Origin of the sequence: Klebsiella sp. C349492 (assembly GCF_042055345.1) — a bacterium.
GTDB lineage: Bacteria > Pseudomonadota > Gammaproteobacteria > Enterobacterales > Enterobacteriaceae > Klebsiella > Klebsiella scottii.
Genome location: NZ_JANQCE010000001.1, coordinates 57,539 through 172,881 on the forward strand (window position 1 = coordinate 57,539; position 115,343 = coordinate 172,881).

The following is a 115,343-nucleotide window of genomic DNA, read 5'->3' on the forward strand; positions in this document are numbered from 1 at the left end:
GGCAGAGCGGCAGCTGGCGAGCGCTGAACGACAATTTCAGCCTCCCGAAGGGGAGATTGAGCAACGGGTCGCCGCCCTATGGCAGCAGCTGCTGCAGGTCGCGCAGGTGGGACGCGAGGACAATTTCTTCGTGCTGGGGGGCGACAGCCTGATCGCCACGCGCCTAATCGCCAGGATGCATGAACAGAGCCTTACCGCCCCCCTGGCCGAACTCTTCGCCACGCTAACGCTGGCGGCATTTTGCGCCCATGTGCGACGCCAGCATCAGGTACCTGACCAGCCGCTTAGCGCCGATGAAGCCAATCGTTATCAACCGTTCCCGCTCAGCGATATCCAGCGTGCTTTCTGGATAGGTCGCTCCGGGGAAATGACGCTGGGGGCGGTAGGGTCGCACTTCTACACTGAGTTCGACGGCCAGGGGCTGGATGTCGTGCGGCTGGAACAGGCCTGGCGTCAGCTGATGCTGCGTCATGACATGTTGCGCGTTCGCGTAACGGAGGAGGGGCAGCAGCAGGTCGCGGAGCAGCTTCCCGCGTGGGAAATTGAGCAGCACTGGTTGAACGAAGATGCACAGGCTGAACTGGCAACCCTGCGCGAAACATTGTCGCATCAGGTTTACGATCCGTGTCAGTGGCCGTTGTTCGCCATCCATGTCGCCCATTATGCGCAGCGCCAGCGTTTATTCGTCAGCCTGGACAGTATGATGCTGGATGGCCGCAGCATCATGGTGCTGTTTACTGAATGGGATCGGCTGTATCGCGATCCCCGCTCCAGCCTGCCGGAACTGTCCATCCGCTACCGCGACTATGTCTTGCAAAATCGGCCCGCTGCGGAGCGCGAGCGGCAGGCGCAGGCGTGGTGGCAGCAGCATCTCTCAACGTTGCCGGAACGTCCCGCGCTGCCGCTGGCGGTCGCGCCTGAAACCCTGCAACAGCCGCGTTTTCGTCGCTGGAGTCACGAGTTATCTCCCGGCCGCTGGCAGCAGTTAAAGACGGAGGCGAAAAGTTACGGCATTACGCCGAGCGTGGTGCTGGCTGCGGCCTATGGCGAAGTGCTGGCTCGCTGGAGCAACCAGACCGCGCTGGCCATCAACCTGACGATGTTTGATCGTCAGCCGCGCCATCCGCAGATTAACCATGTGGTCGGTGATTTCGCCTCAATTCTGCTGCTGGGTTATCAAAGCAGCGCCGGAGGCGATTTCCTTGCCGCGGCCCGTCGCCTGCAGCAGCAGGAAGGGGCGGCCCTGGCGCAACGCGGAGTGTCCGGGATCTGGGTATTGCGCGAACTGGCCCGCCAGAAAGGTCAGACTATGGCCTCAATGCCGGTGGTGTTCACCAGCGTTATCGGGCTGGATAAAGACGCGTCGCTCGATCTTTCGGATGCCTTCCCCCAACAAATCTACGCCATCACGCAAACGCCGCAGGTGTGGCTGGACGCAAAAATCAGCGAGTCGCGCGGGCGTCTGCTGCTGGAGTGGGATGCGCTGGAGGCGTTATTCCCGGCGGGCATGATCGAGGCGATGTTCAGCAGCTACTGTCAGCTGGTGGCGCAGCTAACCCAATCCGACTGGCGCCAGCCGGTGACGCTGCCATTACCGGAGAGCCAGCAGCAGGTACGCCGGCTCACCAATCAGACCGCGTTCTCCTTCCCGGATTCACGGCCGCTGTACCTGCGCTTCTTTGCCGAGGCCCACCAACATCCGGACGCCACCGCGCTGCTTTGGGGCCGGGAAGGGCGGATGGATTACGGCACCCTGGCGCAACAGGCGCTGGCGGTTGCGGGCTATCTGCAGCAACGAGGGATACAACCCGGCGACAGAGTCGCCATCACCCATGCAAAAGGCCCCCGGCAAATTGTCGCGGTGCTGGGCGTGTTAGCTGCGGGGGGCTGCTATGTCCCTTCCGGCATCGGTTTACCGGAAGCGCGCCGCGCGGTGGTCTATCGTGATGCCGGGGTAAAGCGGGTGCTGTGCGATGAAAACAGTTTGCATCAGCTCAGCTGGCCGCAGGGCGTAGCGGTAACCAGCCTTAGTGAGGCATTACAGGCGACCCCCCTGGCCGCGCCCCGTGTGCAGCCTGCAGAAGCCGCGAAGTACATTATCTTTACCTCCGGTTCAACCGGCACCCCCAAAGGGGTGGTGGTGAGTCATGGCGCGGTGGCGAACACCGTTGACGCCGTCGCGGCGCGGTTCGGCATCAGCGACAAGGATCGCTCCATCACCCTGTCGGCCCTCGATTTCGATCTCTCCGCCTACGACATTTTCACCTTCCTCGGGCGTGGCGCCTCGCTGGCGGTGGTGGATGAGGCGGAGCGCCGTGATGCCGCCGCCTGGGTGGGGTTAATTAACCACTGGCAGGTCAGCGTCATCAGCGCCGTACCCGCATTGATCGAGATGATTACCGTTGCTGCTCAAGCGCATGGACTCACTCAGGCGCTGCGTCTGGTGATGGTCGGGGGCGATCGCGTGGTGCGCCAGCTGCCGCAGGATTTATGGCAACTGTCGCCGCAGGCGCGTTTTGTCTCCCTCGGTGGGATGACCGAGGCGGCGATTCACTCGACGTGTTATGAGATCCAGCCTGACGATCCCTGGTGGGCATCGGCGCCGTACGGCGTCCCACTGGCGAATATGCAGTGCCGGGTGGTGGACCAGCAGGGAGGTGATTGCCCGGACTGGGTCAAGGGCGAGCTGTGGGTCAGCGGGGCCGGCGTGGCGACGGGCTACCACGGTGATGAAAAGCGCAGCGCAGAGAAGTTCGTCGCGTGGCAGCAACGTCGCTGGTATCGCACCGGCGACGTCGCCAGCTATCGTCCCAACGGCGTGCTGGAGTTCTTTGGCCGGGCCGATAATCAGGTCAAGATCCGCGGCCACCGCATTGAGTTGGGCGAGGTGGAAGGCGCGCTCAGTCGTCTGCCGCAGGTGGAGAGCGCCGTGGCGGTGGTGTTAACCGGCACAACGCGGCAGCTGGCGGCGGCGCTGGTGGCCTCCCGGCCGATCGACCTGGCCGCGGTAAAACACGCCGCGCAGGCCAGCCTGCCGGATTATGAGGTGCCTGAGCACCTGATTCAAATCAGCCAGATCCCGCTCACCGCCAATGGCAAAGTCGATCGTGAAGCTATCACCCGACAGATTGCGGAGCGGCTGGAACAGGCAGCGCATGCCGGTGAGCAACAGCCCATCAGCGGCGAGGCGGAGACCCTGCTGGCGCAGCTGTGGCGTGAGCTGCTGGCGGTGCCGCACGTTGCCGCGAGCGATAACTTCTTCAGCCTTGGCGGCGACAGCCTGGTGGCAACCCGCCTGATGAGCCGACTACAACAGGCGGGTTTCCGTGGGGCGCTCTCGTCCCTGTTTAGCACCCCTGAGCTACGCCCGTTTGCTGCCAGCCTGAAACGTGAAGCAACGGCGCAGCAGCCGGTGCTAGCGCATGACGCGACCTGCCGCTACCAACCCTTCCCGCTGACCGATGTGCAGCAGGCGTACTGGCTGGGCCGCCAGGAGGCGTTCACGCTCGGTGATATCGCGGCGCAGTGCTACAACGAATATGAACTGCCGGGTATGGACGTCGCGCGCATGGAGCAGGCATGGCATCAGCTGGTGCTGCGTCATGACATGCTACGTTGTCGCATCACCGCTGACGGCCAGCAGCAGATTATGCAGGAGGTGCCTTTCTACCACTTCCGCCAGCATCACCTGGGCGCCGCTTCTTTGGATGAACTGCGTCAACAGATGGCGCGACAGAAACTGGCCCCCGACAGCGGGCGTCTCTACGACGTCCAGGTCATCCATTACGGCGATCGCCAGCTGCGGCTGGCCGTGCTGCTCGACAACCTGATTGTCGATGGCCTCAGCATGCTGACGCTGTTCACCGAACTGTTCCACTACTACCAGCATCCTGAGCAGCCTTTGCCGCCGCTCGGCGTGGAGTTCCGCGATTACCAATGCCTGCGCCAGCGGCAGGGGACGTCCTCTGAATCCCTCCAGTACTGGCAGCAGCGGCTGGCTTCGTTGCCTGCCGCGCCTGCATTACCGACGCAGGTTGAACCGGAGACGCTGACTCAGCCTGTATTCCGCCGCCTGCAGGCCCGGCTGGCAACGCCGCAGTGGCAAAAGATCCTGCAACGGGCGCGCCAGGCGCAAATTACCCCCTCCGTGCTGCTGTTGACCTGCTTCTCCGAGGTGTTGAGCCGCTGGAGCGGGCAGCGCTCGCTGGTGGTTAATATGACGCTGTTTGACCGCAAGCCGCTCCATCCTGATATCAACCGGGTCATCGGCGACTTTACCTCGCTGATACTGGCGGAATACCACGCCCGGGCGGACGAGAGCTGGCTTAGTCATGCCCAGCGGATGCAGGCGCAAATCTGGCGCGATTTGGATCATCAGGAGGTCTCCGCTGTCAGCGTGATGCGGCAGCTGGCGCAGCATCATGGCGGTGAAACGCGAGGGGTGCCGGTGGTGTTCACCAGCATGCTCGGCGTGGCCGATGCGCTGGCGAAAGCCGCGCCCTGGCCCGATTTTACGCTGTCTCAGACGCCGCAGGTGTGGCTGGATCATCAGGTGATTGATCTCGAAGATGGCCTGCTGCTGAGCTGGGATTATCTGGAGGATCTGTTCCCGCCGCAGATGGTGGCGCAGATGTTTGCCAGCTATTGCGCGGCCCTGCAGCGGCTGGCCGACGACGACTGGCAGCTGCCGCCGCCGCGCCAGCTGCCGCTCGCTCAGCAGAGCGTTCGCGAGCGGATCAATGCCACCGAAGCACCGCAGCAGGGCCCGGCGCTGCTGCATCAGGGCTTCTTTGAGCAGGCGCGTCGTCACCCGCAGCGGATAGCGCTGTGGGACGGGCAGAGCGGCGGCATCAGCTACGGCGAGCTGCGGGAAAGAGCGCTTGCGGTGGCGGCGGGTCTTCAGCAGCAGGGGGTTAACGAAGGCGACTGCGTGGCGATAGGTCTGCCGCGCGGCGTCGATCAGATAGCGGCGGTGCTGGGCGTACTGGCGGCGGGCGCCGCATATCTGCCCGTCAATGGCAAACATCCGCCCGCCAGGCAGGCATTGTTATGCCGTAAAGCACAGGCAAAGCGGGCGATTGGCTGCGTGGACGGCGCCATATCTCTTCCTCTGCAGCAGCTACTCAACTGCGCGCCGCTGCCTGAGCCGGTGCTGCCCGATGCGGCCAGCCTGGCTTACATCATCTTTACCTCCGGATCGACCGGTGAACCCAAAGGCGTGGAAGTTGAACACCGCAGCGCCAGTAACACCGTCGACGACATTTGCCAGCGTTATGCCATCCGCAGTCAGGATGTGTTTTTGGCAGTGGCCGCGCTCGATTTTGACCTGTCGGTTTTCGATATCTTCGGCGCATTGAGCCTGGGCGCGCAGCTGGTGCTCAGCGCGGAAGAAGAGCATCGCGATGCCGAGGGGTGGCTGGCGCTAATGCAGCAGCACCGGGTCAGCGTCTGGAACAGCGTCCCCACGCTGATGGAGATGACGATCGAAATCGCGCAGCTGCGCGGCGGTGAATTACCGGCGCTGCGTCTGGCATTGCTGTCAGGCGATTGGGTCAGTCCGGACATTGCCGCCCGGCTGGAACCTGTTGCGCCGCAGTGCCGGACCATTGCGCTGGGCGGGGCGACGGAAGCCGCCATCTGGTCCAACGCCTGGGCGGTTCCGGCCCGGCCGCCGCGCGACTGGACATCGGTCCCTTACGGTTTACCGCTGCGCAATCAGCAGTTCAGGGTGGTGGATGAACTGGGCTGCGATCTGCCGGACTGGGTGGCAGGTGAGCTGTGGATTGGCGGGATGGGGGTGGCGCGCGGGTACTGTGGCGATCGGAATCTGACCCAGGCCAGTTTTAGCGGCGACTACCCGCAGCGCTGGTATCGCACGGGCGACATGGGACGTTACCACCCCGACGGCGTCCTCGAATTCCTCGGGCGACGCGATGGTCAGGTGAAGTTACGCGGCCACCGTATTGAACTAGGCGAAATTGAACAGCAGCTGCAGCGTTGTCCGGGGGTACGCCGCGCGGTGGTGTTACTCAAGGGGAGCGGCGTCAGCGCCAGCCTGCACGCCTTCTATGAGGGCGGGACAGCGATCGACGAGGTGCAGCGCGGGCTGCGTAGCGTGTTGCCTGGCTGGGCGATCCCTGCGGCCATCACTTCTCTCAGCAGCTGGCCGCTCACCGCTAACGGCAAAATCGACCGCAAGGCGCTTGCGCAGCTCACCGCTCAGGCTGCGGAAACCGCGCTGTCCCTGGACGACCCTCACCAGCAGGCGCTGGCGGACATCTGGCAGCAGGTGCTGGGCGCGCAGCCGGGCCATGCCAGCGAAAGCTTCTTCAGCGCTGGCGGTAATTCGCTACTGGGCACCCGCCTGGTAGCGCAAATCTGCAAACACTTCGGTATCCGTCTGACACTACGAGACTTTTTTGCTGACGCTACCCTCTCGGGCCTTTGCGCATCCGTCGAAAGGCATTTGGCTGACAAAAACAGTATGGAAGAAGGTTTATTGTGAAAATTTCTGACGTTATCGTACGACTGGAAACTCAGGGCATTGAACTGTGGCAGGAGGAGAACAATCTGCGCTTTCGCGCGCCTGCGGGAGTGATGACCGAAGCCATTATGCAGGAATTGCGCGACCATAAACCGGCCATCCTCGACTGGCTCAGGCAGCAGGAGAGCGGGGCAGTGCTGCAAGCCGATCCCGATGCGCGTTTTACGCCTTTCCCCTTAACGGAGGCGCAGCAGGCCTATTTTGTCGGGCGCCATAGCGCGTTCGCGTTCGGCGGCGTCGCCTGTCGGGGATATCTGGAGATTTGTTTTGATCGGCCCGTCACGCCTGCGCAGCTCAGCCGGGCGCTTAATCAGCTGATTGCTCGCCACGACATGTTGCGGGTGGTGATTGAGGAAGAGGGATTCCAGCGCGTTCTGCCGCAGGTGCCGCTATTCCAGCCGCAACAACACGAATGGCCAGACCTGCCAACCACAGAAATCGGGGCGCGTATCGCTGAGTTGCGCGAAGCGATGCTGGCTGCCCCGGCGGATTACCAGCGCTGGCCGCTTTTTGCCGCGACCACTATCTTCGCGGCAGGACAAACCCGCCTGCTGTTGTCGATTGAGCTGATCCTGGTGGATTCCGCCAGCCTTTATCTGCTGGTGGATGAACTGGATCAACTGCTGTTTGCGCCAGGGACGCTGCTGCCCGCGCCCTCGTTGGGTTTCCGTGACTACGTGATTGCCCGGCGCGCAGCGCGCCAGGGCGCGCGCTACCGTAAGGCGCAGCAATACTGGCGGGAGCGCATCCCTGAGCTCCCCAATGCTCCGGCCTTGCCAGCTAGCGCCGCCGCTGAGAAAGCCACATTTGTCCGTCGCCATCTGCGCTTGTCCCATCAACAGCGTCAGCGGCTGAACCAGCTGGCCGCGAAGGCGCAGGTAACGCTGAACGCGCTGCTGCTGGGGGCGTTCTCACAGGTGATGGGGTTCTACAGCGACAGTCGCCACTTCACGCTTAACCTGCCCATTTTCCGCCGTGAGGGGCAGCATCGTGACCTTGAACGGGTGGTCGGGGATTTCACCTCTGTCACGCTGCTGGAGGTCGATCTGCGTGGAGATGAGGTGTTTGCCAGGCAGCTGCTGACCCTCAATCAGCGCCTGTTTGCCGATCTCGACCATAGCGCGTTCTCAGGCCTTGAAGCGTTGAGTGAACTGTCACGCCATCATGGTGAGGCGGTGCTGATGCCCGTGGTGTTTACCAGCACACTCGGGCAGGGGGAACGGCAGGAGGCCCCGGCGCGCTATCGTATCGAGCAGGGTTTAACCCAAACCCCGCAGGTGTTGATTGACTGCCAGGTCACCGCCCAGCCCGATGGCATGATGCTGGCGTGGGACTCGCGCGAGGGGCTATTCCCCGAGCAGTTTATTGAACACGCGTTTAATGCCTTCAGCGGTTTAATCCAGCGGCTGCTGGAGGACGGCGAGTCTTGCCTTAACCAGCGTCAGCTGCTGACGCTGCCTGCGGCACAAGCCGCCGTTCGCCAACGGACTAACGCGGATAGCCAGCCAGATTTCGCCCGGCTGCTACAGCAGGGGTTCCTGGATAAGGCGGAACGGCAGCCGGATGCCATTGCGCTGTGGGACGATGAAGGGAGCCTGACTTACGGCGAACTGGCCGCCCGGGCTTACGGACTGGCGGCGGATTTGCAGCGGGCGGGGCACTGTCCAGGCGAAGCCGTCGCGGTGATGTGCGGGAAAGGGCGCGCCCATGCGCTCGCCCCTCTTGCCATCCTGCTGAATGGCGGGTGCTATGTACCGGTTGATGCGCAACAGCCTGCCCGCCGCCGGGAGGCGATTTTGCGTAACGCCGGGGTGCGCCGGGCAATCTGTGACGATCCGGAACAATTACCTGAGGACGTAGATCCGATCGCCTGGCGTACGGAGAGGTCCGCTGGTGATTTCCAGCCGCTCAGAATCGGTCTCCATCAGCCTGCCTATATTATCTATACCTCCGGGTCGACCGGTGAACCGAAAGGCGTGGTCATCAACCATCATGCCGCCTGGAATACGATTGCCGATATCAACCGTCGCTTTGCGGTGAGCGCCCGGGATCGGGTCCTGGCGGTCGCTAACCTGAGTTTCGATCTGTCAGTGTACGATCTGTTTGGCGTGCTGGCGGCGGGAGGCGCTCTGGTCTATCCGCAGGAAGCGAGAAAAGCGGATCCTTCACACTGGGCTGAATGCATCACTCAATATGGCGTCACGCTATGGAACAGCGTGCCGGCCCAGCTGCAGATGCTGGCCGATACGCAACAGCCCCTGCCGACGCTACGCCTGGCGCTGGTATCGGGAGACTGGGTTCCACTCAATCTGCTGGAACAACTGCAGGCCATCTCAGCCGATGGTCAACTGATAGCGCTGGGAGGCGCGACTGAAGCGGCAATCTGGTCGGTATTCCATCCGGTCACGCACGTCGCGCCGTCCTGGCAGAGCATTCCGTATGGTAAGCCGTTGGCCAATCAGCAACTGCATATTGTTGATGAGAGCCTGCACGATCGCCCTGACTGGGTCAGCGGCGAGATCGCCATCAGCGGTGACGGGCTGGCGGATTGTTACTGGATGGACAGAGAGAAGACCGCCGCGCGTTTTGTGACCCGCGATGACGGACGGCGCCTGTACCTGACCGGAGATCGGGGGCGGTACTGGCCGGATGGCAACATCGAGTTTCTGGGGCGGGTCGATAATCAGGTCAAAATCCGCGGACACCGCGTTGAGCTGGGTGAAATCGCCGCGGCGATGCGCCAACACCCGGCTGTCGCCGATGCTGCCGTATGCCTGACGGAAGGTCATGGCACCGCCAGTAATCTGCTGGGATTCGCGGAACTGGCGGCGGGCGAGCAGCCCGGCAGTCGGCCGGCGATGGAAAACGCCCGGCAGCGTGCGCGACATATTGAACAGCAGATTGATGGTGAAGCTTTCGAGGCGTTAATGGCGGGAGCGGATCGCGTGGCGATTCTCGCGATGTCCGATCGCCTGCGTCAGGATGGCCTGTTCGCCACGACCGCTTCCCGTCACTCGCTGGAGGAGATCTATCATGCGACCGGGGTGGCGGAGGTTCATCAGCGACTGCTGCGCCGCTGGCTGGCCGGATTGGTCAGCGCCGGTGCGCTCAGCCAGGACGCGCAGGGACGCTACGCAGACCTGATCCCCTGCGATGCGGCCACGTTGCAGCAGTGCTGGCACGAGGTGGAACAGCTTGAGCAGCGTGCCGGTTATGGCAGCCAGACGTTGCACTATATCCGCGTTTGCAGCGATTGCCTGAGCGGGCTGCTGCGTGGCGAAACCGATGTCCGCGGTATTCTGTTCCCGGAAGGCGAGCTGTCGACCGCCCACGCGGCCTACCGGGATAACCTGGTCAGTCAGAGCATGAACGCGATCGTGATTGCGGCGATCTCGGCGCTGGCGGCTTCCAGCGCCCGCCCGTTACGGGTGCTGGAAGTGGGGGCCGGCGTGGCGGGGACCGCCAGCGATTTGGTGCCTGCTCTGGCGCCCTGGCAGCCTGAATACTGGTTTACCGATCTGTCAGAGTTCTTCCTCGTTGAAGCGCGTAAGCTTTTCGCCCCTTATCCGTGGATGCACTACGGCATTTTTGACATGAACGAAGATGCCGGGCGGCAGGGGATGGCGGCGAATAGCTTTGATGTGATCCTGTGCGCCAACGTGCTGCATAACGCCCGTAACGCCGGTGACGTGCTGGCGCAATTCTCCTCATTGCTGGCGCCCGGCGGTACGCTGGTGTTTATCGAACCTTTCCGTCGTCATAACTACCCGCTGCTGGTTTCGATGGAGTTCTTCCCGGAGCTGACGGGCTTTACGGACCTGCGCGCCAACACCGATCAAACGTTCTTCACCCGCGAGCAGTGGCTTGACCTGCTGGCGCAGGCGGGGGCGACGATATCCGATTGCGCCCCGCCGGCGGAAAGCGCGCTGTCCAGCTCTGGGCAGGGGGTATTTATCGCCCGGTTCAAAACGGACCGCGCCAGCCTCCGCCGCGATGAGCTGCGGGATTTTCTGCGCGATCGGCTGCCGGGCTATATGGTGCCTGCGCATCTACATCTGCTGGATCGTCTGCCGCGTACGGCTAACGGTAAAACCGATCGTCAGCGGCTGCTGAGCGCCGCGCCGCAGCAGCTGACCAGGGCGGAGCAGGCAGGCAGCGGTAACGCCCCGCGCGATGCGCTGGAACAGCAGATTGCCGCCGTCTGGGCGGAAGTATTGGGAGTGGCGGACGTGCAGCGCGATGCTGACTTCTATGCGCTGGGCGGCGATTCCCTGCTGTTATCACGCATGATCGGACGTCTGCGCGCCCGGGTCGCGGCGGCGGCTCATTTCGAATGGGAAACCCTGCTGCGCCATCTGCTGCGGGAATCCACGGTGATGGCGCTGGCGGATTTGCTACGCAGCAGCGCGACGCAGAGTGAGCAGCAACAGCAGGCTCGCGCCGTGCTGGTTCCACTGTGGGGCCCGCAGGATTATCACCGCCACTGCTGCGTGCTGCTTCACGCCGGTACGGGCAATCTCCAGCCGTATCAGCATCTGCTGGCGAGCCTGGACAAGTCGCTATTTGCCCGCGGCGTAGGTCTCGAACTGCCCAGCCAGCAGGCGTTTATGGCGCTGGCGCCGCATGAGGCGTTGGTTACGCTGGCCGGCCACTATGCCGATGCGTTGTCAGCGCAGGGGGAAAGCTTCACTTTGCTGGGATATTGCCTCGGTGGCTTGCTGGCCGCGGAAATCGCCCGTCAGCTCAGCGAGCGCGGCAAAAACGTGCGCGAGCTGGTGGTCATCAGCGCGTATCAGCCGCCGCAGGTGGATGACGCGCGGCTGGTGGATTACGTGTTTGCCCGCGCGATCGGGGCCGACCTGGAGAAACTGGGGCTGCCGCAGGAGCCGGCGCTGGCCGCCGCCGTGAGCGCTATCCTGCAACGGACCCCGCAGCGTATCGCCGAAGACGCATTTGATTGCCTCGACGACCATTCGCAGGTCGCGCAGGCGCTGACGCGCTGGTTCCAGCAGCCGCAGTCCGTTCGCCTGCAAGCATTGCAGACGGCCGGCATGGCCCAGGGAGCCTACCATCAGGAGGATGAAGCCAGCGCGTTGTTTGCGAGTCGTTACGCCCTGTTCGGACACAGCATGGCGTCAGTGGGGCAATATCGCCCCGATCCCTGGTTTGGTAAAACCATCCTGGTGCGTAACAGCGAAAGCGATCCTCTCTTGCCCGGTACGCCCGGCGACGTCCACGACTACTGGCGCCGGCTGTGCCTGGGTGAACTCATTGTTGAAGATACGCCCGGCGACCATTTTAGCTGCCTGGCTCGTCAGCATGCGCCCGCCCTGGCTGCGCTAATCGCGCGCCACACCGCGCCGGGAGAAGCCTGATGAACGACAACATCATCGCGGTACTCGGCGCCACCGGCGGCGCAGGGTGCTATGTCAGCCGCTGGCTGGCTCAGGCAGGATTTGCATTGCGGCTCGGCGGTCGCCGTCGCGATCCCTTACGGCAGCTGGCGACACGGCTGGATGCGGAAGCTCAGCCGGTGGATCTATGGCAGGAGGCGGCGCTTCGCGAGTTTTGCCGGGGTTGCGTCGCGGTGGTGAACTGCGCCGGTCCCTCCTATCAGGTGCTCGATCGGGTGGCGCGTGCTGCCGCCTCGGCGCATGCGCATTATGTGGATGTCTCAGGCGATGGCCCGGCGTGGCATCTGTTACAGCGGCAACCTGCCGGCGATAAGCGCTGGACTGCGGTGCTCTCCGCCGGGATGTTGCCCGGGCTGGCGAATCTGGTCCCGGGCTGGATGAGCCAGCGTGCTGGCGGCGATCTGACGGTCTACAGCGGCGGTATTGAGCGGGTGAGCGGCGCGGCTGCCGCCGATCTGGTGCTGTCGTTAAATGAACAATGCAATGCGTTGCAGGGCAGCGATTACTGGTACGGAGAGGCCGGTGCCGGCTGGCGGCTCGGCCGTCGCGCACGCCACGTTCTGTCAACGCAGCAGACGGATACGCTGGCGCATTTCACCGGCCACGTTACGTTACTGCCCTGGCTGAGCGCCGACGCCGAGCGGCTGGCGCTGCGCCATCATCTCTCCGCTCTGAGCTGGTACAACGTTTTCAGCGGTCAATGCCTGCGGGAAACCCTGACCGGGCTGCGCGGCAAGGTGGATGGCTCATCGCAGAGTCTCGCGCTTGCCCGTGCAGCGGTGGAGAAGGCCAGTGAAATTGATCTGGCGGGCTACGCCCCTTATTACCAGATGGTGTTTGACTGGCAGCAGGAGGGGGAGCGGCGTCGGCGCGTCGTGGTGCGCACGGACAGCAGCCTGGCGCTCACCGCCGCCACCGCCGTCAGTACCGTTCTGAGCCTGATGCGCGGCGAGATTGCGCCGGGCGTGCATTTTGCCGATGGTGTACTGCACCCGGCGACCGTGCTGGCTGATATCACGCGGCTGCATGCGGGCACCCACATCAGCCAGTATCTGCCGGATATGCAGCCAGAGCAGGGGGTGATATGACTCCAGCTTCGACACCCCGCCGCCGCGCGATTGTCTGTGGTACCAGCTTTGGCCGCTTTTATCTGCGCGCGCTGGCCAACAATCCGACGATTGAACTGGTCGGGATTCTTTCCAGCGGCTCTGCCGCGTCCGCGGGCTACGCGCGTGAGCTGAATATCGCTCACTACACCTCGGCGGCAAGTCTGCCGGCCGATATAGACCTTGCCTGCGTGGTGGTGAGGGCGGCCGTCTCCGGCGGCAAGGGCGCGGAAATCGCCGGCCAGCTGTTAACGCGGGGCATTCATGTATTGCAGGAGCATCCGCTTCATCCTGACGAGCTGGCCGATTGCCTGCGCACGGCGCACCAGCATCGCGTCCGTTTTGGCATCAATGCCTTCTACCCCTTTGTTGCCCCCATCCGTCGCTTTCTTGAGGCGGCCGAGATTCTGCGTCAGCGCCAGCCGGTGCAATACATTGAAGGCGTGTGCGGCGCGCAGGTTCTCTACCCGCTGCTGGATGTGATTGCGCGCGCGCTGGGAAAACTGCGCCCGGCGCAGCTGGAGCTGATGCAGCCCCGCCAGGTGGGACCTTATACCTGCCTGCACGGCAGTATCGGCGGCGTACCGCTGACGCTGCGTGTTCAGAACCAAATCCATCCGGCAGACGCCGACAACCACGCGCTGTTGCTGCACCGCCTGACCATCACCGCCGAAAGCGGCGTACTGGCACTTGCGGACACCCACGGCCCGGCGATCTGGAGCCCCAGATTACATACCCACCGTGATGAAACCCATCGCCTGGTGCTGGAGGGCGAGGGGACAGAACGTTTATCGGCAGCCAGCAGCACCCTTTTGCCTGGCAGCGAAGCCGTCAGCTTCAGCGAGATTTTCGAACAGCTGTGGCCGCAGGCCATTAATGGCGCGGTGGCGGATTTTCAGCGTTCCATCGACGCCCCTGCGCTGGCGCAGCAGCAGGTGCAATGGGCGCTGGGCGTGACCGGATTCTGGCATCGGGTGTCATCGGTGCTGGGGCCGCCAGAACTGATTTATCCCGACACGCCGGCCATCCTGCCGCTTATTGATCGGTTAACTGAGGAGACCCCGCGATGAGTCAGCATTTTTTACGCTTTTACCAGCCCGCACCCGCTGCGCCGCTGTTGCTGGTTTGCTTACCCCATGCCGGCGGGGCGGCCAGTACGTTTCGCCCGTGGCCTTACTTGTTCGATGCGTCTGAGGCGGAGCTGGCAGTGGTGCAGTATCCGGGACGCGAGGACCGCTTCGCTGAGCCCTTCATCGACAATATGCCCGAGCTGCTGACCGCCTTGCAGGAGGAGCTGTTGCCGCATCTGGCGGGACGCCGTTTTGCCCTGCTCGGACACAGTATGGGCGGTGCCATCGCCCATGAGCTGGCGCAGTCGCTGGCCGCCCACGGCCGGCATCCAGAACTGCTGATCGTCTCAGGCCGCCAGCCGCCGGATTTTCATCCGCTGGATAGCGGCATTCATCTGGGTAGCGATCGGCAAATTATCGAGGAACTGCTGCGCCTCAGCGACGATAACCAGACGCTGCGCGAACAACCAGAGCTGGCGGAGCTGCTGCTGCCGGCGATCCGCAATGATTACCGACTGATTGAGAATTACCGCCCGCAGCCTGCGCGTTTGCTCACCTGCCCGATAGTGGTGTTGAGCGGCGAAGGCGACGGTGAACTGCCTCTGTCGCAAGCCGAGGCCTGGGCGGCATACACCTCAGCTGAAAGTATCGTGCATCGTTTTCCAGGCGATCACTTTTTCATTGCCAGCCAGCGTGCCGCCGTGGTGGCTTGCGTGCGGCAGGCATTACGGCAGTTCTCACCCTTGTTCAGTGAAGGATAATCTATGGAAGACTTCTACTCGCCGGTCGCTGAGTTTTACGATCTGGTTGGTCGCGCGCACTCTGCGGGTGAAACCGCGCTGCGTGAGCGGCTGTCGGCATTCACCGATATTCACGACCCGGTGCTGGATATCGGCGCTGGCACCGGACGAACGGTGCTGGCGATAGCCGAAACCGTGCCGCTGGTGGATATTCTGGCGGTGGAGCCAGCCCCGGCCATGCGCGCGGTGCTGACCCATTGCGTGGCGCAAAGGCCGGAGCTGCGGCGGCGCGTCACGATTATCCCGGACACGGTGGACAAGCTGCAGCTACCCGAGCGGCTGGGCGCGGTCGTGGCCTTCGGGGTGCTGGGACACCTGACGACGGAGGCGCGTCAGGCGCTGTGGTCAATATTGCTGCCGCGGCTCGCACCCGGCGCGCCGGTGTTCGTGGAGCTGCTGCCGGTCGAAAAACCGATGGTATTGCCGACGATGACGTTGGCCAGTGAAACGATCGGCCAGCGTCACTATCACGCGACCCTCGAGGGTGAGCCTGGACCCAACGACACCATGCTGCTGACTTCATGCTGGACGGTTAGCGGCGGACCCTGCGCCCCGCAGGTGATCCGTAACCGGAGCGTCTGGCATACCTTTGGTCTGGACGATCTCGCCCGCGAAACCGGGCTGCATGCTGAACGTCTGACTGCGCAGGCGGGGGTGCTGTATGTCTGAACCGATTGCCTCCCCCGATCGCCGTATCCTGCCGGAGGAGATGCGCTGGCCGGTGGCGTTGGCCGAGCGCTATACGCAACGCGGCTACTGGCAGCCGGAAACGCTCGGTCAGTTGATTCTGCAATGGCGGCAGTATGGTGACCGAACCGCCCTGATCGAACCGGGCCGCAGCTGGAGTTATCACCAGTTAATCAACCAGGCATGTCGTTTCGCCGGTGAACTCAGGCGGCGAGGGATGCAAAGCGGGGAAACGGTCGTTATTCAGTTGCCCAACGGGGCCGATTTCGTGGTGGCCTTGTTCGCGGCGATCCTCAACGGGGCGGTGCCCGTGCTGATGTTACCGGCTCACCGCCAGCGTGAAATCCTGCACGTGGTGGAGCTGGCGCAGGCGCGCTGGTTCCTGAGTGACGCCGAACAGGCGGGAATTGAGGCGCAGAGCCTGCGCGCTAAGGCACCCGACTGTCATAGCCTGCTCTCAACGGCGGAGCAGCGTTTTGCCGCCAGCCAGGCTCCGGCGATGGAGGAATTGCCCCCCGGCGATGCGCCCCAGCATATTGCTTTGCTGCTGCTTTCCGGCGGTACAACCGGCTTACCCAAGCTGATCCCCCGCACCCATGCCGATTATCACTACAACTTTCGCGCCAGCGCCGCGCTTTGCCACGTCCAGCCGGATGACCGTTACCTGGCCGTGCTTTCAATGGCGCATAACTTTCCCCTCGCCTGTCCGGGCATCCTCGGGATCTTTTCCCGCGGAGGCTGCGTGGTGGTCCCGGCCACCGTCGCCGCTGAGGATGCGTTTGACGCGATTCATCAGCACCGCGTGACGCTCACGGCGCTGGTCCCTTCGCTGGCAACGTTATGGCTGGAAGCGGCGGAGTGGGAACAACCCGACCTTAGCTCACTGAGGCTGGTTCAGGTGGGGGGCGCGAGGCTGGGAGCCGATGCCGCCCGCCAGCTGCTGGCCCGGTGGGGATGCCAGCTGCAGCAGGTGTTTGGCATGGCGGAAGGGCTGCTGAACTACACGCGACTGGATGACTCACCTGAGCTGATTGCCACCACGCAGGGCCGACCGCTATGCGACGATGATGAGATCCGGGTGGTTGACGAGCAGGGCCTGCCGGTGATTAGCGGACAGGCCGGGGAATTGCTGGTTCGCGGGCCTTACACCATCCGAGGCTACTATCGCGCGCCTGAACACAATCGTCGGGCGTTTGCCGCCGGGGGGTTCTACCGCAGCGGCGACCGGGTACGGCAGTTGCCAGGCGGCGAGCTGCTGGTGGAGGGGCGAACCCGCGACACGATCAACCGCCACGGGGAGTCGGTCGCCGCCGATGAAATCGAGGAGTGCCTGCGGGCGCATCCGCTGGTACGCGACGTGACGGTACTGGCGGATGCGGTCGGAGAGCAGCAAGAAGCGATCCATGCGGTCGTCATCGCCCATTCCCCTCTCACGCTGGCCGAGATGCGGGCGTTTCTTGAACAGCAGCAGGTCGCGCCATTTAAATGGCCGGATCGGCTGACGCTGGTTGATGCTTTCCCGCTGACGCCGATTGGCAAAATCAATAAACAAGCGCTGGCAGCCCGGCTGGCGGTTTAACTTTCAGGAGTCAACATGACGGATACACGCACCGAACTTCGACTCAACCTGCCTGCAGATCGGACGCTGGCCGCGATTGTCAGCCTTATCCGGCAGAATCCGACGGAGGATTACTATGTCTATGAGCGGCCACCATGCTGGTATGTGGGCCTGGGTAAACGGGCGAGTTTAACCCTTTCACCCGATGGCTCGCAGGCCATAACCGAAAGCGAAGAGGGCTGTCAGACAGCGCCCGTCACCTCATCGCTGGCGGATTACGCCCGTCAGTTCCGTGCGCAACATGCCAGCGCAGGACAACGCGTCTTCGGTATGGCCGGATTTAATTACGCGGCCTGCATTCGTGGGATCGCGTTTCCGGCCGGCGAGTGGCCACTGCTGTCTCTCCTGGTGCCGCGTGATGAACTGGTTTTTGACGCGGGGGAAGTGACGATCCTGGCGCAGAGTGCTGACCAATGCCAGCGCCTCGCCCGGCAATTACAGGACATCTTACCGGCACCGGCTGGCGGCGCGCTGCTGGCCGACCTGACCGCGCAGGGCAAAGATTATCAGCACCAGGTGACACGCGCGCTTGAAGAGATCGCCGCCGGCGAATACACCAAGGTGATTGTGTCGCGCGCTCTGGCGCTTGCCGAGCGCATCGACATGCCCGCTACCCTCTGGCGCGGGAGAATGTCCAATACCCCGGCACGCAGTTTCCTGCTGCAGCAGGGGGCGTTTGCCGCGACCGGTTTTAGCCCGGAGATGGTGGTGACGGTGGAGCAGGATATCGTCACCAGCGAACCTCTGGCTGGCACCCGCGCGCTATCCGGTTCGGCGGGTGAAGATGCTTACAATCGGGCTGAGCTGCAAAGCGATAGCAAAGAGATTGTGGAACACGTTATCTCGGTCAAAGCGGCGATTGGGGAGCTGGAAACGCTGTGCGTGCGTGACTCCGTGGCGGTCACCGACCTGATGTCGGTACGCGAAAGGGGGAGTGTGCAACATCTGGGATCTCAGGTGTGCGGCAAACTGGCGTCGGGGCGCGATGCCTGGGACGCTTTTGATGTGCTGTTCCCGGCGATCACCGCATCCGGTATTCCCAAGCTCCCGGCACTGGCTGCCATCCTCCGCCTGGAAGCGATGCCGCGTGAGCTTTACTCCGGCGCGATACTGATGCTGGAAGGCGATCGCTCGTTCGAGGCGGCACTGGTTCTGCGTAGCGCATTTCAGGATGCGCAGAGAAGCTGGATCCAGGCCGGAGCCGGGGTAATTGCTCAGTCGAACGCATTACGTGAGCTGACGGAGACCTGCGAAAAACTTTCCAGCGTGGCGCCTTACCTGGTGGTTTCGCAGGCGAAATGACGGATGACGCCTGACTCAACTGGCACGAGATCTATTGGTATTTTCTGGTTAATTAACCTGTTGCGGATGCGCCCTCTTCGGCTGAGGAGGGCGCGGCTATCATAGCGTCTGACCGGTTTGTTTGTTGCATGGGGAGAGTGTCAGGAAAGCGTCATCAATTGATAATGATTATTATTTACATATTTATAAACCCCAGTATGATGATTCCCTGAGTTTCGTTTCGGGAACTAAGCACCTGGCGAGTTCGCCAGCCGGGTACTTACAAAAGAGGGTTTTTTATGCAATCCACTCACCAGTTACATTCTCTGCAGCAGTTAACCGATATGGCGCACAAATGGGGCTACGACTACGAGCTGGCAAATACCAACTGCGCGGTTCGTCAGTCTGGCGAGTTTGAAGGGACAATCAAAACGGTCACGCTGCCCTACGGCGTCAACCTCTGTCTCAATGAGCTGACCGCCAACGGTGACGACCATCGCAGCGGCACGCTTCACCATTGTTTGACTATTTTACTGACGCTCGGCGGCGATGAACCCAACTATCATCTTGATGACGGCAGTCCGTTGCCGGCGGAAAGGGGCATGGCGAAGGTGATTGCTACCAAAGATCGTATGCGCCTGTGGTGCCGCAATCCGCGTGGACATCATTGCCGCAGCCTGGTGATTCAGGCGGCGCCGGATCGTATCAGCGATAAAGAGCTGGCGGATCAGGTCGAACGTATTTTGCAACGTAACCATGTCTTCAGCTTAATCATCCCGCAGTACACCATCGATCGGGCCAATGAGCTGTTTGGCTTTTGCGATAACTGCGTGATTGGTCGGCTACAGACCCATAGCTGCGTACTGGATCTGATGGCCCAGGTGCTGCGCGCGGCGAATCCGGATTTACCTCAGGTGGGGGTGATGGCGCCGCATCGCGATGTGACGCGGATGCTGAAAGTGCGGGATAAGCTGGTCACGGAACTGGACTGCAACCATTGCCTGTGTGACCTGGCGCGTGATGTTGGCATCAGCGTCAGCGCCCTGAAAAGTAAGTTCCAGGCGGTCATGGGGCAGTCGGTTTTCGCCTTCCTGCGCGACCAGCGCCTGACCCGTGCCCGCCAGGGATTAGAGTCAGAAGGGTGGACGGTAAAGCAGGCCGCCTACTATGTTGGTTATCAGCATCCCAGTAACTTTTCAACGGCCTATCGGCGCAAATTTGGTATGCCCCCGCGCGACTCTCTCAGCCTCTGACTGGCTGAAAACATAACTCATTTGGCTTTGCTCATAGCTGAGTTAACTAGGGTGTCGTATGACCACCCCCATATAATTGTGACAGATATAAAACGATTTTTTTTGTTTCTGTTTCAGCACCATGGGGATGGTCATGCGCACCAGTTCACACCAGCTTCGCTTAAAACAAAATCTACCTGCCACCATTAAACCGCTCTGCCTGCTGTGCGGTCTGGCGATTTCAGCCCCGGCTTTTACCGCGGAACAAACCACCGATAGCAAAAAAGAAGAAACCCTGGTGGTGACGGCCCGTAAGGTGAAAGAGGATCCGTTGAAAGTCCCGGTCAGCATGACCTTGTTCGATCGCCAGACGCTGGGCGATCGCCGCATTGATGATGTGGAGCACTTAATCCGTGACGTGCCAAACATCAGCTTCAGCTCGCTGGGGGATATGCGCTCAACCTATATGTCGATCCGTGGGGTCGGGCCGATGGCCCAGCCGCTCGGCTTTGATGATACGTCGGTCGTGACCTATATCGATGGCGTGCCGCAACCGGCCTTTGGTTCGGATCTGCGTTTCCTGGATGTTGAACGGATTGAAGTCCTGCGCGGCCCGCAGGGCACGGTGTTTGGACGCAATGCGCAGGCGGGGGCGATTAACATCACCACGCGCCAGCCTGGCGATACCTTTGAAGGCACATTGCGTGCGGAAGCGGGCCTGAACAGCGAATCCGAGAACGTGGGCCAGCTGACGGTTTCCGGGCCACTGATTGAGGACCGCCTGGGCGGGCGCTTCTCCGCCGCCTATTCCAACCTGGGCGCCGATGTGGATAACAAAGCGCCGGGTGGCAAGCTGGGCAAGGTGGAAACCGGGGTGTTCCGTGGTTCGCTGGTCTTCACCCCCGACGACCGTACCCGCTTCGTGCTGACCGGCAACTACGAGCGGGACAACAACACGCCGTCAAACTTCATTCTCAAAAATGGCCCGAACTTCCCCACGGTAGAGCTGACTCCTAAAGGCTGGGTCGATCGCGAGATTTCCGGTCTGTCATTAACCGCCAGCCGTCAGCTTGATCGGATGCAGTTCACCTCCGTATCCGCGGTGAACCATTACGATTTTAAAAACCTGACCAATAACTCCGAGGCGCTGACGTATAGCAAAGTGTTCGGTATGCCGACGTCGGCATTTATTCCAGCCACCGACTGGAGTACTTATGACGAAAGCCAGAACAGCCTGTACCAGGAGCTGCGCCTGAGTAGCCTCGATGACGCGGATATTGTCTGGGTCGGCGGCATCAACTATCTGCATGACAGCTACAAGCTGACCACCAAATATGATTCCGCGTTCTTCGCTTCCACCAACGGTACGCGTAACGGGGATTACACCACCAACAGCTATGCCGCTTTTGGCGAGGTGACGGTACCGCTGTTTGGCTCCGAGAAACTGAAAGGGACGTTAGGCGGTCGCTACACCCACGATCGTAAAAGCTATGAATCGCTGTATCGTTCCAACGGTTTCCCCGGGACGGTGGCCTCCTTCAATCAAAGCGGGGTGCTGAATTACGACATGGTGACAGGCCGCGCGGCGCTGAGTTATGACCTGACGGATGACTCGACGATCTATACCAGCGTCGCACGCGGCGCGAAAAGCGGCGGTTTCCCTAATTTTACCAACAACGCACCCAGCGGCTTGAAGGATGAGCCTTATAAGGATTCCTCCTCCTGGAGCTACGAGATCGGCAGCAAAAACCGTTTCCTGGACGGGCGTGCCGAACTGAACGCCTCGTTGTTCTATAACATCGTAAAAGATGAAAACCTGTTCGCGCTGGATTCCGCGTCATTCACCTTTGTGCCGAAGCCGATGGATACCCGTAACTATGGCGTGGAGCTGGAGGGCTCGCTGCAGTTGGCTGAGCACTGGAAGGTCAGCGGCGGGGCGGGTTACACCCATACGGAACTACGTAATGTTTCGGATGATGTCGCGGCCTCATCCGGCGCACGCGATGGCAACCGGGTACCGGCGGTACCGAAATTCAACACCAACCTGACGCTGCAATACTACGATTCTGCCGCCTGGCTGGGGCTGCCGGAAGCCAATATCTTCGCCCTGGCGCAGCATCAGTATGTCGGCAGTCGTGAAGCGGATGTCGGCAGCCACTTCAAGCTTGATGCCTACCAACTCTACAACGCCAAAGTGGGTCTGGAATTCTCCTCCTTTGATGTCTACGTCTTTGGTCAAAACCTGACGGATGAACGTCCGCAGTACATTGGTCTGTACTACGGCCCGGGCAGCGAGGCGGTCACCGTTGGACATGGACGTGTGTTGGGCGTCGGCACGCAAATAAAATTCTGATTACGCGCTGCGCCCGGATTGGTATCCGGGCGCGTCATTCAGTTTTCCCGGATGCAAATATGATGAAATTACGCCTGTCAGGGTGGCTGTTCCTGGGTGTGACAATGGCTCTGCCCGCCGCGCAGGCTGCCGCTGAGCGTACTCTCCGGGTGGTGATGTTGGGCAGCCAGAGCGAAACGCTCGATTACGGGCGCGCGCAAACCTATTACCCCTGGGTGGTGACCGGCAATGTCTGCGATGTGCTGGTGGCGGATAAACAGGGCAGTCCCGACTATCAGTTGAGTCGTGCCATTACCCCCAATCAGGATGCCACGCGCTGGATCGTCTCACTGCGTTCCGGGGTGCGCTTTTCCGATGGATCGCCGCTGACCGCTGATGATGCGCTGGCGAGCCTGCGCTTTCTGGCCGCCTCTCCCGGTTTTGCCGGATTCTTCAGCGATGTCGATATGCAGGCCAGCCATGTTGTTAATGCCGAAGCGCTGGAGCTGGTTCTTACCCGGCCACGTGCCGATCTGGTCACCACCGTGCTGACCGCCGCCAGTATGGTATGGAAACAGGGGCGGGGCGATGCGGCGATCCCGGTATGCAGCGGCCCGTATCAGGTCACCTCCTTCAATGCACAGAACGGGGCGTTGCTCAGCCGCAACCCTTATGCATGGCATCCTGCAGCGTGGTTTGATCGCATTGAAATTCGCCCGCTGGCCGATGCCACGGCGCGGGTGAACGCGCTGCTGAGCGGCGCGGCAGACTATGCCTTTGATATACCGGTCAGCAGCGCCCGCAGCGTAGACGGACGCCAGGGCTGGCAAATCATCCGCAGCGGTGTGGCGAATGCCAGCGGTTATTACTTTGCCATGAATACCAGGGTAAAACCGTTTGACGACGTTGAGGTCCGGCAGGCGCTGAAAACGCTGGTGAACCGTCAGCAGCTGCTTGATGTGGTCCTCGGCGGCTATGGCTATCGCGGGAATGACGTTTTCGGCCAGGGGCTCAGTGGTTTTGACAACCAGCTCCCTCAGCGCCAGACCGATGCTGCCGAGGCGCAGGCGCTGCTGCGCAAAAAAGGTATCACGCAGCTGACCTTGTTGACCGCCGATCTGACCCCAGGGCTGAACGACGCGGCAGAACTATTACGCCAGCAGCTGGCCGACGTGGGCGTTACCCTCAGGGTTGAGACGGTGGCTGCGGCTGATTATCTGGGGGATATTTCACGTCTCCATCAGGCGCAGATGTTATCGATGTATGCGTTAAATCGCCCCTTCCTGGCGGCGATCCCGATGCTGTTCGGTGATGACAACCCCTATAACTATGGCGGGTGGTATCCGGACGATTTTGCGGCAGGGGTTGAGCAGGCGCGTAAAACGCTCGATCCGCAGCGCCAACAGCAGCAACTCGACCAGTTACAACAACAGTTGTGGCAACAGGGGCCGTATTTGCTCTGGGGGTATCGCGATCAGCTTTCGGCGGCGGTGACGGCTTTGCAGGGCGTTGAACTCAACCAGGGGATCCCTCTGTTCCGCAGCGCCCGGATGGCGGCCGGCCAATGATGGCCAGATTTGTCCTCTGGCGTCTGCTCAGCACTCTGCTGCTGCTGTGGCTGGCGAGCATGTTGATCTTCTTCACCCTGGCGCTGGCGCCCGGAGATGCCGCAGTGCAGGCATTGGGCGAACGCGCCACCCCGCAGGCGTTGCAGACGCTACGGCATCAGTTCGGCCTCGATCGGCCCGTCGCCGCAAGATACTGGCAATGGCTTAGCGGTATTCTGCGCGGCGATCCCGGCATCTCTTTGACCAGCCAACAACCGGTAGCCGATATTATCGCTCCCGCCGCACGGCGGAGCGGGCTGCTGGCGCTGCTGGCCGCCTGCGGGATGCTGCTGCTGGGAGGCGCCGGCGGTGTACTGGCGGCGATGCATCGCGATCGCTGGCAGGACCGGCTGCTGTCATTCATCGCGATGAGTGGATTAAGCACCCCGGAATTTATTGTTGCTACGCTGATGATCCTGCTGTTGGCGGTTGGGGCGGGGTGGTTCCCGGCGGTATCCCTGCTGCCGGCTTCCGGCAATATCAGCGATCAGTGGTCGATTCTGGTTCTCCCCGCGTTGACTCTGGCACTGATCGGCGGCTGTTATTTGCTGCGTATGATACGCGCCTCGTTGATAAGGCTGACTACCGCGCCCAACATTCTTAGCGCCCGCCTTAACGGCGTGCGCGGGCTGACGCTGGTGGCCCGCCATTTGCTGCCTCAGGCCGCGGGGCCGCTGGCCCAGTTATTTGCCGCCAGTTTACCCTACCTGATTGGCGGCGCCGTGGTGGTGGAACGCGTATTTGGCTTTCCCGGCCTCGGCGAGCTGCTGCTGACGGCGCTGAATACCCGTGATGCCATTTTGCTTCAGGGGGTGGCGATGCTGCTGGCGCTGATTACCGCCCTGTGTTGGTTCGCGGCGGATATCCTGGCGGTCTGGCTCGATCCCTGGCGGAGGCGCTCGTGAGAATCGTCGCTTTATTGATGATTGCCCTGATTATCTGTAGTCCGTGGCTGGCCCCCTATAACCCACAGCGTAGCCTCGGTCTGGCCTGGCAACTGCCGGATGAAAGACTGTGGCTGGGCAGCGATGGCCTGGGGCGGGATGTCTTGAGCCGGCTGCTGAGCGGTGGTCGCAATATTCTGCTGTTCCCCCTGTTGTGCGCATTGTGCTCCTCATTTTTAGGCAGCCTGTGTGCGCTGCTGCTGGTTGCTTTGCCCGATCGCGGCAGAAGGCTGGTGGTGTTACTGGACCCGCTACTGTACATGCCCCCGCTGCTGGTACTGATTGGGGTGATCTATGCCTTTGGCAACGGGCAGGTCGCGCTGTTGATCGGGATTACGTTACTCAATATCCCTTTTACCCTGCGCTACGTACGTTCGCTGGCGGATCCCGTCCTCGATACCGGTTATGTCGAGGTCGCGCGTGCGGCAGGCGATGCGCTGCCGTTACTGTTATGGCGCGAAGTCCTGCCGGTGATTGTTCCCGGTATCCTGGCAGATGGGACAACCCGTTTAGTCGCTGCGATTTACCTGCTCGCCTCGGCCAGTTTTCTCGGTATCGCCACTCCCGGCGGGATCGACTGGGCGTCAATGGTGCGCGACGGGTTGCCCGGACTGATGCTCAATCCCTGGGCGGCGCTGTTACCTGCGCTTGGTATCGCGCTGGTGGTGGTGGCGATGAGTTTGCAGACTGACCGCTGGAGCAAGGGCTGATGCGTTGGGTGGTGCAGGTTTCCGGCCTGACGATCCGCAACCCGCAGGGCGATGCGGTGTTGCAGGACATTAACTTTGAGCTGGCCGCGGGTGGTTCGCTGGCGCTGATTGGCAGCAGCGGGGCAGGGAAAAGCACCCTTGGGCGCGCGCTGCTGGGTGACCTGACCTCCGGGCAGCGCCACGCCGGCGGGCAGATTATCTGCTGCGGGTGCGAGGTATTGCAGGCGACGCCTCGCCAGCTCCGGCAGCTCAGATTCAGGCATACCGCCTGGCTCGGCCAGGACCCGGCACAGGAGCTGACGCCAGGTATGTCGGTGCGGCGTCAGCTTAATGAATTTCATCATGGCGATGCCAACGCCATTAGCGAGGTGCTGGCTTCACTCGGATTGCCGCAGGATAACGCTTTCCTGCAACGTTTCCCCCACCAGCTTTCCGGCGGGCAGCGTCGTCGGGTCGCACTCGCTCGGGTGTTATTGAAGCGCCCGCAGCTCCTCATTCTCGATGAGCCCTTCGCCGGATTAGATCGGCGACATCGTGAGCAGATGATGGCGGAACTGCGTCAGTTACAGCGGCAATATCGCTTTGCCCTGTTGCTGATCGGTCACCAACTCAGCGCCGTGGCGGAGATAGCGCAGCGGATGCTGGTACTGCATAACGGGCAGCAGCTGGAATATGGCGACACCCGGCAGCTTTTCGCCGCTCCCAAAAGCCCGCTGCTGCGCGCGTGGTTGTCTCCTGTGACCTGGCCGCGACCGGTAGCCACTCAGGGTGAGCCACTGCTGCGGGTTTCGCGCTGGCATCCGGGGCATTCCCGACAGACCGCGTTGCCAGAGCTGAGTTTCGCGCTGCATCCGGGGCAGTGCCTTGCTGTCACCGGGCCATCCGGCATTGGCAAAAGCACCCTCGCGCGATCGCTGGCGGGTCTAAATCCACCCCATCAGGGCGCTATCACCCTTGGCGATCGACCGCTGGCGAGCGATGTGCGCCGGCGCTCTCGCGAACAGCAGCGCGCCATCGCGCTGGTGCCTCAGGACCCAGCCCATTCGCTGCACCCGCTACGCAGCGTTGGACAACAGCTACAGCAGGCGCTCGATCGGTACCGATTATCCCATCCAGGCAGCGTGGCCGCGCTGCTGCACCAGGTCGGACTGCCCGGCGCTTACGCCCGCCGCTTGCCACGAGAGCTCTCTGGCGGCGAACAGCAGCGCGTGGCGCTGGCGCGTGCGCTGGCAGGTCAGCCCAGCGTGCTTATCTGCGATGAAGTGACCTCGGCGCTGGATGTGCTCAGCACCCGCACGATTCTGCAACTGCTGAGTCAGCTACTGACGCAGGGCATGGCAGTGCTTTTTATTACCCATGATTTACCGGCAGCCAGACAGATTTGCACCGCAGGTCTGCATCTCAGCAGCGATGACGCTGATTCAGGCGCGGTGTTTGACAAGGAGATTTGTGATGACTTCAACATGCGAGACTGAACCTCAGCAGGCCGGGCTATTACGACCGGTTCGCGGCTGGATTGCGCTGGCGGTGGTACTTCAGGTGGGTTCATCGGCGCTGGTGCTGGCCCCGCTGATTGGTCTGACTGAACTGGCGCGGGTGCTGATGAGCGCGCAGGCAGATCGCGCGGCCCTGGCCTGGCATATCGTGAAAATATCCGCTTTCTGCCTGGGCGGAGGATTGGCGTTGCGCGGGCTGGCCGATCTCACGACGCACCTCGCTGATAATGCGTTCTCCTTGTGGCTGCGCCGCCAGTTAGCGCGTCGTATGGCGCACGCGCCGCTCAGTTGGTTCAGCGCCAACAGCAGCGGCAGGATTAAGCAGGGTATGCAGGATGACGTGACCGCCATTCATCACCTGGTGGCGCACTCCTATCTGAATCTGGCAAACGCCGCCGCCACCCTTCTGTGCGTCTACGGCTACCTGCTGTTCATCGATTGGCGGATGACGCTGATTACCTTGATTCCGCTACCGTTCTTTTTTCTGCTCTATCGCCAGATTATGCGTGCCAGTCAGGCCAAAATGGCGGAATACGGCCAGGAGCTGGAGCAGGTCAATCGCTCGGTGGTGGAGTTTGTCCAGGGCATTCCGGTGGTGAAAACCTTCGGCCAGCATGGCGTTGCTCATCAGGCATATCGCCGGGCGGTAGACAGCTTTCGCGATTTCTTTCTCGACTGGGTGCGCCCGCTGATCAAACCGGAAAGTCTCTCAGGGGTGATTATCGCGCCGATCACCTTGTTGCTGTTGGTGCTGGTTGGCGGCGTCACCTTTATTCATTTCGGCTGGATGGATATCTGGCAACTCCTGCCGTTTGCGGTGCTGGGGCTGGGGATCTCGGTGCCTATTGGCACGTTAAGCAGCAGCGCACAGTCGCTGCAGATGGCGAAGGGGGCTTTTGCTCGCCTGGCCGGGTTACTGGCGATCCCTCAACAAAAGGAGCCGGAGCGGGTGATGCTCAATGCGGGCAGCCAGGTGCGTTTTGATCGCGTCAGCTTCAGCTACGGGCCCGATCGCCAGATTCTGCATGACATATCGCTGAGGCTGGAACCCGGTACGGTAACGGCGCTGGTTGGCGCATCCGGAGCGGGCAAATCAACGCTGGCGAAGTTACTCCTGCGCTTTGCCGAACCCGACGCTGGGCGGATTATGCTGGGGGGTGTCGATCTGGCGAATATCGCGACCGACCATCTCTATCGCCAGATTGGCTGTGTCTTTCAGGAGGTACGACTGCTGCGACTGAGCATCAGAGACAACATTGCCCTGGGTCATCCGCAGGCAACCGATCGGCAAGTGATTGCCGCGGCGCAGGCAGCCAATATCCATCAACGCATTCTGCAATTGCCGCGCGGCTATCAGTCGGTCTATGGCGAAGATGCCCGCCTGTCGGGCGGGGAAGCGCAGCGCCTGAGTATTGCCAGAGCGCTACTCAAGGAGCCGCAGCTGCTGGTGCTGGATGAAGCCACGGCACAGGCTGATGCCGAATCAGAAGCCGCCATTCAGGACACGCTCTCCCGGCTCATTTCTCAACAGGGTAACCGCTCGCTGCTGGTGGTGGCTCACCGCCTCGCGACGGTGGTTAACGCCGATAATATCGTGGTGCTGGCGCAGGGACGTATTGCGGAACAGGGAACGCATAGCCAGCTGCTGGCTAACAAGGGGGAATACGCGCGTCTGTGGCAGGCGCAGTTCTCACCATCAAAGGAGGAGGTATGCTGCTGACCCGTCTCTCGTCACTGCTGGGCAATGATAACGCCAGGGTTCTGCGACGTTACCTGATCCTGATGGTGCTTTTCTGCCTGGTGCAGGGGATCGCTTTTGCGATGGTCGTGCCGATCGTCCAGGCGCTATTGCAGGCTGATATCACGCGGGCGACATGGTGGTTATTGCCGCTCACGCTGGGTACGCTGCTCGCCTGGTATCTTAACTACGTTGCCTCGTTGGGCGGCTTCAAGGTGGCCATCGCGCTACTGAATACCTTACGTCACCGCATTGGCGACCATGTGGTGACTCTGCCGCTGGGCTGGTTTAGTCCCGCCAATACCAGCCAGCTTGGCGTGCTGCTCAGTCAGGGGGTGATGGAAATCCTGGGGCTGCCCGCCCATCAATTAAGCCCGTTAATGCGCGCCACCTTGACACCGCTGGTGGTGGTGGCGATTACCTTTTTCTTCGACTGGCGTATCGCGCTGATCGCGCTGGTGATTTTTCCGCTGGTGGCGCTGGTTTACTGGTGGGCGGGCAGGCTGGGTCGCGCCGCGGACGAAGCCGTTCACCATGCCACGGCAGAAGCCAGCGAACGTATGCTTGAGTTTGCGCAGAACCAAATGGTGTTGCGGACTCACGGCTGCGGCGAACAGGGACATGCCAATTTTGATGCGGCCTTAGTGGCGCAAAATCGGGCCAGTAAACGCCAGCTGTGGCTGGTGCTGCCGCCGTTACTGGCGAACTCCTGGCTGGCGCAGCTCAGTTTCCTGACGTTGATGGCCAGCGTCACCTGGCTGGGGCTGGCCGATAACGATCCGCAGCAGCTGGTCACGCTGCTGGCGCTGCTGGTGCTGATTAACCGGGTGATTGATCCCCTTACCGAAGTGGCCGCCTATGGTTCCGGGATCCGTATGGCTTCTGCCCAAATGGATGCGGTGGAACGGGTACTGGCCGAGCAACCGTTGCCGCAGGCCGACGATCCGCAGCCATACAGCGGCGAGGCCAGCATTCAGCTGCATAACGTGACTTTTGGCTATCAACCCGAGCGGCCGATCCTGAAAAATGTGTCGGTTACGCTGCCCGCCAACACCACCACGGCGCTGGTGGGCCTCTCTGGCGCCGGTAAAACCACCCTTATGCGTTTGATCGCGCGTTTCTTTGATCCCGACGGCGGCAGCATTACGCTGGGAGGCACCGATCTGCGCCAGTTAAGCAGTCGCGAGCACATGTCGCTGATCGCGCCAGTCTTTCAGGACAATTATCTGTTCAGCGGCACCCTGCGGGAAAACGTATTGATTGGCAATCCGCACGCCGATGCGCAGGAAATTGCGCAGGTGGTCAGGCTGGCGCGGCTGGACGAGCTGCTGCAACGTCTGCCGGATGGCTGGCAAAGTCAGGTTGGCGAGGGCGGCGGCCTGCTTTCCGGCGGTGAACGCCAGCGTGTCGCCATCGCTCGCGCATTGTTGAAAAACGCGCCGATATTGCTGCTGGATGAGGCTACCGGCGCTCTTGACGCAGAGAATCAGTCCGCGATCGCCGCCGGATTACAGTCTCTGCACCATCGCTGTACGTTGCTGGTCATTGCCCATCAGCTCTCGACCATCCAAAACGCTGACCAGATTCTGGTGCTGGATCGGCAGCACATTATCGAACAGGGCAACCATCAGCAATTACTGGCCGCAGGCGGTCGCTATGCCGATTTCTGGCAGGCGCGTAACCGTGCTGAAGGCTGGCGTCTGCAATAAACCGGGGAGGTAACGATGTCCGAAGCGATTATCAACAGTGAACAGGCCGCGCAGTTTTGGCCGCTGCCTGACGTGGATCTGACCAATCTGGACCTGTTCAGCCGCGGGTTTCCACATCAGGTATTCACCGACCTGCGTCGCCACCACGGGGCATTGTTCCATCCCCGGACGGCGCTAACGCCCGATGGCGAAGGATTTTGGGTATTTACGCGCTATCACGACATTGCGGCCATCGCGAAAGATAACGACACCTTCTCCTCCGCCGGTGGCGGCGATCGGCAGGGCGGGGGCACCATGATTGAGGATTTGCCGCGGGAAATGGGGCCGGGATCGGTAATCAATATGATGGACGATCCGCGCCATAAGGCGCTACGCAGATTGATTGCTCCGGCCATCACCAATGCCCGTGTGGCGGCGATGGAGGATGTTCTGTTTGCCGCAGCAGGGGCTGCCGTACAGGCCGCGCTCCAGCAGGAACGTGTCGATTTCGTCTCTGCCATCGCGGCAGAGCTGCCGCTGTTTGCTATCGCCAGTTTAGTCGGTATCCCACACGACGATCGCCATCAGATTTTTGCGTGGATTAACGCCGTGCTGGACTATTCGGACCGTCAGTTGGGGGAAACCAGCATCAGTAGCCAGCAGGGGATGAAGAACTTTATGGCCTACGGGCATAAGTTCGTCGAAGAGAAACGCCAGAACCCAGGCAGCGATATTGTGTCGCTGGCCGTGACAGGCGAGCTACCCAAAGGGCTGGGAAAACTGACGCCGCTGGAGCAGTTGATGGTCTTCAGCGTGGTTATGGTGGCGGGGCTGGAAACCACGCGTAACGCCATTGCCGGCGGTATTCTGGCATTTATTCACCATCCAGAGCAGTGGCTGCGCCTGCAACAGGACGGCGGCCTGATGAATTCAGCGCTCGACGAAATACTGCGTTGGACTTCACCGACCCCCTATAACCGTCGAACGGCAACGCGCGATGTGACTATCGGCGATCGGCTGATTCGCCGTGGGGAGAAAGTCACGTTATGGTGGGCGTCGGCCAACCGGGATGATGCTTATTATGAGCAACCTTTTGCGTTCGATATTGGCCGCCAGAAAAATCTGCATATGGCATTTGGGGGCGGGGGACATAGCTGTCTTGGCGCTCAGCTGGCGAGGCTGGAAATGCGCGTTATTTTGCACCACCTGCTGGAGCAGGTGGATGGCTTCAGGCTGGATGGCGATGTTAATTGGGTGCGCAGCAATAAGCACACCGGGATTCGCAGTATGCCGGTGCGGTTTGTTAAGCGTTACTGAGAAATATTACTGCGGAAAGAGTACAGGACGACGAGGCAGATACCAGGGACGCGAACCGCCTGGATGAGCTAAAAGATACAGACCGTGATAATCGGAAACTTTGAATAGGTTTGCGGATGGTTTTAAGCTGCGGATTTTTGTGTCGCCAGGAGATATCAGGGGTTATTCCGTTATCGAACTCGCCTGACCTCAGATTCTCCCGACGCGGAGGAAAACTGCAAATGCATCGGGAAGACTTTCACGCTGGCTTTTTGAATTCGAATTAAACAGGGATTCGCAAAGCGGCATGAAAACAAGAATTTGGCTCCTCTGACTGGACTCGAACCAGTGACATACGGATTAACAGTCCGCCGTTCTACCGACTGAACTACAGAGGAATCGTGTGAACGGGGCGCATATTAACGGCGGCGCTCCACCTTGTCAAAGGCTGAATCATCGGAATGAGTTTGACTGCTGACAATTTCAGCAGTCGGGTGATGTTCACGCAGTTTTACGCCGCTGCGCACCGCGATGGTGCAAATGTACCCCTAATGGGGCATATCGTAATCTGCTTACCGGGCAAAAAAATCCCCTGCAGCAATCGGAATCGCTTATTACGCCGCGTCCGGCGGCTTTTACGCCGGGCAGAATAAAACTGGCAAGTAAATTGCAAAACCTTCTGTATCTCAATTGCCAGCGTTGGTACTGGCGTTCCTTACAGGAGGCAAAATGAACTTAAGACGACTGAAGTATTTTGTGAAAATCGTCGATATTGGCAGTCTGACCCAGGCAGCCGAAGTCTTGCATATCGCACAGCCCGCGCTGAGTCAGCAGGTTGCGACCCTGGAAGGTGAACTGGACCAGCAGCTGCTGATTCGTACGAAGCGAGGCGTCACGCCGACGGAAGCAGGGAAAATCCTTTATACCCACGCCCGGACCATTCTGCGCCAGTGCGAGCAGGCGCAGCTGGCGGTCAATAACGTGGGCCATATCCTCAGCGGCCAGGTCTCTATCGGCCTGGCGCCGGGAACGGCGGCGTCCGCCATTACTATGCCGCTGCTGCAAACGGTACGTAACGAACTTCCTGAAGTGATGGTCTATCTGCAGGAAAGCAGCGGAACGATCCTTAACGATAAGCTGCTTAGCGGTCAGCTGGATATGGCGGTGCTGTACGAGCGCTCGCCGGTTGCCGGTATCGTCAGCCAGCCGCTGCTGAAAGAGGACCTGTACCTGGTCGGTACCCGGGATTGCCCGGGGCAAAGCGTTGACCTGACGGCGGTTGCCGAGATGAATCTGTTCCTGCCCCGCGATTACAGCGCGGTGCGGGCGAGGGTGACGGAAGCCTTTACCCTGCGGCGGCTGTCGGCAAAAATCATCGGCGAAATCGAGTCTATTACGACCTTAACCGCGGCGATAGCCAGCGGAATGGGGGCCACCGTGCTGCCGGAATCCGCCGCTCGCTCGCTGTGCAGCGCCGCTAACGGTTGGATGGCGCGTATCAGCACGCCGTCCATGAGCCTGTCGCTATCGTTGAATATGTCTGCCAAGGGAAGCCTGTCGCCGCAGGCGCAGGCGGTGAAGGAAATTTTGCTGTCGCTGGTGAGCCGCCCTTCGCTGGAGAACCGTGAACTGCTGCTGGTGAGTTAATGTATATTCCTGAATGGAATAAGTTGCTGGTTTTTATTATTTGTTAGCAGGGACAACAGACTCTAACAATAGAGCATATGTTATGTCTGATAGCCCGGAGGAAAGGGTGAATTTCCAGCAACTAAAAATAATTCGTGAAGCGGCCCGTCAGGACTATAACCTGACGGAAGTCGCCAATATGCTCTACACATCGCAATCGGGCGTCAGTCGCCATATTCGTGAACTCGAAGAAGAGCTGGGGATCGAAATCTTTATCCGACGCGGCAAGCGTCTGCTGGGGATGACGGAACCGGGTAAAGCGCTGTTATCGATTGCCGAACGCATTCTTAATGAAGCCAGCAACGTCCGCCGTCTTGCGGACCTGTTTACCAACGACGCCTCGGGCGTATTAACCATCGCCACGACGCATACCCAGGCGCGCTATAGCCTGCCGCCGGTGATTAAGGCCTTCCGCGAGCTTTTTGCCGACGTTCGCCTGGAGCTGGTGCAGGGGACGCCGCAGGAGATCGAAGCGCTGCTGCACAACGGAGGCGCCGATATCGGCATCGCCAGCGAGCGGCTGAGCAACGATCCGACGCTGGTGGCCTTTCCCTGGTTCCGCTGGCACCACAGCCTGCTGGTTCCAAAAGATCATCCGCTGGTGCAGGTGACGCCGCTCACCCTGGAAGCCATTTCCCGCTGGCCGCTGATTACCTATCGTCAGGGGATCACCGGACGCTCGCGTATCGATGAAGCCTTCAATCGCAAAGGGCTGATGCCGGATATCGTCCTCAGCGCCCAGGATTCCGACGTCATTAAAACCTACGTTGAGCTTGGCCTCGGGGTAGGGCTGGTCGCCGAACAGTCGGGCGATGCCAGAGAGTCCGACACCTTCACGCGTCTTGAAACCCGCCATCTGTTTGATGCCAATACCGTCTGGCTAGGCTTAAAGCGCGGACAGCTACAGCGTAACTACGTCTGGCGCTTTATCGAGCTGTGCAACGCCGGACTGTCGCTGGATGAAATTAAACGCCAGGCGATGGAGCCGGAAGAGACGGCGATCGATTACCAGATCTAACGGAATACCGGCAGTGGACAAGGGAACGTGGTCCACCGCCGTGAGTCGGTATATAAGATTTCGATAATAAAGCTATAATTCATTCACGATTGTCGCGACTGAGGAAGGGAAATGGTGCGGCGTGTGAAACTGCTTTGCTCTCTGTTATTTATCCTGTCAAGCCAGAGCGTTCTGGCCGTTAGCTACCCGTTGCCGCCGGAAGGAAGCCGCCTTGTGGGTAGCCCGCAAACCATCACCGTCCCGGACGGTAATACGCTCCCGCTGGAGGCGTTTGCCGCGCAGTACGGGCAAGGGCTGAGCAATATGCTCGAAGCCAATCCCGGGGTCGATGTCTATCTGCCGAAGTCGGGTTCGACGCTGATCGTACCGCAGCAGCTTATTTTGCCCGATACGGTGCGTGAGGGGATTGTGGTTAACGTCGCGGAAATGCGCCTTTACTACTATCCGCCGGAGGGGACCACGGTTGAGGTTCTACCGATAGGCATCGGCGAGGCGGGCCGCGAAACGCCGCGCAACTGGGTGACGGCGGTTGAACGTAAGCAGGAGGCGCCAACCTGGACGCCGACGGCGAATACCCGCCGCGAGTATGCCAAAAGGGGAGAAAGCCTGCCCGCATTCGTGCCTGCCGGCCCGGAAAACCCGATGGGGCTGTACGCAATCTATATCGGCAGGCTGTACGCCATTCATGGCACTAATGCCAACTTTGGTATCGGGCTGCGGGTAAGCCAGGGGTGTATCCGCTTGCGTAACGACGATATCAAGTATCTCTTCGATAACGTTCCGGTGGGGACGCGGGTGCAGATTATCGATCGGCCGGTGAAATATACCCTCGAGCCGGACGGCAGCCGCTGGCTTGAGGTTCACGAGCCGCTTTCGCGCAACCGCGCGGAATACGAATCAGACCGAAAAGTGCCGCTGCCTATGACCACGGGGCTGCAGGCGTTTGTGCAAGGAGAGGGCGTTGAGGCTAACCGGGCCAGCGAGGTCATGCTGCGTCGTTCCGGAATGCCGGTGAATATCGGCTACTCAGCGATACCGTCCACGTTCGGCGGCTAGCGTAGGCGAAAGTGAGTTGAGAAAGCAAAAGCCTGCCGGGTTTCCTCCGCGGGCTTTTCTCATTTGGCTTCTCCGACGGAGCGGCCTTCCCTCGCGTCCGGCAAATCGACGGCCTCAGGACGCTCCCGTTCTGCCGATCGGCCCGGAACGGTGGAGATCCGGGTATCGCGGTTATTTACTGCCGGGCTCCGGAGGGTACTCACTGAGTACGACCTGATTGCGTCCCAGCTGTTTGGCCTGATAAAGCGCCCGATCGGCCATCCGAAGAAGCCTTTCCCTGTCGCCATCGCATTCCCGCAGCCCGGCCACGCCCGCGGAGATGGTGATATGTCCTGCACGGGAGAAGGTCGCCCCGGCCATGACTCTGCGGATCCTCTCCGCCATCGTCATAGCTCCGTTAAGCGTCGAGTCGGGGAGCAGTACAATAAACTCTTCCCCGCCGAAGCGGCTGATGATATCCCCATCCCGGCAGGTCTGCTTCAGCAGGTCAGCAATACGAACCAACACGTCATCTCCCGTGTCATGCCCGAACCGATCGTTAATGGTTTTAAAATGATCGATGTCTATGGCAATCACGTACTGATTCTCCGCGTCCCCGACGCGGGCCGACTGTTCATAAAATCCCCGGCGGTTATACAGTCCGGTCAGCGGGTCCGTCATGGCCTCATCGCTCAGCGTGGCGAAGCGGGCCGATACCGAGCGGAAGCTGTTTTCCATCGCGTCCCGCAGCATGTCAGCTTCCTGATACCAGGCCCTGATCGTCGAGAGTTTTTCCGGCGATGTCAGGCCGTCCGTGGCGCGAACTCGTCCCGCAAGCTGCTCCAGCGGACGCGCAATGTAGGAGGATAAAATAGCCACGCCCCCGGCGATAAGAAGAAGGATAGCGAGAACAAACCCTGAGATTTTTTCGACCGTCCGCCATAGCATGCGGGTGACCGTATCGGCGGGGGTTGAAACGAAAATATTCCAGTTAGTTTGGTTAAGGCTGGCATAGCCGACCAGGTTTTTATGGCTTTCATAAAGCCCGGTATAGTTTCCGCTTTTATTCGCCCGCAGTGCGGCCTGGACCTGCGGAGGCAGGGGCAGGAACGAACCCTTTTGGGCCGTATCTCTGCTGAAGATAATCCGGCCATGATTATCGACGACGCTGATGGCGATGTTATCTTCATAGAAATGGAGGCTCAGAATATCGCTCAGCATGCTCTGTTTTTTCAGATAGATGCTGCCCCCTAAATACCCCAGATAGCGGCCATCGGGTGCCAGAACGGGCTGTGAGAGCAGAATCATCTCATTCCCGGCGACCGACGTGAATGGTTCGGAAATCAAGGGCGACCGCGCGGCCAGAGCGAGCTGGTTGGCGCGTGAATGCAGCGTCACTCCCGTAAGCGCCGGCAGGTATGGGGACGTCGAAACCAGTGCTGCCTGAGCGTTGACAACCCCCACAGAGTTAAAGATACCGGACTGAAGGCGAAGGCGATCCACTTCATGCTGGCTGTAAGAGAGGCTACGGATAGACGAAGCGCTCCAGGCTAACTCGCGCTGGGCAAAAGCCAGGTAACGGTCCGTCGTGTCGGCAAGCTTTCGGGCGTAGGCCTGATTGCTGTCAAGGAGTGACGCCTCAATATTGTTCCTTTGGAAAATCAGCATCGTTCCTGACAGAAGGAGTGACGTGAGTACAACGCCTCCGGTTGTGAGCAAAATAAGCAGAGGCCGGAGAAAGGGTTTTTTGCTGAACATCTGTTTACCTGTGATTCAGGCCATCCCGTTAAACTGGCTGCGGGCCGTCCCGTCCCTGGAGGGGTCAAAAATCTTCCGATATGCCTGGCAAAGGTAACAACAAGGCTCTCCTGACCTGAGACCTTGCATCGTCAGGACGCCCGCTTGCGGCGAACCGTATTCATCGCTAAAGGCTGTCGGATAAGACACGCTTAAAGGGGCACCGCACTGGAGTTCGCCCCAGGTTCACTTCATAAAGCGCTGTATATAATACTGCGATATGCGTTGGGACATAAATAAATATGCGGCAATACTCAACGGACCGCGGCTCGTCCACTCAATCAACCGCTGGTTAAAATTTGCACATTCGGCGCCGTGGTCGGCCTCACGCCCTCTGCAGCAATCTGACTCCAGGTTATCCACAGAGTTAAGTAGCCACTTTGTGGACAGACTCAGCGCCGTGCCCGCGGGTTAGCCTGGCGGTTTTGCCGCAGGGGGAAAACGTCCCTGGCCTCAATGAATGCTGGCGCCGCGAGGCCATTCTGAATTTAGTCTGTTGATTTTTATGTATTTATTCTTTTCAGCTATTCAAAGTCAATAAGGTTATTTGTTTTTAATGTGGGTAATGCATAAAAGTGAGGTAACGCAGAAAACAGATTTATCGATGTGATTTTAAGAAGGATATTATTATGCCGGAAGCGGGTGAATTGTATCTCATGCCGAAAAGAGAAAATAACTGGCATTTAAATAATGTCGTCGATGAACTGCGTCGCGTTCGTCAGGCGTGGCGCGATGAACATTCGAAAAATAATTATCGTAATAAACGTAGTTTACCTTCCCGGGCAAGCGTTAATTCAGTCGCCGATACGTTGATAAAAGTGCTTTATCCGATGCGGTTAGGCGACGTCGAATTACGCAAAGAGGGCGAAGATTATTACGTCGGCCATTTGTTAGGCACCGCGCTTGACAGGCTCACCGAAGAAGCGCTTCTGGAACTCTATTATCAGTCGGATGAGCAGGACGAGGAGGGCGCGAGTCAGGCGCTGTCGCAAGAGGCGGTCAGGCGGGTTCAGCAGTTTGCCAACCGTTTGCCGGTCATCCGTCAGCGTCTCGACAGCGATATCCTCGCGGCTTATCAGGGCGATCCCTCCGCGCGCAGCATGGATGAAGTGCTGCTCTGCTATCCGGGAATTCATGCCGTGATCCACTATCGTCTGGCCCACGAGCTGCATCAGCTCGATCTGCCTCTGCTGGCGCGAATTATGTCCGAGAAGGCGCACAGCCAGACCGGAATAGATATTCATCCCGGCGCGCGGATCGATGATGGATTCTTTATCGATCACGGGACCGGCGTGGTGATTGGCGAAACGGCCATCGTCGGTAAACGGGTGCGTATTTATCAGGCCGTCACCCTGGGGGCCAAACGCTTTATTGCCGGTGAAGACGGGCAGTTGCAAAAAAACTACCTTCGCCATCCGATAATAGAAGATGACGTAGTTATTTATGCCGGCGCGACAATATTAGGGCGAATTACCATCGGCGCGCGTTCCAGCATCGGCGGGAATATATGGCTGACCCGCGATGTTCCGCCGGACAGTAATGTGCAGCAGGCCCGAGCGCAACAAAAACATTTCAGCGACGGCGATGGGATTTAATTATTCCAATAATGCAATGGAATGGTCAGTGCAGCACAACAGACAAAAATAACGGCGTGATAATTATTATGAATTTGCTTGAGACGATCGGCGCTACGCCGTTAATAACGTTGCCCTCTTTTGCCGCAGAGTTGCCTGGCGTAACGCTGCTGGCAAAAGCAGAGTATATGAACCCCAGCGGCTCAGTGAAAGACCGCGCGGCGAAAGCCATGGTGCTGGACGGGATTGCGCGGGGTTTATTAACGCCGGGTAAAACGATTATTGATGCGACCAGCGGCAATACCGGCATTGCCTACGCGATGATTGGCGCGGCGCTGGGATATCACGTCCGGCTATATCTGCCGCAGAATACCAGCCCGGAACGCAAACGAATTATTCGTCATTATGGCGCCACGATTGTGGAAACCGATCCGCTTGAAGGTTCCGACGGCGCATATATTGAAGTTCAGGCACAAGTTGCTGCGCATCCGGAACGCTATTTTTATCCCGACCAATATAACAACCCCGTTAATCCGGATACGCATTTCGCGACCACCGGAAAAGAGATCTGGGACCAGAGCGGGCAACAAATCACCCATTTTGTCGCGGGGATGGGCACCTCCGGCAGTTTTGTCGGCACCGCGCGGCGGCTCAAATATGAGAATCCGCAGGTTAAAACGCTCGCCGTGCAGCCCGCTTCGCCGTTCCACGGCATTGAAGGGACCAAGCATATGGGCAGCAGCATTAAACCGGGCATTCTCGACGAAACCCTGTTCGACGACATTATTTCTGTCACCACCGAAGAGGCCTACGCCATCACGCGGCGTCTGGCCCGGCGCGATGGCATTTTTGTCGGCATTTCATCCGGCGCAAACGTAGCCGCCGCCGTGAGGCTGGCCCGCACGCTGCCGGCGGGATCTGTGGTGGTCACGCTGCTGTGTGATGTCGGCTCGCGTTACCTGACTGACTCTTTTTGGAATGAAACCGATGATTGAATTGACCCACAAAATCGCAAAGCAGATTGGCGCTGAAGGGGAAAAGGCCTATCCCAACGAATGCTGCGGCGCGCTCTTTGGCCATTTCTCCGCGCAGGGCGATGCCCGCGTGACGGCGATTTTCCCCATCGTCAATGCCCGCGAATCGGAGGAGCAATACCACCGTTTTGTCATCACCGCCGACGACTCCCTGCGGGCGGAGCGCGCGGCGCTGGCTCAGGGAGTGGACGTGGTCGGCTATTACCATTCGCACCCCGATCATCCGGCTATTCCGTCGGAATTTGACCGCGAGCATGCGCTGCCGTTTTACGCCTACATCATCGTGGCGGTCGCGCAGCGGCAGGCGGGGGCGCTGACCAGCTGGCGGCTGACGCAGGACCGCCAGCGCTTTTTGCAGGAGGACGTGCAAACCGTTCCATGACGTGAATAGCAGGCACAACGCTGCCTGAAACCAGAGCAAAACACGGAGAGATTATCACTATGGCATCGACATTACTGATTCCCACCGCACTACGCGCCTTCACCGACGGCCAGGGGAAAGTGACCCTCGAAGGCCACACCGTAGGTCAGCTGGTCGCGGCGCTGGCGGAGCGTTTCCCGGACATTCAGCAGCATTTGTATGACGACACCGGAGCGCTGCGCAGTTTCATCAATCTGTACGTGGGGGAGAACAACATTAAAACCACCGGCGGGCTTGAGACCCCGGTCAGCGATGGCGCTGAGGTGCTGCTGGTCCCCGCCATTGCAGGCGGCGTCGGGAAGGCGGTATGAGCAGAGCGAGCATTATCCCGGACGACCGCCTGACGGAGCTGACGCATGCGGAGATTGCCCGCTACAGCCGCCATCTGCTGCTGCCGGAAGTCGGGCTTGAAGGGCAAAAGCGTCTGAAGGCAGCCCGCGTGTTGCTTATCGGCACCGGAGGGCTGGGGGCGCCGGTGGCGCTTTACCTGGCCGCTGCCGGGGTCGGTAAGCTGGGGATCGTCGACTTTGATTTTGTCGAAATCTCCAACCTGCAAAGGCAGATCATTCATAGCACCAAAGATATCAACCGGCCCAAAGTGGCCTCGGCGAAAGACAAGATTAAAGCGATCAATCCCGACCTGCAGGTGGAGACCTATAACACCACCCTGAGCAGTAAAAACGCGCTGGAGATTATTCGCGAATACGACCTCGTCGTCGACGGTACGGACAACTATCCAACCCGATATCTGATTAACGATGCCTGCGTTTTGCTGGGTAAGCCGCTGGTCTACGGCTCCATTTTCCAGTTCGAAGGGCAGGCCAGCGTCTTTTATGCCGGGGAAGGGCCGTGTTACCGGTGTCTGTATCCCGAGCCTCCGCCGCCGGGGCTGGTGCCCTCCTGTGCCGAAGGCGGCGTTGTCGGCGTGTTGCCGGGGATTATCGGCACCATTCAGGCGGCGGAAGCGATCAAGCTGATCGTCGGCGGCAGCGAGAGCCTGATTGGCCGCCTGCTGCTCTTCGATGTGTGGCAGATGAAGCAGCGTGAGCTGCGGCTGGCGAGAGATCCCGGCTGCCCGGTATGCGGTGAGCACCCGTCGATTCATGAGCTGATCGACTACGAAGAGTTTTGTGGACTGAAACCCGATGAGGCGGAGGTGCCGGTTGAAAGCGTCACGGCCCAGGAGCTGCACGCCTGGATAGAGGAGGGTAAACCCCTGCAGCTGATCGACATTCGTGAACCCCACGAACGGGCGATTGCTAAATTTCCGCAGGCAAAAGTGATGCCGCTGGGCCAGATAGTCAGGCGTATCGGTGAATTCGACCCGACGGTCGATGCGGTGTTTCTCTGCAAGATCGGGCAGCGCAGTATTTTCGCAATTCGGGCACTACAGCGCGCGGGCTATCAGGGCCGCGTGATGAATTTAAAAGATGGCCTAAACGCCTGGGCGCGGGATGTGGATACCCGTTTGCCGCAGTACTAACCTTCAGCTCCACTATTTCAAACACTAAGGAATCATCATGGCAGAACAAAAAGGCATTAATGCACTGGGGCGTGAAGCCGCGTATCAGTTAGCGAACGTGACCAAAACGGCTCCGCAATTTGCGGCGATTACCCCGCGCTGGGTCAGCCGTTTTCTCGACTATAAAGGCCTGGAATCGGGGATTTATCGGGTGAACAAGGTCGTGGAGGGTGATACGCCGCTGGACGTATTATGCAGCCAGGACCCGACGCGCGTTGAAATACCGCAGGGCTACATCGAGTATCAGACCACGCCGCGTGAATACCAGCTCGATTCCATTGCGACCATTATTAACGTGGACACCAAAATCGCCGATCTCTACAGCTCGCCGTACGACCAGGCGTCAGAGCAGATTGCGCTGGCGATTGAAAGCCTGCGCGAGCGCCAGGAGAGTCAGCTGATCAATAACGATGAATATGGATTGCTGAAAAATATCGATGACTCGCAGCGTATTCAGACCCGCAATGGCCGTCCGACGCCGGATGACCTGGATGAGCTGCTGTCAAAAGTCTGGAAGGAGCCGTCCTTCTTCCTGGCCCATCCGCGTGCGATTGCCGCATTTCAGCGTGAAGCCACGCGACGCGGCGTGCCGCCGGTCACCGTGAATTTGCACGGGGGCACTTTTATCCTGTGGCGCGGTATTCCGCTGATCCCTTCCGATAAGCTGTTTGTTGATGGTTTGAAAAACCCGAAAGGCCAGAGCGGGAAAACCAATATCCTGCTGATTCGCTCCGGTGAAAGCAAACGCGGCGTGCTGGGGCTTTATCAGGAAGGGCTGCCAAACGAACAGTCTCGCGGATTGTCGGTGCGCTTCCGGGGGATCGACGATAACGGCGTGGCATCCTATTTACTCTCACTTTATTGCTCCGCTGCGATCCTGGCCGATGACGCCATTGCCGTGCTGGAAGACGTTGAAGTGGGTGAATATTATGACTACGAGTAATTTATTCACGCTTCCCCACGCGCCCGGCGGATGGCCGGGCGAGGCGGGTGACGCTCCCTCCGCGCGGGATTACGGACTGCCCGACGCGCGGGATCTGAAAGGGCTGCTGGGCGACACGCCAGCACGCCCTCGGTCCGCCGAGGCCGCGTACGCGCCGCGGGTGGTGCCGCTGGGGCAGGAGAGCCGGGGGGATATCGCGCCTCGCGGATTCGCGGCGCGACCTTCTGTTGGCGCAAAGCCGGCGCCGCCGGCGCGTGTCGGGCAGATCCCGGTTGAACGGATCCGCGCTGATTTTCCGATCCTTGCCGAACAGGTGGACGGTCATCCTCTGGTCTGGCTGGACAATGCCGCGACGACCCAGCGCCCGAAGCAGGTTATCGATCGCATCAGCCACTATTATTTGCACGAAAACTCGAACGTTCATCGGGCGGCGCATACCCTTGCCGCACGTTCCACCGATGCTTATGAAGCCGCGCGTGACAAAGTGGCGCGGTTTATCGGCGCGCGCGGCCCGGAGAATATCATCTTCGTGCGCGGCACCACGGAAGGGCTCAACCTGATTGCGCACAGCTACGTGAAGCCGCTGTTACGGCCGGGGGATGAAATTATCCTCACGTTGCTCGAGCATCACGCCAACATTGTGCCGTGGCAGCTCATTGCGCAGGAGACGGGAGCGGTGATCCGCGTCGCGCCGGTTGATGAGCACGGGCAGCTGATCGTTGAGGAATATGTCCGTTTGTTCAATGACAAGACCCGTTTTGTGTCCGCTACCCACGTTTCCAACGCGCTGGGTACCGTCACGCCGGTTCAGGAGTTGGTGCAAATCGCCCATCGTTTTGGCGTGCGCATCGCCATCGACGGCGCGCAGTCTATTTCGCATATCCCGACCAACGTCACGGCGCTGGATGCCGATTTCTTCGTCTTCTCCGGGCATAAAATTTTTGGACCGACCGGGATCGGCGTCGTATATGGCAAGCAGGAGGTGCTGGAAGAGGCGCGCCCGTATCAGGGCGGCGGGAATATGATTGCCGACGTAACTTTTGAACTGACGCGCTATCAACCCTCGCCGAATAAGTTTGAGGCGGGCACGGGCAATATTGCCGATGCCGTCGGGCTGGGGGCGGCTATCGATTATGTCACCTCGCTGGGGATAGAAAATATTGCGCAGTACGAGCACGCCTTGCTGGAGTATGGGATCGAGAAGCTGTCGGCTATTCCGGGCCTGACGCTGGTCGGCACCGCGGCGAACAAAACCAGCGTCTTATCTTTCGTGCTGGCGGGTCATGAAAATGAAGCCGTGGGGCGCTATCTGAGTCAGGTCGGCATTGCCGTGCGATCCGGACATCACTGCGCGCAACCGATTCTGCGCCATTTTGGTTATGAAAGTACCGTCCGGCCGTCGCTGGCTTTCTATAACACGCCGCAGGAAATTGATTTTCTCGCAGAGCATGTCGCCCGGTTTGCTTCGCGGTAGCGAGGTCCGGCCCGGTCAGCGGTGTCAACCACGTAACGGGTGGACAACCGCGTCAATCACCTAAGCCCGCCGGTTTTCCGCGCGGGCTTTTCTCATAAAGCATCCTTGCCTGGAGGCTGGATCTCATGTGCAGCAGGACGGCGCAAGGTACCGTTTGGCAGCAAAACTGGCGGACTCCCGTATTCGCTACCGTGGCTCTCGCCGGGCGATTAAGGGAGCGATTTCACAGGACCTGGCTGTTGAGATAGCTGGCGCTAACGCTGCATCCCCCAGCGCTTAATCGTGATCTTTTCCAGACTGGCGAATACGATGCCTTCCACCAGGAGGCCAATCGCGATGACCGTTAGCAACCCGGCAAAGACCCGGTCGGTGAAGAGCTCATTGCGATTCTGGAAAATATACCAGCCAAGACCGCCCTCGCCGCTGGAGGCGCCAAATACCAGCTCGGCGGCAATCAGCGTTCTCCAGGCGAAAGCCCAGCCGATCTTCAGGCCGGCAAGGATTGCCGGCAACGATGCCGGAATAAGAATCGTAATTACATAGCGTGGCCCACGGAGGCCATAGTTGCGTCCCGCCATGCGTAGCGTTTCCGGAACGCTGCTAAAACCGGACCAGGTATTCAGCGCGATTGGCCACATCACCGAGTGTATCAGTACAAATATCAGGCTGACATTCCCCAGACCAAACCACAGCAGGGCCAGCGGCAGCAGAGCAATTGCAGGCAGAGGATTCAGCATCGCGGTTAATGTGCTCAGCAGATCGCGGCCAAACTGGGTGGTCACTGCCAGCGCGCTGGCAATGAGCGCCAGCGCGCTGCCTGCCAGATACCCTTTCAACAGGGTGCTGAGGGAGTTGGCGATTTTTTCCGGCAATTCGCCATTGCGCATGTCTTCGCTAAACGCCTGCAGGGTCTGAAGTACTCCGGGTAACATCAGATCGTTTTGCTGTACCCGCGCGGCGATCTCCCATAGCGCGAGGACAAGGGCCACAATCAGACACTTGCGCAGCCATGTTTGATTCCACAGGCGCTGGCTTAAGGGGAGCGGCGTTTCCACCGGCAGATCTCGCAGCGGCGGTAATTCACGTTCGAATTCAGGACGAATGTACGGTGACTGGGACATACTCTGGCTCCTCGCCGGATGAGTGAGACGAACTGCTGCCGGTTGTCGGGAATAACAGGTGGTGAATATGACGAGCCGCATGCTGGAACGCCTCGCTGCCGAAGTCATTAAGCGTGAACTGATGACAGTTAAGCTCCGCCCTGACGCGCCCTGGATGCGGCGAAAGCACCAGGATACGGTTGCCCAGCACCAGCGCCTCCTCAATCGAGTGGGTGACGAACAGCAGGGTAAAGCGCTCCTCTTCCCACAGCGCCAGCAGCTCCTCCTGCATAGTGCGGCGGGTCAGCGCATCCAGCGCCGCAAAGGGCTCGTCCATCAGCAGGATTCGCGGTTTCATCGCCAGCGCGCGCGCGATGGCGACGCGTTGCTTCATTCCGCCGGAGAGGGTATGGGGCATAGCTTCGGCAAATTCCGCCAGCCCAACTTTGTGCAGGAAATGCAGCGCCGTCTCTTTTGCTTGCGCGCGGTTGGCTTTCCGGCTGGCCAGCAGAGGAAACATGACGTTTTCCAGCACGGTTTTCCACGGCGGCAGTTGGTCGAACTCCTGGAAAACCATCATCCGCTCCGGGCCGGGGGCGCTAACCGGGGTCCCCGCAAGAGAAATTTGACCGCTGCGCGGGGTGAGAAAACCGCCTGTGGCTTTTAACAGGCTCGATTTCCCGCAGCCTGACGGGCCAAGTAGAATAAAGCGGTCGCCGGGCCAGACATCAAAACTGACATCATGCGTCGCGCGTATTTGCCGTTCGCGGGTGCGGTATTCGATATCGACATTGCTGACCTGCAGCAGCGGGCCGTTGATTTGCTGAGTTGCCACTAGAGCCTCCGGTGTCGCGGTTTAACTGCCAGGTTTTTCCCATGCTTCGTCGAAGAAATAATCTTTCCACGAATCGGCTTTATTTTTCAGTACGCCAAGCTCATGAAGTTTTTCCGCATATACGCCGGTACGCTCAGGGGAAACCGTAAAGCTGATTTCAGGGTCGTTAACGATTTTTTGCACCAGCGGTAAGGGCAGTCGTGATTTCTCGACGCGAATATACGTTTCAGCCGCCGCATTTTTATCACGGTTAATGATATTCGCGGCTTCGCTAAGTGCGCGATAAAACGCTTTATAGGTTTTTGGGTTTTCGTCATGGAATTTCTGGGTAGTGTAGAGAACGTTAAAGGTTGCCTGTCCCCCCAGCACATCATAGGAGCTGAGTATCTTATGAATATTGCTGTGCTCCAGCGCCTGATACTGGAACGGCGGGCTGGAAAAATGGGTGTTAATTTCCGAACCACCGGCAATTAATGCCGCGCTGGCATCCGGATGCGGTAAGCTGACGCTAATTTTATCGAAGCGTTTGAACTCTTTGTCGCCATATAGTTTTGCGGTCTCGATTTGTAATGTCCGCGACTGGAAACCGACCCCAGCCGCCGGAACGGCAATACGGTCTTTATCCGTCAAATCTTTGATGCTTTTTATCGCCGGATTATTACTCAATAAGTAATTGGGCATCGATCCCAGCGAGGCTATTGCTTTCACATTTTGTTTACCTTTGGTGCGATCCCAGAGGGTGAGTAGCGGGGGGACGCCCGCCGATGCAACGTCCAGAGCCCCGGAGAGCAGGGCCTCGTTCATCCCGGTCGCGCCTGAGATGGTGCGCCACTCGACCTTGATATCCAGCCCCTCTTTTTGCCCCTCTTTTTCGATAAGCTGCTGGTCTCGTACCACATCAAGAATTAAATAACCGATGCCAAATTGCTGCGCGATACTAATATTCCCTTCGGCGAATGCCGGCTGGCTGACTCCGCCAAGAACAGAAAATGCCAGCGTCCAGGCTAATACCCCGTTAATTTTACTCATCTCTTCTCCCCGGAAAGGTGCTTTTCAGCAAAAAATCATGGGCAGAGGCGGGAGGGAAAGGAAATGATTTAAATGGCTATGAATATCAGGAAAACGAATAACGATATTTGGCACTTATTATTCGATAAATGGAAAAGCTTAGCCATTATTCGTGTTTATGTAACAAAAACATCTTTGCTATAGTCGGCCCACTCTTTAATAGCCCTTTGTATTGTGCGGGCAACGGCCGTGAGTAGAACCATGCCTCTATTTTCACATCATCACTTACGTTCGCTTTTACAACGGCATCTGGAACGGGTTGGCACTGGATCTGATATCGCCAAAAAGGTGGCAGATAACCTGGTCGAGTCCTCATTAAAAGGCCACGATTCCCACGGGGTGACCCTCTTGCCACGCTATATTCGGGCAATTCTGGCGGGAGATTTGAACCCCGGCGCCACGCTGACCACCTTATCTGATGCCGGACCGATTGTCTCTTTTGATGGCGGTCATGGCTTCGGCCAGGCGTTGGGCGAGCAGGCTATGGCCGCCGGTATTGAGCGCGTGCGCCAGTTTGGAGTGGCAATTATTGGCTTGTCTAATACCCACCATCTTGGGCGGATTGGCGCCTGGGCAGAGCAGGCGGCGAGCGCCGGGCTGGTCTCGATCCATTTTGCCAACGTGGCGGCGCCGGCGGTGGTCCTGCCGTTCGATGGACTGCGCCCCAGGCTTGGCACAAACCCTTTTTGCGTGGGGGTTCCGCTTCGCAACTCCCCCCCGGTTATCCTTGACTTCGCTACCAGCGCCATTGCGGGGAATAAGGCGCGTATCGCATGGAGCGAAGGGCGCGCTATCCCGGAAGGGTGCGCGGTAGATGCGAACGGACAGCCCACGACCGACCCTGCCGTATTAATGACTGAGCCGGCTGGCGCCTTGCTGCCTTTTGGCGGCCATAAAGGCGCGGGACTGTCGCTGATTTGCAGCTTGCTCGGCGCGGCGCTGACCGGCGGCGAGACCGAAAGCCGGCAGATCCCGCCACGTGCAGGGATCATTAACAATATGCTGTCGATTTTATTTGACCCTGCGCGATTGGGCGCGGAGGAAAGCTACCCCCAGGCGTTATTAGCGCAGGTTGACTGGGTACGCTGCGGGCAGGAAGGGCGCGATGTGCAGATCCCTGGAGAACCGGAATTGCGCGCTTATCACCGGCGTCAGGAAGAGGGGATCTGGATTGATGAGGTGAGCTGGCAGGCGTTTGTCGCCCTTGAGGAATTAAACACCGGAGGTTGCCTGCACGCCCAATAATTATTTTAGTTATCTGTTTTCCCGGATCGACATTATGGTCTGCTAAGCAGCTGTGGCGAATAAATAAAGTGACCACTTTTTTTATATATATTTTATCAACATAACCATAGCTGAAAAACTTGGTAAACCGCGAGTGGAAAAATCAATATAGTCACTCCCATATTCCACGAACCTTTCTTACTCCCGCCGGCGAATTTTAATTTGCTGCGGAGCCTTTTTTTACAGGAGATATTATGCACCTGGCGCGTTTTCCCCGTCTTCATTTTGGCCATTTCCCGACGCCACTGGAGCCTCTCACTCAGCTTTCGCGTTTGCTGGGGGGGCCAAATATCTGGATAAAACGTGATGATTGTACCGGCCTTGCCACCGGCGGTAATAAAACCCGCAAACTTGAATTTTTGCTGGGGGATGCTCAGGAAAAAGGGGCGAACATTATTATTACCCAGGGCGCCACGCAGTCTAATCATGTGCGTCAGACCGTCGCGGCGGCGGCCAGACTGGGTCTGGAAACGCATATTTTTCTCGAACAGCGCGTCACCACGTTGGGTGATGAATATCAGCAATCCGGCAACGTGCTGCTGGATGGTTTGCTCGGCGGCAAAATTATTGCCCATTTGCCCGGCGGCACGGATATGCAGCAGGCGATGGAGCAACATGCGGAAAGCCTGCGCGCGCAGGGCCATACCCCTTACGTCATCCCTGGCGGCGGTTCGAATGCTATCGGGGCTCTGGGCTATGTAGCCTGCGCGGAAGAGTTGCTTTGGCAGTCCAGCCAGCTACGGCTGCGTATCGATCGTATCGTTCATGCCACCGGCAGCGCGGGTACGCAGGCCGGCCTGATCGCGGGCTTAAGCGCCACCAACAGCGATATTCCTCTGCTCGGGATCAGCGTTCGCGCGCCGCGCGATAAACAGGAGCAAAACGTCTGGCGCCTGGCGCAACAGACGCGGGAACTGCTCGGCGTGCCGGGTGAATTGCCGCGTGAGGCCGTGGTCGCGAACGGTGATTATGTGGGGGAAGGCTATGGCCTGCCCACCGCGGGGATGCTTGAAGCGCTGCAGCTGCTGGCGCAGCACGAGGGGATTCTGCTCGATCCCGTTTACTCCGGTAAAGGCATGGCCGGACTGATTGATCTGATCCGTAAAGGTCATTTTCGCCAGGATGAGAATGTGGTGTTTATCCATACGGGCGGAAGCGCGGGCCTGTTTGGCTATCGTCAGGTGATTGCGGACTCTTTGTCATCATGAGTAAACCTTTTCTTCTGGGGATCGTTGGCGGCATGGGGCCGCTGGCGACGCTGGATTTGATGCATAAACTGCTGCGCGCAACGCCCGCCGAAAGCGACCAGCAGCAAATTCCACATGTGGTATGGAACGTCCCGCAAATTGCCGATCGTCAACAGGCGCTGGCGGGGAAGGGGCCATCGCCGCTGCCGCAGCTGCTGCACGCGGTGGAGCAGCTGAATCGCGTGGGCGCCAGCCATATTGCGATCGCCTGTAATACCGCGCATCACTGGTATGAGGCGCTGGCGCAGCGCAGCGATGCGCCGTTGCTGCATATCGTGGACGCTACGCTGGCGGCGTTCGAGGGGAAAGAGAAACCTCGCCGGGTCGGGGTTATCGCCACTCAGGGGACGCTTGATGCCGGTTGGTTCCAGCACGGTTTCTCCGCACTGGGTATCAACAGCGTGCTGCCGACGGCAGAAGAGCTACGGCAGCTGTTTGTGCCGGGGTGCTATGCCGTGAAACGGGGCGAACTGCGTGCCGGCGGTGAGCTGCTGAGTTTGCAGGCTCAGGCACTGCGCGATCGTGGCGCAGAGAGGCTGGTGCTGGCCTGCACGGAAGTGCCGGTTGCGCTGGCGGAGGTAGCATCCCCGCATTTAGCCGTGTCGATTGACCCCGCAGAAGCGCTGGCGCAGCAGTGCGCGCACCTATGGCTGGCGCAGCGCGAGACGTGGCATTAATAACGTTATTATTTAAAGGATAAATTAAATGAAGAAAAGTCTCTGCGTATTCCTTGCAGCAGGTGGCCTGTGGGTCAATACCAGCTTTGCCGACGCGCCCGCGGAGGTCCGGGTAGCATATAGCGGCGGCTCTCAGGTGCTGATGCTGGCAAAAGCCGATGGTTCTTTGGATAAGGCATTAAACAGTAAGGTTAAATGGGTGCAATTTGCGTCCGGCGCGGATGCGTTAAATTATTTTGCCAGCAACGCGATTGATATTGCCAATTTCGGCTCCAGCCCGGCAACGGCGGGCATTGTCAGAAAGCTGCCGGTGGAGATTGTCGGCGTTTCGGGGGTGATCGCCAGCTACGAGCGTTTGATAGGTAAAGACGGCATTAGCAGTATTAAGGATATAGAGGGCAAACGGGTCGCCTATCCGCCAAACTCGACGGCGCAATATGCGCTTGAGGCCGCTATCAGCGTCAACCGGCTCGATCGCAGCAAAATAACGTTATTGCCGCTGCGTCCGGCGGAAATGGTCGCAGCCTGGAAACGCGGCGATATCGACGCGGGCTATGTCTGGGCGCCGTTTGCTCAGGAACTTGAGGCCTCCGGCGGGCATCAGGTGTTCGCGACCAAAGATCTGCAAAAGGATGGCTACCTGATTTATAACAACTACGTCGTGCGTAAAGCCTTTGCCGAGCAGTATCCGCAAACCGTCAGCGCGTTCCTGCGAGTTCATCAGGAAAAAGTTGATGAGTTTAAGGCCGACCCGGAACGTGCGGCGGCGATTGTGGCGAAAGAGGTGGGGGCGCCGGTGACGACTGCCGCGAATACGTTGGGTGGGCTGGAATACCCAACCCTGACGCAGCAGGGTACGGCGGACTGGCTTGGCAACGGAACCCATACGACCGACAGCGGTATCGGGAAAGCGCTGACAAAGACCTCTAACTTCCTGGCGGGGATTGGTGAGATCCGCAAACGTGATATCCCGGCGAACTGGGATAGCGCCATAAACTCCCGCTACATCCGTGACGCGGCGGTAGTCGCGCCATGAGATTGAGTTATCACATCGCCATCAGCGTCGTTTCGGTGTCTGTTTTCTTTATCCTCTGGCAGGTGGCGGCGATGCGGCAATGGGTGGACCCGCTGCTGCTTCCGTCGCTGCAGGAAATTGGCCTGACGACCGAAGAGCTGCTGGCCGATGGCTATCGGCAGGTGCCTTTGTGGGAGCATGTTGCGGTTAGCCTGGCTCGCGCATTAAGCGCTTTTTCCGTAGCCATTATCATCGGCATTCCCCTGGGATTACTGATGGGCTTGTCGGAAGGTCTGGCGGCGGTACTGAATCCATTTGTACAGTTTTTGCGCCCGCTGCCCAAGATCGCGCTTATTCCTCTGGCGGTCGTCTGGCTGGGGATCGGGGAGGCGTCTAAGTTCTTCCTGATTTTCATCGCCACCTTTCTGAGCGTGGTCGTGGGGGCGTCCGCTGCGGTGGAGCGTATTGGCCGTTCGCGCATTCGTGTCGCGCAAACGCTCGGCGCTTCGCGCAAACAGATTTTTCTGCGCGTGGTGTTGCCGGATGCGCTGCCAGAACTATTTACCACCGTCAGATTGTCCATCGGGATCGGCTGGACATCGCTCATCGCGGCGGAAATGGTGGCGGCAAGTTCCGGTCTCGGCTGGATGGTGATTAACGCCAGTTCTTATCTGCGAACCGATATCGTGATGCTGGGGATCCTGCTGCTCGGCGGTATCGGTTATTTACTGGATTTATTGCTGCTGGGGCTGCAGCGCTTTTTTGTGCCCTGGGCGGGGAAAGAGTAATGAGTGCTATTACATTGGAAAACGTATCGCTCGCTTTTGCGGCAAAACCGCATCCGTTTACGGTGCTGGAAGACATCAGCCTGTCGCTGGAAAAAGGGGAATTCGTGGTGCTGCTGGGGCCCTCCGGCTGTGGCAAGTCCACGATTCTGAACCTGGTCGCCGGATTCAATAAGCCGGACCGCGGGCGTGTGGCGGCAGGCGGCAAAACGGTGCGTCTGCCGGGGCCGGACCGGGGAATGATCTTCCAGCAGCCGAATTTGTTCCCCTGGCTGTCGGTACTGGAAAACGTCACATTTGGCCCACGATTGAGGAAATATCACAAATCAGAGGTCAACGCGCAGGCGCTGGAGTGGCTGGCGCGGGTAGGATTGAAAGGGTTTGAACATCATGCGCCGTGGCAGCTCTCGGGTGGGATGAAACAGCGCGTGGCGCTGGCCCGCGCCTGGCTGCCGGGGCCGGAAGCGTTGCTACTTGATGAACCGTTCGGGGCGCTGGATGCGCAAACGCGTCTGATGATGCAGGAACTCTTGCGCGATGCCTGGCTTAATACCGGCACCACGCTGTTGTTTGTGACTCACGACGTCGAAGAGGCGCTGTTCCTTGCCGATCGTATTCTGATTATGTCGGCGAAGCCCGGAAAAATCGTCGAGGAGATCGTCCTGCCTTTTGGCCGGGAGCGCGATATCGAGACGCTGTCTGAACACCCGGCCTATAGCGGGATCAAACATCATGTACTGCACCGGGTACGTCAGGAGGCTAAGCGACACTTAGGATGAAAACGGCGCGCTCGTGTCTCTAATTTGCTGAATGTAATGCGTAATTATCGCTTTTTGCTCGTAAGGAAGAGTAACGCCTGCCGGTGCGTAATCCGGTGCTTCTGGCAACGCCGGAGGGACTCAATCAGAGCGGAGCCATCAAGATACTAAAGAAGACGTGAACCGCCTGGATTAAACAGCTGGTACAGGGCATGAGAATCGGAAACTTTGAAGGGTTTAGCGGATGGTTTTAAGCTGCGGATTTTTGCGTCGTTAAGAGAAATTTGGTGGACGTTTGGTTATCGAACCAGTCTGATCTCAAATATGGCCACCAGATTTTCCCGATGCTGAGGGAAATGGAAACACATTGGGAAGACTTTTCACGCTGGCTTATTGGAGCTGAATCACATAGGGATTCGCAAAGCGGCATGAAAACAAGAATTTGGCTCCTCTGACTGGACTCGAACCAGTGACATACGGATTAACAGTCCGCCGTTCTACCGACTGAACTACAGAGGAATCGTTTGAACGAGGCGCATACTACTGGCCCCGCATTTTTGTGTCAATACTAAATTTAACTAGCTGATTCAGATGGCTAAATTTAGCTCAGCTCGTTGTTTTAGTGCACAATTCGCGTGTCGTCCGCGTCCTGCTCTTCATTATCACGTAATCTTTGCAGCGGGTCCTGGCGGTAAAAGTGGCAGAAACGTTGCCAAAGCGCCGGAAAACGTGGGGCGAAGAGTTCTGGTGCGCTAAAGAAATATTCTGACAGGACGGCAAAACACTCCGCCGGGTCGGTTGCGGCGTAGGCATCAATACTGGCGGCGCTCTCGCCGACCAGGTCAATCTCATCCTGAATGTTGTTCATGGCCGCATGGAGATCGTGTTCCCAGCCGGCAACCTCGCGTAAGGGTATTAGCGGTACGCCGCTGGCGCGATCGCCGTTACGGGTATCAAGCTTGTGCGCCACTTCGTGTACTACGAGGTTAAAACCAGATGCGTCGAAAGAGTCCTGAATATCCAGCCAGTTAAGAATAATGGGCCCCTGCTGCCAGCTTTGTCCTGATTGCACGACCCGCTGGTTATGCACCAGGCCAATGTCATCTTCCCACTCATCATCAACGACGAACGGGGCAGGGTAGATAAGCACCTCGTGGAAACCGTCCAACCACTCAATACCGAGCTCGAGAACCGGCAGGCAAAACAGCATCGCGATGCGCGCGCTTTGTAGCGGACTCAGCTCCAGCCCCTGTAGGGCAACCAGGCGTTTTTGCTGCAGAAAGCGCGCCGCCATCTGCACAAGCTGCTGCTGCTCCTGTGTGGACAGGTTGGCTAAAACAGGAATGGCAAGCGCCTGTTCCCACGGAATTCCCGCACTGTCGGACTCTTCATTTGCTTTCCAGGGCCATTTAAACATCACATTGCTCGCAAAGTCGTCACTTGAACATAATTAAAGAGACAGGAACTATTAAAATGCCAAAGAACCTGGCATTATAGCAACCTCAACAGCGGAGAGATGCCGGAGCGGCTGAACGGACTAGTCTCGAAAACTAGAGTAGGGGCAACTCTACCGGGGGTTCAAATCCCCCTCTCTCCGCCACTTCATCTTTCCATCTATCTGATTCGAAATCCTTTAATTAAATTCCTGTTGTTCAGTATACCGTTACGTATGCCATCTGATGCCGGCTCTCGCTGGACGGGATTGAACGCTTCTCACGCCCTCATAAGCTATCACTTAGCGATTGCTCAAGGTAGCAGTTTGCCAGTATCTCCTTCATTTTGTGAGCTAAGTCGTGTGATGCAGCCTGTGGTTGCGCCCATTTAAAAATGAGCCACTGCCGGCGATTGCGCCTTAGGTTATCTCTGAATCTGGTATCGGTCAGCCGCTAACAAAAAAGCCCGCACGAGGCGGGCTTAGGTTGGTGAAATAGCATCAGAACTGATAGTTGATACCGACCGCGAACTGATTGTCAGTCGCCGCACCGGTGACAATGCTGTCTTCCTCATCGAGAAGATTGAATTTATAGGCGGTGTAGACGTTGAAGTTTTTGTTGAAGTAGTACCAGGTACCCAGCTCAACATAGTTCATGATCTCTGCATTGCCGTGCCTGTTGTTGCCGAGATCCTGACCTTTCGCGAAGACGTAGCCCAGGGAAGGGCGCAGACCGAAATCGAGCTGGTACTGAACGACGGCTTCAACGCTCTGCGTTTTATTGGCGATGATGCTATTTTCCATCGGGAGCATATTGCGTGATTCGGCATACATAACGGCCGTATACAGGCTATTGGCATCATACTTCGCCGCGATGCTCCAGACTTCCGCCGTTTCGCCTTTGCCGTCGGCAGTCTGTTCGTCAGTACGGTCGGAATTACCGTAGGCGGCGGCAAAACCAAATCCGTCGAGGCTGTAGTCAACGGACATGCTGTAACCGTCGCCGTTTGCTTTCAGACGATCGCGGTTGGTATTTTTACCCTGGTACTGGAGAGCAAAGTTCAGCCCATCGGACAGGCCAAAAAAGTCAGTATTGCGATATGTAGCAACGCCGTTGGCACGGCCGGTCATAAAGTTATCGGTATGCACCAGACCGTCGCCGCCCCACTCAACCAGCATATCGGTGTAGCCCGCTGCGTCGTATACCGCCCCGTAGTTACGGCCATAATCAAATGAACCGTAGTTGGCGTATTTTAAACCGGCAAATGCCAGACGGGTCGCGCTGCCCTGGTCGCCTTCTGGCCGGTTAGCTTTCATATTGTACTCAAACTGACCGTAGCCGGTCAGGTCGTTGTTGATCTGCGTTTCACCCTTAACGCCGAACCGCGCATAGGAGGTATCTTCAGAGTTGCGATTGCCTTCGTCGGTATCGGTCATAATATGCTCGCCGACCATTTTGCCGTAGAAATCGACTTTATTACCGCTCTTATTATAGATTTCCGCTGCGCTAGCGGCCCCAGAAATTAATAAGGACGGCACCAGAATTGCCAGTACTTTTCTTTTCATTATATATTCCCTTTTATTTATAATTAATGTGAATGTCAAAGAGTCGTGCTCGATGCAAAATAAATACTATCTGCGAAGGTTCATTTTTATTTAAATTAAAAATGTAAGTAAATTATATGTAATATTACAAAATGTTTCATTTTGGTTCTTTATATTAATATTCTATAGGTTATAAGTGAGCTATTATTTTGGTTTATTGTCTTTTATAACAATGAATTATTGATGGTGGTTGTGAATTCATGCTCGTTATAAAATTTATGGTGTTTATGGTTTAGCGTCTCAGGTATGTTCTGGCGATAAATATCCTTCTTCTACGATCGGGAATTTCGAAAAATAACCGCTAACGGAGGAATATAAAGTCGGTTGTTCAGGGAAATAATATAGCGGGGGGAGTGTAGGACATATTATCTATCGGGAGCAGGCGAGAGGCTGCGCAGGAGGCATCGATTCGTCGATGAAAATCCCCGGACGTTGCGGATGCCTGATGGCAAACTTCGCTGTATAATGTGACTAAAATCACATTTTTATTGCAAGTGACGTTTCGTTACTGAGGAAGGAGAGCGGTTAAATGGAAGAGAAAGCGAAACGGAGTCTCGGTGGGAAGCTGGCGCTATGGGCTTTTTACGCCTTTTGCGGTTATTTCCTGTGGGCAATGGCGCGCTACTGGTGGGTCGTCGGGCACATTCAAAGTATGCCCGGAGTGGGTATTGACGGGGATCTGGGTTCGACGACGGGTAAATGGCTGGGCGCGCTGCTGGGTTTTCTTGTCCTGGGTATCGTCGGGTTAATCCTTGGGGCTATCGCCTGGTATACGCGGCCTGATGGCAGGAGATATGAACATCAGGATTAAAGTTGCTATGATCGCAACCTACCTTCTCTCAAAGGAAAGCGCATGGAACTGGTTGACTGGCAGCAACGATTTGAAACCTGGCTGATAGGCCATCACTCGCAGGGCGACTCCGCTCACGACATCTCACATTTTCGTCGCGTGTGGAGCACCGCTCAACGGCTGGCCGCCAACCGGCAGGTTGACCGTTTGGTGATCCTGACCGCCTGCTACTTTCATGACATTGTGAGCCTGGCGAAAAACCACCCCGAACGCAGCCGCTCATCGGTGATGGCGGCGAAAAAGACGCAGAGCATTCTGCAGTCGTCATTTGCCGATTTTCCCGTCGACCGCTATCCGGCCGTGCTGCACGCCATCGAGGCGCATAGCTTCAGCGCCGGTATTCCTCCCCTGAGCGAAGAGGCGAAGATTGTCCAGGATGCCGACCGGCTTGAGTCCCTGGGGGCGATTGGCCTGGCACGCGTTTTCGCGGTTTCCGGCGCGCTGAATAATATCCTGTTTGATGCTGACGATCCTTTTGCCGACAGGCGTAAGCTGGACGATCGTACCTATGCGCTGGACCATTTTCAGTGCAAGCTGCTGAGGCTGCCAAAAACGATGCAAACCGATGAAGGGAGAGCGATGGCGGAACACAACGCCCGCTTCCTCGTGCAGTTTATGGCGAAGCTCAGTTCGGAGCTGCAGGGCGACCCCATCGCGCTGGATGAAGCGGTTTTGCGTCGCTTTGACCCACAGGCTTAAAACTGCCTGTGCTATGTGTGATATCTGCGCTCAACCCGCCCTTGGCCTGAGGGTAAACTCATGACCCACTTTTTTATCCAACCCCGGCTTCCGCTGCCCGGGCTACCCCTTCCTTCAATGCTGACAGAGATGAAGGGAAAGGAAAAACAGTGGATCAATAAAGTCCCAAAATGAAAAAACGCCCCTTCGTTCGAAGGTGCGTTTTTTTAACGCTCAGACAGTCCCGAATATGGGCACTAAACTTCTCTATCCTCATATTAACTAAATAACTCCCGGATCTGTTATATCCGGGAGTTATTCCATTACTGTTGGATACCTTCAACCGAGATAATAAGCTCCACATCTTGTGATGCCGGCCCGAGGTCGCTTTTAATATTGAAGTCTTTGAGGTGAATGTTGCCTGTAGCCTCAAATCCAGCACGTTTGCCGCCCCATGGGTCATCGCCCTGACCAATAAGTTTCGCGTCCAGAACAACAGGACGGGTAACGCCATTCAGTGTCAAATCACCGGTGATATCAAGCTTTTCACCATTCTTTTTGACTGCCGTAGATACAAACGTCGCTTCAGGGAACTTGGCTGTATTGAGGAAATCAGCACTTCTCAGGTGTTTGTCACGTTCAGCGTGATTGGTATCAAGGCTATTGGTAGCGATTTTTACATTAACCTTATCAGCCGATGGATTACTTTTGTCATAGGTGAAAGTGCCATCGAAGTCTTTAAATGTCCCGTACAACCAGCTGTAACCAAGATGTTTAATTTTGAAGTTTACAAATGCATGTTGGCCTTCTTTATCAATTTTATAATCAGCAGCTAAAGCTGATCCTGAAATGAACATCGCGGTAAACAGAGAAAGTCCCAGCAAGCGTTTCTTCATTTTTTAACCTCAGGGTGTGAAGACGTTTTACCCAGCATTCTGAGTAGCGTTTCGTCTTTATCAATAAAATGGTGTTTAAACGCTATGAGTCCATGAAGAATAGATACAATGACAACTCCCCATGCTACCCATAGGTGTAATACGCCGGCAATGTCGGCCTGTATCGCAGCATCCGATACGATCGCCGGTACACTAAACCAGTCAAAGACGGTTATAGATTTGCCATCAGCTGTAGATATGAGATACCCGCTAATGACGATAGTGAAAAGTGCCAGATAAAGTAATGAATGAACGAATCCAGCAGCGACACGCGTTAACTTAGAATAACTTTTTAACGCAGGAGGGGGTGGGGATATAAACCGCCACAAAATACGAATTATGAGCCCCATCATTAAAAGAATACCAATTCCCTTATGGATTCCTGGGGCCCTATGGTACCAGGTATCATAATATCCTAATGTAACCATCCACAACCCGAGTGCGAACATCGCATACACCACGACGGCCGTTAGCCAGTGCAGCGTCATGGATATAAAACCATAATTTGATTGTGAGTTTACCAGACGCATTTTCAAAACGCTCGATTATGTAACAAAAAAAGTACAATGACTTTGTTTCATTAATTAATCAATCATTAAGTTAAAATTAATCTTGATTTTAACTCTGATTCAAATTTATTGTTCAAAACTCCTTTTTTTCTACAAATATTCAGCGGCAAGCTAAATTGAATGCATTTATTTATGTAAATGAGGTTTACATAAATTCAAAAAAATATTCATTTCTTTATTTTAAAAATAGAGAATCTTATAACCGATCGCATTAGTCCGGATGGTTGATACGATGGACTTTGGTTGAGTTATAGTTAGCGCCGGGTTTATCCCAATATATCCATTGAGGACGATGCGGCACTAATCCGCAAAATACTTTGCTCAAGCCGCGGCATCACCTGTCGCAAACTCATTTCAGATCGGCTATCAGGATTTCATGACGCTGGCGTACCCAGATACGCTAAGGGATTCCATACTTGTACTGGAAAGGCTGCTCCGGACAAACCCGACTGAGATAATGACAAATATGGCCGGCTCCAGCGATCCGATCTTCGGTCTTTTGTGGTTGCCAGGCTATCAGTTTTCTCTCCGTCTGGCTGATGCAGGAGCTACTGTATTCTGGCGTGTGGATAAATATGTCGATTATGGCGTGCTGAAGGATATCACCCGTCATGCAATGGCGCGAGCGAGCGGCCACGGACCGCGCGCAGAGATCGGAAAACGGTATTGTGAATGGCAGGAAGATCGACTGGGTTCAGCAGAGCTGGTTACTAACGCCGGGGTACTGTGGAACACGCTTTATATGCAGGAAGCCGTGAGCTGGATGCGCAGTAATGATGAAGAAATCGGGGATGAGAATATCGCCCGGTTATCCCTACTGATGCAGAGGTATATACGTCCACGCTGGCGGAGGATATTCTGAAGGGAGAATTGAGAACATTAAATTTCTATTTAAACAATCAATTATCTGCTTTGCTTACGTTTCACAATCTATCCGGGCTGTATAAAGAACCGGCTTTTCTGCCTCAGGAGCGAGCTGGGCGTGACGCCAAATGCTTTCCGGAATGCATGACTGAAGTGAGTGAAATCAGAGAATCCGTAGTCAAGGGCAGCCTCAGATACGCTGCATACTCGCCCTTGTTCTAGCGCATCGCGGCTGGCCAAAAGCCGTTCCTGCCAGATAACGGCTGCTGGCGTTTTCTGATGCCGGGCAAAAGTCCGGGTCACGGTGCGTACTGACACGTGGTGAGCGAGAGCAATATTCTCAACGCTTAGCTCAGGATTAGTTAGATTTCTGCTGATATAGCTTCTCATTTTTGCATATAAATCGCGTTCTGAAGCCACGTTATGGTGATCCTGAAGCTCCAGGCTCAGTATCAGCAGATCCAGCATCGTTTGTGAAAAGCGACTGGCCACATCCGAATTGTTGACCAGAACGGGCGTATTCGCTGCCTGGCAAATCATCTCACGCAGCGGAATAACGCCCGGACGGGTATCATCAAGGACCGTGGCGGTCAGGGCGTCGCTGGCAGGCACTTTTCCTGCCAGCAGATGTCGGGGGATCCGTATGAGATGGTTATTTTTGCCCCCGATGCTGAAGCGAAAAGTCTGTGCCGCATCATAAAGAACCAGGTCATTAGACGCCAGGCATGCCTTTCGTCCCCCCTGTTCCAGCTGTCCGTATCCCCCCTGAATATAACCGAGCCACAAATCATCGTCCGGTCCCGTTCGCAGATGTCGTGATTTTCGCTCCCAGTGGTGAAGCGTTGAAGTGAGAGTGCAGACATCCACCAGACCCACTTCACGCACGGCCAGTTCACCGTCAAACCTGCCGTCAGCAAGCGGTTTGCCATCTGAAGGAATGCAGTGACGAAGAATAACATCATTCCAGTATTCGAAACGGTGATGCACTGAAACATGTTCGGTGGAATAGCGTATATCCCGGGAGGCGGAATGACTGTTCACGGCGACACCTCATATCAGAATGAATTGTTTCAAACTGAAAGCAATATTTGCGCCATGACTGTTTTGCGAGAGATTTCAGAGAGAATTGATGTATTCAGATACGCCAAACGACGGGGGGCGCACTATTAACGGGCAGTGCTGCACTGTTTCTTTTCATCACGAGTCCCCCCTGATTTATAAATATCAGGGGTGTCCCTCCCAGCCAGACGATTGTCCGGTTGAGCCAGGTATCCGGCAGATTTCTCCTTAGTATCAATGGTGAATTAACCCATCGCTGAAACTATTTACCGGGAGTCTTTATGGAATCTGCCATTGATAAACACCTGAAATGCCCGCGAACGCTTTCCCGCCGGGTTCATGACGATTATCAGCCACCGTTCCCGATGTTTGCCGGACGGGCCGGTAGCGATCTGACGCAGGTCGTTATGGCCTATCTGGGCGTGCAGTTTCGGGAGGAAAAGCGTGAGAACGCTGTCCGGGCAATGCAGCACATTGTGTCGACCTTCAGCCTGAGCGACGGGCCGGGTAATCATGATATCTCTTTTCATACCGACAACCAGGGCTACGGTAATTTTATCGTAGTGGGGTACTGGCGGGATCCGGCTGCGTACTGCCGCTGGGTCCGTCAGCCGGAGCTCGATCACTGGTGGTCTTCTGATGAACGTCTGCAGGATGACGTCGGTTATTTCCGGGAAGTTATTGCCCCGCGGGCGGAGCAGTTTGAGACGCTGTATGCCTTTAAAGAAGATCTGCCGGGCGTCGGCGCGGTAATGGACAAGATCAGCGGAGAGATTCAGGAGCACGGCTACTGGGGATCCGTGCGTGACCGTATTCCGGCCTCTCAGAATGACTGGCTGCAGCCTGACGATGGACTGCGCATTATTTCGGGCGATCCTGATGCCGGCGGCAGGGTGGTGGTGCAGGGCCATGACAACATCGCGCTTATCCGTTCAGGGCAGGACTGGATGGCGGCGGATGAGCAGGAGCGTCAGCTTTACTTCACAGAGATGCTCCCTCCTTTGCAGGCTGGTATGGATTTTCTGAGGGATGAAGGTCAGACGCTCGGCTGCTACAGCAACCGCTTTGTCCGCAACGTGGATATCAACGGAAATCTGCTGGATATTGCCTACGATATCGGCTTCTGGCGTTCACTGGACCGGCTTGAGCGCTGGGCTGAATCGCACCCCACGCATCTTCGCATCTTCACCACGTTTTTCCGGGTGGTAACCGGTCTGCAGAAACTGCGGCTTTACCACGAGGTTTCCGTTTCAGACGTCCGCTTTCAGACCTTCGAGTACATCAACTGCCATCCTATGACCGGGATGCTGCGTGACGCTCAACGCTGAACAACATCGCTATCCATCAACAATTCTCCGGGGGATTACTTTATGCACGCATTACGCTTTTTCCTGCCTGCCATATTGCTTGGTTCTGTGCCAGCGCTCGCCGTTGAAGTCGCGCCTGGCGACTACAGTCAATTTCCCGACGGCACCACGGTGGGGCTGCTTTATTATCAGCACGCCTCAACCGGCTCAGCGCACTCCCGCGGTGACAAAGTCAGCTCTGATTACAACCTGACTTCTGATATCGGCATGTTGCGTCTGCTGCATACCGTACAGATTTCTGAGTCAGCAACGCTGGACCCGCAGTTTCTGTTGCCTTTCGGGCGGATATCTGGCGGCGGCGATGCGGCTTCCCTCGGCTCAGCCAATGGTACCAGCGATCTGATCCTTACCGTACCTTTGAAGGTCAAACTCAACGCAGGAGGCGACATTTTTGGCTTTGCTCCTTATCTCTATGTGCCCAGCGGCAGCTATGACCACAACGATGCGCTGAATCTGGGAGAGAACCGCTGGAAGGTCGACCTGCAGGCGGCCTGGGTGAAATATTTCACTGAAAAGTGGGCGCTGGACGTGGTCGGTGATGCCATCTGGTACGGTGACAATAACGATTATGGGCCTGGTTCATCCCGCCTTCAGCAGGATAACGCGTGGGCAGCCCAGATTATGGGACGTTATATGCCTGATCCTACACTGGCGTTCGGTCTGGGTTTCGGTCAGACCTGGGGCGGTGAAACAACTGTTGACGGTGAAAATCAGGATAATCCGGCGCAGACCACCAACGTCCGTATCACAGCAACCAAATTTGTGACCCCTCGCGATCAGTTCCAGATACAGCTGGGAAGGGATCTGCGCGTTGAAAACGGCGCGGAAGAGAATTTCCGGTTGAATCTCCGCTATGCACGCGTTTTCTGACGCTGTCCTTTGTGACCAGGTCACTGTCCGTCTCAGCCAGGTAGAGGCAGTGCCGGTGCGTTATGTTCAGAACAGGATTCAGTCAGTCATTTTTCATGTAAGGAATAAATATGTCCATTGAACGTCCCAATGCCAGTCAGTTGCAGCAGCTTGCACGCGAGCTTCATCTGCAGATTTCTGAGAGCGAAGCGGCAGAATATCTTGCCCTTATGCAGCCAAATCTCGATGCCTATGACCTGATTGAGGAGCTACAGGATGAAATCCCACAGGTTGAATATCCGCGTGAAAAAGGATACCGCCCGGAGGGCGAAGAAAATCAGCTGAATGCCTGGTATTACAAAAGCGAAGTGCAGGGGGCTCCAGAAGGCCGGCTCGTCGGGAAAACCGTGGTGCTGAAGGATAATATTTCCCTGGCCGGCGTCCCGATGATGAACGGCGCCGCTTCGCTTGAGGGGCATGTACCTGCTTTTGACGCCACCGTAGTAACGCGCCTCCTTGAGGCCGGCGCCACCATTGTGGGGAAAGCCACCTGCGAACATTTCTGCCTCTCCGGGGGCAGCCACACGTCAGACCCCGCTCCGGTACATAATCCCTGGCGCAGGGGGTACAGCGCCGGCGGTTCTTCATCGGGCAGTGCAGCGCTGGTCGCCGCCGGGGAAGTGGATATGGCGATAGGCTGTGATCAGGGAGGCTCCATCCGTATTCCGTCCGCTTTCTGCGGCGCTTACGGCATGAAGCCTACTCACGGCCTGGTTCCCTATACCGGCATTATGCCGATTGAAGCCACCCTCGATCATGCCGGACCGATTACCGCGAATGTGAAGGACAATGCCCTGATGCTGGAGGTCATGGCCGGACCGGACGGGCTTGACCCGCGCCAGTACACCTCGCGTGGCGGAAACTATACCGCTGCGCTTGATAAAGGGGTCAGCGGGCTGAAAATCGGGGTGGTAACGGAAGGATTCCAGCTACCCAATCTCCAGCCTCAGCTTGCTGAAAAGGTCCGTAATGCCGTTGCGCGGCTGGAAAGTCTTGGCGCATCCGCCCGGGAAGTATCAGTGCCCGGTCATCTGCTTGCCGCCGCGCTGTGGTCGCCTATTGGTTGCGAAGGACTCACCATGCAGATGATGCATGGCAACGGTATGGGATTTAACTGGGAAGGGCTCTACGACGTCCCCCTGCTGGACAAACATGCTGCCTGGCGCGACAGCGCAGACACGCTTTCTCCCTCGCTCAAAATCTGCATGCTCATCGGCCAGTATGGCCTGACGCGCTATAACGGCCGTTATTACGCGAAGGCACAGAATCTGGCCCGCCGGGCACGGGCAGACTATGACCGCGCGTTCGGTGATTTCGATCTGCTGGTCATGCCGACCGTCCCGGTGACGGCCCAGCCGCTGCCACAACCGGGCAGTTCAATTACCGAGTATATCTCCAGGGCATTCGAGATGATTGGCAACACGGCTGCGCTAGACGTGACGGGTCATCCAGCCATGTCTGTGCCCTGCGGGCTGGTTGACGGGTTGCCGGTCGGCATGATGCTGATTGGGCGCCATTACGCCGAAAGCACTATCTATCAGGCCGCCGCCGCGTTTGAAGCGAGCGGTAACTGGCAGGAGATGTAGCCGTTAACAGCCCGTATGCTCAGGGTGAAACCGCCGGACCAAAGGCCCGGCAATAACCTTAAATTTATCGGAGAAATATCATGGCTCTCGACCACGAACACCACCATGACCACACCGAACCGCCGGAGGAAATTGCGCTTCGCGTGAAAGCGCTGGAGTCGCTGCTGACGGAAAAAGGCCTGGTAGATCCTGCGGCGCTGGATGAACTTATCGACACGTATGAACACCGAATTGGCCCCCGAAACGGTGCGCTTGTCGTGGCAAAAGCCTGGAGCGACCCTGATTACAAGGCCCGTCTTCTTGCCGATGGCACAGAGGCCATTGCCGAACTGGGTTTTTCAGGCGTGCAGGGGGAAGACATGATGGTTGTTGAAAATACCCCCGAGGTTCACAACGTGACGGTCTGTACGCTCTGCTCCTGCTACCCCTGGCCAACACTCGGTCTTCCGCCCGCCTGGTACAAATCGGCGCCGTACCGATCGCGCATTGTCATTGAGCCGCGCAGCGTTCTGGCCGAGTTTGGTCTGAACATCAGTGAAGACAGGGAAATTCGGGTGTGGGACAGCAGCGCTGAGTTGCGTTATCTGGTTCTGCCGGAAAGGCCCGCCGGAACTGAGGGCTGGAGTGTGGAGCAGCTTGTCGCGCTGGTCACCCGTGATGCCATGATTGGCACGGGAGTGGCGCTTCAGCCGGGCGATAAGTAGCAAGCGCTATTTCTTTCAACTTTTTTGGAGAATTCGATGAACGGGATACATGACCTGGGCGGTATGCATGGTATGGGCGCCGTCATTACTGAAGAAAACGAGCCTCCCTTCCATCACGAATGGGAACGGCGCACATTTTCGCTTTTTGCCTCTCTGTTTGTTGGTGGTCACTTCAATGTTGATATGTTCCGGCACGCCATTGAGCGCATGACCCCGGCGCACTATCTCGAAGAAAGCTACTACGAACACTGGATGCATGCTTTCGAGACGCTTCTGCTGGAGAGGGGCGTTATTACCGCCGATGAGCTTGCCGGCGCGGTTAAGCCGCGGTCAGCATCGCCGGAAACGCCGGTGCTGCGGCAGGATATGGTGCAGGCGGTTGTCAGTACCGGGGGTTGCGCACGGGTAGATATTGATGTACCGGCCAGCTTCCAGCCTGGCGACCGCGTCAGAGCAAAAAATATCAATCCTGCGGGGCATACCCGCCTGCCGCGCTATGTCCGCGGTAAGATCGGCACGATTGTGATTGATCATGGGGTCTTTATCACCCCGGATACGGCTGCTCACGATCTGGGCGATCATCCTCAGCACGTTTACAGCGTGAGCTTTTACGCGACTGAGCTGTGGGGCGATAAAGCACCGCCTAAAGACACGGTGCGAATCGACCTGTGGGACGACTATCTGGAGGTGCTATGAGTACAGAAATCCGGATAGCCCCCGATGCTACCGCCGCGGATAACGCCCCATTTGAACATCCGTGGCAGGCGCAGATTTTTTCGCTGATCGTCTACCTCCATCAGGCCGGGCAGTTCAGCTGGAAAGCGTGGGTTGATGTTTTCAGCGAGGAAATAAAAGCCAGTCCATTGCGGGAGGGGGAAAGCATTAACGATGCCTATTACCGGCAGTGGGTCTCCGCCGCCGAAAAAATGCTGTTCTCCCTGGAACTGACAGGAAAGGAAGATATGACCCGGCGAACCGATGAATGGCGCCAGGCTTATCTGAATACCCCGCACGGGATGCCGGTTGCACTGATTAGCGCCACCTGCGCGCCGGCGCATAATCACCACCACCCGGCACTTCGTGTCCCCGTGGCGGTCAGCCCGGCATCCGCCGGTCTGACACCCTGAATATTATTCACAGTCAGATAGAAGGAAGAAAAATGGACCATACCGTTAATGACATTCAAGTCAAGCAGGCACCCATCCCGCTTAATGCCATCCTGCCGTGGATTACATTTATCACGCTGGTGGTGATGCTGTCCGTCTATTTTATCGGGGCGGAGCAAGGGGCAACTGCCGTTTTCTCCGGCAATCAGGTACACGAATACTTCCATGATGCCCGGCATCTGCTGGGATTCCCCTGCCACTGAGGACAAAATCATGACGGGAAAACTTCTGTTACAGGGGATGATGGCGGGGATACTCGCTGGCATTATCGCCTTCAGCTTTGCCCACGTCTTCGGCGAGCCGCAGGTCGATCGCGCGATATCATTTGAAGAAGCCCTTTCCCATAAGCAGGTGGGTGAGGAGGGCGGGCATCACCACGAGGGAGAAGCCGATGGTGAAGCGTTTAGCCGGAAGACGCAGTCCGGTGCCGGTCTGCTGAGCGGGATGATCCTGTTCAGCGCGGCGATGGGCGGCGCGCTGGCTCTGGTCTGGTCGCTGTGCTGGCAACGAACCGGACCGCGCCAGGCAAGAGCGCTGGCGCTGTCATTGTCGTTGGGCGGGTTTCTGATCATGAGCATGATGCCGGGGCTGAAATATCCTCCTAATCCCCCTGCCGTGGGTGATCCTTCAACGATTGGCTATCGGACCGCGCTCTACTTCAGCATGCTGTTGGTTTCCGCTGTGATTGTGGTGACTGCTGCCTGGAGTGCCCATCATCTCAGACCGCGGCTGGGGAGCTGGAACGCTGCGCTGTGGGGAGGGTTGGCGGGGCTGGCGATGCTGATTACCGCCTGCATGCTGATGCCCGCAGTGAATGAGATCCCGGAGGTCTTTTCCGCCGATCTGCTGTGGCGTTTTCGCCTGAGCGCTTTCGGCACTCAGCTGACAATGTGGTGCGTAACGGGGCTGCTGTTTGGTACCTTTGCAGAAAGGACGCTGCGCAAGCCGAGGCATCGTGACCTGGCGGAAGGATGCTGATGGCATGACCTCAGTGATCCAGCTGATTTGCCAGGGTGAAACCCTGGCAAACAGGAACTCGTGCTTTCCGTTTGACGATCCCCTTACCGAAACTTCCCTTAACCAGGTCCGCCAGCTCAGGCAGCGCTTTGGGCCATTCAGTCAAATCTGGACCGCCCCGGAGCTGGCAGCACGGCAGACTACGCGTGAGCTGGGCCTGCGTGGCGAGTCAGTTCCGGAACTTGCTGAACCCGGATATGGCCGCTGGGCAGGGAGCCCGATTAAAAAGGTTGTTGAGCAAGATTATGGGGAATTTCAGCGCTGGCTTTCCGGGGAAGCTCCGCCGGGAGGGGAAAGCATTGCACAAGTTATGGACCGCGCGGGAACATGGTTGTCTGTTAGAGCGGCTGATCGAGGGGAGCAGGGCGCGATTGTTTCCTCTGCAGTTATTCGTGCGATAGTTATTCAGCTGCTCAATGCGCCCGTTAGCGCCTTTCAACTGATTGATATTCAACCATTAAGCGTGACGATGCTGCGCAGTAATGGAAAACGATGGCATCTGGCCTGTCTGGGAAAATAAATGGATGGATGAGTCCTGAAACGGTCCATGTTTAACAGAAGTAGCCAGGCAAATTGTTGATTATGGTGCCCTTCGTTATCGCAGATATTCATTGCTCGGAATGTAGTTGCACAGTAGTTCATCTTCTAACAATAGCCGAAATATTTACTCAAATGCCTTTTCTTTACTGTCGGCATTTCAACGCCAAATTCCTACCCTTCAACGACAGCATACCCTGCATCCGAATTCAGCATTCATGAAACAATTACAAATAGCCAAAGACGAATTTCCCCGCCTGAAAAAGGGTAATCATTTACCCATACTCAAATGAAACAGGCACTGTCACCTGAGTGACGAATGCGGCTTAACCGGTCGCTGTACGGTTACCCCCGCCTGCCTGGTGGGGTACCGTTTTCCTGATAGTGACGAGACAAGAGCGCCGGTCACGGCGTTTAGATTTCTGTTATCAGCAACATGATTTTAAGCATACCGCTAGATGGAAATGTCAGTAACAGACATTCAAAAAAATAAATTATTTATTTAAATCAAATTGTTATTTTTTTTGTTCACATGGGCAGAAAATGAGTAATGCTTTTTTGTGAACTCAGACACAAATCTCATTTCCTTAGGTTGCGCGATATGTATAGCTCGGAGTAACGTTCAATCAAGTTGAGCATGGTTGTACATAGACAAGTATGCATGTCACTTGCCATGTTCCTTAATTATCGACACAGATTACGAGGCAAAGCGTTATGTCCTTGAATACCAGACTAGAACCAGAACTTATCATACTGAATGAAGCTCCTCAGAACAGAAACACCCTGTTTAACTCGATCAGTAAATTACTACTATCCAAAAATTTTGTAGAACCGAGCTATCCAGACGCACTGATTGCCCGGGAAGAAAATCATCCGACGGCCATGCAACTCGAAAAGATGGGGGTCGCAATCCCGCATGTCGATGTGGAGCATATCCGCGAAGAAAAACTCGTCGTTGTTACCTGTCCTGAAGGGATCGTATTTAATCAGGCTGAAGATCCAGATAATACCATGAAGGTCAATGTTATTTTCTTTTTACTTCTAAAGGAAAAGGATGCACATCTTGAATTCCTGATGAAGCTTATTGGACTTTTTCAGCGCAGCAATGAGATGGATAAAATCCTTTGGGCGAGTTCAAAGGATGAAGTTATGGATATTTTGACAGAAAGTCTTTATTAGGCAATTAGTACCGGTTCTTATTACCTCGTTATTCTTATTACTATATTGGAGTCTGAAATGAACAAAAAAATCATCTTCGCCTGTACCAGTGGTATTGCGACTTCTGCAGTTGCAACTGAGAAAGTTGTTCAGTACTGCAAAAGCCAGGGAATTAATGTGGAACCAATCCAGTCAAATATTGGCACTATTAATAAACAGGATGGCATGGCTGACTTAATTATTGTGACTTCAGCTGTTAAGACTGAACTGCAGACGCCAGTTCTGAACGGTCTTCCTCTTCTTACTGGTTTTGGTGAAGAAGAATTACTGGAAAAAATCGTAGCCATCCTTAAACAATAAAGGTGAGCGTGATGGATAAAGTCTTTTCCGCCGTCCAGTTTATTCTGGGACTCGGGCCTACGATCATGTTGCCGATAATCATTTTTATTATGGCAATGTGTCTTCAGACCGGCTTCAGTCGCGCACTGCGTTCGGCTCTGACCATCGGCATGGGTTTTATCGGTATATTTCTGGTCTTTGGTTTGCTGGTTGATACTCTTGGCCCTGCAGCAAAAGAAATGGTCAGTCACACCGGTATTGATTTACCTGTTGTTGATCTGGGCTGGACACCACTGGCAGCAATCGCCTGGGCTTCTCAGGTGGCACCATTTGTCGTGCCAATGACCATTGGTATTAACGTACTTATGCTTACCCTTAACTGGACCAAAACCGTCGATATTGATGTCTGGAACTTCTGGCATTTCTCAATGGTCGGCGCGATGGTCTATGGGGTGACGGGCAATTTCTTTTTTGGACTACTGATTGCCGGCATCACAGCGGCCATTACTTTTGTGATGGCTGACTGGTGTGCCCCTATGATCCAGAAGTATTTCAACCTGCCAGGCATCTCATTACCAACGCTGTCTGCAGTTATTTTCTTCCCGATTGGTGTTCTGGGGAACATGGTGCTCGATAAAATTCCGGGCATTAACAAACTGAATGCGGATCCGGACCAAATCCAGAAACGCTTCGGTGTCTTTGGCGAACCGATGATGTTAGGGGTGATTTTAGGGGCGGGTATTGGTCTGCTGGCGGAATATGATCTTAAAGGTGTGTTAAACCTGGCGATGAGCCTCGGAGCGGTCATGCTGATTATGCCTCGTATGGTTAAATTGCTGATGGAAGGTTTGCTGCCACTATCTGATGCTGTTCGTAGTTTCCTGAAGAAGCGCTACCCCGATCGCCATGACCTGTACATCGGTCTGGATATCGCGGTCGCGGTAGGCCATCCTTCCGTCCTGTCCACCGCTCTGCTGCTTATTCCTGTCGGTGTGCTTCTGGCGGTTGTTCTTCCAGGCAACAGACTGTTGCCGCTTGGTGACCTTGCAAACATTTGGGTTCCGATCTCTATGGTTGTACTGGCCTGTCGCGGGAATATTGTCAGAGCATTTCTCATCGGTATTCCTTGTCTGGCGGTGAACTTGTATGTGGCGTCGGCGGCGGCTCCTATCCTGACCAAAATTGCCCGGGACATGAATTTCCCGCTGAAAACAGATGGTGAGATTTCCAGCCTGCTCGATGGCGGTAATCCGTATCGTTTCTGGGCAGTTAAAGTGTTTGAAGGAAATACTATCGCTCTGATTCTTATTCCTGTCATCTTCCTGCTGTGCCTGTGGCTCTATCGTGTCACTAAAAAACAGCTTAAAGCAGAAGAAGCAGCAGAAAATAATGAAGCATCCGCGGGTGACATTCCGCTAGCAAAATAATTCTGTCCATTTTGAAGCAGAAGGATCTGCTTCAGAATAAAACAAACGTTGTCCCTTGCAAATAAAAGGGGAGAGTGATGTATACGATCGGAATCGATGTTGGCACGACAAATTGTAAGGTGTGTTTGTTCGCAATTCCTTCACTGGAATTGATTAATCAGTACAGTTTCAGAACACCGAAAATTGTGGATGGGGAAAATACTGATTTTGATGTTCGCCTCATTTGGGAAGGTATACTACATGGCCTTAAAACAATAACAAACACCTTGGATGATTCTGGCAATATCATTGCACTGGCGGTCGCCAGTGTGGGGGAGGCTGGGGTCCTGCTTGATGGTAATGATAATGTCATTGGTCCGACATTAACCTGGTATGACACCCGGCCTACCCAGCAGCTGGAAAGCATTATTTCTGCAATGGATGTAGAACATATCTATGAGATAACTGGTATCCCTGCGCATTCAAATTACAGTATAAATAAAATTAAGTGGCTGTATGACAATGTCAGCCATGCCCGGGAAGGCCGAAAATGGCTATGTCTGGCGGAATATATTGCCTTTAAATTATCCGGTGTGAAGCGCTCAGAATATTCTCTGGCATCACGGACGATGGTATTAAATATCGCTGAGATGGACTGGGATAAACAGCTCATCACTACCGCTGAGCTTTCACCCTCTTTATTCAGTCCGCTTGTTCAGGCTGGAGTAGCAATTGGTAATGTCACATCTGCGGTTTCTGATCTGACCGGGTTGTCGACGGAAAGCCGTGTCGCTATCGCAGGGCATGATCATATGTGCGGCTCTGTGGCTGTCGGGTTGAGCAGAGAAGATCAGATCCTTAACTCCACAGGAACGACAGAGGGACTGCTGGTCGTGACCGAAGCGGTCAATAATACCGGACGTTTCTTTCGTGCTCGGGTTTCAAATGGCGTGCATGTGCTTCCGGGTCTCCATTCCCTTTATGCCTCACTACCTTCTGCCGGGTATGCAATCGAATGGTTCAGAAATCTCTTTGAGCTCGATATGCCTGCGTTCCTGCGAATGGTGGAAACGCTGCGCAACGAGCAGGATTTGGTTATGGCCGGAACCCTTGACGGTATTTTCATTCCGCATTTGCGTGGCAGCGGTCCGCCGGATAGAAATACCTGCTCCCGGGCATTGATTTACGGTCTTGATGATAAGTCACGGCCAGAAGATGTACTACGTTTTGTATTCCAGGGGCTGTGTTTTGAACTTAAAAACTTGCTGGATTTGTATGAAGAGCTGACAGGGAAAAAATATCCCATCGTGAATGTCATTGGTGCGGCCTGCAAAAACCCTTACTGGTTGCAGCTCAAAGCCAATATTCTTAACCGGGAAATTGTGGCCTGCAATGTCGATGAGGCTGTCAGCAAAGGCGCGGCCATACTGGCGGCGAAAGCCGCAGGTATAGATGTGGAATCCCTCCCAGGAACAACTGAAGAAAAGACCCTGAGTTATCTACCCGAAAGTGATGTGGTTGCTCACTATCAGGCGATTTACACTCAGGTCTACAAGCCGCTTTATGAATCCAAGATGCGCACTGAGCGTCTTTGCTATGGAGTTAACTAATGAAAGCCAGTGTTTACTACAGCAAAAATGATATTCGTTATGAAGATGTCGAGGTGCCAGAAATTGGCGACGGCGATATGCTTATTAAAATGCATTCCTGTGGCCTGTGCGGAACTGACATCCATAAGGCGCAACATCAGACGGTTACCGGTCCGGTTATTCTCGGGCACGAAGTCTCGGGTGAAGTCGTGAAAGTAGGTAAAGATGTTACCCGCTACCGGGTTGGTGAGCGCGTGGTGACGGCAATCCACGTACCGTGTTTTAACTGCCATTACTGTGACAGAGGCTTTTTTACTCTGTGTGACCAGTTCAAGAAAACGAACCTCGAACCTGGTGGTTTCAGTGAGTTTATTCGCATTCCGCGCCTGCATGTTGAACATCTGACGCACCGTATTATTGACACTCTCGACTGGGATCGCGCAGCAATGATCGAGCCTGTCGCCTGCTGTCTGCATGGTCTGAAATCAGCCAATATTCATGCAAAAGATACTGTGCTGGTACTGGGTTCCGGAACTATCGGTCTGGTCAGTGCACAACTGGCTGCGCTGAAAGGGGCTTCAACCGTTATCGTTTCCGACTATTCCCGTTTCAAACGTGAACTGGCACTGAAGATCGGTATCACCCACGCGATCGACCCGGCAAATGAAGATGTTGAAACCCGCGTGGCGGAAATCACTCAGGGTAAAGGTCCGGATGTGGTGATTATTGCCGCGGGTGTCTCGTCACTGGTTTCACAGGCAGTGAATGTTGTCCGCCGTGGTGGTCGGGTGGTTGTGTTCTCGCCATTTGACAAAAATCCGGTGGTCGAAATTGATGCTGGACGCCTGTTCCGCGATGAAATTTCTATCGTTGGTACCTACTCACTCACGCCATATGACATGAAAGAAGCGATTGAAATCGTGGAAAAAGACAAAATCAACACCCGGGATATGATCACACATACCTGGTCCCTTTCGCGTATAGGGGAAGCGATCGAGTTTGCGGCCAATCCTGAAAATGACGTACTGAAAATTATCATTAAAGCAGATGCTTAATCGCAGAAGCCCCCATTATCTGAGGTGGGGGCCAGATGATTCGACGCAATCTTTTTAATTGATGAATTGAGTGTTGGGCTGAAACTGTGAAGTTGATCATATAGTTAATTTTTAAAAAACTCTGTATTATCATAACTTGTTCATACTTGTATACAGACGATCTAACCAGGAGCAGCACAACATGAGTACCATACTGAAAGACTCAGAAATTCCTTTATATATGCAGGTTTCCGAATGGATCCGCGAAAATATTTATAAAGGGGAGCTCGGTAAAGGTGACCGTATTCCCTCCGAGAATCAGATTATGGACTTACTGCATGTCAGCAGGGGAACCGTGAAGAAAGGTGTCACCATGCTGGTGAATGAAGGCTTGTTGATTCAGGTTCAGGGAAAGGGGACTTTCGTCAAGAAAGAGAATATCTCTTACTCCCTTGGAGAGGGACTGCTATCTTTTGCCGAATCACTTGAAAGTCAGCATTTGTCATTCACGACTGAGGTTATTGAGTCATATACAGAGAAAGCCTCAAAAAGTGTTGCGGCAAAACTACGGATAGAACCAGGTGCACCGATTCTTTATCTCAAACGTGTGCGCAGCGTGGATGGTGAAAGGGTTATGTTAATTGAAAACAGAATTAATATTTCGCTATGTCCAGGAATTGTTGATGTTGATTTCAATAAGCAAAATCTGTTTCCGACAGTGGAAGCACTGACAGGGCAAAAAATCGTTTATTCAGAAAGCCGCTACGCAGCAAAAATTGTCGGCAGTGAACGTGGGCACTATTTGGAAGTTAATGAAGAAGCTCCGGTTCTTCATCTTGAACAACTGGTTTTTCTTGAGAATCATATGCCATTTGATTTAGGTAATGTCTGGTTAAAATCAGATAAATATTATTTAGGTACTGTACTTCAACGAAGAAAGAGGTAAATATCATGCCATTAGTAAACGGTAATATCCTGCTCGATCGTATTCGTGAAAAGCGTGTTCTGGCTGGGGCATTTAATACCACTAACCTGGAAACCACCATTTCTATCCTGGACGCCATTGAGCGTTCAGGGTTACCTAACTTTATTCAGATTGCACCGACAAATGCGAAACTTTCGGGTTATGACTACATCTATGAAATCGTGAGAAAACGCGCTGCTACCATGGATGTTCCGGTCAGTCTTCACCTTGACCATGGTAAAGAGCTGAATGATGTCAAGCAGGCTGTCCGGGCGGGGTTTACCTCTGTCATGATTGACGGAGCCGAGCTGCCGTATGAAGAAAATATTGCGTTTACTAAAGAAGCTGTCGATTTCTGCAAGTCATTCGGCGTTCCCGTCGAAGCCGAGCTCGGTGCTATTCTGGGTAAAGAAGACGATCATGTCAGTGAAGCGGACTGTAAAACGGATGTTAATCAGGTCCGTCGCTTTGTAGAAGAGACCGGATGTAGCATGCTTGCCGTTTCCGTCGGTAATGTTCATGGTCTGGAAGATATTCCCCGCATTGATATTCCGTTACTGCAGAAAATTGCCAAAGTCTGTCCGTGTCCGCTGGTTATTCATGGCGGCTCCGGAATTAATGAAGACATCATCCGCAGTTTTGTCAAATATAATGTCGTTAAGGTTAATATTGCCAGCGATCTGCGTAAGGCATTTATTACGACTGTGGGGCAGGCCTGGACGCAAAATAATAACGAAGCCAATCTAGCCAGGGTAATGTCAGGTGCGAAAGCAGCAGTGGAAGCGGATGTCTACAGTAAAATACTGATGATGAACCGCACATCCTGATAACAAGATAACTTTAAATTCAGCGATCAGATTGGAAGTAAAAATGATTCGAGAGAATATTCGTGTTACTAACAGCACGGGGCTGCACGCACGTCCGGCAGCCACCTTTGTCAAAACACTGAAGAAATATGAATCTTCTGTGACGCTCGTAAATAACGGGAAGGAGACGGTAATTAAAGGGTTGATGAGTGTTTTAGGCGCCGGAGTTAAAGGAAAGTCCAATGTTGAAATTATCTGCGAGGGGCCGGACGAACAGGCTCTGATGGATGAAATAAAAGGGTTATTTGCCAGCGGTTTTGGTGAGAAAGAAGAATAACACCTTTTATTTACGGGAAAGTCTTATACACCTGACTGGTCTATATTCATCCCTGAACGGGAGGTAATACTGTGGCTCAAAAATGGTTACAACGGATCCTACTTGTCAATGATGATGGTATTGACGCGCCGGGTATTAAATTGCTTGAGGGTGTTGCAGAACAGCTTGCAGATGAAGTCTGGGTTATTGCGCCTGCAACCGATAAAAGCGGCGTGGCCAACTCCGTCAGCCTGAGGGAGCCTGTCCGTGTGGAGCAACGCGGAGAACGCCGGTTTGCAGTACATGGTACACCTGCAGATTGTGTCACGGTGGCAGTCCGGCAACTGATGAAAGAACAGCCCCCGCAGCTGTTACTGTCGGGTATTAACAATGGCTCCAATATCGGTTTTGAAACCGTGCTTTCCGGTACGGTAGGCGCGGCCATCACAGGCCTCCTGTTTGGTGTTCCGTCGGTCGCGCTGAGTCAGGACAAACGACCTGAGGATTTAGTTAACTGGCGTACCGCAGAAGCCTTTTGCCTGCCCGTACTGGACACGTTAATCAGTCGGGGATTGCTGGCGGACCGCTGTCTGAGTATTAATTTCCCTGACCTGCCCGCCGAAAAGATCAGAGGAATTAAAGCCACGCGCCAGGGTATCGGCAAAGTGAAAGGGTTACAGGTCGTTCCCACGACAGATCCACACGGAGAAAATTATTTCTGGATCCGGGTGGAGCATGGGGTCACTGCATTTCCTGAACACAGTGAGGCCAGGGCGGTTTCTGAAGGATATATCTCTGTCACGCCTTTAATGTTTGAAAGAACGGCCATGGAAAGCTGGAACCAGCTTTCCGATATCCTGAATTCGCCGCACTAGCCCTTGACATGGCCGGTACGTTTGTCGCCCTGGGAGGGGCGACATTTTTTCACATTCATGTGTTTAACCTTGGTACCGATGAGTGAGGTCACGATGAAGGCACTAAATTTGTATGGCATACAGGATGTCCGCTATGAAGAGGTGCGGAGACCTGAAGTTGAAAAAGAAAATGATGTTCTGATTAAAGTGCATACGGCGGGTATATGTGGTTCAGATATATCGCGCTTTGGTAAAATAGGGTCATACAACCCCGGTCTGACCTGGGGACATGAGTTTTCCGGTACCGTGGAGAGCACGGGGAGTGGGGTGATATCGCTCAGGAAAGGCGATCGTGTCACAGCCTGTAACTGCTTTCCCTGCTTCCACTGTGATTACTGTCGACAGGGAACTTATGCCCGGTGTACGGATCTGAAGGTGCTTGGGGGGCATGTCAGCGGTGCTTTTGCTGAATATATTCGGATGCCGGCCGAGAATGTCCTCAAATTACCCGACTCGATGGACTTTGCGACAGCAAGTTTTATAGAGCCATCAAGTGTGGTTGTACATGGCATGCGGCAGGTCTATATCAAGCCAGGTAGCAGTGTGGCTGTTGTCGGTTGCGGCACCATTGGCTTACTTGCTGTTCAATGGGCAAAAATCTGCGGCGCGGGAGACGTGTTCGCATTTGACACTGACGAGTCTAAACTTGCGGTCGCGGCGAAAACCGGGGCGACGGCAACATTCTGCGTTAAAGATGACAACCATTTAGCCCGATTCCAGGAAACCACCAATAATGCCGGTGTTGATATCGTCTTTGAGTCATCCGGGAATGCGGCCGGGATAGGCTCATCCCTGCTTCTGGCGGCGAAAGGCGGAACGGTGTTACTGCTGGGTATCCCTTACGGTGACGTTGCTTTACCCCGGCTGAATTTTGAAAAAATTGTGCGTAATGAACTGAAAGTCGTAGGTTCATGGAATTCTATCTCCGCGCCGTTTCCGGGAAAAGAGTGGCAGACGTCCATCCATTACCTCAGTACCGGGCAGATTAATGTCTCCCCATTAATTACAAAACGGGTGTTACTGGAAGATGTTCCGTCGGTTTTGCCGGTGCTTTATAATCGGGAAGAGTTTTTCGTTAAGATCCTGATCAACGTCGAAGCGTTATCCTGAGGGTCGTGTGGAAGATTGTATTTCTCATCATCACTCATGTCTTACATGGGGCAACATGAAATCGTTGCATGAACTTATCATTCTGAATCATTTTTATTACTGCTTTCTTCTGGCAACTAAACTCAGAAAATGCAATCTTCCCTCTGTTAATGGTGTCAACTAAAAAATATTTATGAAGTAGTGGCTTCCACTGCCCAGAAAAATGCAGTTTGACAAACTGGCCTATGATGAAACCCCGTAGTTGTTTGAAAGCCTTTCGGATAAGGGGATGACCTTTCAGGAGTTCGAGTTTAATATAGCATTGATCTATCGTCGTTCTCTGTTGATGATTAAGGAAGATGAAGAGAAGTTTTTATATACTGCTAATAAATAGCACCGTCTTATTATAATAAGACATCGAGGAGCCGCTAATATGAATATAAGGAAAAACCGCTTAAGGTTACTTAAGCGGTTTTCTGCTATCAATTATCAATCCTAAACTACCGCTATGGAGGTGGCGATCATTCTCTTTCAGCCGCTCGTTATTCCACATCTATCGGCGGCGTTCCAATAGTACAAAATAGATGATGGTCATCACCAGCACGATCAACAGTAAAATCAGCGCGGCGGCGGCCCCTTCATTGAGCGACAGGCCCAGGAACGCCCGGCGATAGGCGAAGAAGCTCAGCACTTCGGTGGCATTTCCCGGCCCGCCACGGGTCAGGATATAGGGCAGGTCATAGGTCCGAAGCTCGTTAATCAACTGGATAACAATGGCGATCGCCGAAACCGGGCGCAGCATCGGCAGGGTGATATACCAGAACTGCTGCAAGCTATTCGCCCCGTCAATTTCGGCGGCTTCGTACGGGTCATTAGGTAGTGATGCCAGCCCTGCGGCGAGGATCAGCACCACAAATGACATCTGCTGCCAGACATCAATAAACACCATGCTCCAGAACGCCAACGTAGGGTTGCCCAGCCAGTCGACGCCCGGCAGGCCGATGCTTTCCAGCATATGGTTGATAATGCCGAGGTTCGGCTGCAGCAACATACGCCAGATCAGCGCCACGCTCACCGGTGACATCGCCATAGGAATGGTGAGTAAGGCGAAATAGACCGGACGGGTCTTCACCACCCGGTTGAGCATCAGGGCGATACCCAGCCCGACAATAAATTCACCGCTCACCGTCAGTAATGAATAACGGATCGTCAGCCAGGCAGAATGCCAGAAAGTATCGCTGCTCAGCACGCTGATAAAATTATCCAGCCCGGCAAAAGGGAGTATTTCAGTATGCAGCAACGTATATGACGAAAAAGCCAGTACGACAGAATAAATAACAGGGAAGCCGAGCACAATCGCCAGGGCCAGCAACCCAGGCAGGGCGAATGCCCAGCCTGTTACACGGAATCTGTCTATTGTTACACGGTACTTCGGTTTCACGATAAATTCCTCAGCTAAAGCCATCTGCCGGCCCCCTTTTCTTATTTCACCAGTAACTTATCAAGTTGGTCTGATGCGCTTTTCAGAGACTTGTCGACGGTATTTTCGCCACTCGCCAGCAGGGACAGCTGCGTCCCCAGAACATCTTCATACTGGGCGGAATAAGAGAAAACAGGGAAGGATTTGCCGGACGCCACGATATTCAGCGCGTCTTTATAGTAAGGATACTTCTTCAGTACCTCGGCGTTTTCATACGCATCGGCGCGAACAGGCGCATGCCCCTGCAATGCCCGTGCGGTGGTGACCTCTTTGCTCTGTACCCACTGAATAAAGGTCCATGCGGCCTGTTTTTCTTTATCTGAGACGTTTTTCGGAATGCCCCAACCCCAGCCGCCGCTCTCTCCGTGTCCACCTGGAACGGTTGTCAGCGCGAGTTTACCGGCTACGGCCGGGCAGGTGGTGGCGTTATCCAGTTGCGGCAGCATCCACCAGTAGGTCAACATACTGAACGCTTTACCGCTACACATCAGACGCACGGTATCGTCGAGGGTGGCAGAAAGCGCACCGGTTTGCGCGGCATTCTTGATGGCGTCTGCATACAGCGTCATCGCTTTATTCCCCGCCGGGCTGTTCAGGGCCGATTTGCCTTTATCGTCAATATAAGCGCCGCCGCTGGCGAAGAGATAGTTCGAGAACTCCATGCTGTTTGGATCCCCGCGCTGCCCCTGCATGGCCGCTCCGGACATGTCGCTGTTCTTTTTAATAAATTTGGCAAGCGATACGTACTCTTCCAGGGTTTTGGGCTGCTCGAGCGGCTTTTTAAATTCGGTCTGATACGCGCTCTTTAACTTCTCATCCTGCAACACATCCGTACGGTAAATCAGGCCCATGGAATAGTTGTACATCGGGATCAGAGAGGTTTTATTGGCCGTGACATTAATGAGCGATACGGTCGCCGGAATAAAGGCCGACATATCAAAGTTTGATTTTTTCACGTCCGGCGTGAGGTCCGTCAGCCAGCCGGCTTTGCTGAATTCCCCCGCCCACAGAAAATCCACTTCCAGCAGGTTGTAATAGCTTTGCGACTGAATTAGCTGTGAAACCAGCTTGTCATGCATATCGCCGTAACCGATTTTTTCGAACTGCACTTTGATGTGGTACTGCTTTTCGAAATCAGGCAGCATTTTTTCAATGATTTGCGTTTCCGGCACATCTTCCATCAACGCACGCAGCACAATATCTTCTGCCCGAACGGACGCCGAAAGGCTAAGGACTATCAGACCCGATAACAATGTGACTTTCTTACGATTCAACATAATTAACTCCTGGTGAAGGTGCCGGAGTGTTAACGGCGACGATTTTCGGTCTGGTTGGCACGACTTTACTTAACACCGCCGAAGGTCAGCCCTTTGACGATGTAACGCTGAATAAAATGTGAGGCGACCATCAGCGGCAGCACGGCCAGCACAATGCCTGCTGAAACCTTGCCAATCTGGACGCCGTTCGAGGTTTGCAGCGCAGCAAGCGACACCGGGATCGTGGCGGTCTCTGGTCCGCTGAGCACCAGAGCAAAAAGAAACTCATTCCATGACAGGATGAACCCCAGCACGGCGGAGGCTGCGAGGCCCGGCAGCGACACCGGCAGCACCACATGCCAGAACGCGCCCCAGGCGGTAGCTCCGTCGGTCATCGCCGCCCACTCCAGATCCACCGGAATCCCTTCAAAAAAGCCCATCAGGATCCACGTCAAAAACGGCAGGTTTAACGCGGCATAGACCAGCGTCAGCCCGAACAGCGAGTTGGTGAGCCCCACGGAACGCAGCATGGCGAAGGCGGGTAACACGAGCGCCACCGCAGGCAGCATCTGGGTTGCCAGCATTATAAAACGCGCCGCTTTACCGCCCGTTTTAAAGCGGGCAAAAGCGTAGCCGGTAGCGGCCGCGAACGGTAGGGCGAAGATCACCGACCCGGTGGCGACAATCAGGCTGTTGCTGTAGCGACGTAAAAAACCGTTGTTCTCAATCAGCGAACGAAAGTTTTCCCCGGAAAACTGCGGGAAGATATCGCTGCTGTAGGCCATGGATTCCGGCACCAGGCTGGTTCTTACAATCCACAGTACCGGCAGTAAAATGGAGAGGCAGGCCAGTACCAGCCCGATATGAAGTCCGATTTTCCGTAGCATGGTTGCTCCTCACGCTCCGATGGCGTCAGCGTTATCCGGGGTTTTGCGGCGATCGACGACGTCTCCGCTGCCGGTGTGGAAAAGATGCAGTGCGTTCGGATCCAGCCAGATGCTGAGCGTTTGACCTGCCTTCGGGTGCGTGTGGTGATCAAGGCGAACAACCACCGGAACGTTGCCGAGGGTGCCGCTGACAATGTTTTCCGCGCCCAGCGCTTCCACCCCGCTGACTGCAATCTCCAGGGGGACCCAGTCCGGTCTGCGCGGGTGGGCATGGAAATCTTCCGGCCGCACGCCGAGAGTCATCTTTTTTCCCGCCAGGTTTTGATAGTCGGCAGCCATCCAGTGCGGCACCGGGATCTGCGGGCCGTCGAATAGTTGCAGGCTGACGCCCGCGTCCGTCCGTTGCACAAAGCAGAGGAGAAGGTTGATGGAGGGCGAGGAGAGAAAGCGAGCGACAAAGATATTCACCGGATAGTTATAGACTTCCAGCGGTGTTCCGCACTGGATCAGATGGCCATCACGCATGATGCAAATGCGATCCGCCATTGTCATGGCCTCGACCTGATCGTGGGTAACGTAGACCATGGTTTTACCGAGGCGACGGTGAAGCTTGATCAGCTCACTGCGCATCTCGCCGCGCAGCTGGGCATCGAGGTTCGAGAGCGGTTCATCTAACAAAAAAGCCTGCGGTTCACGCACAATGGCGCGGCCCAGGGCAACGCGCTGGCGCTGACCGCCGGAAAGGGCGGCCGGTTTTCGGTGTAGCAGTTTATCCAGCCCCAGCATGGAGGCAGTCTCTGTCACTTTGCTGTTGATCACGTTGCCCGGTACGCCGCGCATTTTCAGGCCAAAGGCCATGTTTTCGGCAACGGTCATGTGCGGATAGAGGGCGTAGCTCTGGAACACCACGGCGATGTTACGATCGCGGGGCGCCACATGGCTCACATCGCGCCCGTCGATTAATAAGGTGCCGTCGGTGATGCTTTCCAGCCCGGCAATCATACGTAAGGTGGTGGATTTCCCGCATCCGGAAGGGCCAAGGAAGATAACAAATTCACCATCCCGGATATGCAAATTCACATTACGGACGCTGTGCTGATTGCCGTTGTAGGACTTCGACACGTTCCGTAATTCAATGGAGGCCATATTGGGTTACCTCTGTTACGTGTTGCCCACCCTGGGACTGGTAACATCCATGTTCGGTTTTGTGCGAAATGAATCTGGCGTGTTCATAGTGAAATGCGATCAGCCTGTATAAACGCCGCCCGTCACATTGACTCCCTGGCCGGTCATAAAACGGGCGGCGTCGGAACTCAAAAAGGCCACCACTTCGGCGACATCTTCGGGCGTTTCCAGGCGGCCAAGCGGCGTCTGGCGAATGTAATCATCAATCACCTGTTCAGGCGTCATGCCGCGCAGCTGCGCTTCCCACTCTACTTCCCGGCTCTGCATCCCGGTTTTAACAAAGCCTGGGCAGACAGCATTCACGCGGATCCCATCGGCGGCCAGTTCCCGCGCCAGCGCCTGGGTCCAGCCGAGGACGGCGAATTTACTGGCGGAGTAATGGGCCAGTAACGGCGCGCCGACTTTGGCGGCAAGCGATGCGGTGTTGACGATGGTGCCGGACTTACGCGTCACGAACTTGCGCGCGGCAACCTGATTGGTCAGGAAGATCCCACGGGTGTTGACGTCAAAGTTGAAATCCCACTCATCATCCGTCAGCGCAAGGGCCTTTTGCATAGTCGATACGCCAGCGTTGGCTACCAACAAGTGATAATCGCCCAGCGTTTTATCTACCCAGCTAAACCCTTGTTCAACGGATTCACGTAAACGAACATCCAGGTGAAACGCCACTGTGTCCGCGCCCAGTTCGGTTGCTGCTGTCCACGCGGCTTCTTCATTAATGTCTCCGATGGCGACGCGCATGCCCTGGCGAATCAAATTACGGGTGATGGCGTAGCCAATACCCGTGGCACCGCCGGTAACAATCGCCACTTTGCCTTGCAGGTCCGGATAGTGCCCGGACGTCGAATGTGATGTGTGCATGTTTTTTCCCTCTGTGTTGATGGTTATTTTTTACACCAATATAACGAACACAACAAAACAAATTTCTTATGATAAAAACAATTGCGATCACAATTTTTGTTTTGTATGTTTGTTTTTGTTAATTTGAATGTTCGGAGTAAACCGATGACGCACAGCGACACACAGCCTGTTCAGCCTGGCACACCCGGATCCGGTATGCGCTTACGTCGTTCGTCCGCGTCGCGTCAGACTGAGGTTATGCAGCTGCTGGTCCAGCAAGGGGCAGTTTCTGTCCCAGCGCTGGCCGCGAGGCTGTCGGTCTCCGAGATGACCATCCGTCGCGATCTGATAGAGATGGAACAGAAGGGCTGCCTCTGTCGTACCCACGGCGGTGCGGTATTGCCGCAGAGTGGAAGCGCGGTGGTGATTGACCAGGTGGAGCCGAGCTTTGAATCCCGGCTGCGGCAAAACCACGATGCCAAGCTGCGCATTGCGGCTGCAGCAGCAGAGTTAGGCAAGAAATTTCGCACACTGGCACTGGATGTCGGCAGCACGACCTTCCTTGCGGCGCGTTATCTCGGCCAGTGTTCACATTTGAAAATTTTCACCAACAGCATCCGCGTGGCGCACGACATTGCCCCCGCGAAAGCGGAAATCTATCTCGCGGGGGGGCGGATGCGCCCGGATGAAATGTCGACCGGCGGCTCAGCGGCTCTGCGCCAGTTTTCAGGTCTCTGGTTCGATATCACCTTCATCGGTATCTCGGGCCTGACGGCGGAGGGAATTTATGACTACGCCTTCGAAGATGCGGAACTCAAACGCCTTTATCTCAACCGTTCCAGCCTGAAAGTGGTGCTGTGCGACTCCAGTAAGTTTCAACGGATGTCGCTGGTTCACCTGGCCACGCTGGAGCAATTCGACATCCTGATAACCGAGCTGGCGCCGCCGCCCGCGCTGTCAGCGATGCTCGATGCGGCAAATATTGATGTGATCATCGCGCCTGAGCTGTCGAAAGACGCGTGATCGCTTTTTCACCATGACATACCAGCCAACACCGGAGAAAGTTATGATCTTTGATTTTTTGGGTAATAAGAAAAAAGCGGTTATCGCAATGGCCCATATTGGCGCGCTGCCTGGCGCGCCGTTGTACGACGCCAAAGGCGGTCTCAACAAGCTGATTGACGATGTCCTCAGCGACGTTGAGAAGCTGCAGGCAGGCGGCGTGGATGCGATCATGTTCGGCAATGAAAACGATCGCCCTTACGTGTTTAAAGCCTCACTGGAAGGCGTTTCTGCCATGTCAGCCGTGGTGCAGGCGGCGAAATCGGTGCTGAAAGTCCCGTTCGGCGTGAACTACCTGTGGGATCCCAACGCCAGCGTCGCCATCGGTGCCGCCACCGGGGCGAGCTTCGTGCGTGAAATTTTCACCGGCGTGTTTGCCTCTGATATGGGGATCTGGGAACCGGATTGCGCCAGCGCGTCTCGCCTACGTCGCAACCTTGGCCGGGAAGATATGAAATTGCTCTTTAACATCAACGCCGAATTCGCCCATTCTCTGGATGCACGCCCCATCGAACTGCGTGCGCGCAGCGCCATTTTCTCTTCGCTGGCAGATGCCATCCTGGTTTCCGGGCCAATCACCGGCGAACCGGCGGAACATTCCAACCTGCGTAAAGTCTGCGAAGCGGTGGAAGGCGTTCCGGTTTTCGCTAACACCGGCACCAATATCGACAACGTCACCGATATCCTGAGCGTGGCCAGCGGCGTGGTCATCGGCACACACTTTAAAGTGGAAGGGCATACCTGGAATCAGGTTGATGGGGATCGCGTAAAACGCTTTATGGATGTGGTCGAAAAACTGCGCTAAGCACAGCCGTCGGAACGGGAGGATAACATGCAGTATCTATTAGGTATTGATATTGGTACGACCTCAACCATCGGCATTCTGATCGCTTTGCCCGACAAGGTACTCGGTACGGCCTCCCGGCCGGTCACGCTCTCGGCCCCGCACAGCGGCTGGACGGAAGAATCGCCAGAGCAGTGGTGGGCGAATGTCGGCGAAATTTGCCGGCAACTGCTGGCGCAAAGCGGCATTGCGGCGAGTGATATCAGCGGCATTGGCGTGACAGGGATGCTGCCTGCCGTGGTCCTGCTGGATAATGAAGACCGGCTGCTGCGCCCGAGCATTCAGCAGAGCGACGGCCGCAGCGGCGCACAAGTGCAGCAAATGCGCAGCGAAATGGACGGTCAGCACTTCTTGCTGCGGGCAGGAAACGGCATCAATCAGCAGTTGGTGGGGGCCAAAATCCGCTGGATTGAGCGCCATGAACCTGCTGTGTTTGAACGTATTGCGACGGTGTTTGGTTCCTATGATTTTATCAACTGGAAGCTCACGGGCGAGAAAATCATCGAGCAGAACTGGGCGCTGGAGGCGGGGTTTGTCGATATTAGCAGCAATACGCTGAATGAGGAACTGATCGCCTTTGCCCATCTTCCGCGACACGCGGTTCCCCGGCTGGCGCGTTCCCACGAGGTCATTGGCTCCATCACCGAGCAGGCGGCGGCCTGGACGGGGCTCAGTGAAGGCACGCCGGTGATTGGCGGGGCCGCAGATTTGATTGCGTCCGCTCTCGGCGCGGGTGTGACGGCTCCGGGTGAGGTGCTGCTTAAATTCGGCGGTTCGGTGGACATTCTTACCGTGACAGCAACCGCCAACCCGGACCCGCGTCTGTATCTGGATTATCACCTCGTGCCGGGGTGCTATATGCCGAACGGCTGTATGTCGACCGGCGGATCGGGGCTGAACTGGTTCGTGCAGAACTTCGCCGCGCAGCATGAAGCGGCGGCGCGTGAAAAAGGGATGAGTCTGCACCAGTATCTGGACACGCTGGCGGAAAATCGTCCGGCGGGCAGCGACGGCCTGATTTTTCTGCCCTATTTTCTCGGGGAGAAGACCCCGCTGCACGACCCGGATGCCCGTGGCATCCTCTTTGGTCTGACGCTCACCCACGACGCAGGTCATATCTGGCGCGCGCTGCTCGAAGCCTACGCCTATGCCATCAAACACCATATTGAAACGCTGGTTGATATCGGTTATCCGGTAAAACGCTACGTTGTGTCAGACGGCGGGTCGGCAAGCAAACTGTGGATGCAGATTGTCGCCGATGTGCTGGGCGAGCCGCTCAATCGTCTGGACGGTCACCCCGGTTCTTGTCTGGGGGCGGCCTGGACGGCGGCGATTGGCGTCGGGGTGTCGACAGACTGGAAGGGGGCCAGCGCGTGGGTCAAGCTGAAAGATGTGATTACGCCGCTGCCTGAACATGCGGATGTCTATCGCCAGGGATACCCGCGTTTCCGCCAGCTTTATGAAGCCTGCCGCCCGCTGACTCGCCAGGAGACGCCATGAAATTTAACGCTATTGCCTGGGATGTTGACGGCACGCTGGTGGACAGCGAGCCTCTCCACCATCGGGCGCTGCTCGCTGCCTGCCATAGCTTCGGGCTGGATCTGAGCCATATTCCCGAGACGCGTTTTTACGGCGTGCATATTAACGATGTCTGGCTGGCCTTACGCGCCGAACTGCCCGCAGATTTAGACCGGGACGTATGGCTGCAGGCGATTGAGGATTACTACCACGACCACAGCAGTGAACTGGTTGCCATTCCCGGCAGCCGGGAAACCATCCGCCAGCTGGCGGCGAAAGGCGTCAGGCAGGCCTGCGTATCAAACTCATGCCGACGTATCGTCGAATCGAATCTGGAGGCTTTAGGCGTGCGGGAATTCATTGACGTGGTGGTGACGCTGGACGATGTGCGCTCTGGTAAACCGGCTCCCGAGCCGTATCAACATGCGTTGGGGGCGTTCGGGCTGCCTGCTGCTGCCGTCCTGGCGGTTGAGGACAGTATAACCGGAATGCGCTCGGCGCAGGCTGCCGGAATGCACGTGGCTTTTTATGGCGCATCACCCGCCTCTGAGCAAGGGGTAACCGAGATAACGTCGCTGGCCCGGATCCTCGACTGGTTCTGATTCGCACAGTTTCGCGTGGGGCAGGGAGGTCCCCGCAACGAAATGAACAAATTCGAACAAATCTGGTTTTAAATTACACCACTTCCCCTTAATATTGTGAGCTATATCGTTTAAGCCACCCTCAACCCGAAACAGAGTGTCCATCGTCATGTCAGCCAAACCCGAGATTCAGGCCCGTTATCTTCCCCAGGAACGCAAAAAGCGGATTCTAAACATGCTGGTCGAACAGGGGCGTGCGACGGTGGTTGATATCTCGGCGGAGCTGGCGGTTTCGGAAATGACGGTTCGCCGCGATCTGGCCGAACTGGAAACCGAAGGCAAACTCAGCCGGGTACACGGCGGCGCCGTACTGACGGAAACGGTCAGCCAGGCGATTATGGACCCGCTTCCGGCGCACTTTGATGCGCGCCTTTCACTGCACCGTGACAGCAAGATGCGTATTGCCCGAATGGCCGCCGAGGTTGCCGGGCGCTATCAGAGTGTTGCGCTTGATATCGGTACCACTACCCTGTTTATGGCCGAAGAACTGGTGAAGCATGAGCGCCTGAAAATCTTCACCAACAGCGTGCGTATCGCCCATGCGCTGGGGCGTTATGCGCAGGCGCCGGAAGTTTATCTGGCAGGTGGAATGATGCGAGATGATGAGATGGCGATTGTCGGACCGTCTGCCATTGAGCAATTCCAGCAGTTCTGGTTTGATATAGCGTTTATCAGCGCGTCGGGTATTACCAGCCAGGGGATTTACGATAGCGCGCTGGATGAGACGGAAATGAAGCGGGTGCTGATCCGCCGCTCCGGCTTTAAAGTGCTGCTTTGCGATGCCGCGAAGTTCCAGCATATGTCGCTGGTGCAGGTTGCGCAGTGGCAGGATATCGACCTGCTGATCACCGACAGCGCACCGCCTGCAGTGCTGGCCACTGCCCTTGAGCTGGCGAATGTGCAGGTGATGATTGCAACCTGACTGGTAATCAAGCTGCTGAGGCTGCCAAAAACGATGCAAACCAATGAAGGGAGAAATGGCGGAACACAACGCCCGCTTCCTGGTGCAGTTTATGGCGAAGCTCAGTTCGGCGCTGCAGGGCGACCCCATCGCGCTGTATGAAGCGGTTTTGCGTCGCTTTGATCCACAGGCTTAAAACTGCCTGCGCTATTTGTGATAATCTCTGCGAAAAGTGTCCAGCTGGTTGAGGTTATGCCGCAAAATTTATCTAAGGAAAATCCCCCGTCTCTGCCGGTCACGGGCGCCGGGGAAGATGCACAGGCGTTATTGCGCCAGCTGATGGCAATATATGATGTGAAAACGCTGGTGGCGCAGCTGGTTGCCGTCGGCGAACAGCACTGGAGCCCGGCAATACTCAAACGCGTTGCGACGGTGTCCCGGGCGGCTGGCCGCTTAGGCCGCCGGGAGCTCGCGCATCTGGCATCGCTGCTGCCGCAGCCGCCGGCTCACCATCCGAATTATGCTTTTCGCTTTGTCGATCTGTTCGCCGGTATCGGCGGCATTCGTAACGGCTTTGAAGCCATTAACGGGCAGTGCGTTTTCACCAGCGAATGGAATAAACATGCGGTGCGCACCTACAAAGCGAACTGGTATTGCGACCCAGAGCAGCATCGCTTCAACGCCGATATCCGGGATGTCACCCTCAGCCATCGTCTCGATATCAGCGATGATGAGGCCGCGCAGCATATCCGTGACACCATTCCTCAGCACGATGTTCTGCTGGCCGGCTTTCCCTGCCAGCCTTTTTCCCTCGCCGGGGTGTCGAAGAAGAACGCGCTCGGACGCGCCCACGGCTTTGCCTGTGAGACGCAGGGCACGTTGTTTTTCGATGTCGTCAGGATTATAGCGGCGCGGCGGCCGGCAATCTTTGTTCTGGAGAATGTCAAAAACCTGAAGAGCCATGACAAGGGGCGAACGTTTAGCATTATTATGCAAACCCTCGACGAACTTGGCTATGAGGTGTCTGATGCCGGGCATAGCGGGGCGGACGATCCCAAAGTTATCGATGGCCGCAACTTCCTGCCGCAGCACCGCGAACGCATCGTGCTGGTTGGCTTTCGCCGTGACCTGCAGCTGCACGATGGGTTTACCCTGCGCGATATCTCCGCGCTTTACCCGGCCCGGCGCCCGACGTTTGGCGATCTGCTTGAGCCGACGGTGGATGCCAAATTTATTCTTACCCCGGTGCTGTGGAAGTACCTCTATCGCTACGCGCGTAAACATCAGGCGCTGGGCAACGGTTTTGGCTACGGGTTAGTCGACCCGCGCAATCCGCATAGCGTGGCGCGCACGCTGTCGGCTCGCTACTACAAAGACGGCGCCGAAATTCTTATCGACCGCGGCTGGGATCGCCCGCTTGGCGAAAAGGACTTTGACGATCCGCAAAACCAGCAGCGCCGCCCGCGCCGGCTCACGCCCCGCGAATGCGCGCGGCTGATGGGCTTTGAGGCCCCGCAGGGATACCGCTTCCGCATTCCCGTTTCCGATACTCAGGCGTATCGCCAGTTCGGTAACTCGGTGGTTGTGCCGGTGTTTGCCGCAGTCGCTAAACTGCTACAGCCGCGAATTGCGCAGGCGGTGGCCCGCCGCGATCCCGAGGATGGTGCTGATGGACGTTCACGATAAGGCCACCCGCAGTAAAAATATGCGCGCCATCGGCAAATTCGATACGGCGATTGAAAAACGACTGGCCGGGCTGCTCACGCAGGCCGGTTTTTCTTTTACCGCTCAGGAGGCCACGCTGCCGGGGCGCCCGGATTTTGTGGTTAATGATTACCGCTGCGCTATCTTCACCCACGGCTGTTTCTGGCATCATCATCACTGCTACCTGTTCAAGGTGCCGGCAACCCGGACGGAGTTCTGGCTGAAAAAAATCGACGGCAACGTGGCGCGAGACCGGCGGGATGAGACGCTGCTGCTCGAACAGGGATGGCGGGTGCTGATCGTCTGGGAGTGCGCGCTACGCGGGCGGAAAAAGCTCAGTGATGAAGCGCTTAGCGAACGCCTGGAGGAGTGGATCTGCGGCGGCGGCGACCGCGCGCAGATTGATACTCAGGGGATCGGGCCGTAGCCTACTTTTCAACCTTACAGGGCGTTACTTCGCTGCGGGCGGGAAACAGATACTTGCCCAGCGTCACCAGAACTACCGCAAAAATGATGACGCCTAGCGCCGTCCACTCCGTCAGCGACAGGCTCTCTCCGGCGAACCCGGTGCCTAATAACACCGCTACTACCGGGTTAACGTAGGCATAGCTGGTGGCGACGGCGGGGGTGACGTTGCGGATCAGGTACATGTAAGCATTAATGGCAATCAGCGAGCCGAATATGGCCAGGTAGGCGACGGCAATAATGCCGGACCATGATGGCATATGGGTGAGCTTTTCGCCGGTCAGCGCCGAGGCGACCATCAGCACAATTCCCGCCGCGAGCATTTCAATCGCGCCGGCCATCATGCCGGTCGGAAGTTCAATTCTCGAACCATACACTGAGCCAAACGCCCAGCTAATGGAACCGATCAGAATCAGCAGCGAGCCCCAGGGGTTGCCGCTTAAATTGCCGCCGCTATTGAGCAGGATAATCCCCGCCAGGCCGATGGCAATGCCCAGCCACTCGATTTTACGCGTGGCGATGCCGAAAAAGCGGCTAAAGCACAGGGTAAATAGCGGGACGGTGGCGACCATGACCGCCGCAATTCCTGAAGGCACGTGCTGATGCTCAGCCAGGGTGACGAAGCCGTTGCCAACGGCAAGCAGCAGGATACCGATCAGCCCCGCGTTGAGCAGCGGTCTACGCGCCGGGAGCTTGTGGCCGGTAGCCAGCAGATAGACGATCAGCAGCCCTCCGGCGGAAAGGAAGCGAATGCCGGCCATCATCAGCGGGGGCCAGCTGGCAACGCCAATGGCGATGGCAAAGTAGGTGGATCCCCAGATGATATATAGCGCAAACAGCGCCCCGATAAGCGGTAATAACTGGCGGGTAGACATACGTCCTCACGACGGTACAAAAATAGGAAGGGGGCATATAGTAAACGTGAAAACTACCTCGCTGGCGAGCGCTTTAATTGCCCGGTGGTTGTTAATTTTTTGTTGACTATTCGCTTTGCTGGGCGAGAGGCCGATTTTGCCCCATACTCTATGTTTCATAACCATAAAATGAAGGAATGGTATTTTGGCGGGAAGTAGTCTTTTAACCTTGTTGGACGATATTGCTACGCTGCTCGACGATATCTCCGTTATGGGTAAGCTGGCGGCGAAGAAAACGGCAGGCGTGCTTGGGGACGATCTTTCCCTCAATGCCCAGCAGGTAACCGGCGTACGGGCGAACCGCGAACTGCCGGTAGTCTGGGGGGTGGCGAAGGGGTCCCTGGTCAATAAAGTGATCCTGGTACCGCTGGCGCTATTAATCAGCGCATTTATTCCGTGGGCGATTACGCCGCTGCTGATGCTTGGCGGGGCCTTCCTCTGTTTTGAAGGCGTCGAAAAAGTGCTGCATAGCGTGCAGGCTCGCAAACACAAAGAGGACCCGCAGGCCCGTCAACAGCGTCTGGAGGCGCTGGCTGAACGCGACCCGCTGGCATTTGAACGCGATAAAGTGAAAGGCGCTATTCGTACCGACTTTATTCTCTCCGCCGAAATTGTCGCGATCACCCTCGGCATCGTGGCGGATGCGCCGCTGTTAAACCAGATTCTGGTCCTTTCAGGAATTGCCATTCTGGTGACCGTTGGCGTGTACGGCCTGGTGGGAATTATCGTGAAGCTGGACGATATGGGCTACTGGCTGGTGGAGAAAGGCGGCGTGCTGGCTCAGTGGCTCGGCAAAGGTCTGCTGGCGGTGGCGCCTCGTCTGATGAAGTTGCTGTCGATTGTCGGGACGCTGGCGATGTTCCTCGTCGGCGGCGGAATTGTGGTCCATGGCATTACCCCGCTGCACCATGCGGTGGAAAATCTGGCCAGCGGAATGTCCGGGTTCGCCGCTTCACTGCTGCCGACGGGCGTAAACCTGGTTTTGGGTTTCATCATTGGCGCCGTGGTGCTGGCGGGCGTGAAAGCCGTTTCCGGACTTCGTCGCGCGGTAAAGTAAATCCGCCGGCGGTTATGCAAAATGTCGCAGCTTCGTCTAAGGTGAAACAGTTTCTCCCGGATTACGGAGCGAAAAATGGTCTGGTCCATCAGCGATGAAGTGAGACGAAAAAGCGGCGGGCCGCGCATGGTTATAACCGGTTTTGCCAATGGCATGGTTGAATGCCGTTGGTATGACGGTTATGCCGTCAAGCGCGAGGCGTTCCGTGAAGATGAATTGGTTCGTGGGGGAGGAGGAGCAGAACAGGTCTCCTGAGCCCAATAACGCCCGGTATATACCGGGCGTTTTGTCATGGCATGGCCTGTCTTTCCGACAGGGAGCGTTGATGATTGCACTGCGAGAGAACGATGAATAAGCCGCTGTGGGTGAGAAAACTTCGCCGCTTTTCGAGCCCTGGGCATGTGGTAAATTTTTGTTTTGTTGCGGTGCTGTTCTTTTCCACGCTGCTGATATGGCGAGAAATAATGGTGCTGGAGGAGGCGTATGTCGATAACCAGCGCAACAATCTGGCAAACGTCGCCCATGAAATGGATGGCCTGCTGCAGTTTAATATCGACCGGATGATCTTTTTCCGCAACGGGATGCAGTCGGCGCTGGAAACGCCGTTAGATTTTACGATCCTGCGTAATGCCGAGCAGGAGTATATGAGCAGGCGCCATCAAGCGATCTGGTCGGTGGCGCTACACAACCGGCGTACGCTGCCGGTCTACGGCGTGTCCGATGCTTTTGTCGACAAAGCTAATACCCTGTCCCGCGACAACCCCCTTTCCGGCAACGAGCTGATGGCCACGCTTGAGCTGGGCTATCTGCTGCGCCTGACCAATAATAACCGCGGCTTCACCGAGCGTATGCTGTACGTATCGCGCAGCGGCTTTTTTATCAGCACGGAAACGCTAAAAAACACCGCCCAGGCGCTGGATCGGTATAGCGATGCCACCCGCTCCCCGTGGTTTACCCGCCAGGCCCAGCGGACCAATCCCGGGCGCGGCGTGGTTTGGCAAACCTTTCCTGAGGAGGGGGCGCTGCGCGATGCCCAGGTGGTGACGGCTTCCGTACCGCTGGATTTCCGCCACTACTGGCACGGCGTGCTGGCTATGGACTTCTCCGTTCGCGAAATGAAGGCCTTTCTGGTGAGCGCGGCAAAGGGCGGGCAGGACGGCGAGTATCAGCTGTATGACAACCGGCTGAACCTGATTGCCTCTTCCGCGCCGGGAACGGTGCTCACGCTGCTCTCGCCCCGCGAGCAGGAGATGCTGAGCTACGCCTTCTCGCATGACAACGAAGGCGGCATGCGCCTGCTAACCCGCTACATCAGCTGGGAAAAACTGCATAATTTTGATGGCGTCCTGCTGCGTATCCACACCCTGCAGGAAGGAGTCCGCGGTGAATTCGGATCGATTACCATCGCGTTGATGCTGATGTGGCTGCTCTTTACCTCAATGCTGATAATCTCCTGGCTGGTTATTCTGCGCATGGTGCGCAATATGAGCGTGCTGCAAAAGTCGCTGGAGTGGCAAGCCTGGCACGATGCCCTAACGCGGCTGTTAAACCGCGGGGCATTGTTTGCAAGAGCTATTGCCGCGGCCGGTGAGTGCGAGCGCGGGAGGCGCCCGTTGGCGGTGATCCAGCTCGATCTGGATTACTTCAAGCGGGTTAACGACCTGCACGGCCATCAGTCCGGCGATCGGGTGCTGTCTCTGGTCGCCGGTACGATAGCCAGCAACATCCGCGAAGGCGATCTCGCCGGGCGCGTGGGCGGGGAGGAGTTTTGCGTGGTTATGCCTGATACCACGCTGCAGGAGGCGGCTGCGATAGCGGAGCGTATCCGCATTCGCATTAACAGCCGCGAAATACTGCTCTGCGACAACACGAGCCTGCGTATCAGCGCCTCGCTGGGCGTCAGCTGCAGCGAGGATTCCGCGGAGGCTAACTTTGAAAACCTGCAGTCGATCGCCGATCGCCGGCTCTATCTTGCGAAACAGAACGGCCGAAACCAGGTCTGTTTTGCGGGATAGGCGTCCGGGTCTGGCCGCCGCTATCCGGTTGCGGCGGCACGATTATCTCCTGATATGGGATTTTTCTTAAAAGAGGGGGCGGGATTAAACGTGACTCATGGCGCAGCGATATCGACGAAGCCTTCTGCCGCCTGGGTTATTCAACGCCCTGACGTCATTGGCCACATTTCTCAATTATTTACTTCATCAATAGCTCTTGTCATACAAAATAATTGAGGATAATGTTTTCCACGCATCGGATCTCCCGGTGTAACGAATTTTCAAGTGCTTCTTGCATTAGCAAGTTTCATCCCGACTCCTGCGAGTCGGGATTTTTTTCGCCTGCGCCTAGCGGTTGACTTCGGTGACGCTAAAGTCATGGATATCGAGCTCAAAGGCTTCCGCTAGTTCACGCCAGGTATGGTAATCGCGACCATCAATGCTCACATGATGGGGATCGTCGCGGGTGCGCTGCACTTCACTTTCGCTAATCTCATTAATTGCCGCCAGCAGGGCGTCAACATTGACGTTGCCCCCGCCGCTACCCGAACTGCTCTCTTTGGCGGATTTCATCTTCGCTACCTCGCTTGGCTCCGACAGTGCCTCTTCAAGTATAGACGGTCTATAAAAACAGCGCTCGTCGGGCGGGACGCTGCGCATCTGGCGGTTTTGTTCTACACTGGCTCAAAAATAGAGGAGACAAGTTATGCAGGTGAACGATCGTGTCACGGTGAAGACCGACGGTGGCCCACGTCGATCGGGGGTAGTACTGGCAATAGAGTCGTTTAGCGAAGGGACAATGTATCTGGTTTCGCTGGAAGACTATCCGCTGGGGATCTGGTTTTTCAACGAGAAAGGGCATTCGGACGGTATCTTTGTTGAGAAAGTTGACTAGCGTGCTAAAAATCAAAACTGGCGGTTGTTGCCGCCAGTTCTTTTACCGCATGTTGACGTAAATTCCTGAAGTAATGTTTTCCGTCAGACGGACAATATGGTAAATCACCTGTTTATTGTGGGTCTGGATTTTCTTTTTAATATTGCCTTTGTGCGATGATACGGTCTTCGCCTTGATGTTCATCTGCGTCGATATTTGCGATGTCCCGTGTCCGGCCATCCACATTTGCAGCATATTTGATTCGGCCCGGCTTAATGACAGCGTTGGTATATTGATCCGTCCGGCGCTGAATCGATCGTATTTCAGATGATTACCCAGAATATCATCAAGGTCTTTTGGCGTAAGCGATTTCGAGCTAATAAGTAAATTTTTGCGCACCAGCAGATAGTGGTCAAAATGAACGTTAGCCAGCGCCATAAAGATGACAAATAGCGTGCCGGGATACTCCGTAATGATTTGCCGGATTAGCTGATTACTATCTTCGCGATGAATAAAGCAATCTTCGTTGAGAAACACCACCTCCGGGCGGGACGATTCACAGCTCTCTTTCAGGCTTACCGCCGTATCTACTTCTCTGATGTCACGTTTTCTTATTCCTCTGCTTGTCAGATACCCGGTTAATCCCAGTCGGGTATAGCTGCACAAATCCATGATAATCGTTGACATGACCCATCCTCAATCAACACGTAACGATAATTCATCCCTCGCCGGTAAGCGCGATGAAGTCCATTTAAGTGGGTAATAAAACAAGGTACAGTGTTGAAACCATTAAGTAACCTGAACTATTCCGTAATATTGCCTATAATTTGCCAGGAATACTCCCAAAGTAAAGGCGTGCATCATGTTACGTCAGAGAATTAAAAGCAAAAACTTCCAGTTACAGATATGGTTGGCGGCCATGAGTTATTCTTTTTTCAGATTTTCCTTATACTGGCTGGATAAATTCTCACCTCACCAATATGCCCGTTTCATCAAAAATATTAATTAATGTCTGAATAAACCACGCCGCCATTTAGCGACCCGAGCGATCGGCGTGGATTGACGGCCGCTGAGCGCGGGTGTCGGACACCGCTTTTCGTTCGCTGCAAGAGAGGTGGCAGCCTTAACGCTTTAATGCCACAATACTTTTTTATCGGTGTGTGGGATGAATGATGAAAAAGATAGTAATTGCTGGCGCGCTGTTGACTCTCGCCGGATGCGTTCAGGTAGATAATTATAACGAGGTTGTCAAAGCGCCGGCGCCCGCCGGGTTAGAGGGATACTGGCAATCGAAAGGCCCGCAGAGCGAAATGATGAGCCCGGATGCGATTGCCAGCCTGATTGTGACCAAAGATGGCGATACCCTCGATTGCCGTCAGTGGCAGCGGGTTATCGCCACGCCGGGTAAATTAATGCAGCGTGACGAGCAGGTTTACAACGTCACGTCAGGTCTGGATATCTACCCTATAGAACGTTCTGGCAATAGCCTGCAATACGATCGCATGACCCTGACCCGCGTCGACCGCCTGACCCCTGAGTGTGAGCAGGCTTGGAATAAAGCCGCCGCCGCGACGAAAAGCGCGCGCTGAGGCATCGACGGGCTGGCAGCGCGTCCAGCCCGCGATATTTACCTGATTTATAACGTCTCTTCGATAACCCACACGCTGACGCTCCCGCCGCTGCAGGTAAACGTAGCGCAGCCTTCGTCGTCGGTTTCTACCAGCCCCTGCTGGTTGCCGAGAAAATCCTTCCAGCGCTTATTGCCGTAATTGGCGCCAAGAGTCAGCGATTTTTCACCGTCATCGCCGTTCGACAGCACCACCACGCATCCCGGATCGTCATCGGTACCGCTGCGGCTGAAGGCGATGCAGTTCGGATGATCGAACCACAGCGTCTGCACGCCGTGGGCAAAGCGCTGGCGGGCATCAATCAGCTCATGCAGCTGTTCGATCACCGGCATCTCGATTGCGTAAGTCTGGCCATCTCCGCCGGTATCTTCATAGCTGGCGCCGAAGAGGTCGGCGTAAAAGACCGACGGCACGCCGTTCTCGCGCAGCAGAATAAGCGCATAGGCCAGCGGTTTAAACCACGGCTCAACCGGCGCCTCCAGCGCCTGCAGCGGCTGCGTGTCGTGGTTGGTCACCAGGGTGACGGCGTGGAAAGGATCGGCTTCAACCAGCGTGCCGCTAAAGATCTGGCTCATATCGTAATCGCGGCCCTGGCGCGAGGCCTCGTGAAACTTCATCTGCAGAGGGGCGTCAAACAGCAGCGTATTGCCGTCAACCATCGCAATATACTGCTGCAGCTTTTCGACTTCGTGCGACCAGTATTCCGCCACGATAAACAGCGGCTTTGTCGCCACCTCCTGAACGTGATCGATCCACTCCTTATAGAACCAGGCCGGAATATGCTTCACCGCATCGAGGCGAAAACCGTCGCAGCCGGTCTGCTCCATCACCCAGCGCGCCCAGTACTTGAGCTCCTCGGTAACCGCATGATTGCGGAAATCGATATTTTCGCCCATCAGGTAGTCGAAGTTGCCCATCTCATCATCGACCTGCTCGTTCCAGCCTTCGCCGGTATAGTCGTTAACGATTTTAAAAACGCCGTCTTCGTCCGGGTTTTCAATATGATCGATGCCGCTAAAGCATTTGTAATCCCAGACGAACTGCGAATATTTACCGCCGCGGACCGGGAAGTCGTAGCGGGTCCAGGCCTCGCACTCCACGACCTCTTCGGCAATTTGCGTGCGGTCCTGCTCGTCCACCCGCTGAACGCGGATGCTCTCTTTTTTATCGGCGCCCATTTTATGGTTGACCACCACGTCGAGCAGGACGGCGATGTCGTGCTGTCGTAGCGCGGCGATGGCCGCCAGCAGCTGCGCCTTATCGCCGTATTTGGTGGCGATGGAGCCCTTTTGATCGAACTCGCCAAGGTCAAAAAGGTCGTAGCTGTCATAGCCGACGGAGTAGCCGCCGGAAGCGCCTTTATAAGCGGGAGGGAGCCAAATCATATTGACGCCGATTTCGTTCAGGTTAGGTGCCAGCGCCTCAACTTCACGCCACAACTCGCCGCCGGTGGGGTAATACCAGTGAAAGCACTGCAATAACGTGGGGTTTTTCATCTTCCGTGCTCCAGACGTCATCAAGCTGACTCTTGCAGTATGAGAGATCTCCAGCAAATACGATCAATTTTGCGCGCGTTTTTCACTATGCCATAAACGGCATCGTATATAATAAATTGGAATAAGATGTAGCGGATAGATGTTGGTTCGTAAGGATAAACGCCTTACACTACAAAAAAATATCACTCTGTGGGGTCTCTATGAAATTAGCACTTCTGGGCCGCCATGCGCTGATGGGCGCAATGGCTGTGGTTTTGATGACTGGCGTTAGCGTAAAAACGTTCGCAGCAGAAAACCTGTTTAACCAAATTAAAGAGCGCGGCACGCTGCGCGTGGGTCTGGAAGGCACCTATCCTCCGTTCAGCTATCAGGGTGATGACGGCAAGCTGACCGGTTTTGAGGTCGATTTTGCCAGCGAGCTGGCTAAGCATCTGGGCGTGAAGGCCGACCTCAAACCGACCAAATGGGACGGGATGCTGGCGTCGCTGGATTCCAAACGCATTGACGTGGTTATTAACCAGGTGACCATTTCCGACCAGCGCAAGAAAAAATATGACTTCTCCACCCCGTATACCGTTTCTGGCGTTCAGGCGCTGGTGAAAAAGGGCAATGAAGGCGCTATCAAAACGGCGGCCGATCTGAAAGGCAAAAAAGTCGGCGTGGGCCTGGGCACCAACTACGAAGAGTGGCTGCGCCAGAACGTGCAGGGCGTGGATATCCGCACCTATGATGACGACCCGACTAAATACCAGGATCTGCGCGTAGGCCGTATCGACGCCATTCTGGTCGATCGTCTGGCGGCGCTGGATCTGGTGAAGAAAACGGGTAATACCCTGGCCGTCACCGGCGAAGCGTTCTCGCGCCAGGAGTCCGGCGTAGCGCTGCGTAAAGGTAATGAAGACCTGCTGAAAGCGGTGGATGATGCCATTGCCGACATGCAGAAAGATGGCAGCCTGAAAGCGCTGTCGGAAAAATGGTTCGGCGCTGACGTGACGAAATAACGGCCGGCGGTGAAAAAGGGCGCTCATGGTAGCGCCTTTTTTTATTTCGTCCGCAACTACGTGCATAATAAAGATAAAGGGCCTGTTTCATCAGGCTATTTTATGGGCCAGTTTGCCTGGAATAATAACGCCTGAGGGATAGGCTCTCAGTCAGGAGATATCATGTCACTGCAAAATTTAACGCGTTTCCCGCGCCTGGAGCTGATTGGCGCCCCGACGCCGCTGGAATACCTGCCGCGCCTGTCCGATCATCTCGGTCGCGAGATTTTTATCAAACGTGACGACGTGACCCCGCTTGCTATGGGCGGCAATAAGCTGCGCAAGCTGGAGTTCCTGGCGGCCGATGCGCTGCGGGAAGGCGCCGATACGCTGATCACCGCCGGCGCTATTCAATCCAACCACGTTCGTCAGACGGCGGCGGTGGCGGCTAAGCTTGGCCTGCACTGCGTGGCGCTGCTGGAAAACCCGATTGGCACTCGCGCAGAGAACTACCTGACTAACGGCAACCGCCTGCTGCTGGATCTGTTCAATACTCAGGTTGAGATGTGCGATGCGCTGACCGACCCCAATGCGCAGCTGGAAGAGCTGGCGACGCGTATCGAGGCTCAGGGCTACCGGCCGTATGTGATCCCGGTCGGCGGCTCCAGCGCGCTGGGTGCGCTGGGCTATGTGGAAAGCGCGCTGGAAATCGCCCAGCAGTGCGAAGGCGCGGTAGAGCTGTCGTCTGTCGTGGTGGCATCCGGCAGCGCCGGCACCCATGCGGGCCTGGCGGTGGGTCTGGAACAGCTGATGCCGGGGGCCGAACTGATTGGCGTCACCGTGTCGCGCAAAGTCGCGGACCAGCTACCGAAAGTCGTTGCCCTGCAGCAGGCGGTAGCGAATAGCCTCGAACTGCAGGCAAAAGCAGAGATTACGCTGTGGGACGACTATTTTGCGCCAGGCTACGGCACGCCGAATGACGAAGGAATGGAAGCGGTAAAACTGCTGGCGCAGCTTGAAGGTATCCTGCTGGACCCGGTCTATACCGGGAAGGCGATGGCCGGGCTGATCGACGGTATTCAGCAGAAGCGCTTTAAGGATGAAGGGCCGATCTTATTTATTCACACCGGCGGAGCGCCGGCGCTGTTTGCCTACCATCCTCATATCTAAAGCAGAACAAACAGAATGCAAGAGAGTATCCAACTGGTTTTTGATTCCGCACCTTATCTCCTCAAGGGGGCGGTATTTACGCTACAGCTGAGCATCGGCGGCATGTTCTTTGGCCTGGTGCTGGGCTTTATCCTCGCGCTGATGCGAATGTCGCCCCTCTGGCCGGTAAAGTGGCTGGCGCGGGTCTACATTTCTATTTTCCGCGGCACGCCGCTGATCGCCCAGCTGTTTATGATTTACTACGGCCTGCCGCAGTTTGGCATTGAGCTGGATCCGGTTCCGGCGGCGATGATTGGCCTGTCGCTCAATACCGCGGCATACGCCGCCGAAACGCTGCGCGCGGCGATTGCTTCTATTGATAAAGGGCAGTGGGAAGCGGCGGCGAGCATCGGCATGACGCCGTGGCAAACCCTGCGCCGGGCGGTTTTGCCGCAGGCCGCGCGCGTCGCGCTGCCGCCGCTCTCCAACAGCTTTATCAGCCTGGTGAAAGATACTTCGCTGGCGGCGACTATTCAGGTACCGGAACTGTTCCGTCAGGCGCAGCTTATTACCTCCCGCACGCTGGAAGTTTTCACCATGTATCTGGCCGCATCGCTGATTTACTGGGTGATGGCGACGGTGCTGTCGACGCTGCAAAACTATTTTGAAAATCAGCTTAATCGCCAGGAGCGTGATCCAAAATGAGTGCCATTGAAGTCAAAAACCTGGTGAAAAAGTTCCACGGCCAGACGGTGCTGCACGGTATTGACCTGGAGGTGGCGGAGGGAGAAGTGGTGGCGATTATCGGCCCCAGCGGCTCTGGTAAAACGACCCTTCTGCGCAGCATCAACCTGCTGGAGCAGCCGGAAAGCGGCACCATTCGGGTCGGTGACGTCACTATCGATACCGCGCGCAGTCTCAGCCAGCAGAAGGGGCTGATTCGCCGTCTGCGCCAGCACGTCGGCTTCGTCTTCCAGAACTTCAATCTGTTCCCGCACCGCACGGTGATGGAGAACATCATCGAAGGGCCGGTTATCGTGAAGGGTGAAGATAAAAACGAATCCATCACCCGGGCGCGCGAACTGCTGGCGAAAGTTGGGCTGAGCGGGAAAGAGAATAGCTATCCGCGCCGTCTTTCCGGCGGCCAGCAGCAGCGCGTGGCGATTGCGCGCGCGCTGGCGATGCGTCCGGATGTCATTTTGTTTGATGAACCCACGTCGGCTCTGGACCCTGAACTGGTGGGCGAAGTGCTGAATACGATCCGTCAGCTGGCGCAGGAGAAGCGCACTATGGTTATCGTAACCCATGAAATGAGCTTTGCCCGCGATGTGGCCGACCGGGCTATCTTTATGGATCAGGGACGTATCGTCGAGCAGGGTGAGGCTAAGGCGCTGTTCGCCAATCCGCAGCAGCCGCGCACGCGCCAGTTCCTCGAAAAATTCCTGATGCAGTAATGGCTACCGGCTTGCAGTAGCTGAGCCCGGCGAAGAGGGCGGGAGCGACCAGATGACCGGCGCTCCCGCCAGCCGTAGAGGTAAACGCCGGCGCCCGTACCGCCGACGAGCGCTTGAGTCGCGAAGTGACAATCTTCCTGGACGAGTAGGGCGATAGCGCTGAGCGATGGCGTCGGTCTGAGAGAGCAGAACTATTAAACGCTGCTTATCGATTGGTTTTTTTATATTAGAAGCGCCCAGCGTTTTCCCGGAACAATCCCTTCTTACTACCTCGGTTCGTGCCGGTTAGCCGGATCGATACGCCGACCTTATCGCTGACGGCAAAACAGGAGCGCCTGAAAGAATGCAATATCTGCGGCAGGTTGAGCGCTAAACTCCTTCCACAGTTGAGAATATATCCTCGGCTGAGATAAATGAGACAACATTCTCTTCTCCCGTCGGCGCTGAATAGCACCGGTAACGATCTAATATGTGCGGTGTATACGATATTTTATACATATAAATAAGATTTATGTGTTAGTTTTTGTATTTGTAATAATGATAATTACTCAGGAGTTATTTGGTCGGTTATGAGGGACAATGATTTTTTCAGCTGGCGGCGGGAAATGCTGCAACAATTTCAGTCAATCTCGACGGGGGAGGATGTTTATAATCTCCTGCAGCAGCAAACGGAAGGGCTGGAATACGACTATTTTGCTCTCTGCGTACGCCATCCCGTGCCCTTCACGCGCCCCAGGGTAACGCTGCAGACGACCTATCCGCAGGCGTGGATGGCGCACTATCAGGCCGAGAACTATTTCGCCATCGATCCGGTGCTGCGGCCGGAAAACTTTCTTCGAGGTCACCTGCCGTGGAATGACGGGCTATTTCGTGATGCCCCGGAGCTCTGGGATGGCGCGCGCGATCACGGGCTGGTCAAGGGGATCACACAGTGCCTCACCTTACCCAACCACGCGCAGGGTTTTCTTTCGGTCTCAGGGCAGAGTCGTAGCCTGGGGCCCTATCCGGCAGACGAACTGGAAATGCGCCTGAGAACGCTGATCGAGCTGAGTTTGTTAACGCTATTACGCCTGCAGGACGCGATGGTGATGCCGCCGGAAATGAAGTTCAGCCGGCGTGAGCTGGAGATTTTGAAATGGACTGCGGAAGGGAAAACCTCGGCGGAGGTCGCGATAATTCTGTCTATCTCAGAAAATACCGTCAATTTTCATCAGAAAAATATGCAACGAAAGTTCAACGCACCGAATAAAACGCAAATAGCCTGTTATGCGGTCGCCACTGGCTTAATTTGAGTTCGCCCATCGTTCTGCGTGTCAGGCGTGAAACCGGCTGTCAGTTATACTTTCAGCCGGTTTATTGTTACTGACGGTAAGCCTGTTTAATTTGCTTAACGGTGCTGGAGAATACGGCAGCCTGAGCCTCATCTTCCATCTGCGTGATTTGCCTTTCCATCTTAATAATCACCCGACCCGCATCGGCCTGACCCATTGCCTGGAGCATCAGCGTCAACAGCGTTTTCAGGCAGGTCACTTCCTGCGCCAGTTCTTGATTATTTTCTGCAGTGGAAAAATCTGGTGTGCTCATCGATATCCTCGTTTGCTATCTGCGCTTTTGCGCAATACTAAATCTCAAAGCGGCGCAGTATACCACAAGAGGAACAAAAAAAAGGAGCGCGTAATTTGTGTTCTCTGATCAGAGCTGTAGAGGGTTTAATTTCCTGGATAAAGCCCGTTCCGCCGCCCACAAATTGTTAATTTTTGGTGTGATTTTTAGAGTTAATTATTGTTACATATTTTCTTTCGTATTTATCAACTAGTATTGTGTTGTGTTTATTACGTTTTCTGTATGACGAATGTTAAAAATACGACCTTATACAACTCTCTGTTATGTATGGGTTTCCACCAGGTGTGCAAACAACTTGCCATAAATGGCAGATAAATCCTCTGAAGAACACTTTTGGCTTTTAAAATTATGCCAAAACCCGGTAATATGGGTTCGATAAACTATCAGTTGTGTTATCCCTAATTCTGGAGATTATTCCTTTGATCAACGTCCTTCTTGTTGATGACCACGAACTGGTGCGCGCAGGGATACGACGCATTCTGGAAGATATAAAAGGGATTAACGTCGTCGGCGAATCTTGCTGCGGCGAGGATGCCGTTAAATGGTGTCGGGCTAATCCCGTTGACGTTGTCCTGATGGACATGAATATGCCGGGGATTGGCGGTCTTGAGGCGACGCGTAAAATTGCGCGTTCTATCGTCGATACCAAAGTCATTATGCTCACCGTACATACCGAAAACCCGCTGCCGGCGAAGGTCATGCAGGCAGGGGCTGCCGGCTACCTGAGTAAAGGCGCCGCGCCGCAGGAGGTGGTCAATGCGATTCGCTGCGTGGCATCCGGGCAGCGCTATATCGCCTCGGATATCGCCCAGCAGATGGCGCTCAGCCAGATCGAGCCGGAAAAGACGGAGTCGCCGTTTGCCAGTTTGTCGGAACGAGAATTGCAGATTATGCTGATGATCACTAAAGGTCAGAAGGTCAATGAGATCTCAGAGCAGCTGAATCTGAGTCCCAAGACGGTGAACAGCTATAGCTATCGGATGTTCAGTAAATTAAACATCCACGGTGACGTTGAGCTGACTCACCTGGCAATCCGCCATGGCCTGTGCAATGCGGAGTCGTTAGCAAGTCTGTGAGTGATGTTTTTGATGCCAAAGCTTTCCTGAAGACAGTAACCAGCCAGCCGGGCGTCTATCGGATGTACGATGCTGGCGGTACCGTTATCTACGTGGGTAAAGCAAAAGATCTGAAAAAACGGCTAAGCAGCTATTTTCGCAGCAACCTGGCTTCGCGTAAAACCGAGGCCCTGGTGGCTCTGATCGCGCAAATAGACGTGACGGTAACCCATACCGAAACGGAAGCCCTGCTGCTTGAACATAACTATATCAAGCTGTATCAGCCGCGCTACAACGTGCTGCTGCGTGATGATAAATCCTATCCTTTTATTTTTCTCAGCGCCGATACCCATCCGCGCCTGGCGACCCATCGCGGCGCAAAGCATGCAAAGGGCGAATATTTCGGTCCTTTCCCGAACGGCTACGCGGTTCGCGAAACGTTAGCGCTGCTGCAAAAAATCTTTCCCGTTCGCCAGTGCGAAAATAGCGTCTATCGCAACCGCTCACGTCCGTGCCTGCAGTACCAGATTGGCCGCTGCCTGGGCCCCTGCGTGGCCGGGCTGGTTAGCGAGGAAGAGTATGCTCAGCAGGTTGAATACGTTCGGCTGTTCCTTGCCGGCAAAGACGATCAGGTACTGACGCAGCTTATTGCCCGCATGGAGAGGGCCAGCCGGGCGCTGGAGTTTGAAGAGGCGGCGCGCATTCGCGACCAGATCCAGGCCGTACGCCGGGTGACGGAGAAACAGTTTGTCTCAAATAATGGCGACGATCTGGACGTTATCGGCGTCGCCTTTGATTCAGGCATGGCCTGCGTCCACGTGCTGTTTATCCGCCAGGGGAAAGTGCTGGGCAGCCGCAGCTATTTTCCAAAGGTTCCCGGCGGCACCGAGCTCGGGGAAGTGGTGGAGACCTTCGTCGGCCAGTTCTACCTGCAGGGCAGCCAGATGCGCACCTTGCCTGGGGAGATTCTGCTCGATTTTAACCTTGGCGATAAAACCCTGCTCGCGGATTCGCTCTCCGAGCTGGCGGGGCGGCGGGTGAATGTCCAGACTAAGCCTCGCGGCGATCGCGCCCGCTACCTCAAGCTGGCGCGCACCAATGCCGCGACGGCGCTGACGACCAGGCTTTCCCAGCAGTCAACCATCCATCAGCGCCTGCAGGCGCTGGCAACGCTGCTCAAGCTGCCGGCGGTGAAGCGCATGGAGTGCTTTGATATCAGTCACACGATGGGCGAACAGACGGTCGCCTCGTGCGTGGTGTTTGACAGCAACGGGCCGCTGCGCGCCGAATATCGTCGCTATAATATCACCGGGATTACGCCGGGGGATGACTATGCGGCGATGAATCAGGTTCTGCGCCGGCGCTACGGTAAAGCTATCGAAGAGAACAAGATCCCGGACGTTATCCTGATAGATGGCGGTAAAGGGCAGCTCGGGCAGGCGAAAAGCGTGTTTGCCGAGCTGGATGTGGCCTGGGATAAACATCATCCTCTATTATTAGGGGTAGCAAAAGGCAGCGATCGTAAGGCGGGCCTGGAAACGCTATTCTTTGAGCCTGAGGGCGAAGGCTTTAGCCTGCCGCCGGACTCTCCCGCGCTGCACGTCATTCAGCATATTCGCGATGAGTCGCACGATCATGCCATCGCCGGACATCGTAAAAAGCGGGCAAAAGTTAAAAGCACCAGCACGCTGGAGACTATCGAAGGAGTGGGGCCAAAGCGTCGGCAGATGCTGCTGAAGTATATGGGCGGCCTGCAGGGGTTACAGAAAGCCAGCGTCGAAGAGATAGCCAAAGTACCGGGTATATCTCACGGTCTGGCAGAAAAGATCTTCTACTCGTTGAAACATTAGGGGCTCTGTAGCAACATAGGGCTAATTTTTACTTCTAACAGATAGTTACCCGTCACTATGCAATTTAATATCCCTACATTGCTTACTCTGTTTCGCGTCATACTGATACCGTTCTTTGTGCTGGCGTTTTACCTTCCCGTGGTATGGGCACCTTTCGCCTGTGCGCTGATCTTCTTCGTCGCCGCAGTAACCGACTGGTTTGATGGTTATCTGGCGCGCCGCTGGAATCAAAGCACGCGCTTTGGCGCGTTTCTCGATCCGGTAGCAGATAAGGTTATGGTGGCGATTGCGATGGTGCTGGTTGCCGAGCATTACCACACCTGGTGGGTTACTCTGCCGGCGGCGACGATGATCGCCCGTGAAATCATTATTTCTGCCCTGCGCGAATGGATGGCTGAGCTGGGTAAACGCAGCAGCGTGGCGGTTTCCTGGATCGGCAAAGTCAAAACGACGGCGCAGATGACGGCGCTGGTGTGGATGCTGTGGCGGCCAAATGAGTGGGTTGAAGGGGCAGGGATCGTGCTGTTCCTCGTCGCGGCTGTGCTGACTCTGTGGTCAATGCTGCAATATTTGAACGCGGCGCGCGGCGATTTGCTTGATCAGTGATCGTTTCGGCGTAATTTTCAGCAAACGACGCAAGGTTTTAAAAAATATCGTTGACTCATTGCGCCAGGTAAGTAGAATGCATCGCATCGAACGGCGGCATGACTCGCCAGACGATAACAAAATCAAGTGATTAGCAATTACCTTGATAATGCGGGAATAGCTCAGTTGGTAGAGCACGACCTTGCCAAGGTCGGGGTCGCGAGTTCGAGTCTCGTTTCCCGCTCCAGTTTAAAAACATCGGCAGTTGCGGGTGTTGCAGCATTAAGGGCGCGTTAGCAAAGCGGTTATGTAGCGGATTGCAAATCCGTCTAGTCCGGTTCGACTCCGGAACGCGCCTCCAATTTACATCCCGAGCCCGGATGGTGGAATCGGTAGACACAAGGGATTTAAAATCCCTCGGCCATAGGCTGTACGAGTTCAAGTCTCGTTCCGGGTACCATTGGGATAAAAGCAGAATAATCAAAGCAATAAGCAGTGTCGTGAAACCACCTACGGGTGGTTTTTTTGTGCCTGAAATCCGCCATTTATAATATCACTTCATAATATTATCTTTCCCTTCAGCATATTCCCTTGCCGCGCAGGGCTTCGCCCGCTAACCCTGTTACTATCCGTAAGATCGTACTTATCAAAAATAACGAGGAGTTCTGATGCCCGTTTCAGGCCTGCCCAGGAGCCGCAAAATTTTTATTGGCGATATTCATGGCCAGTACGGCAAGCTTTCCGCTCTGCTGGGTCATCTGCAATCCCGGGAGAATCTGGATCGCAGCCTCCTGATTTTTGTCGGCGACCTTATTGATAACCAGCCGGGAAGCCACATCGACCATGCCTCCGTGCTGGAACAGGTGAGGGGATATGTTGCCGCGGGCCGCGCCGTTTGCCTGATGGGCAATCATGAATTTAATGCCGTTGGCTGGCTGATGCGGCATCCGAAGACGGCGCAGCCCCTGCGCCCGCATACGCCGAATAACCGCCGTCAGCATCAGGCCTTCCTCAACGACGTCACGGAAGACAGCGCGCAGCACCTGCGGTGGGTTGAGTGGTTTAAAACGCTGCCGCTGTTTGTTGATTTTGGCGATATCCGTGCGGTGCACGCGTGCTGGGACAAGGACGCTATTGCCCAGCTTCGCCCGTGGCTCGATGAAGAGAACCGGCTGAAACCGGAGTGCTGGGTACACGCCTTTGATAAACGGCACGTCCTGTTCCACCTGCTGGAGACGATACTCAAGGGGCCAGAGCTGGCGCTGCCTGAGGGCTATAGCTTTCAGGATAAAACCGGGATCGAGCGGCGCCATATTCGTATCCGCTGGTGGCTGAATGAGGCAACAACCTATCGCCAGATTGCTCAGGTCCAGCCCGAGATGATTGACAGCATCCCGGATATCGCGCTGGAAAAAAACGCTCACCTTTTGCCCGAGGTTCCCGTGGTCGTTGGGCACTACACTCTATCCGCCGAACCGCAGGCGCTGAGCGAGCGGGTGGTATGCGTTGATTATAATGCGGCAAAAGCGAATCATCCGCTGCGGGCGTGGATCTATGACGATGGTCAGACGGAAGTGGCAAACGGACGCTTCGTCAGCGTATGAGGCTGGTTTGCCGCATTATCGTCATGGCGCCTGGCGGTCAAGCCCTAAGTTTTCTCCGGCACATTCCGGGAAAACTGCGCTAAAATAGCGCCCGGTGCGCGCCTGCGGGCCGGATAAACTGCCTTTGGGACAATATGCCGTCACGGCAATAATAATTATTTTTGATGAGGGATCTTATGGCCACGTTGCTTGAAAGCTACGGTAACTGTTTTCGGAAATATGCCACCTTTCGCGGCCGCTCGGCGCGCAAAGAGTACGCCGTATTTACCGTCGCTAACTTTGTGCTGTCGGCGGTACTGGGGCTGATCCCGGTTATCGGCGGGCTGTTTAGCCTGATTATCATTATTCCGGGTATCGCGGTGGCGGTGCGACGCCTGCACGATCTGAACAGATCCGGCTGGTGGCTGCTGGCGCCTTTCCTGATCCTGATTATCGGCCTGATTGGCGTTGCCGGCAGCGTTGAAGACGGCGGAGCTGCGGCATGGGTATGGCTGATGGTCGCTGGCGGAATCATGTCGCTGGTGATGTCGATTTGGCTGCTGTTCGCCCGAGGTACCGCCGGGGTTAACCGCTTTGGCGATGCGCAGCAAGATAACGCCGACGGCGCGCAGAGCGCCCCCGTTTCTTCCGCCGACGATGTCAGAGAGCGCCTGGCCCAGGCCACGAAAATGCGCGATGACGGTACGATCAGCGAAAGTGAATATGAAACGATGCGCTCGAGCATTATTAAAGATATTTAACCCGCGCAGAATGCCCGCGCCGGGTGGTTTTCTCCCGGCATTTCCGCTACTGTATGCGCCATTTTTATAAGACGACGAGCCTGTTTATGAAAACCGGACCCCTGAACGAAAGCGAACTTGAATGGCTGGACGATATCCTGTCGAAATACGCCACCGACGGCGCCATTCTTGATGTCTCCGAGCTTGATGGCCTGCTGACGGCGATTCTCTCCGGGCCTGCTGAAATTGAGCCCGCCCGGTGGCTGCTGGCTATCTGGGGCGGTGCCGACAACGTACCGCGCTGGGCAAACGATCGCGAGCGCGACCGCTTCGTTAACCTCACTCTCCAGCATATGAGCGATGTCGCCGAGCGCCTGGACGACTATCCGGAGCAGTTCGAGCCGCTGTTTGGCACGCGTGAAGAGGAAGGCCAGGAGCTGACTATCGTTGGCGAGTGGTGCTTTGGCTATATGCGCGGCGTCGGCTTGAGCAACTGGGCCGCTTTACCGGCGGAGCTGCAGGCCGAGCTGGATATCATCGCTCTGCACGGGACGGAAGCGCAGTTCCCGGCGGTTGAAGCGCTCTCTGTCGACGATTTTCTTGCCAGCGTGGAGCGTATTAAACCCGCGGCGCTGGCGCTCTATCAATACTGGACGGAGCATGCGCAGCCGGCGGAAGTGCAGCAGCCAATCAGAAATGATGCCAAGGTTGGACGTAACGATCCGTGCCCGTGCGGCAGCGGTAAGAAATATAAGCAGTGCTGCTTAGCGAAATAAAATAAGGGGCCGACAGGGCCCCTTACTCTTTTATCCGACGGCAGGTAAAACGCCGATCGCGATACAAAACTGAATCAACACGATAGCGATACCGCACAGCAGGACCAGCCATAGCGCCGGCGTGCCGCCGACAACCCGCCACGCCGCCTGCGGATGCTGCTGGCGGCTCTTCATCACCAGCAGCGCAGGCAGCATCAGCGCCAGTACGGCCAGGGCCACGCCGGCGTAGCCCAGCGCCATCACGAAACCCCGCGGATAGAACAGGGAGAAGGCCAGCGGCGGCACAAAGGTGATGACGCCGCTTTGCACGCGCCCGCCCGGCGTATTTTTACGCTGGAACAGGTCGGCCAGATAATCGAACAATCCCAACGCGACGCCGAGGAACGAAGTGGCCAGCGCCAGATCGGCAAACAGATGAACCGCCAGCTCGACGTGCGGTGAGGCGACGACTTCCCGGATGGCTTCCAGCAGGCCGTTCAGTCCCGCATGCTGTCCCAGCAGGACGGCAAAGGTCGGTGAGCTAATACTGCCCAGCGTCGCCAGCTGCCAGAAAATATAGGCAACCAGAGGGATAAAGCTGCCGATGATAAATACCCGCCGCAGTTTACGAATATCGCCGTTGAGGTAGCTGACGATGCTCGGTACGCTGCCGTGAAAGCCAAAAGAGGTAAAGATAACCGGGATCGCCGACAGCGCCAGCCCCTGCTGAAGCGGTAAGGTCAGCAGGTTTATCTGATGAATATGCGGCATCAGCAGCGCCAGCATAATGGCGAGAAAAATAATTTTGGCGCTGAATAAAAAACGGTTGCACAGATCGACCAGAGAGGTCCCGAGGCAAACTACGGCACCGCCAATGGCGGTAAACAGCAGCACTCCGCCGGCCGGCGGAAGGTTCCACTGCAGCCACTGATTCAGGCTCGAGGCTAACAGCTCCCCCGCGCCGCTAATATAGGCGGCCGTCAGCGCGTACATCAGGAACAGCATGCAAAAACCGGTGACCCACTGCCCATAGCGTCCGAGATAGCGGGCGGCGAGAGAGCCTAGCCCCATATCGGCCGGGACGTGCTGGTAGACCTCCAGCAGCAGCAGCGCGGTATAGCACATCAATGCCCACAGGGCGATCAGCAGCCCGAGCGTGACGCCGAAACCGACGCCAGCGGATGCCAGAGGCATTGCCAGCATCCCTGCGCCAATAGTGGTCCCTGCCACGATTAAAATACTACCAAGAGTGCGGTTCTTCACGTTTCTCTCTATCCATGAAGGAATTAACAATAAAATATGTCGCGCAGAGTATGTGAAATTGGCAGGCTCGTCAAATGAGGGTTACAGTGCTTGTCAGGAAAAGTTTACATGCTGAAGACCGCTCTAATGCTGCGCTGGCGCAAAACTTTAGGCCGTAAGGTCGTTTAATCTGGGCACTTTACAGGAGGAGTTATGCAATCTATTCACGGTCATGAAGTTCTGCAGATGATGCTCGCTTCGGGCGAACCCTACAGCGTTGCCAGTCTTGAAGCTGCGATAGTCGCCCGCTTTGGTAGCGACGCCCGTTTTCACACCTGTTCGGCGGAAAATCTGACCGCTGGGGAGCTGGTGATATTTCTACAAAAGAAAGGGAAGTTTATTGCCGCAGACGCCGGGTTTAATACCAGCGAAAGCAAAATCTGTCAGCATTAATCGGGCGACAATGCCGAAGCATCGTCGCCGACTTCATTATTTTTGCGTATCGAGCGTTGCCAGGTCTTTATCAATAAAGTACAGACCTTCGCCGCTTTTACCGGCGAGGGTAAGTTTATCAATAACGGATTTAAACAGTTTTTCTTCTTCGTGCTGCTCGGCAACATACCACTGCAGGAAATTAAAGGTCGGATAATCCTGAGCAGACATCGCGGCGTGGGCCAGAGCATTAATTTGCTGCGTGATCAGCTGCTCGTGTTCGTAGGTGACGCGGAACAGCTCATCCAGCGATGCGTACTCGGCAAACGGCGAGGCAATGGCGTTGATGCACGGCAGGCTGCCGGTGTCAGTCAGGTAGTCAAACAGGCGCTGCATATGGGTCATCTCTTCCTGAGCGTGACGACGGAGAAACGCCGCCGCCCCTTCGAAGCTATGATAGCTGCACCATGCGCTCATTTGCTGATAAAGCAAAGAGGAATAGAGTTCAAGGTTCATCTGCTCATTGAGCTTATCGATCATTTCTGTTTTCAGCATAGCGCGTGCTCCAAAATATAGGCATAAAGTTTATTGTGTGCTCACTATAATTTGTTATTTATTTATTTGCAAAAAGTAAATTAAAAAACTCATTTATTAAAAATGCAAATGGGAATAAAACGCATTGGCAATTTAATAATTAATGAGAATGGTTTTAATTGATATTTAATAAAATAGCGATGAGCGCGCGCCGGATAAATATGAGATACCGTATGGCTGACGACTGACGACTGACGACTGACGACTGAGAGCTTCGTGCGGGTTTGCCGATTGGGGCCAGGCAGGAAAGCGGATGCGGGAAGGGCGGGTAGCGAAGCGTGATGGCAAAAGTGTGAAGCGCTACGTAATTTATAAAACAACTTTTCATAAAATTTGAAAGTGTGTTTGTTAAGTAGTAATGTCATACCAACGTTAACGACCTAGCGCGGAAGTACCCGCAAAGCATTCAGGAGAGTAAAGCATGAAAATTGCACTGATGATGGAAAACAGCCAGGCAAACAAAAATGCCATCATCCTCAACGAGCTCAACGCCGTTGCCGACGAGAAAGGTTTCCCGGTTTACAACGTGGGTATGAGCGATGAGCACGATCATCACCTGACCTATATCCATCTGGGCATCATGGCCAGCATTCTGCTGAATTCAAAAGCGGTGGACTTCGTAGTCACCGGCTGCGGCACCGGCCAGGGCGCGCTGATGTCTTTGAATATCCACCCGGGCGTGGTGTGCGGCTACTGTATCGATCCTGCCGACGCTTTCCTGTTTGCCCAGATCAACAACGGCAATGCGCTCTCTCTGCCGTTTGCTAAAGGTTTCGGCTGGGGCGCAGAGCTGAACGTGCGCTTTATTTTCGAAAAAGCGTTCACCGGCCGTAACGGAGAAGGCTATCCGCCAGAGCGTAAAGAGCCGCAGGTACGTAATGCCGGTATCCTGAATACGGTGAAAGCGGCGGTGGTGAAAGAGAATTACCTGGATACGCTGCGCGCCATCGACCCGGAACTGGTTAAAACCGCCGTCTCTGGCCCGCGCTTCCAGCAGTGCTTCTTCGAGAATTGCCAGGATAAAGAGATCGAAGCGTTTATTCGCCAAATCGTCGGCTAATCACCAGCAGGGTCAGCCGCGGCTGGCCCTGCTTTCGCTTAGGTTTTTTTGTTCGACACGCTGCTTCCCGCATCCTCGGCCAGCTTCAGGCTATCCACCATTCCTACCAGACAAATCAACGCGATAAACACGAATGACAGGCGAAAGCTGATGCCGGGCAGGGTCGCTAAGGTTAGCCATTCGCTCAGCTTTTCCCCGATACGAATACCTATCGCGCCAAGAGTTATACCTAGGCCAACCGCCAGCTGCGACGCGGTGCTGAACAAGGTGTTGGCGTAGCTCATTTGCGTGGAGGGCACATCGGAAAAGGCCAGAGTGCTGATGCCGGTGAACTGAATTGAACGGAACACGCCGCCAAGAAACAGGATCAGCAGAATTAACCACGCCGGCGTTTGCGGGGTCAAAAATGCGCAGGCCAGCAGCGAAATAACGTTGAGCGCACCGTTAATCAACAGCAGACGGCGAAAGCCGAGCCAGCGGATAAGCGGCGTGGTGGCGGGCTTAATCGTGAAGTTGCCGACGAAGACGGCGAGCACCAGCAGCCCTGAGTGGAAAGGATCCATGCCGAATCCGACCTGGAACAGCAGCGGCAGCAGGAAAGGTACGGCGCTGATGGAGGCGCGAAATAGCGAGCCGCCGTACATTGTGACCCGGAATGTGGGGACCTGCAGCGCATCGAGGCGCACCATCGGCCAGGCGGCGCGGCGGAAGTGGCGCAGCGAGAACAGCATGCAGCCGATCCCAAGCCCCAGCAGAGCCAGGGTTTTCCAGCCCTCGGGCCGGTTATCGCCAAGGATCTCCATCGCGCTGACCAGGCTGACCATCGCAACCGCTGTGGCCAGGAAGCCGGGAAGATCGAACGGCCGCCGCTCCTCCTCGCGGATATCGGGAATAATGCGCAGCGACAGCGCCATCGCCGTGAGACCCAGCGGGACGTTAATAAAGAAAATCCAGTGCCAGCTGGCGTAGCTGGTAATAAAACCGCCCAGCGGCGGACCAACGATCGGCGCCACCAGCGCGGGCCAGGTCAGCGTCGCAATGGCCTTAATCAGCTGGTGTTTCGGGGTGGTACGCAGCACCGCCAGACGGCCGACCGGGACCATCAAAGCGCCGCCCATCCCCTGCAGGATACGCATGGCGACGAAGGTATCGACGTTGGTTGAAAGGCCGCAAAATACCGAGGCAAGGGTAAAAATCGCCAGCGCGAGGGTGAAGACCCTGCGCGCGCCGAAACGATCGGCTATCCAGCCGCTGGCCGGGATCAAGACCGCTAGCGTAATCAGGTAGGCGCTGATCCCGATATTGAGGTCCACCGCCGCCACGCCAAAATCTTTCGCCATGTCCGGTAGCGCGGTGGCGATCACCGTGCCGTCGAGAAACTCCATGAAAAAAGCCCCGGCAACCAGCAGCGCTGGCGCCGAGAACGCCCGGTCTTCCCGGGCGGAGATGTTTGTCGTCATTGTGTTGTTGCCATAGCCTGCAGAGATCGTGAGCAGGAGAGGGGGAACGCTCCGGCTCCGCTCGCTTTTTGTTAAATTTAAAATTCAGTCTGCAATTATTTTTGTGATTTATCGCACATTTAAATTGATTTTTGTGATATTGGTCATATTATGGTCGCACAAACATTAACACCTGCATAACAAAACGGAGTGACTCCATGAAGCTGCGCAAGATCCTGAAAAACATTTTCGACACCTACTGCAAGACCTTCAAAGATGTGCCGCCGGCCGGCATGTTCTGATAAAAAAACCTGCTGCGGCAGGTTT

The 115,343-nt window shown here is 56.1% G+C and carries 103 protein-coding genes, 6 tRNA genes and 2 pseudogenes (1 of these 111 cut by a window edge); 86 read left to right on the forward strand and 25 right to left on the reverse strand.

What is annotated here, in order from left to right; translation table 11 throughout:
* The 17 genes from NWP14_RS00270 to NWP14_RS00350 form a co-directional block, all read left to right on the forward strand.
* On the forward strand, positions 1-6,505 hold the 3' portion of the coding sequence (locus NWP14_RS00270; protein WP_375214552.1) for an amino acid adenylation domain-containing protein. It extends 3,074 nt beyond the left edge of the window; the window shows 6,505 of its 9,579 coding nt (coding positions 3,075-9,579); its start codon lies off the left edge, out of view; the stop codon is at positions 6,503-6,505.
* Positions 6,502-11,919 carry an amino acid adenylation domain-containing protein gene (locus tag NWP14_RS00275; protein ID WP_375214553.1) on the forward strand — a complete coding sequence of 1,806 codons (5,418 nt, stop codon included), beginning with the start codon at positions 6,502-6,504 and terminating at the stop codon, positions 11,917-11,919. The genes NWP14_RS00270 and NWP14_RS00275 overlap by 4 nt, the downstream gene beginning before the upstream one ends.
* Entirely contained in the window at positions 11,919-13,046 is a 1,128-nt protein-coding gene (locus tag NWP14_RS00280) for a saccharopine dehydrogenase NADP-binding domain-containing protein (protein WP_375214554.1), read from the forward strand. Before NWP14_RS00275 ends, NWP14_RS00280 begins: the two co-directional genes overlap by 1 nt.
* Positions 13,043-14,134: a Gfo/Idh/MocA family oxidoreductase gene (locus tag NWP14_RS00285; RefSeq protein ID WP_095101251.1), complete on the forward strand. Its 1,092-nt coding sequence runs from the start codon at positions 13,043-13,045 to the stop codon at positions 14,132-14,134. Before NWP14_RS00280 ends, NWP14_RS00285 begins: the two co-directional genes overlap by 4 nt.
* The gene (locus NWP14_RS00290; protein WP_095101253.1) at positions 14,131-14,895 is read left to right on the forward strand and encodes a thioesterase II family protein; all 765 of its coding nucleotides are present in this window, start codon (positions 14,131-14,133) and stop codon (positions 14,893-14,895) included. The genes NWP14_RS00285 and NWP14_RS00290 overlap by 4 nt, the downstream gene beginning before the upstream one ends.
* A 3-nt stretch (positions 14,896-14,898) precedes the next feature.
* Entirely contained in the window at positions 14,899-15,603 is a 705-nt protein-coding gene (locus NWP14_RS00295) for a class I SAM-dependent methyltransferase (protein ID WP_375214555.1), read from the forward strand.
* On the forward strand, positions 15,596-17,200 hold the full coding sequence (locus NWP14_RS00300) for a (2,3-dihydroxybenzoyl)adenylate synthase (protein WP_375214556.1): 1,605 nt from the start codon (positions 15,596-15,598) through the stop codon (positions 17,198-17,200). The genes NWP14_RS00295 and NWP14_RS00300 overlap by 8 nt, the downstream gene beginning before the upstream one ends.
* A 15-nt stretch (positions 17,201-17,215) precedes the next feature.
* Positions 17,216-18,541, forward strand: a complete 1,326-nt coding sequence (locus tag NWP14_RS00305; protein ID WP_375214557.1) for a salicylate synthase — start codon at positions 17,216-17,218, stop codon at positions 18,539-18,541.
* A 278-nt stretch (positions 18,542-18,819) separates the two neighbouring features.
* Entirely contained in the window at positions 18,820-19,773 is a 954-nt protein-coding gene (locus NWP14_RS00310) for an AraC family transcriptional regulator (protein WP_346431142.1), read from the forward strand.
* 133 nt (positions 19,774-19,906) lie between these two features.
* Positions 19,907-22,105: a TonB-dependent receptor gene (locus tag NWP14_RS00315; protein WP_375214558.1), complete on the forward strand. Its 2,199-nt coding sequence runs from the start codon at positions 19,907-19,909 to the stop codon at positions 22,103-22,105.
* Between the two features lie 59 nt (positions 22,106-22,164).
* Complete coding sequence (locus tag NWP14_RS00320; RefSeq protein WP_375214559.1) at positions 22,165-23,652, forward strand: ABC transporter substrate-binding protein; 1,488 nt, start codon at positions 22,165-22,167, stop codon at positions 23,650-23,652.
* A complete protein-coding gene (locus NWP14_RS00325; protein WP_375214560.1) occupies positions 23,649-24,596 on the forward strand; it encodes an ABC transporter permease in 948 nt (315 codons plus the stop codon). The genes NWP14_RS00320 and NWP14_RS00325 overlap by 4 nt, the downstream gene beginning before the upstream one ends.
* Positions 24,593-25,345: an ABC transporter permease gene (locus NWP14_RS00330; RefSeq protein ID WP_095101267.1), complete on the forward strand. Its 753-nt coding sequence runs from the start codon at positions 24,593-24,595 to the stop codon at positions 25,343-25,345. The genes NWP14_RS00325 and NWP14_RS00330 overlap by 4 nt, the downstream gene beginning before the upstream one ends.
* Positions 25,345-26,820 carry an ABC transporter ATP-binding protein gene (locus NWP14_RS00335; RefSeq protein ID WP_375214561.1) on the forward strand — a complete coding sequence of 492 codons (1,476 nt, stop codon included), beginning with the start codon at positions 25,345-25,347 and terminating at the stop codon, positions 26,818-26,820. The genes NWP14_RS00330 and NWP14_RS00335 overlap by 1 nt, the downstream gene beginning before the upstream one ends.
* A complete protein-coding gene (locus NWP14_RS00340) occupies positions 26,798-28,561 on the forward strand; it encodes an ABC transporter ATP-binding protein (RefSeq protein ID WP_375214562.1) in 1,764 nt (587 codons plus the stop codon). The genes NWP14_RS00335 and NWP14_RS00340 overlap by 23 nt, the downstream gene beginning before the upstream one ends.
* Positions 28,552-30,288: an ABC transporter ATP-binding protein gene (locus NWP14_RS00345; RefSeq protein WP_095101273.1), complete on the forward strand. Its 1,737-nt coding sequence runs from the start codon at positions 28,552-28,554 to the stop codon at positions 30,286-30,288. Before NWP14_RS00340 ends, NWP14_RS00345 begins: the two co-directional genes overlap by 10 nt.
* 15 nt (positions 30,289-30,303) lie before the next feature.
* On the forward strand, positions 30,304-31,584 hold the full coding sequence (locus tag NWP14_RS00350) for a cytochrome P450 (protein ID WP_346431150.1): 1,281 nt from the start codon (positions 30,304-30,306) through the stop codon (positions 31,582-31,584).
* A 27-nt stretch (positions 31,585-31,611) separates the two neighbouring features.
* On the opposite strand, the pseudogene NWP14_RS00355 reads toward NWP14_RS00350, so the two are convergent.
* Both NWP14_RS00355 and NWP14_RS00360 read right to left on the reverse strand, forming a co-directional pair.
* A pseudogene (locus NWP14_RS00355) lies at positions 31,612-31,740 on the reverse strand (integrase); the annotation flags it as partial.
* 145 nt (positions 31,741-31,885) lie between these two features.
* A tRNA-Asn gene (locus NWP14_RS00360) sits at positions 31,886-31,961 on the reverse strand.
* 331 nt (positions 31,962-32,292) lie between these two features.
* On the opposite strand from NWP14_RS00360, the gene nac reads away from it, so the two are divergent.
* The 3 genes from nac (at position 32,293) to ldtA (ending at position 35,323) form a co-directional block, all read left to right on the forward strand.
* Positions 32,293-33,210: a nitrogen assimilation transcriptional regulator NAC gene (gene nac, locus NWP14_RS00365; protein ID WP_041146297.1), complete on the forward strand. Its 918-nt coding sequence runs from the start codon at positions 32,293-32,295 to the stop codon at positions 33,208-33,210.
* 106 nt (positions 33,211-33,316) lie between these two features.
* Entirely contained in the window at positions 33,317-34,267 is a 951-nt protein-coding gene (gene cbl / locus NWP14_RS00370; protein ID WP_095101385.1) for an HTH-type transcriptional regulator Cbl, read from the forward strand.
* 114 nt (positions 34,268-34,381) lie between these two features.
* On the forward strand, positions 34,382-35,323 hold the full coding sequence (ldtA, locus tag NWP14_RS00375) for a L,D-transpeptidase (protein ID WP_189339880.1): 942 nt from the start codon (positions 34,382-34,384) through the stop codon (positions 35,321-35,323).
* Positions 35,324-35,494: 171 nt separating this feature from the next.
* Here the strand turns inward: ldtA and NWP14_RS00380 are convergent, their stop codons facing one another.
* Entirely contained in the window at positions 35,495-37,060 is a 1,566-nt protein-coding gene (locus NWP14_RS00380; RefSeq protein ID WP_095101279.1) for a sensor domain-containing diguanylate cyclase, read from the reverse strand.
* A 695-nt stretch (positions 37,061-37,755) separates the two neighbouring features.
* On the opposite strand from NWP14_RS00380, the gene epsC reads away from it, so the two are divergent.
* The 7 genes from epsC (at position 37,756) to NWP14_RS00415 (ending at position 44,067) form a co-directional block, all read left to right on the forward strand.
* Entirely contained in the window at positions 37,756-38,694 is a 939-nt protein-coding gene (gene epsC / locus NWP14_RS00385; RefSeq protein WP_370525562.1) for a serine O-acetyltransferase EpsC, read from the forward strand.
* 68 nt (positions 38,695-38,762) lie between these two features.
* A complete protein-coding gene (locus NWP14_RS00390) occupies positions 38,763-39,668 on the forward strand; it encodes a PLP-dependent cysteine synthase family protein (RefSeq protein WP_095101387.1) in 906 nt (301 codons plus the stop codon).
* Positions 39,661-40,089 carry a M67 family metallopeptidase gene (locus NWP14_RS00395; RefSeq protein WP_346431152.1) on the forward strand — a complete coding sequence of 143 codons (429 nt, stop codon included), beginning with the start codon at positions 39,661-39,663 and terminating at the stop codon, positions 40,087-40,089. Before NWP14_RS00390 ends, NWP14_RS00395 begins: the two co-directional genes overlap by 8 nt.
* Before the next feature lie 59 nt (positions 40,090-40,148).
* Positions 40,149-40,439, forward strand: coding sequence for a MoaD/ThiS family protein (locus NWP14_RS00400; RefSeq protein WP_095101285.1), 291 nt, complete (start codon positions 40,149-40,151; stop codon positions 40,437-40,439).
* The gene (gene moeB, locus NWP14_RS00405; RefSeq protein WP_095101287.1) at positions 40,436-41,611 is read left to right on the forward strand and encodes a molybdopterin-synthase adenylyltransferase MoeB; all 1,176 of its coding nucleotides are present in this window, start codon (positions 40,436-40,438) and stop codon (positions 41,609-41,611) included. The genes NWP14_RS00400 and moeB overlap by 4 nt, the downstream gene beginning before the upstream one ends.
* Before the next feature lie 37 nt (positions 41,612-41,648).
* Positions 41,649-42,593, forward strand: coding sequence for a family 2A encapsulin nanocompartment shell protein (locus NWP14_RS00410; RefSeq protein WP_095101289.1), 945 nt, complete (start codon positions 41,649-41,651; stop codon positions 42,591-42,593).
* Entirely contained in the window at positions 42,580-44,067 is a 1,488-nt protein-coding gene (locus NWP14_RS00415; protein WP_375214563.1) for a SufS family cysteine desulfurase, read from the forward strand. The genes NWP14_RS00410 and NWP14_RS00415 overlap by 14 nt, the downstream gene beginning before the upstream one ends.
* 254 nt (positions 44,068-44,321) lie before the next feature.
* On the opposite strand, the gene NWP14_RS00420 is transcribed toward NWP14_RS00415, so the two are convergent.
* Genes NWP14_RS00420 through NWP14_RS00430 form a run of 3 tightly spaced genes read right to left on the reverse strand, consistent with a single transcriptional unit; the run spans position 44,322 to position 47,031 of the window.
* Positions 44,322-45,188, reverse strand: coding sequence for an ABC transporter permease (locus NWP14_RS00420; protein ID WP_095101293.1), 867 nt, complete (start codon positions 45,186-45,188; stop codon positions 44,322-44,324).
* Positions 45,160-46,002: an ABC transporter ATP-binding protein gene (locus NWP14_RS00425; protein WP_095101295.1), complete on the reverse strand. Its 843-nt coding sequence runs from the start codon at positions 46,000-46,002 to the stop codon at positions 45,160-45,162. Before NWP14_RS00425 ends, NWP14_RS00420 begins: the two co-directional genes overlap by 29 nt.
* A 21-nt stretch (positions 46,003-46,023) precedes the next feature.
* Positions 46,024-47,031, reverse strand: a complete 1,008-nt coding sequence (locus NWP14_RS00430) for an ABC transporter substrate-binding protein (RefSeq protein WP_095101297.1) — start codon at positions 47,029-47,031, stop codon at positions 46,024-46,026.
* Positions 47,032-47,271: 240 nt separating this feature from the next.
* On the opposite strand from NWP14_RS00430, the gene NWP14_RS00435 reads away from it, so the two are divergent.
* From NWP14_RS00435 to NWP14_RS00460, 6 genes are all read left to right on the forward strand, one after another.
* Positions 47,272-48,315, forward strand: coding sequence for a malate/lactate/ureidoglycolate dehydrogenase (locus tag NWP14_RS00435; RefSeq protein ID WP_095101299.1), 1,044 nt, complete (start codon positions 47,272-47,274; stop codon positions 48,313-48,315).
* A 233-nt stretch (positions 48,316-48,548) separates the two neighbouring features.
* The gene (locus NWP14_RS00440) at positions 48,549-49,562 is read left to right on the forward strand and encodes a D-cysteine desulfhydrase (protein WP_095101301.1); all 1,014 of its coding nucleotides are present in this window, start codon (positions 48,549-48,551) and stop codon (positions 49,560-49,562) included.
* The gene (locus NWP14_RS00445) at positions 49,559-50,278 is read left to right on the forward strand and encodes an aspartate/glutamate racemase family protein (RefSeq protein ID WP_346431156.1); all 720 of its coding nucleotides are present in this window, start codon (positions 49,559-49,561) and stop codon (positions 50,276-50,278) included. Before NWP14_RS00440 ends, NWP14_RS00445 begins: the two co-directional genes overlap by 4 nt.
* Positions 50,279-50,306: 28 nt before the next feature.
* Positions 50,307-51,314: a glycine betaine ABC transporter substrate-binding protein gene (locus NWP14_RS00450; RefSeq protein ID WP_095101305.1), complete on the forward strand. Its 1,008-nt coding sequence runs from the start codon at positions 50,307-50,309 to the stop codon at positions 51,312-51,314.
* Positions 51,311-52,081: an ABC transporter permease gene (locus NWP14_RS00455; RefSeq protein WP_095101307.1), complete on the forward strand. Its 771-nt coding sequence runs from the start codon at positions 51,311-51,313 to the stop codon at positions 52,079-52,081. Before NWP14_RS00450 ends, NWP14_RS00455 begins: the two co-directional genes overlap by 4 nt.
* Positions 52,081-52,857, forward strand: a complete 777-nt coding sequence (locus NWP14_RS00460; RefSeq protein WP_375214564.1) for an ABC transporter ATP-binding protein — start codon at positions 52,081-52,083, stop codon at positions 52,855-52,857. The genes NWP14_RS00455 and NWP14_RS00460 overlap by 1 nt, the downstream gene beginning before the upstream one ends.
* A 422-nt stretch (positions 52,858-53,279) precedes the next feature.
* On the opposite strand, the gene NWP14_RS00465 is transcribed toward NWP14_RS00460, so the two are convergent.
* A tRNA-Asn gene (locus NWP14_RS00465) sits at positions 53,280-53,355 on the reverse strand.
* Between the two features lie 100 nt (positions 53,356-53,455).
* Positions 53,456-54,256 (reverse strand): DgsA anti-repressor MtfA, encoded by an 801-nt coding sequence (mtfA, locus tag NWP14_RS00470; RefSeq protein WP_375214565.1) that lies wholly within the window; start codon positions 54,254-54,256, stop codon positions 53,456-53,458.
* A 90-nt stretch (positions 54,257-54,346) separates the two neighbouring features.
* Here mtfA and NWP14_RS00475 point away from each other — a divergent pair.
* Positions 54,347-54,436 (forward strand) — tRNA-Ser (locus NWP14_RS00475).
* Positions 54,437-54,769: 333 nt separating this feature from the next.
* On the opposite strand, the gene NWP14_RS00480 is transcribed toward NWP14_RS00475, so the two are convergent.
* Positions 54,770-55,834, reverse strand: coding sequence for a porin (locus tag NWP14_RS00480; protein ID WP_375214566.1), 1,065 nt, complete (start codon positions 55,832-55,834; stop codon positions 54,770-54,772).
* Between the two features lie 568 nt (positions 55,835-56,402).
* On the opposite strand from NWP14_RS00480, the gene drpB reads away from it, so the two are divergent.
* Both drpB and NWP14_RS00490 read left to right on the forward strand, forming a co-directional pair.
* The gene (drpB, locus tag NWP14_RS00485) at positions 56,403-56,684 is read left to right on the forward strand and encodes a cell division protein DrpB (RefSeq protein WP_331834463.1); all 282 of its coding nucleotides are present in this window, start codon (positions 56,403-56,405) and stop codon (positions 56,682-56,684) included.
* Positions 56,685-56,726: 42 nt separating this feature from the next.
* Positions 56,727-57,422, forward strand: a complete 696-nt coding sequence (locus tag NWP14_RS00490; protein ID WP_095101513.1) for a phosphohydrolase — start codon at positions 56,727-56,729, stop codon at positions 57,420-57,422.
* 302 nt (positions 57,423-57,724) lie between these two features.
* Here the strand turns inward: NWP14_RS00490 and NWP14_RS00495 are convergent, their stop codons facing one another.
* Both NWP14_RS00495 and NWP14_RS00500 read right to left on the reverse strand, forming a co-directional pair.
* Positions 57,725-58,297 (reverse strand): YceI family protein, encoded by a 573-nt coding sequence (locus NWP14_RS00495; RefSeq protein WP_331834462.1) that lies wholly within the window; start codon positions 58,295-58,297, stop codon positions 57,725-57,727.
* Positions 58,294-58,866, reverse strand: coding sequence for a cytochrome b (locus NWP14_RS00500; protein WP_375215082.1), 573 nt, complete (start codon positions 58,864-58,866; stop codon positions 58,294-58,296). Before NWP14_RS00500 ends, NWP14_RS00495 begins: the two co-directional genes overlap by 4 nt.
* Positions 58,867-59,263: 397 nt before the next feature.
* On the opposite strand from NWP14_RS00500, the gene NWP14_RS00505 reads away from it, so the two are divergent.
* Positions 59,264-59,767 carry a Tn3 family transposase gene (locus tag NWP14_RS00505; protein ID WP_375215083.1) on the forward strand — a complete coding sequence of 168 codons (504 nt, stop codon included), beginning with the start codon at positions 59,264-59,266 and terminating at the stop codon, positions 59,765-59,767.
* 68 nt (positions 59,768-59,835) lie between these two features.
* On the opposite strand, the gene NWP14_RS00510 is transcribed toward NWP14_RS00505, so the two are convergent.
* Positions 59,836-60,810 carry a helix-turn-helix domain-containing protein gene (locus tag NWP14_RS00510; protein WP_095101522.1) on the reverse strand — a complete coding sequence of 325 codons (975 nt, stop codon included), beginning with the start codon at positions 60,808-60,810 and terminating at the stop codon, positions 59,836-59,838.
* A gap of 299 nt (positions 60,811-61,109) precedes the next feature.
* Between NWP14_RS00510 and NWP14_RS00515 the strand changes: the two genes are divergently transcribed.
* The 19 genes from NWP14_RS00515 (at position 61,110) to NWP14_RS00605 (ending at position 77,750) form a co-directional block, all read left to right on the forward strand.
* On the forward strand, positions 61,110-62,156 hold the full coding sequence (locus NWP14_RS00515; RefSeq protein ID WP_346431158.1) for a phenylacetaldoxime dehydratase family protein: 1,047 nt from the start codon (positions 61,110-61,112) through the stop codon (positions 62,154-62,156).
* A gap of 42 nt (positions 62,157-62,198) precedes the next feature.
* Positions 62,199-63,065: a transporter gene (locus tag NWP14_RS00520; protein ID WP_095101526.1), complete on the forward strand. Its 867-nt coding sequence runs from the start codon at positions 62,199-62,201 to the stop codon at positions 63,063-63,065.
* A 110-nt stretch (positions 63,066-63,175) separates the two neighbouring features.
* Positions 63,176-64,690: an amidase gene (locus tag NWP14_RS00525; RefSeq protein WP_375214567.1), complete on the forward strand. Its 1,515-nt coding sequence runs from the start codon at positions 63,176-63,178 to the stop codon at positions 64,688-64,690.
* A gap of 80 nt (positions 64,691-64,770) precedes the next feature.
* A complete protein-coding gene (gene nthA / locus NWP14_RS00530) occupies positions 64,771-65,394 on the forward strand; it encodes a nitrile hydratase subunit alpha (protein ID WP_095101530.1) in 624 nt (207 codons plus the stop codon).
* 36 nt (positions 65,395-65,430) lie between these two features.
* Positions 65,431-66,090, forward strand: a complete 660-nt coding sequence (gene nthB / locus NWP14_RS00535) for a nitrile hydratase subunit beta (protein WP_375214568.1) — start codon at positions 65,431-65,433, stop codon at positions 66,088-66,090.
* On the forward strand, positions 66,087-66,521 hold the full coding sequence (locus NWP14_RS00540) for a nitrile hydratase accessory protein (RefSeq protein ID WP_375214569.1): 435 nt from the start codon (positions 66,087-66,089) through the stop codon (positions 66,519-66,521). The genes nthB and NWP14_RS00540 overlap by 4 nt, the downstream gene beginning before the upstream one ends.
* Positions 66,522-66,553: 32 nt before the next feature.
* On the forward strand, positions 66,554-66,763 hold the full coding sequence (locus tag NWP14_RS00545) for a CbtB-domain containing protein (protein ID WP_331834456.1): 210 nt from the start codon (positions 66,554-66,556) through the stop codon (positions 66,761-66,763).
* A gap of 10 nt (positions 66,764-66,773) precedes the next feature.
* Positions 66,774-67,538: a CbtA family protein gene (locus tag NWP14_RS00550; RefSeq protein ID WP_095101538.1), complete on the forward strand. Its 765-nt coding sequence runs from the start codon at positions 66,774-66,776 to the stop codon at positions 67,536-67,538.
* Between the two features lie 4 nt (positions 67,539-67,542).
* The gene (locus NWP14_RS00555; RefSeq protein WP_375214570.1) at positions 67,543-68,097 is read left to right on the forward strand and encodes a histidine phosphatase family protein; all 555 of its coding nucleotides are present in this window, start codon (positions 67,543-67,545) and stop codon (positions 68,095-68,097) included.
* Between the two features lie 731 nt (positions 68,098-68,828).
* Entirely contained in the window at positions 68,829-69,293 is a 465-nt protein-coding gene (locus NWP14_RS00560; RefSeq protein ID WP_095101542.1) for a PTS sugar transporter subunit IIA, read from the forward strand.
* 57 nt (positions 69,294-69,350) lie between these two features.
* Positions 69,351-69,632, forward strand: a complete 282-nt coding sequence (locus NWP14_RS00565) for a PTS sugar transporter subunit IIB (RefSeq protein WP_095101544.1) — start codon at positions 69,351-69,353, stop codon at positions 69,630-69,632.
* An 11-nt stretch (positions 69,633-69,643) separates the two neighbouring features.
* Entirely contained in the window at positions 69,644-71,038 is a 1,395-nt protein-coding gene (locus tag NWP14_RS00570) for a PTS galactitol transporter subunit IIC (RefSeq protein ID WP_095101546.1), read from the forward strand.
* Positions 71,039-71,115: 77 nt separating this feature from the next.
* The gene (locus tag NWP14_RS00575) at positions 71,116-72,627 is read left to right on the forward strand and encodes an L-fuculokinase (RefSeq protein ID WP_375214571.1); all 1,512 of its coding nucleotides are present in this window, start codon (positions 71,116-71,118) and stop codon (positions 72,625-72,627) included.
* Entirely contained in the window at positions 72,627-73,661 is a 1,035-nt protein-coding gene (locus NWP14_RS00580) for a zinc-binding dehydrogenase (protein WP_375214572.1), read from the forward strand. The genes NWP14_RS00575 and NWP14_RS00580 overlap by 1 nt, the downstream gene beginning before the upstream one ends.
* Before the next feature lie 181 nt (positions 73,662-73,842).
* On the forward strand, positions 73,843-74,586 hold the full coding sequence (locus NWP14_RS00585) for a GntR family transcriptional regulator (RefSeq protein ID WP_095101552.1): 744 nt from the start codon (positions 73,843-73,845) through the stop codon (positions 74,584-74,586).
* Positions 74,587-74,591: 5 nt separating this feature from the next.
* A complete protein-coding gene (locus NWP14_RS00590) occupies positions 74,592-75,431 on the forward strand; it encodes a class II aldolase (RefSeq protein WP_375214573.1) in 840 nt (279 codons plus the stop codon).
* Between the two features lie 43 nt (positions 75,432-75,474).
* Positions 75,475-75,747, forward strand: a complete 273-nt coding sequence (locus tag NWP14_RS00595) for an HPr family phosphocarrier protein (protein WP_095101556.1) — start codon at positions 75,475-75,477, stop codon at positions 75,745-75,747.
* Positions 75,748-75,818: 71 nt separating this feature from the next.
* Positions 75,819-76,601 carry a 5'/3'-nucleotidase SurE gene (surE, locus tag NWP14_RS00600; RefSeq protein ID WP_375214574.1) on the forward strand — a complete coding sequence of 261 codons (783 nt, stop codon included), beginning with the start codon at positions 75,819-75,821 and terminating at the stop codon, positions 76,599-76,601.
* Between the two features lie 93 nt (positions 76,602-76,694).
* On the forward strand, positions 76,695-77,750 hold the full coding sequence (locus NWP14_RS00605; RefSeq protein WP_375214575.1) for a galactitol-1-phosphate 5-dehydrogenase: 1,056 nt from the start codon (positions 76,695-76,697) through the stop codon (positions 77,748-77,750).
* 532 nt (positions 77,751-78,282) lie between these two features.
* Here the strand turns inward: NWP14_RS00605 and NWP14_RS00610 are convergent.
* The 5 genes from NWP14_RS00610 to NWP14_RS00630 all read right to left on the reverse strand — a co-directional run bounded on the left by NWP14_RS00610 (position 78,283) and on the right by NWP14_RS00630 (position 83,398).
* Positions 78,283-79,194, reverse strand: coding sequence for a carbohydrate ABC transporter permease (locus NWP14_RS00610; RefSeq protein ID WP_375214576.1), 912 nt, complete (start codon positions 79,192-79,194; stop codon positions 78,283-78,285).
* Positions 79,195-79,211: 17 nt separating this feature from the next.
* Entirely contained in the window at positions 79,212-80,486 is a 1,275-nt protein-coding gene (locus NWP14_RS00615; protein WP_375214577.1) for an extracellular solute-binding protein, read from the reverse strand.
* Between the two features lie 65 nt (positions 80,487-80,551).
* Positions 80,552-81,352, reverse strand: coding sequence for a carbohydrate ABC transporter permease (locus tag NWP14_RS00620; protein ID WP_331834452.1), 801 nt, complete (start codon positions 81,350-81,352; stop codon positions 80,552-80,554).
* Positions 81,353-81,361: 9 nt separating this feature from the next.
* Complete coding sequence (locus NWP14_RS00625) at positions 81,362-82,498, reverse strand: ABC transporter ATP-binding protein (RefSeq protein WP_095101567.1); 1,137 nt, start codon at positions 82,496-82,498, stop codon at positions 81,362-81,364.
* Between the two features lie 99 nt (positions 82,499-82,597).
* Complete coding sequence (locus NWP14_RS00630) at positions 82,598-83,398, reverse strand: SDR family NAD(P)-dependent oxidoreductase (RefSeq protein WP_095101569.1); 801 nt, start codon at positions 83,396-83,398, stop codon at positions 82,598-82,600.
* Positions 83,399-83,593: 195 nt separating this feature from the next.
* Here NWP14_RS00630 and NWP14_RS00635 point away from each other — a divergent pair, with 195 nt between their 5' ends.
* The 8 genes and pseudogenes from NWP14_RS00635 (at position 83,594) to NWP14_RS00670 (ending at position 90,474) form a co-directional block, all read left to right on the forward strand.
* A complete protein-coding gene (locus NWP14_RS00635; RefSeq protein ID WP_346431165.1) occupies positions 83,594-84,400 on the forward strand; it encodes a DeoR/GlpR family DNA-binding transcription regulator in 807 nt (268 codons plus the stop codon).
* A 43-nt stretch (positions 84,401-84,443) separates the two neighbouring features.
* Positions 84,444-85,244 (forward strand): BtpA/SgcQ family protein, encoded by an 801-nt coding sequence (locus NWP14_RS00640; protein WP_095101573.1) that lies wholly within the window; start codon positions 84,444-84,446, stop codon positions 85,242-85,244.
* 27 nt (positions 85,245-85,271) lie between these two features.
* Positions 85,272-86,783 (forward strand): FGGY-family carbohydrate kinase, encoded by a 1,512-nt coding sequence (locus NWP14_RS00645; protein WP_375214578.1) that lies wholly within the window; start codon positions 85,272-85,274, stop codon positions 86,781-86,783.
* Positions 86,780-87,403 carry an HAD family phosphatase gene (locus NWP14_RS00650; RefSeq protein ID WP_346431167.1) on the forward strand — a complete coding sequence of 208 codons (624 nt, stop codon included), beginning with the start codon at positions 86,780-86,782 and terminating at the stop codon, positions 87,401-87,403. Before NWP14_RS00645 ends, NWP14_RS00650 begins: the two co-directional genes overlap by 4 nt.
* A 148-nt stretch (positions 87,404-87,551) precedes the next feature.
* The gene (locus NWP14_RS00655; RefSeq protein WP_095101579.1) at positions 87,552-88,364 is read left to right on the forward strand and encodes a DeoR/GlpR family DNA-binding transcription regulator; all 813 of its coding nucleotides are present in this window, start codon (positions 87,552-87,554) and stop codon (positions 88,362-88,364) included.
* A gap of 9 nt (positions 88,365-88,373) precedes the next feature.
* A pseudogene (locus tag NWP14_RS00660) lies at positions 88,374-88,539 on the forward strand (hydrolase); the annotation flags it as partial.
* Between the two features lie 56 nt (positions 88,540-88,595).
* On the forward strand, positions 88,596-90,029 hold the full coding sequence (locus tag NWP14_RS00665) for a DNA cytosine methyltransferase (RefSeq protein WP_095101581.1): 1,434 nt from the start codon (positions 88,596-88,598) through the stop codon (positions 90,027-90,029).
* Entirely contained in the window at positions 90,010-90,474 is a 465-nt protein-coding gene (locus tag NWP14_RS00670) for a very short patch repair endonuclease (protein WP_095102266.1), read from the forward strand. The genes NWP14_RS00665 and NWP14_RS00670 overlap by 20 nt, the downstream gene beginning before the upstream one ends.
* Before the next feature lies 1 nt (position 90,475).
* On the opposite strand, the gene yedA is transcribed toward NWP14_RS00670, so the two are convergent.
* On the reverse strand, positions 90,476-91,387 hold the full coding sequence (yedA, locus tag NWP14_RS00675; protein WP_095101582.1) for a drug/metabolite exporter YedA: 912 nt from the start codon (positions 91,385-91,387) through the stop codon (positions 90,476-90,478).
* Positions 91,388-91,571: 184 nt separating this feature from the next.
* Here yedA and NWP14_RS00680 point away from each other — a divergent pair, with 184 nt between their 5' ends.
* From NWP14_RS00680 to dgcQ, 3 genes are all read left to right on the forward strand, one after another.
* Positions 91,572-92,483, forward strand: coding sequence for a DUF808 family protein (locus tag NWP14_RS00680; protein ID WP_331834447.1), 912 nt, complete (start codon positions 91,572-91,574; stop codon positions 92,481-92,483).
* Positions 92,484-92,558: 75 nt separating this feature from the next.
* Positions 92,559-92,738 (forward strand): DUF2158 domain-containing protein, encoded by a 180-nt coding sequence (locus NWP14_RS00685; protein WP_331834446.1) that lies wholly within the window; start codon positions 92,559-92,561, stop codon positions 92,736-92,738.
* 92 nt (positions 92,739-92,830) lie between these two features.
* The gene (gene dgcQ, locus NWP14_RS00690) at positions 92,831-94,498 is read left to right on the forward strand and encodes a cellulose biosynthesis regulator diguanylate cyclase DgcQ (RefSeq protein WP_375214579.1); all 1,668 of its coding nucleotides are present in this window, start codon (positions 92,831-92,833) and stop codon (positions 94,496-94,498) included.
* Between the two features lie 327 nt (positions 94,499-94,825).
* Here dgcQ and yodD read toward each other — a convergent pair whose 3' ends face one another.
* On the reverse strand, positions 94,826-95,050 hold the full coding sequence (gene yodD, locus NWP14_RS00695; protein WP_095101590.1) for a YodD family peroxide/acid resistance protein: 225 nt from the start codon (positions 95,048-95,050) through the stop codon (positions 94,826-94,828).
* Positions 95,051-95,183: 133 nt separating this feature from the next.
* Between yodD and dsrB the strand changes: the two genes are divergently transcribed.
* A complete protein-coding gene (gene dsrB, locus NWP14_RS00700) occupies positions 95,184-95,372 on the forward strand; it encodes a protein DsrB (protein WP_095101592.1) in 189 nt (62 codons plus the stop codon).
* A gap of 42 nt (positions 95,373-95,414) precedes the next feature.
* On the opposite strand, the gene rcsA is transcribed toward dsrB, so the two are convergent.
* Positions 95,415-96,038 carry a transcriptional regulator RcsA gene (gene rcsA / locus NWP14_RS00705; protein WP_095101594.1) on the reverse strand — a complete coding sequence of 208 codons (624 nt, stop codon included), beginning with the start codon at positions 96,036-96,038 and terminating at the stop codon, positions 95,415-95,417.
* A gap of 482 nt (positions 96,039-96,520) precedes the next feature.
* On the opposite strand from rcsA, the gene yedD reads away from it, so the two are divergent.
* Positions 96,521-96,940, forward strand: a complete 420-nt coding sequence (gene yedD / locus NWP14_RS00710) for a lipoprotein YedD (RefSeq protein WP_189339884.1) — start codon at positions 96,521-96,523, stop codon at positions 96,938-96,940.
* 47 nt (positions 96,941-96,987) lie between these two features.
* Here yedD and amyA read toward each other — a convergent pair whose 3' ends face one another.
* Positions 96,988-98,475 carry an alpha-amylase gene (gene amyA / locus NWP14_RS00715; RefSeq protein WP_095101598.1) on the reverse strand — a complete coding sequence of 496 codons (1,488 nt, stop codon included), beginning with the start codon at positions 98,473-98,475 and terminating at the stop codon, positions 96,988-96,990.
* 200 nt (positions 98,476-98,675) lie between these two features.
* On the opposite strand from amyA, the gene tcyJ reads away from it, so the two are divergent.
* The 5 genes from tcyJ (at position 98,676) to sdiA (ending at position 103,350) form a co-directional block, all read left to right on the forward strand.
* Positions 98,676-99,476: a cystine ABC transporter substrate-binding protein gene (gene tcyJ / locus NWP14_RS00720; protein ID WP_095101600.1), complete on the forward strand. Its 801-nt coding sequence runs from the start codon at positions 98,676-98,678 to the stop codon at positions 99,474-99,476.
* 162 nt (positions 99,477-99,638) lie between these two features.
* Positions 99,639-100,625 (forward strand): D-cysteine desulfhydrase, encoded by a 987-nt coding sequence (dcyD, locus tag NWP14_RS00725; protein WP_095101602.1) that lies wholly within the window; start codon positions 99,639-99,641, stop codon positions 100,623-100,625.
* A gap of 15 nt (positions 100,626-100,640) precedes the next feature.
* Positions 100,641-101,309 carry a cystine ABC transporter permease gene (tcyL, locus tag NWP14_RS00730; protein WP_095101604.1) on the forward strand — a complete coding sequence of 223 codons (669 nt, stop codon included), beginning with the start codon at positions 100,641-100,643 and terminating at the stop codon, positions 101,307-101,309.
* A complete protein-coding gene (gene tcyN / locus NWP14_RS00735; RefSeq protein ID WP_095101606.1) occupies positions 101,306-102,058 on the forward strand; it encodes an L-cystine ABC transporter ATP-binding protein TcyN in 753 nt (250 codons plus the stop codon). The genes tcyL and tcyN overlap by 4 nt, the downstream gene beginning before the upstream one ends.
* A 569-nt stretch (positions 102,059-102,627) precedes the next feature.
* Complete coding sequence (gene sdiA / locus NWP14_RS00740; protein WP_095101608.1) at positions 102,628-103,350, forward strand: transcriptional regulator SdiA; 723 nt, start codon at positions 102,628-102,630, stop codon at positions 103,348-103,350.
* 67 nt (positions 103,351-103,417) lie between these two features.
* On the opposite strand, the gene NWP14_RS00745 is transcribed toward sdiA, so the two are convergent.
* A complete protein-coding gene (locus NWP14_RS00745) occupies positions 103,418-103,642 on the reverse strand; it encodes a DUF2594 family protein (RefSeq protein ID WP_041146272.1) in 225 nt (74 codons plus the stop codon).
* Positions 103,643-104,100: 458 nt separating this feature from the next.
* Between NWP14_RS00745 and uvrY the strand changes: the two genes are divergently transcribed.
* The 9 genes from uvrY (at position 104,101) to NWP14_RS00790 (ending at position 110,270) form a co-directional block, all read left to right on the forward strand.
* Complete coding sequence (gene uvrY / locus NWP14_RS00750) at positions 104,101-104,757, forward strand: UvrY/SirA/GacA family response regulator transcription factor (protein ID WP_375214580.1); 657 nt, start codon at positions 104,101-104,103, stop codon at positions 104,755-104,757.
* Positions 104,754-106,586: an excinuclease ABC subunit UvrC gene (gene uvrC, locus NWP14_RS00755; protein ID WP_095101612.1), complete on the forward strand. Its 1,833-nt coding sequence runs from the start codon at positions 104,754-104,756 to the stop codon at positions 106,584-106,586. The genes uvrY and uvrC overlap by 4 nt, the downstream gene beginning before the upstream one ends.
* Positions 106,587-106,643: 57 nt before the next feature.
* A complete protein-coding gene (gene pgsA / locus NWP14_RS00760; protein ID WP_041146269.1) occupies positions 106,644-107,192 on the forward strand; it encodes a CDP-diacylglycerol--glycerol-3-phosphate 3-phosphatidyltransferase in 549 nt (182 codons plus the stop codon).
* Positions 107,193-107,342: 150 nt separating this feature from the next.
* Positions 107,343-107,418 (forward strand) — tRNA-Gly (locus NWP14_RS00765).
* Between the two features lie 40 nt (positions 107,419-107,458).
* Positions 107,459-107,532, forward strand: a tRNA-Cys gene (locus tag NWP14_RS00770).
* A 13-nt stretch (positions 107,533-107,545) separates the two neighbouring features.
* Positions 107,546-107,631: transfer RNA gene (locus NWP14_RS00775), tRNA-Leu, on the forward strand.
* A 208-nt stretch (positions 107,632-107,839) separates the two neighbouring features.
* Positions 107,840-108,775 carry a metallophosphoesterase gene (locus tag NWP14_RS00780; RefSeq protein WP_375214581.1) on the forward strand — a complete coding sequence of 312 codons (936 nt, stop codon included), beginning with the start codon at positions 107,840-107,842 and terminating at the stop codon, positions 108,773-108,775.
* Positions 108,776-108,951: 176 nt separating this feature from the next.
* Positions 108,952-109,515: a DUF805 domain-containing protein gene (locus NWP14_RS00785; protein ID WP_095101616.1), complete on the forward strand. Its 564-nt coding sequence runs from the start codon at positions 108,952-108,954 to the stop codon at positions 109,513-109,515.
* Positions 109,516-109,601: 86 nt separating this feature from the next.
* Entirely contained in the window at positions 109,602-110,270 is a 669-nt protein-coding gene (locus tag NWP14_RS00790) for a YecA family protein (RefSeq protein WP_331834442.1), read from the forward strand.
* A gap of 30 nt (positions 110,271-110,300) precedes the next feature.
* Here NWP14_RS00790 and tyrP read toward each other — a convergent pair whose 3' ends face one another.
* Complete coding sequence (tyrP, locus tag NWP14_RS00795; RefSeq protein ID WP_095101618.1) at positions 110,301-111,512, reverse strand: tyrosine transporter TyrP; 1,212 nt, start codon at positions 111,510-111,512, stop codon at positions 110,301-110,303.
* Positions 111,513-111,704: 192 nt separating this feature from the next.
* Here tyrP and NWP14_RS00800 point away from each other — a divergent pair, with 192 nt between their 5' ends.
* Positions 111,705-111,944: a YecH family metal-binding protein gene (locus NWP14_RS00800; protein ID WP_095101620.1), complete on the forward strand. Its 240-nt coding sequence runs from the start codon at positions 111,705-111,707 to the stop codon at positions 111,942-111,944.
* A gap of 36 nt (positions 111,945-111,980) precedes the next feature.
* Here NWP14_RS00800 and ftnA read toward each other — a convergent pair whose 3' ends face one another.
* Complete coding sequence (gene ftnA, locus NWP14_RS00805) at positions 111,981-112,478, reverse strand: non-heme ferritin (RefSeq protein WP_045859271.1); 498 nt, start codon at positions 112,476-112,478, stop codon at positions 111,981-111,983.
* A 460-nt stretch (positions 112,479-112,938) separates the two neighbouring features.
* Here ftnA and NWP14_RS00810 point away from each other — a divergent pair, with 460 nt between their 5' ends.
* Positions 112,939-113,577, forward strand: a complete 639-nt coding sequence (locus tag NWP14_RS00810; RefSeq protein ID WP_095101622.1) for an RpiB/LacA/LacB family sugar-phosphate isomerase — start codon at positions 112,939-112,941, stop codon at positions 113,575-113,577.
* A gap of 38 nt (positions 113,578-113,615) precedes the next feature.
* Here NWP14_RS00810 and NWP14_RS00815 read toward each other — a convergent pair whose 3' ends face one another.
* Positions 113,616-115,037: an MFS transporter gene (locus NWP14_RS00815; protein ID WP_375214582.1), complete on the reverse strand. Its 1,422-nt coding sequence runs from the start codon at positions 115,035-115,037 to the stop codon at positions 113,616-113,618.
* A 197-nt stretch (positions 115,038-115,234) separates the two neighbouring features.
* Between NWP14_RS00815 and azuC the strand changes: the two genes are divergently transcribed.
* On the forward strand, positions 115,235-115,318 hold the full coding sequence (azuC, locus tag NWP14_RS00820) for a stress response protein AzuC (protein ID WP_095101626.1): 84 nt from the start codon (positions 115,235-115,237) through the stop codon (positions 115,316-115,318).
* Positions 115,319-115,343 lie beyond the last annotated feature (25 nt).

Bases quoted from the DNA above. Each gene is read 5' to 3' on its own strand.
- NWP14_RS00345 (WP_095101273.1), top strand. From the start codon at position 28,552: ATGCTGCTGACCCGTCTCTCGTCACTGCTGGGCAATGATAACGCCAGG.
- NWP14_RS00610 (WP_375214576.1), bottom strand. From the start codon at position 79,194: ATGGCTTTAGCTGAGGAATTTATCGTGAAACCGAAGTACCGTGTAACA.
- NWP14_RS00800 (WP_095101620.1), top strand. From the start codon at position 111,705: ATGCAATCTATTCACGGTCATGAAGTTCTGCAGATGATGCTCGCTTCG.
- NWP14_RS00560 (WP_095101542.1), top strand. From the start codon at position 68,829: ATGTCCTTGAATACCAGACTAGAACCAGAACTTATCATACTGAATGAA.
- NWP14_RS00565 (WP_095101544.1), top strand. From the start codon at position 69,351: ATGAACAAAAAAATCATCTTCGCCTGTACCAGTGGTATTGCGACTTCT.
- NWP14_RS00790 (WP_331834442.1), top strand. From the start codon at position 109,602: ATGAAAACCGGACCCCTGAACGAAAGCGAACTTGAATGGCTGGACGAT.
- NWP14_RS00495 (WP_331834462.1), bottom strand. From the start codon at position 58,297: ATGAAGAAACGCTTGCTGGGACTTTCTCTGTTTACCGCGATGTTCATT.
- NWP14_RS00390 (WP_095101387.1), top strand. From the start codon at position 38,763: ATGAATTTGCTTGAGACGATCGGCGCTACGCCGTTAATAACGTTGCCC.
- NWP14_RS00480 (WP_375214566.1), bottom strand. From the start codon at position 55,834: ATGAAAAGAAAAGTACTGGCAATTCTGGTGCCGTCCTTATTAATTTCT.
- tcyJ (WP_095101600.1), top strand. From the start codon at position 98,676: ATGAAATTAGCACTTCTGGGCCGCCATGCGCTGATGGGCGCAATGGCT.
- dgcQ (WP_375214579.1), top strand. From the start codon at position 92,831: ATGAATAAGCCGCTGTGGGTGAGAAAACTTCGCCGCTTTTCGAGCCCT.
- NWP14_RS00620 (WP_331834452.1), bottom strand. From the start codon at position 81,352: ATGCTACGGAAAATCGGACTTCATATCGGGCTGGTACTGGCCTGCCTC.
- NWP14_RS00590 (WP_375214573.1), top strand. From the start codon at position 74,592: ATGCCATTAGTAAACGGTAATATCCTGCTCGATCGTATTCGTGAAAAG.
- dsrB (WP_095101592.1), top strand. From the start codon at position 95,184: ATGCAGGTGAACGATCGTGTCACGGTGAAGACCGACGGTGGCCCACGT.
- NWP14_RS00445 (WP_346431156.1), top strand. From the start codon at position 49,559: ATGAGTAAACCTTTTCTTCTGGGGATCGTTGGCGGCATGGGGCCGCTG.
- nthB (WP_375214568.1), top strand. From the start codon at position 65,431: ATGAACGGGATACATGACCTGGGCGGTATGCATGGTATGGGCGCCGTC.
- NWP14_RS00300 (WP_375214556.1), top strand. From the start codon at position 15,596: ATGTCTGAACCGATTGCCTCCCCCGATCGCCGTATCCTGCCGGAGGAG.
- NWP14_RS00285 (WP_095101251.1), top strand. From the start codon at position 13,043: ATGACTCCAGCTTCGACACCCCGCCGCCGCGCGATTGTCTGTGGTACC.
- NWP14_RS00280 (WP_375214554.1), top strand. From the start codon at position 11,919: ATGAACGACAACATCATCGCGGTACTCGGCGCCACCGGCGGCGCAGGG.
- NWP14_RS00645 (WP_375214578.1), top strand. From the start codon at position 85,272: ATGCAGTATCTATTAGGTATTGATATTGGTACGACCTCAACCATCGGC.
- NWP14_RS00420 (WP_095101293.1), bottom strand. From the start codon at position 45,188: ATGTCCCAGTCACCGTACATTCGTCCTGAATTCGAACGTGAATTACCG.
- NWP14_RS00640 (WP_095101573.1), top strand. From the start codon at position 84,444: ATGATCTTTGATTTTTTGGGTAATAAGAAAAAAGCGGTTATCGCAATG.
- rcsA (WP_095101594.1), bottom strand. From the start codon at position 96,038: ATGTCAACGATTATCATGGATTTGTGCAGCTATACCCGACTGGGATTA.
- azuC (WP_095101626.1), top strand. From the start codon at position 115,235: ATGAAGCTGCGCAAGATCCTGAAAAACATTTTCGACACCTACTGCAAG.
- NWP14_RS00525 (WP_375214567.1), top strand. From the start codon at position 63,176: ATGTCCATTGAACGTCCCAATGCCAGTCAGTTGCAGCAGCTTGCACGC.
- NWP14_RS00655 (WP_095101579.1), top strand. From the start codon at position 87,552: ATGTCAGCCAAACCCGAGATTCAGGCCCGTTATCTTCCCCAGGAACGC.
- NWP14_RS00780 (WP_375214581.1), top strand. From the start codon at position 107,840: ATGCCCGTTTCAGGCCTGCCCAGGAGCCGCAAAATTTTTATTGGCGAT.
- NWP14_RS00630 (WP_095101569.1), bottom strand. From the start codon at position 83,398: ATGCACACATCACATTCGACGTCCGGGCACTATCCGGACCTGCAAGGC.
- NWP14_RS00290 (WP_095101253.1), top strand. From the start codon at position 14,131: ATGAGTCAGCATTTTTTACGCTTTTACCAGCCCGCACCCGCTGCGCCG.
- NWP14_RS00545 (WP_331834456.1), top strand. From the start codon at position 66,554: ATGGACCATACCGTTAATGACATTCAAGTCAAGCAGGCACCCATCCCG.
- NWP14_RS00635 (WP_346431165.1), top strand. From the start codon at position 83,594: ATGCGCTTACGTCGTTCGTCCGCGTCGCGTCAGACTGAGGTTATGCAG.
- NWP14_RS00810 (WP_095101622.1), top strand. From the start codon at position 112,939: ATGAAAATTGCACTGATGATGGAAAACAGCCAGGCAAACAAAAATGCC.
- amyA (WP_095101598.1), bottom strand. From the start codon at position 98,475: ATGAAAAACCCCACGTTATTGCAGTGCTTTCACTGGTATTACCCCACC.
- NWP14_RS00325 (WP_375214560.1), top strand. From the start codon at position 23,649: ATGATGGCCAGATTTGTCCTCTGGCGTCTGCTCAGCACTCTGCTGCTG.
- NWP14_RS00455 (WP_095101307.1), top strand. From the start codon at position 51,311: ATGAGATTGAGTTATCACATCGCCATCAGCGTCGTTTCGGTGTCTGTT.
- NWP14_RS00785 (WP_095101616.1), top strand. From the start codon at position 108,952: ATGGCCACGTTGCTTGAAAGCTACGGTAACTGTTTTCGGAAATATGCC.
- drpB (WP_331834463.1), top strand. From the start codon at position 56,403: ATGGAAGAGAAAGCGAAACGGAGTCTCGGTGGGAAGCTGGCGCTATGG.
- NWP14_RS00395 (WP_346431152.1), top strand. From the start codon at position 39,661: ATGATTGAATTGACCCACAAAATCGCAAAGCAGATTGGCGCTGAAGGG.
- NWP14_RS00555 (WP_375214570.1), top strand. From the start codon at position 67,543: ATGACCTCAGTGATCCAGCTGATTTGCCAGGGTGAAACCCTGGCAAAC.
- yedA (WP_095101582.1), bottom strand. From the start codon at position 91,387: ATGTCTACCCGCCAGTTATTACCGCTTATCGGGGCGCTGTTTGCGCTA.
- NWP14_RS00460 (WP_375214564.1), top strand. From the start codon at position 52,081: ATGAGTGCTATTACATTGGAAAACGTATCGCTCGCTTTTGCGGCAAAA.
- NWP14_RS00435 (WP_095101299.1), top strand. From the start codon at position 47,272: ATGCCTCTATTTTCACATCATCACTTACGTTCGCTTTTACAACGGCAT.
- moeB (WP_095101287.1), top strand. From the start codon at position 40,436: ATGAGCAGAGCGAGCATTATCCCGGACGACCGCCTGACGGAGCTGACG.
- NWP14_RS00315 (WP_375214558.1), top strand. From the start codon at position 19,907: ATGCGCACCAGTTCACACCAGCTTCGCTTAAAACAAAATCTACCTGCC.
- tcyN (WP_095101606.1), top strand. From the start codon at position 101,306: ATGAGTGCCATTGAAGTCAAAAACCTGGTGAAAAAGTTCCACGGCCAG.
- ftnA (WP_045859271.1), bottom strand. From the start codon at position 112,478: ATGCTGAAAACAGAAATGATCGATAAGCTCAATGAGCAGATGAACCTT.
- NWP14_RS00430 (WP_095101297.1), bottom strand. From the start codon at position 47,031: ATGAGTAAAATTAACGGGGTATTAGCCTGGACGCTGGCATTTTCTGTT.
- NWP14_RS00665 (WP_095101581.1), top strand. From the start codon at position 88,596: ATGCCGCAAAATTTATCTAAGGAAAATCCCCCGTCTCTGCCGGTCACG.
- NWP14_RS00575 (WP_375214571.1), top strand. From the start codon at position 71,116: ATGTATACGATCGGAATCGATGTTGGCACGACAAATTGTAAGGTGTGT.
- NWP14_RS00340 (WP_375214562.1), top strand. From the start codon at position 26,798: ATGACTTCAACATGCGAGACTGAACCTCAGCAGGCCGGGCTATTACGA.
- tcyL (WP_095101604.1), top strand. From the start codon at position 100,641: ATGCAAGAGAGTATCCAACTGGTTTTTGATTCCGCACCTTATCTCCTC.
- NWP14_RS00400 (WP_095101285.1), top strand. From the start codon at position 40,149: ATGGCATCGACATTACTGATTCCCACCGCACTACGCGCCTTCACCGAC.
- NWP14_RS00580 (WP_375214572.1), top strand. From the start codon at position 72,627: ATGAAAGCCAGTGTTTACTACAGCAAAAATGATATTCGTTATGAAGAT.
- nthA (WP_095101530.1), top strand. From the start codon at position 64,771: ATGGCTCTCGACCACGAACACCACCATGACCACACCGAACCGCCGGAG.
- NWP14_RS00605 (WP_375214575.1), top strand. From the start codon at position 76,695: ATGAAGGCACTAAATTTGTATGGCATACAGGATGTCCGCTATGAAGAG.
- NWP14_RS00550 (WP_095101538.1), top strand. From the start codon at position 66,774: ATGACGGGAAAACTTCTGTTACAGGGGATGATGGCGGGGATACTCGCT.
- NWP14_RS00540 (WP_375214569.1), top strand. From the start codon at position 66,087: ATGAGTACAGAAATCCGGATAGCCCCCGATGCTACCGCCGCGGATAAC.
- nac (WP_041146297.1), top strand. From the start codon at position 32,293: ATGAACTTAAGACGACTGAAGTATTTTGTGAAAATCGTCGATATTGGC.
- NWP14_RS00415 (WP_375214563.1), top strand. From the start codon at position 42,580: ATGACTACGAGTAATTTATTCACGCTTCCCCACGCGCCCGGCGGATGG.
- NWP14_RS00295 (WP_375214555.1), top strand. From the start codon at position 14,899: ATGGAAGACTTCTACTCGCCGGTCGCTGAGTTTTACGATCTGGTTGGT.
- NWP14_RS00625 (WP_095101567.1), bottom strand. From the start codon at position 82,498: ATGGCCTCCATTGAATTACGGAACGTGTCGAAGTCCTACAACGGCAAT.
- NWP14_RS00450 (WP_095101305.1), top strand. From the start codon at position 50,307: ATGAAGAAAAGTCTCTGCGTATTCCTTGCAGCAGGTGGCCTGTGGGTC.
- NWP14_RS00815 (WP_375214582.1), bottom strand. From the start codon at position 115,037: ATGACGACAAACATCTCCGCCCGGGAAGACCGGGCGTTCTCGGCGCCA.
- NWP14_RS00320 (WP_375214559.1), top strand. From the start codon at position 22,165: ATGATGAAATTACGCCTGTCAGGGTGGCTGTTCCTGGGTGTGACAATG.
- NWP14_RS00615 (WP_375214577.1), bottom strand. From the start codon at position 80,486: ATGTTGAATCGTAAGAAAGTCACATTGTTATCGGGTCTGATAGTCCTT.
- yodD (WP_095101590.1), bottom strand. From the start codon at position 95,050: ATGAAATCCGCCAAAGAGAGCAGTTCGGGTAGCGGCGGGGGCAACGTC.
- NWP14_RS00585 (WP_095101552.1), top strand. From the start codon at position 73,843: ATGAGTACCATACTGAAAGACTCAGAAATTCCTTTATATATGCAGGTT.
- NWP14_RS00500 (WP_375215082.1), bottom strand. From the start codon at position 58,866: ATGCGTCTGGTAAACTCACAATCAAATTATGGTTTTATATCCATGACG.
- NWP14_RS00410 (WP_095101289.1), top strand. From the start codon at position 41,649: ATGGCAGAACAAAAAGGCATTAATGCACTGGGGCGTGAAGCCGCGTAT.
- NWP14_RS00380 (WP_095101279.1), bottom strand. From the start codon at position 37,060: ATGTTCAGCAAAAAACCCTTTCTCCGGCCTCTGCTTATTTTGCTCACA.
- NWP14_RS00490 (WP_095101513.1), top strand. From the start codon at position 56,727: ATGGAACTGGTTGACTGGCAGCAACGATTTGAAACCTGGCTGATAGGC.
- NWP14_RS00595 (WP_095101556.1), top strand. From the start codon at position 75,475: ATGATTCGAGAGAATATTCGTGTTACTAACAGCACGGGGCTGCACGCA.
- NWP14_RS00310 (WP_346431142.1), top strand. From the start codon at position 18,820: ATGCAATCCACTCACCAGTTACATTCTCTGCAGCAGTTAACCGATATG.
- NWP14_RS00305 (WP_375214557.1), top strand. From the start codon at position 17,216: ATGACGGATACACGCACCGAACTTCGACTCAACCTGCCTGCAGATCGG.
- NWP14_RS00570 (WP_095101546.1), top strand. From the start codon at position 69,644: ATGGATAAAGTCTTTTCCGCCGTCCAGTTTATTCTGGGACTCGGGCCT.
- NWP14_RS00745 (WP_041146272.1), bottom strand. From the start codon at position 103,642: ATGAGCACACCAGATTTTTCCACTGCAGAAAATAATCAAGAACTGGCG.
- NWP14_RS00650 (WP_346431167.1), top strand. From the start codon at position 86,780: ATGAAATTTAACGCTATTGCCTGGGATGTTGACGGCACGCTGGTGGAC.
- epsC (WP_370525562.1), top strand. From the start codon at position 37,756: ATGCCGAAAAGAGAAAATAACTGGCATTTAAATAATGTCGTCGATGAA.
- NWP14_RS00335 (WP_375214561.1), top strand. From the start codon at position 25,345: ATGCGTTGGGTGGTGCAGGTTTCCGGCCTGACGATCCGCAACCCGCAG.
- NWP14_RS00685 (WP_331834446.1), top strand. From the start codon at position 92,559: ATGGTCTGGTCCATCAGCGATGAAGTGAGACGAAAAAGCGGCGGGCCG.
- yedD (WP_189339884.1), top strand. From the start codon at position 96,521: ATGATGAAAAAGATAGTAATTGCTGGCGCGCTGTTGACTCTCGCCGGA.
- NWP14_RS00350 (WP_346431150.1), top strand. From the start codon at position 30,304: ATGTCCGAAGCGATTATCAACAGTGAACAGGCCGCGCAGTTTTGGCCG.
- NWP14_RS00440 (WP_095101301.1), top strand. From the start codon at position 48,549: ATGCACCTGGCGCGTTTTCCCCGTCTTCATTTTGGCCATTTCCCGACG.
- dcyD (WP_095101602.1), top strand. From the start codon at position 99,639: ATGTCACTGCAAAATTTAACGCGTTTCCCGCGCCTGGAGCTGATTGGC.
- NWP14_RS00520 (WP_095101526.1), top strand. From the start codon at position 62,199: ATGCACGCATTACGCTTTTTCCTGCCTGCCATATTGCTTGGTTCTGTG.
- sdiA (WP_095101608.1), top strand. From the start codon at position 102,628: ATGAGGGACAATGATTTTTTCAGCTGGCGGCGGGAAATGCTGCAACAA.
- pgsA (WP_041146269.1), top strand. From the start codon at position 106,644: ATGCAATTTAATATCCCTACATTGCTTACTCTGTTTCGCGTCATACTG.
- NWP14_RS00515 (WP_346431158.1), top strand. From the start codon at position 61,110: ATGGAATCTGCCATTGATAAACACCTGAAATGCCCGCGAACGCTTTCC.